The following is a 113584-nucleotide window of genomic DNA, read 5'->3' as shown; positions in this document are numbered from 1 at the left end:
CGGGCCCGCCACCCGTGGCCCCTGGCTGCGCCCGGACCCGTACCGGACGCTTCGGCGCCCGAGAAGGTCTGACCGGGCGCGCCGTGCGGCCCGCATCCCCCCTCGGCGTCCGGATGCGGGCATTCGGTGGCGCTCCCGGCCCCGGATGTGCTGAAGTCGCCGCAGGCCCCAGGCCGGGAACGTTCGGGCCCCCGAGCGGCGTCCCTGCCGGTGGAGTCACGCACACGAGCGCGGGGGAGCACGGTTATGGGGTACTGGGGTTACTACGTCGTGGCGAGGAGCGCCGCGCCGCTCGACACACTGGCGGCCCTCAGGCCGGTCGGCGCGGCGCTGACCCTGCTGGAGCACCGCCCCGACGACTGGCAGGTCTGGGAGTGCCCCACCGAGGGCGGCCCCACCGACCTCGGCAGCATGAACACCCTGGCCGAGGAGGCCGGGAGCCCCGCCCTCTTCGGTTATGTCATGGACAGCGCCTGCGTCGTCATCGAGGCGGCGGGGCCCCACAGCGGCGGATGGACGGCCTGCCTGGCCCGGGACGCGATGGCCGAGCGGCTGGCCGCCGACGGACTCGCCGTCGAGGACTACTTCCTGGAGCCGCCGGACGCCGCCGACCGGGCCGTCGCCTGGGCCGCCGAGGCCGGGCGCGAGGCGGCGTACCGGCCACTGCTGGACACCTTCACCACCCCGGCGGACCCGTTCGCCGAGCCGCTGTTCTTCCGCTTCCTGGACCGGCTGGGGATCCTGCCGATGTGAGGCGGGGCCGGGGCGCGGCGCTCAGGCGGTCAGGCCGGTGATCCGGTACTGCATCACCCGGTAGTTCCGGGCGTCGTACCACTGGCTGACGGCGAGGTGGAGGTCCTCGACGGTGGAGCCGGGGACGATGAAGCCGCCGTACGGGGCGGCCACGGCGTTGCCGCTCTCGCGGCCCGGCACGGTGGGGACGATGGTGGTCCGCTCCGGCGTGGTGAAGAGGTTGGAGGTCGGCAGCGGGAAGAACTGCGCCCGGAGGTCGAGCGGGGCCATGTTGAGCCAGCTCAGGGCGTATCCGCCGCCCATCGCCCGGAAGCAGATCTCGCCCCAGCGGCGCGCGGCCGTCACCGTGGTCGGCGGGTTGCCCCAGGCCCAGGCCCCGCCCGCGTACCCCCACGGCTCGTACGCGGCGGGGGCGCCCAGCGCGTCCTGGCGGACCCGGTGGAGCAGCAGGCCGGAGGTGACGTCGCGGTTGAAGACGGTGGACAGGACGTAGCAGTGGCCGTCGTCCGCGACCGCGTAGGTCTTCTGCTGGAACTGGCCTCCGTACTGGTCGCCGGGCCACTGGCAGAGGTACTGCCAGGTCTCGCCGTTGTCGTCGGAGCGCCAGAGGTCCGAGTGGTGGGTGCGGTGGATGACGCCGCGCATCAGGTGCATGTACATCGTCGGGCCGACGGTGAAGACGTCGGAGGGGATGGCGGTGGTGCCGCCCTCGTGGCCCTCCGGGACGAGGCCGACGGCGTGGCCGCCGCCCACGCTGCCGTCGACGGTGAGCGAGGCCGGGTCGCCGCCGGAGGAGCGCAGCCCCACCGGTGAGCGCCAGTCGGGCCCGCCGACGCCCCCGCCGTCGAAGGTGTCACCGCAGACCAGCAGCATCGAACCGTCCGGACACCGCGCCGGGATCCCGAGGTCGGTCCAGGGCGCGGCGAAGCGCCCGGTCTCGGCGGGCCCGGTCAGGTCGCGCACCTTCCCGCCGGTGGCCCGCGCGGCGGCGCCGGCCCCCGGGGCACCGGCGACGGCGAGGCCGGTCAGGGCGAGGCCGCCGCCCGCCGCCGCCCGCAGCAACGTCCGGCGGTCCGGGTGCCCGGGGCCCTCCTGCCCAGGAGGCCCGCCGGCACGGGCGGCGGGGCGGAACGGGGTGGATCCGTGCATGACAGGCTCCCGGGGCAGGAAGGCGGGCGGGGTCGGTGACGTGGTCTCAGGCCTTGCGGAGGCGGCCGATGATCCCGTCCAGGTCCTGGCGGAAGAGGTCGGGCCGGACGAAGTGGCCGCCGGGGACCTCGCGCCACTCGTGCGGGATGCCGGCCGCGCCCAGCACGGAGCGGAACTCCCGCTGCCCGGCGAGCACCTGGGTCTCGTTGACGGTGTCGAACCAGTTGACCGGGTCGGGACTGGTGCCCGCGACCAGGAAGACCCGCTTGTTCCGGTAGCTCTCGACGCGCTCCACCGGGTTGTCGGCGCTGACCCGCGCCTCGTCCCACAGCGGCGCGCCGTAGACCGTGCCGCCGGCGAGGTCGGCCGCCGCCGAGGAGAGGTTGGCCCAGTGCGTGACGAGCCCGGCGTCGCGGCGCAGGCTGGCCGGGCCGGAGTGGGCGCTGACCGAGGCGAAGTGGCCGTAGTACTTGGCGGCGTACTTCAGCGCGCCGAAGCCGCCCATCGAGAAGCCGGAGACGGCCCGGCCGTCGTACTCGGCGTGGGTGCGGAAGTTGGCGTCGATCCAGGGGAGCAGCTGCGAGATGTGGAAGGTCTCCCAGTTGCGCGGCCCGGCGTTCGAGGAGACCGGGTTGGAGTACCAGCCGGCGTGTCCGCCGTCGGGCATCACGACGATGACCGGCTTGCCGGCGGTCCAGTCGCGGATGCCCATTCTGTCGAAGGTGATGAAGTCCTGGTCCAGGCCGCCGCCGTGGAAGAGGTACAGCACCGGGTAGCGGCGGCCGCCGGTGTGGTACCCGTCCGGGAGGAGGACGTTGACGCCGGGGTTCCAGCCGATCGCGTCGGTGGCGAAGCGGTAGTACCACATGCGCCCGTCGCTCTCGTCGCGGTCGACGATCCGCAGTCCGAAGCCGTCACCGGCCGCGTGGGCGGCGCCCGCCGACGCCAGGACACCTCCGGCGCCGAGCGCCGTCATCGTGGTCAGCCCGGCGGCGGCCCTCAGGACGCCTCTGCGGGTGGGGCGGTGGGTGCTCAACATGACCTCCAGATGCGTACGGGAACGTGATCGGTGTGCCACGGCGGCGGCGCCGCTCCGCGCCCGGGCACACGGACGGTCCCGGGCGGGGTGGTGCTGGTGCGGACGCGGGGCTACCGGCCGGCGCCGGGAGGGCGGGGAGGGCCGGGCACGAGGGGCACGACCGTGCGGGGGACACGTCTTCCGCGCATGAGGGCTCCTGTGGGGGAAGGGGGCCGTACGGGAAACCTCGGCGCGGAGGGCGTGCGCCCCTCCGGCCGGTGTGCGGTGCTGCCGGGCAGGGGACAGCGTGGGGGCGCGGCGACGGCCGGCACAAGGGGTGTAAGAGGGGGCTTACGGCCGGGTGCCGTGGTCCGGCGCGTCCGCGGCGCGTTCCTCCAGGGCCAGCAGGGCGCGGCCCTCGGCGGTCGCGACGTGGAAGGAACGGCCCGCCTCACGCACGGTGGTGATCAGCCCGGCCGCCCGCAGCACGTTCATGTGCTGGCTCACCGCCGGGTGCGTCACCTGGAGCATCCGGGCCGCCTCCACGGTGGAGCAGCCACGGCCGGCGGCCCGCAGCAACTCCGCCCGGGTCCGCCCCAGCAGGCGGCCGAGCGGCGCGCGGCCGGCGGTGGGCGCCTGGGGTCCGGCCCAGTCGGCCGTGTGGCGGATGGGGTGGACCAGGACGGGCGGCAGCCGGCCGTCGGCCAGGGTGGTGGGGGCGGGCCAGCAGAAGAACGAGGGCTGGAGCACCAGCCCTCGCCCGTTCAGAAGCAGGCACTGGTCGACCGGGTAGGTGACCTCCAGCACCGGCGGCCGCCAGCGGGTGTCGGGACCCAGCCCCGCCAGCAGTGCCTCGGTGCCGCCGTCCATCAGGTCCCGCAGCCGCAACGCGCGGTCGGCCTCGACGTCCGCGCGGACCCGGCGCCAGTGCGGGAGCAGCGCCCGCGCCTGGTACGCGTGGAGGGCGTCGCCCAGCCGCGTCAGCGTCTCCGTGTCGCCCCGCGCGAGCCCCGCCACCCAGCCGGGCAGCCGCACCGACCCGGCCAGTCGGGCCAACTCCCCTCGCAGCCTGGGCGGGGGCGTCCCGAGCAGGGTGTCGACGGCGGCCCGCAGCGTGGGGCGGTCCCCGGCGGTGGGGGTGAGGAAGTCCGGCGAGTAGCCGTACGGCGGCAGAAGCGGGGAGAGCAGACGGCGGCTCTCCGGGAGACGGGGCCGCGCCCAGCGGCGCCAGGCGCCGAAGACCCGCTCCCCGTCGGTCCGTTGCAGGGTCTGCACGCTGTTGCTGATCTCCCACAGGAAGTCCGGCCCCGGCGCCACCCGGACCCGCGTCAGGTCCTCCGGCGTGAAGTGGATACGCAGCATGGAAGCTCCATCGGAAGGCGGGGGCCACCGCGCACACGGCCCAGCCGTCGGCCTGCCGCCCGAGGACGGGCGGGGAACGGGCCACTACCCCTCCACGCGAGGGAGTATGCGGGGCCGGGGCGGGCTTCGCCGCCCGGCCCGGGGGGACGCGTGGATGCCTTCGCCGGGGCCCCTCCGGCGGTCGGGGGCGACCGGCGGGCACGGCACGGGACTGCTCCCGGCGCCCTCCCCACCAGCTCGCTCAGCTCCTTCCGACGGGAGCTTCGTGAGCCCCGATCGCGCACTGAGGTGCCGGGCGCAGAACGACGGCCGGGGTCGCCACCCCCCACAGGAGTGACCCCGGCCGTCGTCGACGCGAGTCGCGGGCGACCCGTCTTCCTGTTCTGCGCCGCCGGTGCGTTTTCTGTCACACCCCGCTGTGTGACGCCCCGACAGCGGGCTGTGCCAGACGTGGACGGCGGGGCCGCGCAGGTCGTAGCGTGCTGGTCCGCGCGGCGCGGCGGCATCCCGGAGTTGTCGGCCGGTTCCGTGCGGTGTCCGGGGTGCCCGGCGTGCCGCGGGCGCGCATCCGGACATGACGGACACCGCACAGGGCGGGCCGGCCACCCCGAGGGGCCCGGCCGGGCCGGCGGTGACGGCGCGGCCGACTAGTGGGGCAGGATGAGGGAGTGCTGGGGGACGACGCGGAGCTGACCGCCGCGGTTCACGCGGCGCAGGACGGAGACGAGAGCGCCTTCCGGACTGTGTACCGCGCCGTGCAGCCGCGGCTGCTGGGATACGTGCGGACACTCGTCGGGGAGGCCGACGCCGAGGACGTGGCGTCCGAGGCGTGGTTGCAGATCGCGCGCGACCTCGACCGGTTCAGCGGTGACGCCGACCGGTTCCGGGGCTGGGCGGCGCGGATCGCGCGCAACCGGGCCCTCGACCACATCCGTATGCGCGGCCGCCGCCCCGCGATAGGGGGCGACGAGAGTGAACTGGCCGGCCGGGCCGCCGAGACGGACACCGCCGGTGAGGCGATGGAGGCGCTGTCGACGGGAGAGACTCTCGCGTTGATAGCGGAACTCCCGCAGGACCAGGCCGAGGCGGTCGTGCTCCGCGTCGTCGTCGGCCTGGACGCCAAGAGCGCCGCCCACACCCTGGGCAAGCGGCCCGGCGCCGTACGCACCGCCGCCCACCGGGGTCTGAAGCGGCTCGCCGAACTCCTCGCCGACCGCACCGGCAGGACCGAGGAGACGCCCGGCTCCGTACCGCCCCAGAGGTCGCCGCGCCGGCCCACGGCGACAACCGTCAGTGTGACGCGAACACCTCCGCGGACGCAGGAAGAAATGTGATGGCCGACGAGCACCACGGGTGGCCCACCGAGGACGCCACCGAACGTTTGCTGCGCGGCGAGCACTCCGGCCCCGCCGCCGCACCCGCCGATCCGCCGGAGGCCGCCGCCCTGCGTTCCGCGCTGGCGACGCTCACCGCGCCCGGCCCGGCCGAAGAGGCCGCCGCCCGCGAGGAGGAGGCCGTCGCCGCCTTCCGCAGCGCCCGCGGGGAGTCCGTGGCGGGGGTGGTGCGGCTCGGCAGGCCCGCGCAGGCGCCCTCGCGATGGGGGCGGCCGGTGCGCTTCGGGCTGGCCGTCGCGCTGGGCGGGTTCATGATCGGCGGGGTGGCGGTGGCCGCCGGTGCCGGCGTGCTGCCCTCGCCGTTCCGCGGTACCGACACGCCGGTCCCGGCCACCTCCGTCTCCGCCGACAGTTCCTCCCCGGACGTGCTGGTCTCCCCCGAGCCGGAGCCGGACCCGTCCGGTCCCGCCTCTCCCTCGTCCACCGCCTCGGAGGCGAGTCCTCCGGCCGGAGAGCCGACGGACGACGGGCGGACCAGCGCGCCCCCGGCCACGGCGCCCACGCCGGAGGGATCGTCACCTCACCCGGGCCGGACGCCGACGCCGGGCGGCGGCTGGGACTGGGAGGAGCGCACCGAGACCGCCTGCCGCGCCTACCAGGACGGCACGATGGACGCCGACCACCGGCGCCGCCTGGAGCGGCTGGCCAAGGGCGGCCCCGGCGCGATCGAACGGTTCTGCCGGGGTGTCCTCGACCTGCCCGGGCAACACCCCCAACTGGGGCTGCCCACCGTGCCGGTGCCGCTGCCCGGCGCCGGGGAGGGCTCCGGAGACCGGGACGGCCCGGATTTCGGCCTCGCCCCGGCGCCGGAGACCGGTGACGACGCGGACGCGGACGGCGGGGCGGCGCCGGAGGAGGACGGCGGGGCGGAGGCCGAGCCCGGCCCGTCGGCCACGGACAGCGGGACACCCTCTCCCGTCCCGTCCGGGGAGTGAGCCGGGCGCGGTGGTGGCCGGGCCGCCGTCAGGAGTCGGCGGCCCGGGCGTCGCGGTACGGCCCGATCAGTGCCGCGTGGCCGCTGCCGGCGTGCCCCCGGCGATCGCGCGGTCGGTCAGCAGCCGGCGCGGGTGACGGGGTCGGGGCTGCCGGAACCGGCCGCCGGCGCCTCAGTTCCCTCGGCCGGGTGCCGTAGCGCGTCCCGGGGGAGGGGAGCGGCGCCCGCCGCGTGGGCGTCCGTCCGCGTCGGCCCCGGTGGCGGTGGCCGTGTCGTCACCGGCGACGAGCTCTGCCAAGCGGCTCGCCGGCGGGGCGCGGGACTCCGCGTGCCCCCCCCTAGCCGAGCCGGGCGTCGCGGTGCCGTGCGGGAAGCCGCCGAGGACGCCGTACACGTGGCCGGGCCGGGGCGGGTCGTGGAGGGCGGCGAGCCCCGTCCTCCGCCCGGGACGGGTGGTACCCGCCGGGGCCACCGCGCTCGGCGCCCGCCCGTACGCCCCCCCGGGGCGGCGCGTGGGCGGAGGAGGAGTACGGCGGTCTCGGTGGCGCTGTCCTCGGGTACGGCCGTGAGCGCGCCGTCGAGCGCGGCCATGCCCCTTTCTCCGGCCCGGGCGGCGTTGGCCGGGGCCACGCGCCCGCCCGTCGGACGTACGGGAGGGGCCGGGCCCACGGTGCCGCCCCCGGTGCGCCACGCAGGGGTGCCCCAGGCACCGGGCGGCCGGTTCCGCCCCCTTCGGCGGCGTCCGGGCGGAGCCCGTGACACGGGGGTGTGACACTTCGCGGGCCTACGGCGCAGTAGGAAGTGAGCCGACTGGTCATCGGCGTGGCACGAGCCGGGGTTCCCCCCGTACCTCTTGGCTCAGTGCCGTCGGCGCGGGCGGGACACGTTCCCCCGGTCCCGCCCGCGCCTCTCACCTCTCCCGGTCGCCGGGGCTCTCAGTAGACGATGACGCGGTCCCCCTCGCGGACCTGGTCGAAGAGGGCGGCGACCTTCTTCTTGTCCCGGACGTTGACGCAGCCGTGCGAGGCTCCCGCGTACCCCTGGGTGGCGAAGTCCTTCGAGTAGTGGACCGCCTGGCCGCCGCTGAAGAAGAGGGCGTACGGCATGGGGGAGTCGTAGAGCGTCGAGTGGTGGTCGCGGGACTTCCAGTAGACCTTGAACGCGCCGTCGCGGGTCGGCGTGTACTGCGAGCCGAACCGCACGTCCATCGCCGAGCGCACCTCGCCGTCGACCATCCACGCCAGCGAGCGGCTCTGCTTGCTGATGCAGAGCACCCGGCCGGTCAGGCAGCGCTTGTCGGGCTTGGCCAGCGGCAGAGTGGTCGGCGGGTGCAGTTCGTCCTGGGTGGGGCGGGAGGTGCCCGCGCGCAGCCGGTCCCAGGTGACGGCGTCGGTGGTGCCGGTCACCGGCAGCGCGCCGCGGCGCTGGAAGGCGGAGACGGCCCCGCTGGTGACGTCGCCGTAGAAACCGGTCGGGGAGCGGCCGAAGAGGCCGAGCGAGGCCAGTCGCGCCTGGAGTTCGCGGACCTGCTCGCTGGTCTGGCCGGGCCGCATGAGGACGGCGGGGGCGGCGGGTCCCGTCACCGTCGGCGCGGGCGGCGGCACAGGATCGGGCGTCGCGGTGGTGGGTGTGGGGGTGGGCGTCGGCTTCGGCGCCGGTGGCGACGGGGCGGGTGCCGGAGGGCGGGCGTCCTCGGTCGCCGGTACGGGCGGTGGTGGCGCCGGGCTCAGTCCCGGCCCCGCGGCCGCGTCCACCCGGCAGCCCGCCGCCCCCAGCAGCGCCAGCGCCGCGACCGCCGCGGCGGCCGCCGGTCTTCCTCTTCTTCCTGCGTGCCCTGTGGGCATGACGTGCACCCTCCCCTTGGCGTCGGCGGGTCGGCCGCGGCCCCGCGGGCGCGCGGGCGTGCCCGCTCCTGGCCCCTGGATGCCCCGCCCCGCGGCCGGCGGAACCTCCTGGGCGCGGGGTGGCCCGAACTCGATTCGGAGGTGTCTGTTCCACTTCGTGGAACCAAGAGGTGCCAAGCCGCACGGACGTGCGAAACTCCGCTCATGCTGGGTGTCACCGACCTACCGACCTACCTCGCCGGACTCGCCGTCATCGTGCTGCTCCCCGGCCCGAACTCCCTCTACGTCCTCTCCGTCGCCGCCCGGCGCGGCCCGAGGACGGGATACGCGGCGGCGGCAGGCGTGTTCACCGGTGACGCGGTGCTGATGACGCTGGCGGCGGCCGGCGCGGCCTCGTTGCTGCGTGCCAACCCGCTGGTCTTCGCCGTCATCAAGTACGCGGGTGCCGCCTACCTGACCTGGATGGCGATCGGCATGCTCCGCAGCGCCTGGCAGCTCTGGCGCGACCGGCGCGCGCGGACGGGCCCCGGGCCCGAGGCGGCCCCGGCCGAGTCCGGCCGTGAACGCCCGTACCGCAGGGCGCTGGTGGCCAGCCTGCTCAACCCGAAGGCCATCCTGTTCATGCTGTCCTTCTTCATCCAGTTCGTCGACCCCGGCTACGCCTATCCGGCGCTCTCCTTCCTGATCCTGGCCGCCCTGCTGCAACTGGCCAGCTTCGCCTACCTCTCCCTGCTGATCTTCGCCGGCCACCGGCTGGCCGCCGCCTTCCGCAGCCGCCGGAGCCTGTCGGCGGGGGCGACGACGGCGGCCGGGGCGCTCTTCCTCGGCTTCGCGGTGAAACTCTCCCTCAGCGGCGTCTGAGCGGCGCCGCCCTCACCCCGCCGCCTTCAGCAGCCGGGGCGCCAGCCGCCGTGCCCGCCGGGCCAGTCCACGCACGGCCCGGTTGCGCGGCACGAAGGCGAGCCGGTCAGGGACCCCGCCGGGCAGCGCCAGCGCGGTGAGGCGGCGGCGCTTGAAGTAGCGGGTGAGGGACGGGCCCTGCCGCAGCACCGCCAGGTGGCGTTCGGCGACCGGGCGGAGCTGGGGGTTGAGGGCGGGCTGCATCGCGAACCCGACGGCGGCCACCAGGTCGGCCAGCCCCTCCGGCAGGGCCGCCCCGTCCGTCCCCGGCGCCCGCCAGGCGGCGACGGCCGTGCCGTCCTCCAGCGGCGGCAGCAGCGCGTCGACCAGGGTCACGGGCACCCTGTTGCTGTTCTGGTAGGGGGTGAGGCGCTCCAGGAGCAGGTCGGTGCCGGTGCGGGCGACGGGCAGGCCGTAGCAGGTGGCGGCGGTCAGCAGGGCCGTGGAGAAGCAGCCGGCCACCAGCGCCGGGCGCAGCCGCTGGAAGACGACCTCGGCGAGGACCGGCTCGTCCAGCACCCCGAAACGCACCCCGAGCCGGTCGGCCTCCTCCCGCAGCGTCCGGGTCCACCCGGCGGGCGCGGAGGGATGGGGCTTGAAGACGACGTCCCGGTGGCCGAGCGCGGCGGCGCCGCGCAGCAGCCGCAGGTGGAGCAGCTCCTCCTCGGCCGGGGTGAGCACCTCGATCGCCGAGAGGTACTGGCCGAGCAGCAGCGCGGGTGAGGCGTCGCCGGCCGCTCCGGCCGCCTCGGCGGCGCGTACCGAGGCCGGGTCGGTGGCCAGTTCGCCGAGGACCTTGACGAACTCCTCGGTGGGGACCACCTCCGGCTCGACGCCGAACTCGCCGAGCAGCAGCGGCCGCAGGCCCGGGACGAGATCGAGGTGGAGCAGGCGGGCCACCCGGGTGCCGATCAGCGGGTCGAGCTTGGAGCGGGTGGGGCCGTAGCTCATCAGGCCGTCGGCGTAGAGGTGGACGGGGGCGTCGGAGAAGATCCGGACCACCGCCTGGGAGGGGTTGGCCTGGAGCGATTCGCAGGCCAGCTCCAGCGGGCCGTCGCCGAGCTGCCACGCCTCGCGGACCGCGCGCTCCCACAGCGGGCAGTCCTGCTCGCGCGGGGACCAGCCGGCCGGGTGGAACGGGCGGATGAAGGCGTTCCAGGAGTGCACGGCGTCGAACTCGCCGCCCAGCACGGCGAATCCGGGCATCGCGTCGAGCGGTGTGCCCACCTCGGGGACCGCCGAGGTGTCGCTGACCACCAGCACGCGCCGGTGCCCGGCGCGCGGGCCGAAGAGCCCGGCGCGGATCGCGGCCACCACGGTCGCCGCCGCGTACTGGGTGGCGGCGAAGAACAACTGGGTGGAGCCGGTGCGGACGGCGGGGTGTGCGGGCGCGGTGCTCATCGGGCCGCCTCCTCGTGGACGCGGGTGGCGGGAAGGGCGGCCGTGGGGGCCGCGGACCGGGTGAGGGCCTGGCCGCGCCGGACGCGGCGGAGCCGGGCGGCCCGCTCGGGGCCGAGGGCCGTCAGGGTGGCGCGGAGGATGTCCTGCGGCAGCCGCCGCAGGGCCGCCGCGCTCTCGGCGCGCAGAGTCCGGGCCACGGCGGGTTCGAACCTTTCGATGGATTCCAGGTGGTGCGCCATCACGGCGCAATAGGTGCGAACGGCTTTCGGCAGGAGTTCCGCCGCCCGTTCGTGCGTGGACGTCTCCTCGACGACCTGGTCGAAGGCGCGCAGGAAGTCGAGCTGGCGGACATCGCCGATCTGGGTGAGGGAGGAGGAGACGCCGCGCCGGTAGAAGACGCCGTGGAGGCTGGTCACCGCGAAGGACTCGGCCTCCCGGTGCAACCGCCAGATCCACGGCCGGTCCTCGGCGGTCCGCAGGCCGTCGCGGAAGCGCAGCACCCCGGAGTCGAGCAGCCGCCGGTGGTAGATCCCGGCCCAGGCGTACGGGTAGTCGACCGAGGTGGAGCGGTCTGCGGGCAGGATCGCGTCCACGGGGCGCAGCGGCACCTCGCGGCGGCCGTGCGGCATCCGGTGGATCTGGCGGGCCCTCCCCGTCACCTGGACGTGGTCGACGCGGACGAAGTCCGTCCCCAGTCTCTCGGCCGCGGCCAGGAGTCGGCCGCAGTGGCCGGGGGCGTACCAGTCGTCCCCGTCCAGGAACGTCAGGTAGGTGCCGCGGGCCGCGTCCAGGCCGGTGTTGCGGGCCGTCGCGAGGCCGCCGTTGGACTCGTGCGGGAGCAGCACGGCGCCGGGCACCTCCTCGGCGGCCCGTTCCAGCAGGTCCCGGGTGCCGTCCGACGAACAGTCGTCGACCAGGAGGAATTCGACGTCTTCCCGCGCGTTCGCCTTCAGGCTGCGCAGAGTGTCGGGCGCGAATTGCCGCACGTTGTAGAACGGCACGATGACGGAGAGCTTGACCACGGGATCGACGCTAGAGGGCGCCCCAGGGCCGCTTCGCGACGCCCGCGCGTACGCCGGGTGAACGCCGGGCGCACACCTTGTTAACCCCCTCGCCGAATTCCGCTCCCCGCCGCGCAATTCCTTTCGTCGGTGCGCTGTTAACCCTTTGTTGCCGTCCCGTTGGGCCCTTCGGCGCCGACCCTTCCTAACGTCGGCGACGTGCCAGCAAGCAATCACCGAACCCCGCGCATCGCCGTTCTCGCGGATTCCGACACCCGCTGGAAATGGGGTGCTCTGACCGCCGGGCGGCTCGCCCCCGAGGGCGCCGCCACCGACGGCTACCTGCTGCGCGGCCGGGCCACCCCCACCGAGCGCCAGCTCGCCGAGGTCGGCCTGCGCCCCGACGCCCTCGCCGAGGTCTCCCTCGCGGGCTTCCTCGCCGAGCTGCGGCGCCGCCACACCGCCACGGCACCCGGCGCGGGGCCCGAGCAGGCCGCCGACGCCCCCTACGACCTGGTCGTCCTCGCCCTCGTCGGTGGCGCCGTCCAGGCGGCCCTGCACGGCCTCGCCCGCCTCGGCCACGACCACGGCGTGCGCCCGGTCGTCGTGACCGGCTACGTCGGCGTCGTCTACGAGAAGCTCGCCGACGGCCTGCTCCTGCGCCACGGCGCCGACCTGGTCCTCGCCAACTCCGCCGTCGACGCCGCACGCTTCCGTGCCGTCTACGCGGGCGTCGGCGCCGGGGCCGACGCGGTCACCGAGGCCGCGCTGCCCTTCCTCGGCGGAGCTCCGCACCGCCCGGCCGGCCCCGCCGACCGCCCGTACACGGTGGTCTTCGCCGCCCAGCCCTCGGTGCCCGCCGGCCGCGCCGACCGCGCGTACCTGCTGGACCGGCTCATCGGCCACGCCCGCGCCCACCCCGAGCGCGAGGTGCTGCTGAAGCTGCGGTCCAAGCCCGGCGAGCACACCACGCACCTGGAGGAGATCCCCTACCAGCGGCTCGCCCGCGACCGGGGGCCGCTGCCGGAGAACCTCCGCCTCGTCCACGGCAACATGGGCGAGGTCCTGGACCGCACCGACCTGCTGGTCACCATCAGCTCCACGGCGGCCCTGGAGTCCCTGCACCGGTCGATCCCCACCGCCGTCCTCACCGACCTCGGGGTGCGCGAGGCGCTCGGCAACCACCACTTCACCGGCTCCGGCTGCCTCACCTCCTTCGACCGGCTCGACGAGGGCCACGCCCCGGCCGCCGACCCCGCCTGGCAGGACCGCAACGGCGTCGCCCCCGGCACCGCCTACGCCACCGCCTTCGACACCGCCCGCGCCCGCACCGCGGCCCTGCTGGCACGGGCCGAGGCGAGGGAACTGCCGCCGATCACGCCGTACTACACGCCGCGCACCGCCCCCGGCTACCTGCCCGGCCTGCTCGCCCGCCACCACCTGGCGCCCGACGGCACACCGCTGCCCGGTGCCCTCGACCCGGCCCCCGCCCAGGGGCTGCGCGGCCGGGCCCGCACCGCCGTCAACGACGCCGTGCGCGGTGCCGCCCGCGCCGCCTACCGGCACGGCGTGCAGAACGTCGCCCCCCTCGTCCGCCGCCTGGGCCGCCTGTGACCGGCACCGGCGCCCCCCGCCCCCCAAGCCCGACAGCACAAGGAGACGCCATGCGCGACCCCGCCCCCCGCGTCCTCGCCGTCATCCCCGCCCGGGGCGGCTCCAAGGGCGTCCCGGCCAAGAACCTCGCCGAGGTCGGCGGCGTGCCGCTGGTCGCCCGTGCCGTGCGCGCCTGCCGCTCCGCCCGCCTCGTCAGCGAGGTGCTGGTCTCCACGGACGACCCGGCCATCGCCGAGGCCGCCCGCGCCGCCGGGGCCACGGTGGTGGACCGGCCCGCGCCGCTCTCCGGCGACACCGCCACCAGCGAGGCCGCCGTGCTGCACGCGCTGGACGCCGACGAGGCCCGGCACGGCCGCCTCGCCGACGTGGTCCTCCTCGTGCAGTGCACCAGCCCCTTCCTCACCGCCGACGACGTCGACGGCGTCACCTCGGCCGTCCTGGAGGGCGCCGACACCGCCGTCACCGCCGCGCCCTTCCACGGCTTCCTCTGGCGGGACCTGGCCACCGGCGCCACCCCCAGCAGCGGCCACGGCGTCAACCACGACGCCGCCCACCGGCCCCGCCGCCAGGACCGGCCCGAGGACCTGCTGGAGACCGGCGCCGCCTACGCGATGCGCGCCGACGGCTTCCGCGCCGTACGCCACCGCTTCTTCGGCCGCACCGCGCTGGTCCGCACCGACCCCGCACGCGTCCTGGAGATCGACGACCCGCACGAGCTCGCCCGGGCCCGCGCCCTCGCGCCGCTCCTCGACGGAAACGAGGCACCCTGCGGCAGCCGCCCCGGGCCCGGCGACGTCGACGCGGTCGTCCTCGACTTCGACGGCACCCAGACCGACGACACCGTGCAGATCGACGCCGAGGGCCGCGAGCGCGTCAGCGTCCACCGCGGCGACGGCCTCGGTATCGCCGCCCTGCGCGACGCCGGCATCCCGCTGCTCATCCTGTCCACCGAGCAGAACCCGGTGGTCACCGCCCGCGCCCGCAAGCTGCGCATCCCCGTCCTGCACGGCGTCGACCGCAAGGACGAGGCGCTCAAGCAGTGGTGCGACGAGCAGGGCGTCGACCCCGCCCGCGTCCTGTACGCGGGCAACGACGCCAACGACCTGCCCTGCTTCGCCCTGGCCGGCTGGCCCGTCGCCGTCGCCGGCGCCCACGAACCGGTACGCCGCGCCGCCCGCGCGGTCACCACCGCCCCCGGCGGCCGGGGCGCCGTCCGGGAGATCGCCTCCTGGCTGCTGGGCCCCGACCTGCGGAGCCCGCGCCCTACGGACCCCGGCCACGCCACCACCCGGCCCTGACCCGGCTCACACCCCCGACCACCGCACCGACCCCGTACACCGGACCCATCACGTGAGGAACCACCCCATGAGCGACCAGAGCACCAACCCGCGCCTGCGCACCCTCGGCACCCGCACCGCCGGCCCCGGCCAGCCCGTCTACGTCACCGGCGAGATCGGCATCAACCACAACGGCGACCTGGAGAACGCCCTCGCCCTCATCGACGCCGCCGCCGACGCCGGCTGCGACGCGGTCAAGTTCCAGAAGCGCACCCCGGAGATCTGCACCCCGCGCGACCAGTGGGACATCGAGCGCGACACCCCCTGGGGCCGCATGACCTACATCGACTACCGCCACCGCGTGGAGTTCGGCGAGGACGAGTACCGCGCCATCGACGCCTACTGCAGGAAGCGCGGCATCGACTGGTTCGCCTCCCCGTGGGACACCGAGGCCGTCGCCTTCCTGGAGAAGTTCGACGTGCCCGCCCACAAGGTGGCCTCCGCCTCCCTCACCGACGACGAACTGCTGCGCGCCCTGCGCGCCACCGGCCGCACCGTCATCCTCTCCACCGGCATGTCCACCCCGCGCCAGATCCGGCACGCGGTCGAGGTCCTCGGCAGCGACAACATCCTGCTCTGCCACGCCACGTCCACCTACCCGGCCAAGGCCGAGGAGCTGAACCTCCGGGTCATCCACACCCTCCAGGCCGAGTACCCCAACGTCCCGATCGGCTACTCCGGCCACGAGACCGGGCTCCAGACCACGCTGGCCGCCGTCGCCCTCGGCGCCGCCTTCGTCGAGCGCCACATCACCCTCGACCGCGCCATGTGGGGCTCCGACCAGGCCGCCTCCGTCGAGCCGCAGGGCCTGGCCCGCCTGGTCCGCGACATCCGCACCATCGAGGAGTCCCTCGGCGACGGCGTCAAGCAGGTCTACGAGTCGGAGCTGGGCCCCATGAAGAAGCTCCGCCGCGTCCCCGGCGTCGTCGCCGAGGCCCAGGCCGAGGCCGGCCGTGAGCCCGCCGCCGTCTGACCCCCGCCCCGGGCAGCCGGGGGCCGAGCCGCCCGCGCCGGGACCCGCGTACGGCGGGCCCGCCCGGCGCGCCCGGGGCGAGGGCGAGGCGCTGGCCTTCGTGGAGAGTCCCGTCCAGCTCCTCAACGTCCTGGAGTGGGCCCACGCCTCGGGTCAGCCGAAGGAACGCCTCACCCTGGTCGTCCTCTCGCCGCTCGACCCGATGTCCCGGGGCCAGCTCCGCCGCATGGCCGAGCTGGCCCGGGGCGAGGGGATCGAGGTCCGGTGGGAGGAGGCCAGGGGCGGGGCGGCCGCGCCGCTGGCCACCGTCCGGGGCCTCGCGCCCCGGCTGCGGACGGCCGGCCGGGTCGTCATAGGCGACCCGTTCTCCCGTTACGTGCAGCTCCTGCTCGCCCTCAGCCGCGCCCGCGACCTGGTCGTGGTGGACGACGGGACGGCCACCGTGGAGTTCCTCGCCCAGCTGGCCCGCGGCGAGCGCCTGGTCCGCTGGCACCGGCGCGGCGGCCGCCGCGGTCCCCGCGAGCTGCTGCTCGCCCCCGTATCCGCGGCCGCCCGGCGCCGCCTCACCCCCGGCGGGGGGCACCCGCGGATCGAGGTGTTCTCGGCGATGCCGGTGGACGCGGCGCCCGAGGGGCTCACCCTCACCCGCAACACGCTCGCCTGGACGCGGGCCCGCTTCGGCCCGCCGCGGCTGACCGGTGGCGCGGACCTGGTCGGGACCTCGCTGGTGGAGACCGGTGTCGTCGACGAGGCCCGCTACCGCGAGGCCGTGCACGCCCTGGTCCGGGCGCACGGCGTCACCCGCTACTTCGCGCACCGCCGGGAGAGCGCCGCCAAACTGCGCCACCTCACCGACGGCACCGGCCTGGAGGTGGTCCGCCCCGACCTGCCGCTGGAGCTGACAGCGCGGCGCGGCCCCACCGGCCGCACCCTGCTCAGCTTCCCCTCGACCGTGGTGCACACCCTGCCCCTGGCGCTGGCCGGCACCGGGGTGCGGATCGCGGTCCTGGACATCGACCCGGACTGGCTGACCGGGCACGCCTCACCGCGCGCCCAGGGGTTCCTCGCGGGGGTGACCAGCAGCGCCCGAGCGGCGCACCGGCTCACCTCCCTGCCCTCGAACCCCTGAGGAGCCCACGATCCGGGAGCCGGCGGCCCGGCCCGGGGACGCCGCGACGGCCCGGCAGCCGGGCCGTTCCGCCGCACGGGTGCCCACCAGGTGAGACGGACGCCCACGCGATCCGGCCCGGCCGCCCCCGCTCCCCATGGCTTGAACAGAACGCCATCACCGCAGGTGAACGCCGGGCAAAAGCAAACTTCATACCCTCCGTGTCCGTGCGGTAAGCGTCCGGAGCCGGTTTTTCTTGCGTCTTTCCGGCTGAAGTTTTGTTGATCGATGGTGAGTTGGCTCCCTCGGCGGCCTAACCTTGCCAAGGTGAACCGACTGATGTCCCGCGAACCCGGTGCCCCTGCCCCTGCCGAGCCCACCCGCGACCTGGCCGCCGACGCCGTACCGGCCGCCACGGAGATCGCCGGGACGCTCCCCGACCGCCTCTGTGCCGAGCTCATCGCCTTCCGGCGTGACCTGCACATGCACCCGGAGCTCGGCAACCAGGAATTCCGGACGACGCTGGCCATCAAGACCCGGCTGGAACAGGCCGGTCTCCAGCCCCGCGTCCTCGACTCCGGCACCGGGCTCATCTGCGACATCGGCACCCGCGCCGACGGCGACGAGCGCGGCATGCTGGCGCTGCGCGCCGACATCGACGCGCTGCCCATCCCGGACACCAAGGCGGACGCCCCGTACCGCTCCACGGTCCCGGACCGCGCCCACGCCTGCGGCCACGACGTGCACACCACCACCGTCCTCGGTGCCGGGCTGGTGCTCGCCGCCCTCGACCGTGAGGGCAAGCTGCCGCACCCGGTGCGGCTGCTCTTCCAGCCCGCCGAGGAGGTGCTGCCCGGCGGGGCCGCCGACGCCGTCGAGGACGGCGTCCTGGACGGCGTCGGCCGCATCCTCGCCGTCCACTGCGACCCCAAGGTCGACGCGGGCCGCGTCGGCCTGCGCGTCGGCCCCATCACCTCCGCCTGCGACCGGCTGGAGATCGCCCTCGACGGCCCCGGCGGCCACACCGCCCGCCCGCACCTCACCACCGACCTGGTCACCGCCGCCGCCAAGGTCGTCACCGACGTGCCCGCGCTGGTCGCCCGCCGCGTCGACGCCCGCTCCGGCCTCGCCGTCACCTGGGGGCGGATCGACTCCGGCCACGCCCCCAACGTCATCCCCCAGCACGCGGAACTCTCCGGCACCGTGCGCTGCCTCGACCTCGACGCCTGGCGGCTGGCTCCCGACCTGGTCCACGCCGCCATCGACGAGATCGCCGCCCTGTACGGCGCCAAGCCCGAGATCACCTACATCCGCGGCGTCCCGCCGGTCGTCAACGACCCCGCCGCCGCCGAACTCCTCCACCAGGCCATGGCCGTCCGCCGCGGCGCCCAGTCGGTCGAGGGGACCGAGCAGAGCCTCGGCGGCGAGGACTTCTCCTGGTACCTCGAACACGTTCCCGGCGCCATGGCCCGCCTCGGCGTCCGCCGCCCCGGCGACCCGGTCTCCCGCGACCTCCACCGGGGCGACTTCGACGTCGACGAGGAGGCGATCCGGGTGGGCGTGGAGATGTTCACGGCGGCGGCCCTGCTCGACGCGGAAGAGCGGGGCTGAGCACAGGAGGCCGCCCCGGCCTCCGGCCGCGACGGCGTGCTCGGGTGAGTGGGTGGCGGGGCGGGATGGGTGGCGCGGCTGCCGGGGGCCGCGGGTTCCCCGCTGCGATCCGGTGCGGGTCACTTCTCCGGGTCACTCCTCACGGCGCCTGAGCAGGACGACCACCATCACCAGGCAGCCCGCCAGGACCAGGACGGTCAGCCACGGGGGAACGTTCTCCCCGGTCCGCTGAGCCAGGGTGTCCACTGCGTCGAGCGTGTGCATGGCATCTCCTCGGTGCCTCCCGTCGCACGGGCCGCACGCGGGCGCGGGCGGTGGCGCGGAGGCGGGGGGAAGGGCGGGAGCCTGGCGGTCGCCCGGGGTTCCTCCCCGCCGCGTGGCTCCGCTCCCCTTCTGCGCGTGTGCCCCCGGACGACGCCGCGAACCGGGGCCGGGCCCACGCCCGAAGCCCCTTCCGGGCCGGTTGGCGGACGGGTGCCGTGGTCTCGCGAGGCGCCGGCCATGAGCAGCGGCGCCTCCCGTCACGAGGGCGGCCCCGCCCGCTGCGCCCGCCGGCACGGTACCCACGAGCCGGCTCTCACCGCGATCGGCGTGGACCGCCGCCCGGCGACCGGCCCGGTGCCGGAGGAGCGTGTGCTCCGCGGGACACGCGAGCCCCGGCGAGCGGATGCCGGGCTCTCACCACCGGCCCCGTCCTAACCTGCCGTCATGCTGCACTTGCGGATCATCACTCCGAGCGAGCGCGCCGAGGACGTCGTCACCACGTTGCGCGAGGTCGCCGGGACGTACAACCTCATCGTGCTGCCCGGGGCGGCCCGTGAGCCGGAGGGCGACGTGGTCCTCTGCGACGTCGCCCGTGAGACCGGCGACGACGTGGTGCACGCGCTGCGCGAGCTGGGTGTCGACTCCTTCGGCTCGATCTCCGTCGAGAACATCGACCTGACGGTCTCGTACGGCGCCGACCGTGCCGAGGAGGAGGCGCCGGGGGACAGCGCCGACGCCGTCCTGTGGGACCAGCTCGCCGAGACCATCCACGAGGAGTCGACGCTCTCCGTCACCTACCTGGCGTTCATGACCCTCGCCACCACGCTCGCCGCCTGCGGTGTGGTCCTCGACAACGCCGTGCTGATCGTCGGCGCCATGGCCATCGGGCCGGACTTCGGCCCGCTGGCGGGCGTCTCGGTGGCCGTCGTGGAACGGCGCCGACGGCTCGTACTGCGCTGCCTCATCTGTCTGCTCGTCGGCTTCGCCGCGGCCATCGCGTTGACCGTGCTGTTCAGCCTCGGCATGGACGCGGCAGGGCTCTTCCACGAGAGTCAGCTGACCGGCCGCCGCCCGACCACCGAGTTCATCGTCTCGCCCGACGTGTTCTCCCTGATCGTCGGCATCCTCGCCGGGATCGCCGGCACCCTCTCCCTCACCTCGGCCAAATCCGGCGCACTGGTCGGCGTCGCCATCTCGGTCACCACCATCCCGGCCGCCGCCAACGCCGCCGTGGCCCTCTCCTACGGCAACTACACCCAGACCCTCGCCTCCAGCGAACAACTCCTCCTCAACCTCGTCGCCATCGCCGCCGCGGGCATCCTGACCCTGCTGGCCCAGAAGTGGCTGTGGCGGCTGCGCAAGAGGAACGGGGCAACCGCGCCGAAGCGGTAGCGGGTGTCTCCACATCCCTCACGGCGCCCACATCCCCCACGGCACCCACGGTGCCCACGGCACCCGGCGCCCACGTTCACCGCCTACCGGTCGAAGGCCCGAGCAGCTCCGCCACGAGCACCTTCGTCCGGCACGCCGAGAGCACGCACCGGCCACCATGGCACCGCGGACGCCGCGCACGATGTGAGGGAACCTCCCGCGCGCCGCGCCCCGCGACCGCGCCCCGCCCCCTGCCACCTCGTGGCGTGCCGCTTCACACCGGCTCGCTATGGCGAAACCAACACGGGCGCCGGTAGCGTCAGTTCCTCAGAAGGAACGTTTGTCTCACGGGGAGTCCATGGTGAACCGCCGCTTGATGCCCGCCGCCGCGCTCGCGGCGTCGGCCGTGCTGCTGCTGACCGCCTGCGGCGGGGAGGACAAGTCCGGCGAGGACGACAGGATCGCGGGGGCCGGAGGCGGCGCAGAGACGAGCGCCGCCGCGGACGCGAACTCCTCGCCCGAAGCCGAGCGGCCCACCGTCAAGCTGCCGAAGGACATGCGGAACGTCTTCGAGGGCGGCGGAAGCGGCGACCCGGTGGAGGAAGCGGTCCTGCGCGACGGCGAAGGGCGCGTCAACTCCCTGGACGAGGCCATCCACACGCGTTCCCTGGAACGCCCCGCCTTCGGGTTCTACAACACCGGCGAGGCCGCGCGGGGCGCCGCCGTCTGGGTGCAGGGCTTCTACGACGACGGGATCACCTGGACCGGCACCGTCCGCTACTACGACCGGAAGGTCACCGTCGAGGGCAAGAAGAAGGACAAGGCGGTCCTCTCCTACTGCTCCGACGAGTCCAAGGCGTACAACAAGGACCTCAAGACGGGCAAGACCTCCGGCGAGGTCGAGAACCCGGTGGACTCCCTCGTCTTCTACACCACCAAGTTGGCGAAGAACGACAAGGGCGTCTGGCAGACCACCGACGTGTACTCGAAGAGGGGGGCTTCGCAGTGTCAGTGATCCAGCGGGCCGGCAGAGTCTGGCCCATCCTGACAGCGGCTCTCGCGCTGTCGCTCCTGCCTCAGACCGCGTGGGCGGGCGGAAGCAGGGGGTCGAGCGGGTCGACGGAGTCGTCCTCCGCCACGCCGTCCGGCGGCACGGGCGGCGACGGCAGCATCTACGCGAGCGTCGTCACGTACGACGAGTCGAAGAACGGTTCCGGAGGAGGTGCGGGACCCGTCGCGCCGACCGGGGACTGGACCCCGCCCGCGTGCTGGTTCGAGCCGAAGTGGAGCCCTGAGGAGTTCGAGAAGGAGTTCCGGCGGAAGTGGGACGTCCCCCACTTCAGCGGTGCCGGTGAGGCGTACGCGCAGGGCCAGGACCGCTACATCAACGGCAAGCCCTACGAGGACTTCAACAAGGACAAGGCCGGCGAGGGCATGTGGTGGACCATGGTCCGCGACGAGGCGCGGGCCGAGGCGGGCGACCCGGCCGCCTTCGCCTGCGAGGGGCCGGACTTCTGGGCCGACAACGGCGAGATCCCCGAGGTGGAGAACGCCATCACCCCGGACATCCTCGCCCAACTCGCCTACAGCCGGCTCAAGGTCCCCGGCACCGAGGTCGCGCTCGCACCCGAGGTGGCGACCAAGGTCAACCTGCCGACCTGGGCCTGGCTCGACAAGGCCACCTTCAAGCAGGTCTCGGTCACCGCCTCGCTCAACGCCGGGGGCACCGACATCCAGGCGACCACCACCGCCAAGCCGGTCTCCCTCAAGCTGGAGCCGGGCACCGAGGACGCCCAGACCTACCCCGCCTCCGGGGAGTGCGCGATCAACGAGGACGGTTCGATCGGCGAGCCGTACGCCAAGGGCAAGGCCGACCGGACGCCCGCGTGCGGCCTGAAGTACCTGCGCTCCTCCGGCGGCGGGACCTTCCCCCTCCAGGCCACCGTCACCTGGGAGATCGCCTGGACCGGCAGCGGCGGCACGGGCGGCGACCTGCCCGAGGGAACCTACGGCGCCGAACAGGCGGTCACCGTCGAGGAGATCCAGTCGATCAACCGGTGAACCTGAACCGGCAGGGGACGGGGCCGCGTCCGGGGGAGCCCTCCCGGCGCGGCCCCGCCGCTTCGTCGGCGGTCCCTGCGGCCGGACCCGGCGCCTGCCCGCCCGGGGCCGCCCGGCGCCCGCGCGCGACGCCCCGGAAACGGTCTCGTCGCCACCGCCCGCCACCGATCCGACGCCCTGCGTCAACCCGTCGTACGTCCACCGGACGTGGCCGGTTCGCGTCGAATCGATAACGGCTGCGGAAGGGGGCTTTCCCCGACATCTACGCGCGTTACGATGCGGCGAAACCAGCGCCGGGAGCCGGCGCTCTCGGGTCAGTGGAAGGAAACCCTCGTGCGCCGGGTAACCAGGATTCTCACCGCGGGCATAGCAACCGCGTCTCTCGCGTTCACCGCCACCGCGTGTGGCGAGTCCTCAACCGAGGCGTCCTCGGGCGAGAACAAGGGCATCGGCCTCGCCTACGACGAGGGCGGCCGTGGCGACCACTCGTTCAACGACTCCGCCGCCAAGGGCTACGACAAGGCCAAGAAGGAGCTGAAGCTCGGCGGCAAGGAGATCACCGCGAAGACCGGCGAGACCGAGGCCGACCGCTACCAGCACCTCGCGGACCTCGCCGACGCCGGCTACAACCCGGTCATCGCGGTCGGCTTCGCCTACGCCCCCTCGGTGACCAAGGCGGCCAAGAAGTACAAGGACGTCGACTTCGCCATCGTCGACTCCGTGGTCGACCTCGACAACGTGACCAGCCTGGTCTTCAACGAGCACGAGGCGTCCTACCTGGCCGGCGTGGCCGCCGCGCTGAAGTCGAAGACCGACCACATCGGCTTCATCGGCGGTACCGACTCCGTGCTGATCAAGAAGTTCGCGGGCGGCTTCCAGCAGGGCGTCAAGGACACCAACCCCAAGGCCAAGCTGGACGTCCAGTGGGTCAAGGAGGGCAACGACACCGCCGGGTTCGGCCAGCCCGACCGTGGCAAGGAGATCGCCGAGGGCATGCTCGCCCGCGACATCGACGTGATCTACTCCGCCGCCGGCGCCTCCGGCTCGGGCGCGATCGAGGCCACCGCCAAGAAGAAGGGCACCTGGTCGATCGGTGTCGACGGCGACCAGTACAACTCCGAGCCCCTCGCCCCGTACAAGGACTCGATCCTGACCTCGGCCGTCAAGAACGTCGACGTCGCGGTCTACGACTTCGTGAAGTCCGTCGAGGACGGCAAGAAGCTCACCGGCGTCCAGTCCTTCACGCTGGAGCAGGGTGGCGTGAGCCTGTCCTACTCCGGCGGCTTCATCGACGACATCAAGCCGAAGATCGAAGAGACCCAGAAGAAGATCTCGGACGGCTCGATCAAGGTCACCGACACCTACAAGGGCTGAGCCCCGCGAGGGCCCGTCCGCAGCGGACCGATCGCCGCCCGCGGGCCGAGCCCGCGGCGGCCGTCGCGCCGCCCGCCCCACCGGTCCGCCGGACGGGCGGCGCGACGTCCACCCCCAGCCGACCCCCGCACAGCCCCCACTCCTGGAGACCGGGCGCGGCAGCCGGACCACCCCGGGTCCCTTGACCGGACCCGGGCACGGTCACACCCTCGGCGGCCGGACCCAGGGGTCGGCCCCCAACCGGCCCGCGACGGCCCGGACCCGGGGCGCGCCCCACGGCAGCCCCGGGTCCGTTCCGTGTGAGCCCGCTCCGTCCCCGCGTACACCCCAGGGCCCCCGCACGGGACCCGACGGACACCCCCCCTTGCGCACCGCCCCCCGGTGCACCGAGTCTTCGTACGGCCCGTCAGCCGTACCGCCCGCGTCTCGCGGGCCCGCCCGCACCCGCCGCCCGGACGGCGAGGAAGGGCGAGTCCGGGGCCGCACCCAGCCACCACCCTCCAGTCAGCCAGGAGCGCGTCATCAAAGCCGCCAGCGCCCCCCAGGGCGAGCCTCCCACCGGCGAGTCCGGCTCCGGCTCCGCCGGTGCCGACATCGCCGTCGAGCTCCGCGGAATCACCAAGCGGTTCCCCGGAGTCGTCGCCAACCACGACATCGACATCACCGTCCGCCGCGGCACGGTGCACGCCCTCGTCGGAGAGAACGGCGCGGGCAAGTCGACCTTGATGAAGATCCTCTACGGGATGCAGCGTCCCGACGAGGGCACCATCACGCTCGACGGCACCCGGGCCGACCTGCACTCGCCCGGCGACGCCATCGCCCGCGGCGTCGGCATGGTCCACCAGCACTTCATGCTGGCCGACAACTTCACCGTGCTGGAGAACATCGTCCTCGGCGCCGAGAAGCTGCACGGCATCGGTGCCAGGGCGCGGCGGAGGATCCAGGAGATCTCCGACGCGTACGGCCTGGGAGTGCGGCCCGACGTCCTCGTGGAGGACCTCGGCGTCGCCGACCGGCAGCGGGTGGAGATCCTCAAGGTCCTCTACCGGGGCGCGCGCACCCTGATCCTGGACGAGCCCACCGCCGTGCTGGTGCCGCAGGAGGTGGACGCCCTCTTCGACAACCTGCGGGAGCTGAAGGCCGAGGGCCTCACCGTCCTGTTCATCTCGCACAAGCTGGGCGAGGTGCTGTCGGTGGCCGACGCCATCACGGTCATCCGGCGCGGCACCACGGTCGCCTCCGTCGACCCGGCCGAGACCACCGCCCGGCGCCTCGCCGAACTGATGGTCGGCTCGGCCCTGCCGACGCCGGAGACCCGCGAGTCGACCGTCACCGACAAGCCGATGCTGGCCGTGGAGGGGCTCACCGTCCACGACCCGGACACCGGCCGGCCCCTCTGCGACGACATCAGCTTCACCATCCACGCCGGCGAGGTCATGGGCATCGCGGGCGTCGAGGGCAACGGCCAGGCCGAACTGGTCGAGGCCGTCATGGGCATGCGCGAGGCCGCCGCCGGTGTCCTGCGCCTGGACGGCCGGGACATCACCCGTACTCCGACGCGGCAGCGCCGCGAGGGCGGCGTCGGCCACATCCCCGAGGACCGGCACCGGCACGGCCTGCTGCTGGACGCCCCGCTGTGGGAGAACCGCATCCTCGGCCACGTCACCGAGGCCCCCAACTCCAAGGGCGTCTTCCTCGACCCGGGCGCGGCCCGCCGCGACACCGAGCGGATCGTCACCGAGTACGACGTGCGCACCCCCGGCATCGACGTGCCCGTCTCCTCGCTCTCCGGCGGCAACCAGCAGAAGCTGATCGTCGGCCGCGAGATGAGCCACCACCCCAAGCTGCTCATCGCCGCCCACCCGACGCGCGGCGTCGACGTCGGCGCCCAGGCGCAGATCTGGGACCAGATCCGCGAGGCCCGCCGCGAGGGTCTGGCGGTGCTGCTGATCTCCGCCGACCTCGACGAGCTGATCGGTCTCTCCGACTCGCTGCGGGTCATGTACCGGGGCCGCCTGGTCGCCGACGCCGACCCGGCCGCGATCACCCCCGAGGAACTGGGCTCCGCCATGACCGGCGCCGCCTCCGGCCACCTGGAGAATGCGGCCGGGGCGCCGGCCGTCCCCGGCGCCCGTACGGCCGGGGACGCGACCCGCGAGCCCGCGGGCGACGCGGCTCCCGGCGCCACGAACGACGACCACCCCCGCGAGGACGGTGACACCCGATGAAGCGCTTCTCCGCCGAGCGCGTGCTGCTCACGCTGCTGGCGCCCGTCCTCGCGCTGGCCGCCGCCTTCGTCATCACCTCGGTGGTGCTGATCGCGACCGGCAAGGACCCGTTCACCGCCTTCTGGGTGATGTTCGACTACGGCAGCAAGTCCGACAGCCAGGTCTTCATCCTCAACAAGGCCACCACGTACTACCTCGCCGGACTCGCCGTCGCCATCGGCTTCCGGATGAACCTCTTCAACATCGGCGTGGACGGCCAGTACCGCCTGGCGGCCTTCTTCGCCGCCGCCGTCGGCGGCGCGCTGGAACTGCCCGTCCTGGTGCACATCCCGCTGATCATCCTGGTCGCGATGCTGGTCGGCGCCATGTGGGCGTCGATCGCCGCGCTGCTCAAGGTCTACCGGGGCGTCAGCGAGGTGATCTCCACGATCATGCTCAACTCGCTGGCCACCAGCTTCATCGGCTACCTGCTGGTCGAGGACCGGCTCGCCGTGCTGCACAAGGACACCAACAGCGTCTCCACCCAGCCGCTGCCCGAGTCCGCGCAGTTCTTCTCCTTCGACATGGGCGCCGACGGTGAGATCTGGGGCTTCATCCTCGTCTCGGTCCTCGCCGGGGTCGGCTTCTGGTTCCTGCTGGGCCGTACCCGGTTCGGTTTCGACCTGAGGGCCGTCGGCCGCTCCGAGGAGGCCGCCAAGGCCAGCGGTGTCGGCGTCAAGCGCATGGTGATCACCAGCATGGCGCTCTCCGGCGCCGTGGCCGGTCTCACCGGCCTGCCGCTGCTGCTCAACGACAGCCACCAGTTCACCAGCAACTTCCCCACCGGTATCGGCTTCACCGGCATCGCCATCGCGCTGCTCGGCCGCAACAACCCGGTCGGCATCGCCTTCGCCGCCCTGCTCTGGGGCTTCCTCGAACGCGGCGGCAACCGCCTGGAGTTCCACGGCTACGACAAGGAGATCGTCGGCGTCATGCAGGGCGTCATCGTCCTCTGCGTGGTCATCGCCTACGAACTGGTCCGCCGCTACTCCCTCAAGTCCCAGCAGCGCATGGTCGGCGCGGAACTCGCCGCGGGGAAGGGCACCTCCGGTCCCGACTCCGGCGGTGACGGCCCCGGCGACGGCGGCGGCCCCGACGAGGGCGGCCCCGACACCGGACCGAACACCCCGGACAGCCCTGAGAAGAAGGAGGTGCCGGCATGAGCGCCACGGTCACCGCTGAGAAGGCCACCCCGCCCGCGCCCACCCGCTCGCGGCGGCTGAGCCTGCCGCGCGTCCTGCTGATCATCTCCGGGGCGCTGCTCGCCCTGTGCGCCGTACGCGTCATCACCGGCGCCGACAACATCACCGGCTCCAGCCAGATCGCCGCCGCCCTCTCCCTCGCCGTGCCGATCGGCCTCGCCGGTCTCGGCGGCCTGTGGGCCGAGCGCGCCGGCATCGTCAACATCGGCCTCGAGGGCATGATGATCCTCGGCACCTTCTTCGGTGCCTGGGCCGGCTACCAGTGGGGCCCGTGGACCGGCGTCCTCGTCGGTGTCCTCGCCGGCGCGATCGGCGGCCTGGTGCACGCCGTGGCCACCGTCTCCTTCGGCGTCGACCACATCATCTCCGGTGTGGCCATCAACATCCTGGCCCTCGGCGCCACCTCCTACCTGGCCAAGCGCTGGTTCGAGCCGCTGGCCCACCTGGGCGCCAGCCCCAAGCAGTCCCCGGCCGTGGACGACCTGCCGTCGTTCACCGTGCCCGGCCTCTCCGACGGGCTGAGGTCGCTGGAGAGCCACCACTGGTTCCTCGTCTCCGACCTGGCCGGCATCCTCGGCGGGCTGGTCACCAACGTCTCGGCGCTGACCGCGCTGACCGTGCTGCTGGTCGTCGGCTCGTACTTCGTGCTGTGGCGCACGCCGTTCGGCCTGCGCCTGCGCTCCTGCGGCGAGAACCCGCTGGCCGCCGAATCCCTCGGCGTCAACGTCTACCTGTACAAGTACGCGGCCGTCGCCACCTCCGGCGCGCTCGCCGGACTCGGCGGCGTCTTCCTCGCCATGGTCCGCTCGCACATCTACAACGAGGGCCAGACCGGCGGCCGCGGCTACATCGGCCTCGCCGCGATGATCTTCGGCAACTGGCGTCCCGGCGGCCTCGCCGCGGGCGCGGGCCTCTTCGGCTACTCCGACGCTCTCCAGCTCCGCAACGGCGGCACCACGGTGCACGCGCTGCTGCTGCTGATCTCGGTGGTGCTGCTCCTGCTGGCGGTATGGAAGATCTACCGCAAGAGCTACCTGACGGGCGCGGTGTCGGCGGGCTTCGCCGTCCTCGTGCTGGTCTGGTACTTCATGACGGACACCGTGCCCAACGAGATGGTCGGCGCCACCCCGTACGTCGTCACCCTGCTGGTGATGGCGCTCGCGGCGCAGAAACTACGCATGCCGAAGTACAACAACAAGCCCTACCGGAAGGGGCAGGCCGGATGACCGCGCCCGGCCCCGCCACCGAGCCGCCCGGCGGCTGGGCGCCCTTGCTGGAGGCCGCCCGGGACGCCATGTCCCGGGCGTACGCCCCCTACTCGGGCTACCCGGTCGGCGCCGCCGCCCGCACCGAGGACGGCCGGATCGTCACCGGGTGCAACGTCGAGAACGCCAGCTACGGCATCGGCCTGTGCGCCGAGTGCGGCCTGGTCTCGCAGCTCCACGCCACCGGCGGCGGCCGCCTCACGCACTTCGCGTGCGTGGACGGCGCCGGCAACGCGCTGGTCCCCTGCGGCCGCTGCCGCCAGCTCCTCTACGAGGCCGGCGGCCCTCAGCTGCTGCTGCGCACCCCCGAGGGGGTCCGCACCCTGGACGCGATGCTGCCGCAGGCGTTCGGCGCCGGGCACCTCACGGCCCAGGACGCGGCCGGCGACGCGTAGCACGACCCCGGGGCGGGGCGCCGGAACGGCGTCCCGCCCCTCCCGTCTCTCCACTCCGAGGCGGCGGCCCGCACCCGCCCGCCTCCCCGAAGAAAGGCCGGACCGATGGACGTCATCTCGGTCATCCGCGCCAAGCGCGACCGCACCCCCCTCACAGACGCCCAGATCGACTGGACCGTCGACGCCTACACCCGCGGCGCCATCGCCGACGAGCAGATGTCCGCACTGGCCATGGCGATCCTCCTGAACGGCATGGACCGGCGCGAGATCGCCCGCTGGACCGCCGCCATGATCGCCTCCGGCGAGCGCCTCGACTTCTCCTCGCTGGCCCGCCCCACCGCCGACAAGCACTCCACCGGCGGCGTCGGCGACAAGATCACCCTGCCGCTCGCCCCGCTCGTCGCCGCCTGCGGCGCCGCCGTGCCGCAGCTCAGCGGGCGCGGCCTCGGCCACACCGGGGGGACCCTCGACAAGCTGGAGTCCATCCCCGGCTGGCGCGCCTCGCTCAGCAACGCCGAACTCCTCGACGTGCTCGGCTCCACCGGCGCCGTCATCTGCGCCGCCGGCGACGGGCTGGCCCCCGCCGACAAGAAGCTGTACGCGCTGCGCGACGTCACCGGCACCGTCGAGGCCATCCCGCTGATCGCCTCCTCGATCATGTCGAAGAAGATCGCCGAGGGCACCGGCTCCCTCGTGCTGGACGTCAAGTGCGGCACCGGTGCCTTCATGAAGACCGTCGAGGACGCCCGCGAACTGGCCGAGACCATGGTCTCCCTCGGCACCGACCACGGCGTGCGGACCGTCGCGCTGCTCACCGGCATGTCCACGCCGCTCGGCCTGACCGCGGGCAACGCCCTGGAGGTTCGCGAGTCGGTCGAGGTGCTGGCCGGCGGCGGCCCCGCCGACGTGGTCGAGCTGACCCTCGCCCTCGCCCGGGACATGCTTGAGGCGGCCGGCATCCACGACGCCGATCCGGCGAAGAAGCTCGCCGACGGCTCCGCCATGGACGTCTGGCGCCGGATGATCTCCGCCCAGGGCGGCGACCCGGACGCCCCCCTGCCCACCGCCCGCCACACCCACACCGTCACGGCCCCCGCCACCGGCGTCCTCTCCCGCCTCGACGCCTACGACGTGGGCGTCGCCGCCTGGCGGCTCGGCGCGGGCCGGGCCCGCAAGGAGGACCCGGTGCAGGCCGCCGCAGGCGTCGAGCTGCACGCCAAGCCGGGCGACACCGTCACCGAGGGCTCACCGCTGCTGACCCTGCACACCGACACCGAGGAGCGGTTCGCCGGCGCCCTCGACGCGCTCGGCTCCGCCTGGGACATCGCCGCGCCGGGCACCACCGTCGACACCGCGCCGATCGTCCTGGACCGCATCGCCTGACCTCTCCCGCCCCGCCCGTCACCCCGGGCGCACCCTCGGCCGCCGGGCCGCACCGATGACTTTCGGGCGGCCCGGCCGTCTGCCCGGGTGTGGACGCCGACGTCACCGAACCCGCCGTGCTGAGACTGGCCGGCCCCGTGTCCCCCTCGGACGGGGCCCGCCTCTGCGCCGAACTCGCGCGGCGCGCCGCCGCCGGGGCCGAGGAGGCGCTCTGCGACGTCTCCGGCGTCCACCCCCCGCACCTCGCCGCCGTCGACGCGCTGGCCCGCCTGTGCCTGACGGCCCGCCGCACCGGTTGCCGCCTGCGCCTGCACCGGCCGGCCCCGCAACTACGCGCTCTGCTCATCCTCGTGGGGCTCGCGGAGCCGCTGGGCCTGACAACGGCGCCGGACCCCACGGCCGGCGGCGAACAGTCCGCGCCCTGACGGGCCTCATCCACCGCTTCCGGCTCACCGCCGAGGACCGCACCGCGAAGCCCGCCTTCGACGTCCTGCGAGACCTCGTCGTGCGCCCCAGCGGCTGACGGTTCCCCGATCACTTCGAGCCATCTGCCTGGCGGATTGGCCTACTTCAGGGCGATAAGTCCTGCCCAGGGTGACGAAGTCAATAGGTTTTCGGTCATTTTCCGGCCAGGAGCCCGATTACCTTGGATGAGCGCTTCCGCACCAGGACCGACGAAAGAACGACAGCTCATGCAAGGAACCGTCGACGGGTTCAGCTACGGCCTGATCACACCGATCACGGCCTTCCTGATGGCGGGCCTGGGCGGCGCCCTCGGGCTGCGCTGCACGGTCCGCTCGCTGCACGGCGGGCGCACCTTCAAGGCCGGCTGGCTGGCGCTGGGCGCCGCCGCCATCGGCTGCGGCGTCTGGACCATGCACTTCGTCGGCATGATGGGCTTCTCCGTCGCCGAGACGGCGATCAGCTACGACGTACCGCTCACCCTGGTCAGCCTGGCGGTGGCCGTCGTCGTCGTCGGTATCGGCGTCTTCGTCGTGGGCTACCGGGGCACCGGGCCCGTCACCCTCGCCACCGCCGGGCTCATCACCGGGCTGGGCGTGGCGGCCATGCACTACATCGGCATGTACAGCATGAGCCTGCGCGGGGAGTTCGCCTACGACGCGCTCCTCGTCGTGCTCTCCGTCCTCATCGCCGTGGTCGCCTCGACCGCCGCGCTCTGGGCCGCCGTGACCGTCCGCGGCTTCCTGCCGAGCCTCGGCGCCAGCGCCGTCATGGGCGTGGCCGTCACCGGTATGCACTACACCGGCATGTCCGCGATGACCGTCCACCTCGACGGCCACGGCAGCCGCCTGCCGCAGGGCGGTTCCATGACCACCGTCCTGCTCCCGATGCTCTTCGGTCCGCTGGTCCTTCTGCTCGTCGTCGGCGTCATCGTGATGTTCGACCCGCTGCTGGTCTCGGGCGAGGACACCTGGAACGGCACCCGCGAGCGCCGCGCCGGCCACCGCCCGCGGGCCCGCCACGCGGCACCCGCACCGGTGGCGGCACCGCGGCCCGCGGCCGAGGAGGAGTTCTGGCCGCGACCCGGCGCCCCCGCCCCGGCCGACGGACCCGCGAGCCGCTACCCGGACTCCTACGGGCCCCGCTGACCCGGGGCGTGGGCCCGGCCCTCAGGCTCCGGCGGCCCGCTCCGCCTCGATGATCCTCCGCGCCCGCTCGACCGGCGACGGCAGTTCGGGGGCCTCGTCCCCGCCGACCGGCCGGCCCTCGGCGTCGAGCGCCGGCGCGAGACCGAAGAGCGGGAACCACTTCGGGGTGTCGAGGAAGCAGTGGAGCCCCGTGATCCGGCCCTCGGAGAGGTCCAGGACCTGCACGGCCCACGGCACGAAGCCGGGCTCGCCGTCCTCCCGGGGCTTGTAGTGGGCGAAGGCCGGGGCGCCGTTGGCCACCGTCGGGAGCAGGCGGGAGTTCGCGCAGGCGGCGCCGATGGTGGTCATGAAGCCGGTGATGTCGGCCGTCCCGGCCAGCCACAGGTCGAACGGCGGCATCGTCATCACCGCGTCCTCGTGGAGGAGGGCGGTGAGCGCCGTCATGTCGTACCCCTCGAACGCCGCCACGTACCGGTCGAGGAGCTTCTGCTGCTCGGCGTCGAGCGGGTCGGCGGTGTCGGACCGCTCGGTGCCCGCGTGCTCGGCGAGGGTGGCGCGGGCCCGCTGGAGGGCGCTGTTGACCGAGGCGGTGGTGGTCTCCAGCAACTCGGCGACCTCGGCGGCCCTCCACGCCAGGACCTCGCGGAGGATCAGCACGGCGCGCTGCTTGGGCGGCAGGTGCTGGAGGGCGGCGACGAAGGCGAGCCGCACCGACTCGCGGGCCACCGCCGTCTGGGCCGGGTCGGAGTGCGCGGGCAGGACGCGGGCGTCGGGCACCGGTTCCAGCCAGGTGTTGTCGGGGCGGGGGTTGAGCGCCGCCTGGGCCAGCGGCGTCGCCGGGGTCAGGTCGACCGGGCGGGCGCGGCGGTTGCCCGCGTTGAGCGCGTCCATGCAGACGTTGGTGGCGATGCGGTACAGCCAGGAGCGGAGCGAGGAGCGGCCCTCGAACCGGTCGTACGCCCGCCAGGCGCGGACGAAGGTGTCCTGCACCGCGTCCTCCGCCTCGAAGGCGGAGCCGAGCACGCGGTAGCAGTACCCGGTCAGCTCCGTGCGGTGGCTCTCCAGCAGGGCGTCGAGTTCTCGCGCCTGCCCCGCATCCCCGTCGGCCCCGGCCGTCGGCGTCGTCACCGGCACCTGTGCCATCAGTCCCACTCACCCCTCGTCGCGCCCGGAAAGCTCCGGTACCCGGGAAGCTACCGCAGGCCGCCGACAATCGCGCCCGGAGTACGAAACTGCCCCGACCGGCCCTGTTCACAGGCCGGTCGGGGATGGAGGGGAGGTCGTGCGGAGCCGGTTCAGCAGGCGGCGGGCAGCCGCCGGTGCCGCTCGGCCCGGGCCGCGTAGGTGCCCAGCAGGGTCAGCCCCGCCACCGCCAGCACGGCCAGCGCGCCGATCAGCGCGGTGCCGGTCCAGCCGGCCGCGTGGAAGGCCACCGCACCGAGGACACCGCCGAGGCTGGAGCCGATGTAGTACGCCGACTGGTAGAGGGCAGACGCCTGCGCGCGGCCCTTGGTCGCCGTGGCGCTCACCGAGGAGGAGGCGACCGCGTGCCCGGCGAAGAACCCGGCGGTGATCAGCACCAGTCCGGCCACGATCAGCACCAGCGAGTCGGCGAGCGAGACCGCGAGCCCGGCCGCGGTGGTCCCCGCCGACAGGTAGAGCGTGCCGCGCCGCCCGAGCCGCGCCACCAGCTTCCCGGCCCGCGCCGAGGCGACCGTACCGACCAGGTAGACGACGAAGACCGAGCCGACGACGCCCTGCGGCAGCGAGAAGGGATCGGCGCTCAGGCGGTAGCCGATCACCGTGTAGACGGCGCCGAAGACCGTCATGAACATCCCGCCGATCGCGTACAGCCGCAGCAGCAGCGGGTCGCGCAGGTGCCCGGCGACGGTGGCCGCCACCGCGCGGGGGTGCAGCGTGGCCGGGGTGAAGTGACGCGGCGCCGGCAGCAGCGCGCGGAAGAGCAGGCCGCAGGCGACCGAGACCAGCCCGATCACCGCGAGCGCCGGACGCCACCCCCACTCCTGCGCGACCCAGCCGGTGACGATGCGGCCGCTCATCCCGCCGATGCTGTTGCCCGCCACGAACATGCCGATCGCACCGACCAGCGCCCGCGGCCGGACCTCCTCGCCGAGGTACGCCATCGCCGAGGCGGGCACGCCCGCCAGCGCCGCGCCCTGCACGGCGCGCAGCGCCACCAGGGCGCCGAGGTTCGGCGCGAGCGGCACCAGCACCGCCACCACCAGGGCCACCGCCAGCGAGACGGTCATCAGCCGGGCCCGCCCGAACCGTTCGGAGAGGGCGCTCAGCGGCAGCACGAACAGGGCGAGCCCGCCGGTGGCCGCCGACACCGTCCAGCTCGCCGCGCTCGCCGTCGCACCGAGGTCGGCGGAGATCAGCGGCAGCAGGGCCTGGGTGGAGTAGAGCAGCGCGAAGGTGGCGAGGCCGGCGGCGAAGAGGGCGAGGCTCATCCGGCGGTGGCCCGGGCCGCCGGGCGCCATCCTGGTGTCGGCGGGGGCCGCCGGGGGAGTGGCCGCGGCGGAGGAGGCGGGAGAGGGGGCCGGGTGGGTCGGGGACACAGACGGGACACGGGCGTCCACGAGAGTCGCGGACGCCCCGGTACTGGCGGGAGGCATGGACCGAACGTAGAACGCGCTCATTCATCCGTCCAATGCATGGATCGGCGATAATCGATCCCATGACGCATGAGCGCAGTTCACAGCGGCGGCTGTCGCAGAACAGTAACGCGCAAGACATTCCGGTGACCGCCGCCACAGGCGCTGGGGGCACCCGCGCCACCCCGGCCACCGCCCTCGAACCGGGCTCCTGGCCCGCCCTGCTCGCCCCCCGCCTCGCCCACTTCGCCGCCGTCGCCCGTACCGAGCACGTCACCCGCGCCGCCGAGGAACTCGGAATGCCGCAGTCGACCCTCTCCCGGTCCCTCGCCCGGCTGGAGGCCGAACTCGGCGTCGACCTCTTCGCCCGGCACGGCCGCACCCTCACCCTCACCCCGGCGGGCCGCGCCTTCGCCGCCTCCGTCGAACGCGCCCTCGGCGAGGTCGAGAAGGCGGCCGAGACGGTCCGCGCCGACGCGGACGTGACCTCCGGCAAGGTCGCCTTCGGCTTCCTGCACACCATGGGTTCCGAGACCGTACCCGCGCTGATCCGCGCCTTCCGCGCCGACCACCCGCACGTCCGCTTCACCCTGGTGCAGAACTACGGCGAGTGGATGATCGAGGCCCTGCGCGCGGGCCGCCTCGACCTCTGCCTCACCTCACCCGTCCCCGACGCCCCCGACCTGGTCGCCCGCCGCCTCGACGAGCAGCGCCTGCGCCTGGTCGTCCCCGACGACCACCGCCTGGCCACCCGTCGCCGCGTCCGCCTCGTCGAAGCGGCCGACGAGGCCTTCGTCACCCTCGAACCGGGCTACGGCCTGCGCCGCATCACCGACGCGCTCTGCGCCGAGGCCGGCTTCCGCCCCCGGATCGCCTTCGAGGGCGAGGAGGCCGAAACCCTGCGCGGCCTGGTCGCCGCCGGCCTCGGTGTCGCCCTTCTGCCGCCCCCGGCCGTCCCCCGCCCCGGCGTGGTCGAACTGACCGTCACCGCCCCCCGCGCGGTCCGCGAGATCGGTGTCGCCTGGATGGCCGGGCACCCCGACACCCCACCGGTCGCCGCCTTCAAGCGCTTCCTGCTCTCCCGGCGGGGGCACCTGCTGCCGGGGTGAGGGGGCGCCGGCCCGGCGGAGGCCTCCCGCCCGGAGGTCAACGCCGCAGCGACCGCCCGAACCCCGATGCCAGTGGCATCCGCAGGCCCAGGGGCGGGGGAGCCGCGAAGGCGTCGGTGACGGGGCGGGAGAAGCCGGTACCGAGGAGGGAGCCGAGGACGAAGTCGGCGGAGAGGGCGAGGACTTCGGCGCGGTGCTGGGCGAGGGCGTGGCCGTCGGAGTGGACCTCGAAGCGGCAGACGTCCCGGTTGGACTTCTTGGCGCGTTCGGCGAGGCGGAAGGAGAGTCCCGGGGCGCAGCGCTCGTCGTCGGTGCCGTGCACGATCAGGACCTGGCGTCCGGCGAGCTGGCGTACCGGCTCCGGTCCGGCGTCGTCGCCCTCCTCGGGCAGCCAGGGGGCCACGGCGAGTACCGAGGAGACCGAGGGGTGCCCGGCGGTGCGCAGTGCGGCGCGGGCGCCCATCCCGAGGCCGGCGAGGCAGACGGGGACGTCGCCGTAGCGGCGGACCGCCTCGTCGGCGGCCCAGGCGGCGTCCTGGGCGAGGTCGGCGCGGGTGCCGTTCCACCCCCGGCAGCGGTAGCGCACCACGTGGGCGGCGATGCCGTGTGCGCTGCCCTCGGTGGCGAGGCGGCGGGCGAGGGCGCGGGTCCGCCGGTCGGCGAGGGGCCGGGGTCTGCGGTCGGAGTCGGGCGGTCCGGAGGGGAGCAGCAGCACCACCCCGGCGACGGCGGCCGGGGTGGCGGCGATGATGCGTCCGAGCCGGGGGTCCCGTACCGGCGTCGTGTGCTGGGTCACGACAGAACAGTCTCAGAAGGTGGGGCGTACGCCACCTGTACGGCGGGTCACCGTTCCATATCGGCGCGCCGCGGCCCGGTGCGGACGCCGCGCGGCCCTGCCGGTCTACGCGCGTAGGAGGTACAGTGCCGCAATGACGAGCCAGATCGCGGGCCAGAAAGCCCCCTCCCCGGACGCCGACCAGATCCGCCGCGCCCCGAAGGTGCTCCTGCACGACCACCTCGACGGGGGTCTGCGCCCCGGCACCGTCGCCGAACTCGCCGCCGAGCAGGGCTACACGGCGCTGCCCGAGAGCGACCCCGGCAAGCTCGGCCAGTGGTTCCGCGACGCCGCGGACTCCGGTTCGCTGGAGCGGTACCTGGAGACGTTCTCGCACACCGTCGGCGTCATGCAGACCCGCGACGCCCTCTTCCGGGTGGCCGCCGAGGCCGCCGAGGACCTCGCGGCGGACGGCGTGGTCTACGCCGAGATCCGGTACGCCCCCGAGCAGCACCTCGATGGCGACCTCACCCTGGAAGAGGTCGTGGAGGCGGTCGACGAAGGCTTCCGCGAGGGGGAGCGGCGGGCGCTGGCGGCCGGCCACCGCATCCGGGTCGGCGCCCTGCTGACGGCCATGCGGCACGCCGCCCGCTCCCTGGAGATCGCCGAACTGGCCAACCGCCACCGCGACTCCGGCGTCGTCGGCTTCGACATCGCGGGCGCCGAGGCCGGGTTCCCGCCCACCCGCCACCTCGACGCCTTCGAGTACCTGAAGCGGGAGAACAACCACTTCACCATCCACGCCGGCGAGGCCTTCGGCCTGCCCTCCATCTGGCAGGCGCTCCAGTGGTGCGGCGCCGACCGGCTCGGCCACGGCGTGCGGATCATCGACGACATCGAGGTGGCGGGCGACGGCTCGGTGAAGCTCGGCCGCCTCGCCTCCTACGTCCGCGACAAGCGCGTCCCGCTGGAGCTGTGCCCGACCTCCAACCTCCAGACGGGCGCCGCCACCTCCTACGCCGACCACCCGATCGGCCTGCTCCGCAGCCTCGGCTTCCGCGCCACGGTCAACACCGACAACCGCCTGATGAGCGGCACCTCGATGAGTGCGGAGTTCGCGCACCTGGTCGAGGCGTTCGGCTACACGTTCGACGACATGCAGTGGTTCACCGTCAATGCGATGAAGTCCGCGTTCATTCCTTTCGATGAACGGCTCGCGATGATCAACGAGGTGATCAAGCCCGGGTACGCCGCGCTCCGCTCCGCCTGGCTCTTCCGCGAGACCGTCCCGACCAGCGGTTCCCTCGCCGCGGACCGGTGAGGACGGTTTCCCCGGGCAACGGCTGAGCCGTCAGTCCCGGGTACGGACACGGTCCGGCGGGTGTTTGTGGGCCGCCCCGCGGCGTGGCTACGGTCGCCACGGCCGCCGGAGCGGTGGCGGCCACCCGCCGGGCGCGGCGGGACCGGGCGAGCCCGGTCCGGCACGGCGCGCGGCGCAGGCAACCCCCACCGAGACGGCCGACCGCCGTGGCGGAACCCGGGCCGGGCCCGGGGCGCCCGGCGCGGGCCGCCCGCCCCCTCACAAGGACGTGTCCCATGAAGAAGCAGGCGAAGCACGCGAAGCCCTCGAAGTCCGCGAAGCTCGCGGCCAAGTCTCTCGGAGCCGTCGCCCTCGGCGCCGCCTTCGCGGCGGGCAGCGGCGGAGTGGCCGCGGCCGACACCGGCCTGCCGTCCACCTCCGACACCCTCACCGCCGTCGACCAGACCCTGCCGCTCGGCGAGGTCGCCGAGGCCACCCTCCCGGCGGGCGCCCCGGAGGCCGTCGGCAGTGGGGTGCGCGCGGCCGGTCTCGGCGCCGACGCCCTCCTCGACAAGGCCACCAGCGATCCCGGCGCCCTGCTGAGCAGCCTTCCCAACGTCGGTGAGCTCCCCGTCGAGGGACTGCCCACCGACGCACTGCTGCGCGGCTGAGCCCGCCCGCGCACCGCGCCGCACACCGACGGCCGGGTCTCCCTCTCGGGGGGCCCGGCCGTCGGTGCTGTGCGGCGGTGTCGGCGGTGCGCCCGGGGCGACAGGGCGCCCGCCGAGGCGTCACCACGATTCCCGGGCGACGCTCTTCTCGCTCGGCAGCAGGAACCACAGCGCGAGGTACAGCAGGAACTGCGGACCCGGCAGCAGGCAGGAGACGACGAAGAGCACACGCATGGTGCCGACGGTGGTGTCGAAGCGCCGGGCGAGCGCCGCGCAGACGCCGCCGATCATCCGTCCGCGGGTGGGCCGGACCAGGCTGGAGGACATGGGAACTCCTTCGCGAACGTCGGTACGGGACCCGGTCGGGCCCCGCGCGGGCTCCGGCCCCCCGGACCGGAGCTCCCGCTCTTCTTCCCACGGTACGCAGGACGAATGCGGCGAAGCCTCGCCCTACGGGGCGACACCCACCCTGGTAATCGTCGGGGTCGCACCCTGAGCGCGGCCCTCCTCCCAGCGGCGGAGCACCTCGGGGGAGCCCTGGCCCGGCCGTTCGGAAGGGCCAGGACGCGTCCCGCCGCCCCGGGCCGAGGGCGCTCGGCGGCGCGGCCCGTCGGGCCGCCTGCGCAGCCGGGCCCGCGCGGCGGGGACGACAGCGAGGTGGAGCACGGCCACCCCCGCCGTGTTCAGCAGGACCGAGTCGATGTCCACCACCCGGCCGGGCACGCCCGTCTGGAGGAGTTCGATCGCCAGCGAGATGAGCGCCGCCGCCGAGACCGTACGCAGCAGCGAACCGACCGGAGAGACGTGGAGGCGCCCGTCGGCCAGCGGCAGCAGGATGCCGAGGGGCGCGAGGAGGGCCAGCCCGGAGCCGATCCGGGCGGCCGCCTCGGCGGGGCCGCGGGCGAGGTCGGCACGGATGCCGGCCAGCGGATGCAGATTGGTCGCGCTCACCCAGGGAACGTCCAGGGGACGCAGCGTGACCCATCCGACGAGAAGGAGATGGGCGACGAGGAGGAGACCCCCAGTCGCACGGAAGCCGATCGGGGGGCTCTCGCCGCCCCAGCCTTGACGCTGCACGCATCCAAGGACGCGGAGCCCTGTCGCGGCGGTTCCCGCCGATCGAGGGGAAGTGACCGGCCTTCGTAGCGCACCGTGTCCGTACCGGCCGGGCGGCTCCCCGCGCGGGGCGGCGCGGCGGCGACGGGTCAGGGGGAGACGGTCTGCGCGGGGGTCGGGGCGGTGCCGGGCCGGGTGCGTACCTCGTCGGTGCAGGAGTAACGGCGCAACGGGGCGTCGGCGGGTCCGCCGAGGACGACGGAGCCGTCGGAGGCGGCGGCCGGGCTCTGCGCGAAGGTGCACACGACCTGTGCGAGTGCGAACACGGAGAGGTTCTCCGGCAGCGTTCCCAGCCGCAGCGCCTCACGCGGGTCGCCCTCGCCGGGTCCCGAGACGGTCAGCCTCCTGCGGACGTCCGTGCTGAAACCGGCCCGCTCCTCGCCGGCGGAGGGGGCCCGGCCCAGCTCCTTCAGCAGGGCACGCGCCATCCGCACCGGGTCGCCCGCCTGCCGTTCGCGCAGCGGCAGCCCCCGGTCCACGTCGACCAGCCGGCCGCCGCACACCAGCGAGACGGCCGCCGTGAACTCCTCGGCGTCCGGCCGGGCCATCTCGCCGCCCGCCACCTGGCAGGCCGCCCGCGACGGGGCCGGGCCGAAGTCGGTCGGCACCTCGGTGGCCCGGATGCCGCAGCCGCTCAGCGCGGTCGCGGCCATCGCCGCCAGCAGCGCCCCGGCCGCCCGTACCGTGTTCCTCCGTGTCACCGCCGGTCGCCGCCTTCCTCACCCGGTGCGGCGGTCCCGGGACCGCCGTCGTCGCCGGTGTCCTCGTCGCCCTCGGCCTCCACCGCGCCACCGTCCATCGGCAGCCGCAGCGTGAAGACCGCTCCGCCCTCGGGGGAGTTGACGGCACTGATGTCGCCGCCGTGGATGTGCGCGTTCTCCACCGCGATGGACAGGCCCAGACCGCTGCCGTCCGAACGCGGCCGGGAGGCGCTCGCCTTGTAGAAGCGGTCGAAGACGTGCGGCAGCACCTCCTCGGGGACGCCGGGGCCGTGGTCCCGCACCCGGATGACCAGCTGGTCCCCGGAGCCGGCCGTACCGTCCGGACGCTCCGCGGGAGGCTCGACGCGGACCGAGACGCGCACCGGGGAACCGCCGTGCTTGAGGGCGTTGCCGATGAGGTTGGCGAGGATCACGTCGAGGCGGCGCGGGTCGACGTGGGCGAGGATGCCCCGCTCGGCGTCCAGCTCCACCGCGTCCAGCCAGGCCCGCGCGTCGACGCAGGCGGTGATCTGGTCGGCGATGTCGACGGTGTCCAGGACCAGCCGGGCGGTCCCCGCGTCGAAGCGGGTCACCTCCATCAGGTTCTCCACCAGCGTGTTGAGCCGCCGGGTCTCGCCGATGACCAGCCGCACCGCCGGTTCGATCATCGGGTCGACACTGCCGGTCTCCGCGTCCAGTTCCTCCTCCAGCACCTCGGTGACGGCGGTGATCGCCGTCAGCGGGGTCCGCAGCTCGTGCGACATGTCGGCGACGAACCTGCGGCTCGCCTCCTCCCGGTCGCTCATCGCGTCGACCTGCTTCTCCAGGGCTGCCGCCGTCCGGTTGAAGGTGCGCGAGAGTTCGGCCAGTTCGTCGGTGCCCGAGACCCGCAGCCGGGTGTGGAGCTTGCCCTCGCCGAGCCGGCGGGCCGCGACCCCGAGCCGGTGCACGGGCTTGAGCACCGTCGTCGCCGCGGCGTGCGCCAGCAGCGCGGCGCCGATCAGCGCCAGCGTGGTGGCGATCCCCAGCGACCAGGCCAGCGAGTTGAGGTCGTCCGCCTCCGCCTGGAGCGACTTCTTCAGGTAGCCGGTCGGACCGCCCCCGGCCACCCGCGCCCCGCCGATCAGGTACGGCGTCCCGTCCTCCACCGTCCGCTGCCAGAACAGGTGGTACGCCGCCGGGTCGCCGGTGGACGTCTCCGGCTCCTCGCCGACCGCGTCGCGCAGCGGGCGCGGCACGTCGGCCACGGTGAAGGTGTCGAGGTCGGAGTTGCCCGCGACCAGGTGGCCGTCCTCGTTCCGGGCGAGCAGCACCACGCTGTAGTGCTGGCTGGAGTCGGCCATCTCCATCGCCGCGTCCCGCAGTTCGGCCTGCGAGGGATGCGGCGGCAGGGCGGCCGCGCGGCTCTGGAGCTCCTGGTGGAAGTCGCTGAGCGCGGCGTCCTGCGTGCGGGTCAGCACCGCCTCACGGTTCAGCCAGTAGGCGATCCCCGACGCGGAGACGGCGGCGGTCAGCGCGACCAGTCCGAAGACGAGCACCAGCCGCAGCCGCAGACTGGTGAACCGCAGCCCGGCCAGCAGCCGCCCCCGCGCGCGCCGGCTCTCGCCCGTCCCGTCGACGACCTGCTCGTCGCCCGTACTCTCCCGCTCCTCGGGCGCGCGGCTCTCGCCGCCCCGCGGGGCGGCCGTGTGCGCCGGTCTCACTGAGGGGCGTCCAGCCGGTAACCGACCCCGCGCACGGTGCGGATCAGCGTCGGCGAGGACGGCACGTCCTCCACCTTGGCGCGAAGCCGCTGCACACAGGCGTCCACCAGTCGCGAGTCACCGAGGTAGTCGTGCTCCCAGACCAGCCGCAGCAACTGCTGCCGGGAGAGCGCCTGCCCCGGCCGGCGGGACAGCTCCAGCAGCAGCCGCAGCTCGGTCGGGGTCAGTTGCAGGTCCTCGCCGTTCTTCGTCACCGTCATCGCGGCCCGGTCGATCACCAGCGAGCCGAAGACCGCCGCGTCGTTCGACTCCCGCTCGCCGCGGCGCAGCACGGCGCGGATGCGGGCGTCCAGCACCCGGCCCTGCACCGGCTTCACCACGTAGTCGTCGGCGCCGGACTCCAGCCCCACCACCACGTCGATGTCGTCGTTGCGCGCGGTCAGCAGGATGATCGGCAACTGGTCGGTGCGGCGGATGCGCCGGCACACCTCGAAACCGTCGATGCCCGGCAGCATGACGTCCAGCACGATCAGGTCCGGCCGCTGCTCACGCAGGAGCGTCAGACCCTCCTCGCCGGTGGCAGCGGTCGCCACCCGATGCCCCTGGCGTGTCAGCGACAGCTCCAGGGCGGTGCGGATGGCGTCGTCGTCCTCGATCAGCAACAGGGAAGGCACGGGCGCCATTCTGTCCCATGCCGCCGCCGAGTTCGACAGGTGGAGCCGTCCCTTACCCGATCCACACGCCGACGGGCCCTGTGACAGCCCTGTGACAGTCGGCGGACACCGCCATGAACTCGCTTCGGCAGGCTTCTGGGCAGACGGGAAAACCCAGGCTCCACGACGAGGAGGGCACGCGATGAACGCACCGCACGGCAAGAATCCTGGTGCGGTTGTCACGCGTCTGCACGACGTGGCGGTCCGGGCCAACGAGAAGTCCGGTGCCGTGAGCGGGCGGGGGTGCGCTCGCGGCGCCGGGCGTCAGCACGCCGTACACGCGGAGCGCCAGCCCCGCGTCACCGTGTTCGACGCGCTCCAGACCGGCCGGGGGGCCTCGGGGGACCCCCGGGACCGGGACGCGTACGGGGAGACGGGGGACCGGCCCGAGCGGACCGAACGGGACGACGCCGAAGCGGCGTTCACCGCGTACGTCCGCGAGCGCCGCGCCTCCCTGTACGCGACCGCCTACCACCTGACCGGTGACCGGTACGAGGCCGAGGACCTGCTCCAGAGCGCGCTGTTCTCCACCTACCGCGCCTGGCACCGGATCAGCGACAAGGCGGCCGTCGGCGGGTACCTCCGCCGCACCATGACCAACCTGCACATCAGCGCCTGGCGGCGCCGCAAGCTCAACGAGTACCCGACCGAGGAGCTGCCGGAGACGGCCGGCGACACCGACGCGATGCGCGGCACCGAACTGCGCGCCGTCCTGTGGCAGGCGCTCGCCCGGCTCCCCGAACTCCAGCGCACCATGCTGGTCCTGCGCTACTACGAGGGCCGCACGGACCCGGAGATCGCGGACATACTCGACATCAGCGTCGGCACGGTGAAGTCCAGCATCTGGCGGTCGCTGCGCAGGCTGCGCGACGACGAGGTGCTCAGCTTCGGCCGTGACCAGGAGGAGTCCTTCGGCGAACTCGTCGCCTGAAGGATCAGGCCCCGGGCAGCCGGGGCCGACGGGGGAAGGAAGCGGGCGGCCCACGGGGGACGTGGGGCAGTCCGAGGGGGAAACGGGACCGCTCACGATCGGGGGATCGGGCGCGGGCCCTGACCAGGGGAAAACGGGGGGAAACGGGGGACGCCAGGGCCGGGGGGCCTTGGCGGACCACGGGGAACACGGGGGGAACACGGGGGTCCGGGGGGATCACCGGAAGGGCGCGGGACCGGAGGGCCGGGGGGTCTGTCCGGTCCCGCACCCACTTGCGGAAGGGCGTCCCTGAGGGGGCGCCCTTCCGGCTTGCCGAGACGGCCCGCGCCTGTCGGCGGTGCCCCTCTCACGCCCCCGCGAGCGGCTGGGCGCGGTCGGCCGCCGTCCCCCGCGCCGTCACATGCCGCCCAGCCGCCGCTGCCGCCAGGCGGCAGAGGGCCTCTTCGCGGGTGCAGGGGTGGGCGCCCAGGGCCGACTGGCGGGTGACGATGGCGCGCTCCGCGCGCATCAGGCGCCAGCCGCGCCGCAGGAGCACCGGCAGTGGCTTGCGGGCCTCCCGCAGGTCCCGGGCGAGGCGGCGGCGGAAGGTGGTGGTGGGGTGGCCGCGCAGGCACAGGGCGTCGGCGAGCAGGCCCCGTTCGCGGCAGCGTTCGACCAGGTCGGCGGCGAAGATGCCCTCGGCGATGAAGAGCGGGGTGCGGTCGATGTCCAGGGTGGATTCGCCGACGCGGGCGCTCGCCCCGATGTCGTAGACCGGGACCCGGGCGCGGCCCCGGCGGCAGAGCGCCTCGATGGCGTCCAGGGCCGCGTCGGCGTCCCAGGAGAGCGGGGAGTCCCAGTCGGTCTCGCCCGTCGCGGCGAGCGGCGGCAGGGTCGGATCGCCGCTCTCCTTGTAGAAGTCGTCGAGTGCCAGCACCGGCAGGCCGGAGTGGGCGGCGAGCGAGGTCTTGCCGGAGCCGGAGGGACCGGTCAGCAGGACCACGCGGGTCGGTATCGGACTGAGGCTGCTCACGGGAGAACAGTGTGAGGCATCCACCCGAAGGGTTCACCTTCCGGGGCGGCCTTTGGAACGCACGTCACGCCTCAACTACTCTGTGTGTCCGTACGCTCACGCATGTCCGCAACTTCCCCTCAGGTGGCGCACCATGGCACGACACGCAGCACCCTCCCGACCGACCGCCCCGCGCGCCCTGCTCCGCGCCGGCCTCACCCTCGGCGCGCTGGGCGCCGCGCTGACCGCCGGGGCGGGCGCCGCGCAGGCCGCCGAGGAGCAGCCGGGCGCCGCGACCGGCGAGACCCTGTCCGCCGTCACCGGCGCCGCGGGCATCGCGGCCGGCGCGCTCGACTCGGCGACGACGCACAGCCTCGGTCCCGTCAAGGACCTCCAGATCAACCCGTTGGCCGGCACCGGCACCGACCCGCTGGACAACACCGTCGGCACCCAGGTCGCCGACTTCCAGCCGGTCTCGACCGCGGCGCTCACCGGGCCGCTCTCGGACGGCGGGTCCCTCACCGACCTGCCGCTGGTCGGCCAGGTCGCCGGGCTGCTGCCGGGCTGAGCCCGGGCGGCAGCGAGGGCGGGGCGGGGTCCGCGACCCCGCCCCGCCCTCGCACACGTGCCGTCCCGCGTCAGTACGCCGAGCCGGAGACGCCCAGCGAACCGGTGGGGTGCCAGACCGTCTTGGTCTCCAGGAACGGCGTCAGGCGGCGGATGCCCGGGTCGGCGGCGAAGTCCTCGCCGTTGCCCTCGGCGTCCGCCGGGCGCAGCACCCGCTTGAGGTTGTCGGCGGCGGCCCGCTCCAGCTCCACGGCCAGTCCGCCCGCCGCGCCCGTCAGGTCGATCGCGTTGACGTCCTGGTGGGCGGCGAGCGGCGCGGCCAGTTCGGAGGTGCGGCCGCTGAGGATGTTGACCGCGCCGCCGGGCACGTCCGAGGTGGCCAGCACCTCGCCGAGGCTCAGCGCGGGCAGCGGGCGATCCTCGGAGGCGGTCACCACGGCGGTGCAGCCCGTGGCGAGCACCGGGGCGAGCACCGAGACCAGCCCGAGCAGCGAGGAGCGCTGCGGGGCGAGGACGGCGACGACACCGGTCGGCTCGGGCGAGGAGAGGTTGAAGAACGGGCCCGCGACCGGGTTGGCGCCCCCCACGACCTGCGCGATCTTGTCGGTCCACCCGGCGTACCAGACCCAGCGGTCGACGGCGGCCGACACCTGGGCGGCGGCCTTGGCGCGGGAGAGCCCCTCGGCCTCGGCGACCTCGCGGGTGAACTGGTCCGCGCGTCCCTCCAGCATCTCCGCGATCCGGTACAGGACCTGGCCCCGGTTGTACGCGGTCGCGCCCGACCAGCCGCCGAACGCCTTCCGGGCGGCGACCACCGCGTCCCGGGCGTCCTTGCGGGAGCCCTGGGGGGCGTTGGCCAGGGGGCGGTCCTTGGAGTCGGTCACCTCGTACACCCGGCCGCTCTCGCTGCGGGGGAACTTCCCCCCGACGTACAGCTTGTAGGTCTTGGACACGGAGAGCCGCACCGTCGGCTCCGGCTTATCGGACATCGAGGTACGCCTCCAGACCGTGCCGGCCGCCCTCGCGGCCGTGGCCCGACTCCTTGTAGCCGCCGAACGGCGACGTGGGGTCGAACTTGTTGAACGAGTTGGCCCACACCACGCCCGCGCGCAGCCTCTCGGCGACCGCGAGGATGCGCGAGCCCTTCTCCGACCAGATGCCGGCGGAGAGGCCGTACGGCGTGTTGTTGGCCTTGGCGACCGCCTCGGCCGGGGTGCGGAAGGTCAGCACCGACAGGACCGGGCCGAAGATCTCCTCACGGGCGATCCGGTGGGCCTGGGTGACCTGGGTGAAGACGGTCGGCGCGAACCAGTGTCCGGTGGACGGCAGCTCGCAGGGGGCGCTCCAGCGCTCGGCGCCCTCCGCCTCGCCCGCGTCGGTCAGCTCGGTGATCCGGGCCAGCTGCCCGGCGGAGTTGATCGCGCCGATGTCGGTGTTCTTGTCCAGCGGGTCGCCGAGGCGCAGCGTGGCCAGCCGCCGCTTGAGGGCGTCCACCACCTCCTCGGCCACCGACTCCTGGACCAGCAGGCGCGAACCGGCGCAGCAGACCTGCCCCTGGTTGAAGAAGACGCCGTTGACGACGCCCTCGACGGCCTGGTCGAGCGGGGCGTCGTCGAAGACGATGTTGGCGCCCTTGCCGCCCAGTTCCAGGGTGAGCTTCTTGCGGGTGCCCGCGACCGTGCGGGCGATCTCCTTGCCGACCGCGGTCGAGCCGGTGAAGGCGACCTTGTCGACGTCGGGGTGGGCGGTCAGGGCCGCGCCCGCGTCGCCGTAGCCGGGGAGGATGTTGACGACGCCCTTGGGCAGGCCCGCGCTGCGGCAGATGTCGGCGAAGAAGAGCGCGGAGAGCGGCGTCGTCTCGGCGGGCTTCAGCACGACGGTGTTGCCCGCCGCCAGCGCCGGGGCGATCTTCCACGCCAGCATCAGCAGCGGGAAGTTCCACGGGATGACCTGGGCGGCCACGCCGAGCGGGCGCGGGGCGGGGCCGAAACCGGCGTGCTCCAGCTTGTCGGCCCAGCCCGCGTAGTAGAAGAAGTGCGCGGCGACCAGCGGGAGGTCGCTGTCGCGGGTCTCCTTGATGGGCTTGCCGTTGTCCAGGGTCTCCAGGACGGCCAGTTCGCGGCTGCGCTCCTGGATGATCCGGGCGATCCGGAAGAGGTACTTGGCACGCTCGGAGCCGGGCAGCGCCGACCAGGGGCCGAACGCCCCGCGGGCCGCCCCGACCGCGCGGTCCACGTCCTCGGCGCCCGCGCGGGCCACCTCGGCGAGGACCTCCTCGGTGGACGGGGAGAGGGTCTTGAAGACCTGCCCGTCGGCCGCCTCGGTGAACTCGCCGTCGATGAAGAGTCCGTAGGAGGGGGCGAGGTCCACCACCGCGCGGGACTCGGGTGCGGGCGCGTAGACGAAGGGGCCGAAGGGGCCGAGGTCGCCGGGAGAACCCGGGGAACCCGCGGCGTCCTTCGCCGCGCCGGTCGTCGTCTCGCTCATCTCGGCCATCTCAGTCCACCGTGACGTAGTCGGGGCCGGAGTATCGGCCGGTACGGAGCTTCTGGCGCTGCATCAGCAGGTCGCCGAGGAGGCTGGAGGCGCCGAAGCGGAACCAGTGGCTGTCCAGCCAGTCCGGGCCCGCCGTCTCGTTCACCAGCACCAGGAACTTCACGGCGTCCTTCGCCGTGCGGATGCCGCCCGCGGGCTTCACCCCGATCCGGACGCCGGTCCGGTCGCGGAAGTCGCGGACGGCCTGGAGCATCAACAGGGTGTTGGCGGGGGTGGCGTTGACGCCGACCTTGCCGGTCGAGGTCTTGATGAAGTCGGCTCCGGCCAGCATCGCCAGCCACGAGGCACGGCGGATGTTGTCGTACGTGGACAGCTCGCCGGTCTCGAAGATGACCTTCAGCCGGGCCGGGCCCGAGGCATCCTTGACGGCGGTGATCTCCTCGTGGACCTTGCCGTAGTTCCCCGCGAGGAACGCGCCCCGGTCGATCACCATGTCGATCTCGTCGGCGCCCGCCGCGACCGCCTCGCGGGTGTCGGCCAGCTTCACGTCGAGCGTGACCCGCCCGGCGGGGAAGCCGGTCGCCACCGAGGCGACCTTCACCGGCGAACCGGCGACGGCGGCCTTCGCGGTGGCCACCATGTCGGGGTAGACGCAGACGGCGGCGACCCGCGGCGTCGAGCGGTCCGACGGATCGGGCAGGACGGCCTTGGCGCCGAGCGCCCGCACCTTCCCCGCCGTGTCGGACCCCTCCAGCGTGGTCAGGTCGATCATGGAGATCGCCAGGTCCAGGGCGTACGCCTTGGCCGTGGTCTTGATGGACCTGGTCCCGAGCGCGGCGGCGCGGGCCTCCAGTCCTACCGGGTCGACGCCGGGCAGCCCGTGCAGGAACCGGCGGAGGCCGGTCTCCGTGGCGGTCACGTCGCCGAACTCACTCTTGAGTTCCTTCCTGGACATACTCACGCCGGTGAGCATATCTACGCGCGTAGGACGGTGTACAGCCGCAGGGGCGGGAGAGTGGGAGCGCGGCCCTCTCCGGGGCGTGCGCGAGCGGGCGGACAGGGCGCGCGCGGGTGGCCGTACGGCCGGGGCGTGTGGGCCGTGGGGCAGAATCGCACTCATGAGCACCCCGCAGTCCTCCGCACCGGAGCCGAGAACCCACCGGTCCACCGCCTCCCTGGTGACCGGCGCCCTGCTGCTGGCACTCGGCGCCTGGTTCGGCGTCGACGCGATCTGGCGCGGCAGCGGGCGCACCCCGTGGGTGGCCCTCGCCGCGCTGGTGACGCTGGTCCCGCTGGTCGTCGCCTACACGCTGCGCCCGGCCGTCGTCTCCGACGAGGACCGCCTCACCGTCCGCAACCCCTTCCGCACCGTCACGCTGCCCTGGGCCGCCGTGGCCGAACTGCGCTCCGGCTTCACCAACGAGGTCCGCAGCGACGGCCGCACCTACCAGCTCTGGGCGCTCCCGGTCTCGCTGCGCGCCCGCAAGAAGGCCGCCCGGGCCCAGATGCGCGACGCGGTGGCCGACCCGCACGGCGCCACCCCGACCACCGTCTCCCAGCCCGTCCGCAGCGACTCCGACCAGGCCGTCGAGGACCTGCGGGAGATCGCCGAGCGCCGCGCCGCCGCACCGACCGCACAGGGACCCGCCGTGGTGCGCTGGGCGTACGAGATCATCGCGCCGACCGCCGTGGGCGCGATCGCGCTGGTGGTGCTGGTCGCGACCGGCTGAGCCCCGGCCCGCCCCGTCCGCGCGTACGACTCCGCCGCCCTCCCTCCGGGGACGGCGGCGGAGTCGTACGCACGGTCCGGGCGGTCAGAGCCCGGCGGCCTCGGCGAGGTCCGCCTCGACGGCGGCCAGCGTCCGGGCGGCGGCGGCCCGCGCCTCGGGCAGCCCCTCCGGGCCGCCGACCGGGACGACCGCTTCCAGGTAGCACTTGAGCTTGGGCTCGGTGCCGCTCGGGCGGACCACGACCCGCGCCCCGTCCAGGGTGTACCGCAGGCCGTCGGTGGGCGGCAGTCCGCCCGCGCCCGCGCTCAGGTCCTCGGTCCGCACCACCGGCAGCCCGCCCAGGCGCTCGGGCGGAGCCGAACGCAGCCGCTCCATGGCGCGGGCGATGACGGACAGGTCCTCCACCCGGACCGAGAGCTGCGAGGTGGCGTGGACGCCGTGGCGGACCGCCAGTTCGTCCAGCAGGTCCAGCAGCGTCCGCCCGTCCGCCTTCAGCTCCGAGGCCAGCTCGGTCAGGAGGAGCGCCGCCGTGATGCCGTCCTTGTCGCGGACGCCGTCCGGGTCGACGCAGTACCCGAGCGCCTCCTCGTAGCCGTAGGCCAGCCCCTCGGCGCGGGAGATCCACTTGAAGCCGGTCAGCGTCTCCGCGTACCCGGCACCGGCCGCCTCGGCGATCTTCGACAGCAGCGAGGAGGAGACGACCGAGGTGGCGAGCACCCCGCCCTCGGGCAGTCCGCGGCGGACCAGGTGGGCGGCGAGCAGTGCGCCCGTCTCGTCGCCGCGCAGCATCCGCCAGCCGCCCTCGGCCGCCTCGTCCGGGACGGCGGCCGCGAGCCGGTCCGCGTCCGGGTCGTTGGCGAGGACCAGGTCGGGGCAGACTCGGCGGGCGGTGGCGAGCGCCAGGTCCATGGCGCCTGGCTCCTCCGGGTTGGGGAAGGCCACGGTGGGGAAGTCCGGGTCCGGCTCGGCCTGCTCGGCCACCGGCACCGGCGCCGGGAACCCGGCCCGCGCGAAGGCTGCCGCCAGCGGGGCGGCGCCCACGCCGTGCAGCGCGGTGTGGACGGTGGTCGCCGACCTGGCGGAGCCGGCGGCGAGGACACCGGCGGCACGGTCCAGGTAGGCCTCGACCACCGCCTCGTCGAGCACCGTCCCGCCGCCCTCGGTACGCGGTACGGAGTCCAGCGCGCCGACGGCCGCGATCCGGGCCGCGATCTCGGCGTCGGCGGGCTCGACGATCTGGCTGCCGTCGCCGAGGTAGACCTTGTAGCCGTTGTCCCGGGGCGGGTTGTGGCTGGCCGTCACCTCGACGCCCGCGACCGCGCCCAGGTGCCGGACGGCGAAGGCCAGGACCGGGGTGGGCAGCGGGCGGGGGAGCAGCAGGGCGGTCAGCCCCGCGCCCGCCATGACCTCGGCGGTGTCGCGGGCGAACCGGGCGGAGTTGTGCCGCGCGTCGTAGCCGATGACGACCGGCCCGGCCTCTGCCTGCCCGGTGTCCCGCAGGTGGGCGGCGAGTCCGGCGGCGGCCCGGATCACCACGGCCCGGTTCATCCGGGTGGGGCCCGCGCCCAGTTCGCCGCGCAGCCCCGCCGTGCCGAAGGTCAGCGTCCCCGCGAACCGCTCGGCCAGCGGCGCCGGATCGGTCTCGGCGGCCTGGATCAGGGCGGCCAGTTCCGCGCGGGTCTCGGGGTCGGGGTCCTCGGCGAGCCAGGCGGCGGCCCGCCGGTTCAGGTCGTCGGACGGGGCGGACATACGGTGCCTCTCTGCGGGCGGGACGGCGGACGGGCGGGCGCCCGAGCGACGGCGGGCGGGCGCCCGGAAGGGCCGCTCGGGGAGCGGGCTCGGTCAGACGCGGCCGAGGACCTGGCGCAGGAGCGCTCCCATCCGGGTGGCGGAGTCACGGCCGGCCTGGAGCACCTCCTCGTGGCTCAGCGGCTGGCCGGTCATCCCGGCGGCGAGGTTGGTGACCAGGGAGATGCCCAGCACCTCGGCGCCCGCCTCACGAGCGGCGATGGCCTCCAGCGCGGTGGACATGCCGACCAGGTCCGCGCCGAGCGTGCGGGCCATCCGGATCTCGGCGGGCGTCTCGTAGTGCGGCCCGGTGAACTGGGCGTAGACGCCCTCCTCCAGGCCGGGGTCGATCTCCTTGCACAGAGCGCGCAGCCGGGGCGAGTAGAGGTCGGTCAGGTCGACGAAGCGGGCGCCGACGATCGGGGAGGAGGCGGTGAGGTTCAGGTGGTCGCTGATGAGGACCGGCTGACCGGGGGCCATGCCCTCGCGCAGACCGCCGCAGCCGTTGGTCAGCACGATGGTCTTGCAGCCGGCGGCGACCGCGGTGCGCACTCCGTGCACGACGGCCGCGACGCCGCGACCCTCGTAGAAGTGGGTGCGGCCGAGGAAGACCAGGGCGCGGCGGCCCTCGATGAGCTGGGAGCGGACGGTGCCGGCGTGGCCCTCGACGGCCGGCGGCGGGAAGCCGGGCAGTTCGGTGACGGGGAACTCGTGGTCCGCGGGGCCGAGCTGGTCGGCCGCGGGCAGCCAGCCCGAGCCCATCACCAGGGCGACGTCGTGGGTCTCGGCACCGGTCAGCGCGCGCAGCGTGGCGGCCGCGTCGTCCGCCGCGGTGTAGGGGTCGCTGGGCAGGTGTCCGGGGATGGCAGATGCGTTCACGGGGGAGAGCGTAGCCGTTCCCTGCCTACGCGCGTAGACGGCGGGGATGATTAAGGTACGGACCAGTTGGCGGTCCGTCGCGGTCAGCAGGGTCGTTTGCGCAGTTCCATCACGTAGTCGTGGGGGGCGCCCGCGGATTCGGCGGCGTCGGCGATCTCGCCGAGGTAGCGGGCGGAGGGCAGTCCGCCCTCGTAGCCGTTGAGGACGTAGACCCAGGCCGGTTCGGTGGCGTCCAGGGTGTCCACCCGGACCCGCATCCGGCGGTAGATGTCCAGGCCCACGCCCTCCCACCGGTCCATCGCGTCCTCGTCCATCGGCGCGATGTCGTACAACGCCACGAAGACCTGCGAGCGCGGCGCCTCCACGATGGTGGCGAGCGCCCCCTCCCAGCCCAGGTGCTCGCCGCCGAAGGTGAGCCGCCACCCGTTGAGCCAGCCGGTGGCGCGCAGCGGGGAGTGCGGGGCGCGGCGGGACATGAGCCGCGCGTCGAGGGTGCCGGCGTAGGCGGCGAAGAGCGACATGGTTCCGAGGGTACGGCAGGAGCGGCGGGCGGCCGGGTCTTACGGAAGCACAGCTCGCAGCGGCGCCGCGCCTCGCGCACCCCGGACGGAGGGCCCCGGGGCGTCGCTTCCCGAGGCGTGCGGGACAATGGAGTACGTGACTCGGATCGTGATCATCGGTGGCGGACCTGGCGGCTACGAGGCGGCGCTGGTGGCCGCGCAACTCGGCGCGGAGGTGACCGTCGTCGACTGCGACGGCCTGGGCGGGGCGTCGGTGCTGACCGACTGCGTCCCGTCCAAGACCCTCATCGCCACCGCCGAGGTGATGACGACCTTCGACTCCTCCTACGAGGAACTGGGCATCATCGTCGCCGACGACACCCCGCACATCGACTCACCCGCGCGGGTGGTCGGCGTCGACCTCGGCAAGGTCAACCGACGGGTGAAGCGGCTCGCGCTCGCCCAGTCGCACGACATCACCGCCTCGGTCACCCGGGCCGGTGCCCGGGTGCTGCGGGGCCGGGGCCGGCTGGAGGGCCAGCAGCAGACCGACGGCTCGCGCACCGTCGTGGTGGCCGCCGCCGACGGCACCGAGGAGCGGCTGACCGCCGACGCGGTGCTGCTGGCGACCGGCGGCCACCCGCGCGAGCTGCCCGACGCCCAGCCCGACGGCGAGCGCATCCTCAACTGGACCCAGGTCTACGACCTCGACGAACTCCCCGAGGAGCTGATCGTGGTCGGCTCCGGCGTCACCGGCGCCGAGTTCGCCGGGGCGTACCAGGCACTCGGTTCCCGGGTCACGCTGGTCTCCAGCCGCGACCGGGTGCTCCCCGGCGAGGACCCGGACGCCGCCGCCGTCCTGGAGGACGTCTTCCGCCGCCGCGGCATGAACGTCATGGCCCGCTCGCGCGCCCAGTCCGCCGAGAGGGTCGGCGACCGCGTCGAGGTCACCCTCGCCGACGGCCGGGTCATCTCGGGCACCCACTGCCTGATGGCGGTCGGCGCCGTCCCCAACAGCCAGGGGATGGGGCTGGAGGAGGCGGGCGTCCGCCTCAAGGAGTCCGGCCACATCTGGACCGACAAGGTCTCGCGCACCTCGGCCCCCGGCGTCTACGCGGCCGGTGACGTCACCGGGGTCTTCGCCCTCGCCTCGGTCGCGGCCATGCAGGGCAGGATCGCGATGTACCACTTCCTCGGCGACGCGGTCGCGCCGCTCGACCTGAAGACGGTCTCCGGCAACATCTTCACGGACCCCGAGATCGCCACCGTCGGCTACAGCCAGGCCGACGTCGACAAGGGCGTGATAGACGCCCGCGTCGTCAAGCTGCCGCTGCTGCGCAACCCGCGCGCCAAGATGCAGGGCATCCGGGACGGCTTCGTGAAGCTCTTCTGCCGCCCGGGCACCGGGATCGTGGTCGGCGGTGTCGTGGTGGCGCCGCGCGCCTCCGAGCTGATCCACCCGATCTCGATCGCCGTCGACAACAACCTGACCGTCGAGCAGATCGCCAACACCTTCACGGTCTACCCCTCGCTCTCCGGTTCGATCGCCGAGGTCGCGCGCCAGCTCCACACCCGGAAGCTCGCCTCGGACTCCTGACGTCCGGCGGCTCCACGCGCCGCACCCCCGGGCCCCGGCAGCCGCGGCAGGCCGCCGGGGCCCGGACGTTTCCGGCTGCCCCGCGCAGGTCAGGAGCGAGGTGGGGCAGGAGCGTTCCTGCTTCGGGCCGCGCCGGTGGCGGAGGGCGGGCCGTGGGGGCGCGGGCGCCGCGGGATGCGCCAGTCGCATATACCACCTCGGTGGACCGGGTGCGAACAATTTCTGTTATCCGGCGCAAACTGCTGAAAGCAGACGGTCGTTGGCGTTACTGTCAGTTCCGTGTTCGCTGCAGAACGTCGCCAATTGATCCTCGAAATGGTGCGGGCCAACGGAGCGGTGTCGCTCCGGGAGCTCGCCCGCGTCGTCCAGACCTCAGAAGTGACCGTACGGCGGGACGTGCGGGCGCTGGAGGCGGAAGGACTCCTCGACCGCCGTCACGGCGGCGCCGTACTCCCGGGAGGTTTCACCCGCGAATCCGGGTTCCCGCAGAAGTCCCACCTCGCCTCGGCGGAGAAGACCGCCATCGCCGACCTGGCCGCCGGGCTGGTGGGCGAGGGGGAGGCCGTGGTGGTCGGCGCCGGTACGACCACCCAGGAACTGGCACGCCGCCTGGCCCGGGTCCCCGGACTGACCGTCGTCACCAACTCCCTGCTGGTCGCCCAGGCGCTGGCCCACGCCAACCGGGTGGAGGTGGTCATGACCGGCGGCACCCTGCGCGGCTCCAACTACGCCCTCGTCGGCAGTGGGGCCGAGCAGTCCCTCCAGGGCCTGCGGGTCTCCCGCGCCTTCATCTCGGGCACCGGGCTCACCGCCGAGCGGGGCCTGTCCACCTCCAACATGCTCTCCGCCAGCGTCGACCGGGCCCTCGTCCAGGCCGCCGCCGAGGTCGTGGTCCTCGCCGACCACACCAAGCTCGGCAGTGACACCATGTTCCAGACGGTGCCCACCGATCTCATCACCCGCCTGGTCACCGACGAGCCGCCGCCCCACGAGGAGCGTGCCGCCGCCGAACTCCAGGCCCTGGCCGACCAGGGCGTGCAGATCTCCGTGGCCGGCTCCCACCAGCCCCCCGCCGAAGCCCCGCCGCCGCCGGGCGCCGCCGGCGGCCGGAGTGGCGCCGTACGTCGCGACATGCCCCTGCCCGGCCAGCGCCGGACCGTCCACGGAGCGCCACCACCGGGCGGACCGCAACTGCGCGGGACCACCGGCCCCGGGGCCCTGGGGGAGCAACTGGGCGAGCGCGGAAGGGTGGCGGACCTGCGCCGGAGGTGAGGCGGTGCGCCGGGTGAGGGGCCCGGCGAGGGCTGCCGCCCGGCCGCCCGACCGCGTTCGCGCGGGGGCGGGCGCGGGCGGGGTCCCTGGTCCCTCGGCCGGGAAGGGCGTCGGCTCCGGGGGGTCGCGGGTCAGTCCGGCCGGATGCCGCGCAGGGTCAGGGAGAGCAGCCGGTCGGCCAGTCCCGGTTCGTCGGGGGTGGCTTCGGCGGCGAGGGCGATGGCGTTGGTGAGCTGGAGCAGGTCATTGATGGCGATGTCCTGGCGGACCGCCCCGGACTCCTGAGCCCGGGCCAGCAGCGCCGAACCGGCGTCCCGCATCGGGTCGCTGCACCGGGAGAGCGGCGAACCGGCTCCGCCGGAGGCTGACATGAGCGCTCCGGACAGCCCCTCGTACTCACTCGCATGAGTGATCAGGGAACGCAGCCACTCGACCAGGGCGGCGCACGGGTGTTCCGCCTCCAGCAGTTCCCGGGCCCGCTCCAGCAGTTCCCCCACGGCCCCGGCGAAGACCGCGCTCAGCAGGGCCTCGCGGTCTGGGAAGTGCCGGTAGAGCGTGCCGATGCCGACGCCCGCGCGGCGGGCGATCTCCTCCAGCGAGGTGTCGGTGCCGTGCGCGGCGAAGGCGCGACGCGCCTCGACGAGAAGGCGTTCACGGTTGCGCCGCGCGTCGGCACGCAGGGGGCGCTGATCCGTCTCGGTCGGCATGGTTTCCCTCCCGGGGGTGGGGCTCGGCGGCCCCTCGCTGCTCCTTCAGGATGCCATGGGGGTGCGGGGGGTGGGGCGGCCTCCGACGGGGAGCCGAGAGGGGCGGCGCGCGGCCGGGCCGCGGCGGAGCGGGCACCGTCCCTTCCGTGCCTACAGCCTGGTCAGGCTTCCAGGCCGTCGTCTTCGGCGGGCTCGTCCTGAGCCGTCAGGCCGGCCACCCACAACGGCATCAGCCAGTGCACCGCGAGGACCGTGACGAGTACCGGTGCCGCGTAGGCCGTGGGGGCGTCGCCGGAGACCGCGCCCACGGTCAGCAGGCCGACGGCGGTGGCGGCGAGGAGCAGGGTCGTGGCCAGGTGGGCGCGGGCCCGCACCTGAGCGCGTTCGGCGGACTGCCGTTCGTCCAGTGCCCGTTCGCGCAGTTCGAGCAGGCCACGGGTGGCCCCGTTGATCGCCCCGGTCGCGACCGCCCACGGCAGCAGCAGCGCCACCACGAGGACCAAGGCCCAGGCCGGGTTCCCCGCCCCGAGGCAGGAGTGGGCGATCAGCCCGCCGATGGCCAGGGTGAGCGCCAGGTGCGTGGCGACGACCAGGCGCCGCCGGACGGCCGTGGCGTACAGCGGCTGTGCCCGGCGGTCGTTCATGATCCGCACCATGGCTCGGTCGTAGCGGTTCAGCCTTGTCGTCGTCATGACGTCTTCCTCCCGTAGATCTCGTCCGTGAGCGGCCGGAACGGTTCGAGTGAGAACAGCGCCTCCACCGGCAGTGCGAAGTACCCGGCGATCCTCAGCGCCGGGTCCAGGCCCGGGTTGTACCGCCCCCGCTCGATGTGGCCGATGGTCTGGTAGTGCGCACCCACCGCTTCGGCCAGTTGCCGGCGCGACACCCCGCGTTCGGCGCGCACCACGGCCGGCCTGTTGTGCACCTGCTCGCTCACGTATAAGGAGTACTACATTCTGAACTGTGGCTACCACTACGGCTCGGCGCCGGGGGGATCAGGAGACGGGGCCCGGCGGGTGTGGGCGGGGCCGGTGCCGTCGGGTCAGTACGGGTGGTGGTCGTGCCTTCGGCCAGGTCGCGCGTGTGCCGGAAGCACGGCTCGCGCAGCACGCGTGGCGACGGCTGGCTCGGTGCGGCCACGGTGCGTGGACCGCGTCCAGGCCGAGGGGGCCGAGGCTGTGCCGGTCGACGCGGCGGCCGACTCGGTCGCCGCGTCGACCGGCGGGACAAGCGCGTGGATGCGTTCCTGGCCGTCGGTGTCCTGGCTCGGTCCGATCTCACCGCGACCCACCAAGGCGCCGTCGCGCGCACGGCCCCTACGTCGCACAGGCCCGGGCGCGGACCTTGGTGGAGTCCCGCTCGAACAGGGCACGGCCTCCGCCTCCGACCAGGGTTCGTCCCCATTCCCCGCGCGACCCGGGGGGCCTGAACAGGGCGATGGAGTCCGCGTCGCCCTCCGGCACATACGGCTCCATGACCAGCCGTTCCGGGCGCGGGACGGGCCCACCGGGGCGACGCGGGCGAGTTGGGGAGCACGGGCGGTGACGCTACGGGCGCGGCCCTGGTGCCGTGGACGGCTTGCCGACGTGGAGGCTTCCAGAGGGGCCGAGGCTGCCACCCGGGCGGGGCTTCCGCCGGGCGGATCTCCCGCCTCCCGGCTTGACGCGGGGCGGGGAGCGGTGACGCGCACGTGGGGCGTACGTACGGGCGTGGGGCCGTTGGGCGCCCTCCCGTGAAGGGGCGTCGAGGCGCCAGGAGGCGGACACGGGAACGGGCCCTCGCGGATGTCCGCCGGGGGCCCGTTCCCGTGTCCGGGGTGGCTGAGCCGGTCAGTCCTTGATCTCGCAGATGACGGCGCCCGAGCTGATCGAGGCGCCGATCTCGGCGGCGAGGCCCTTGACGGTGCCGGAACGGTGGGCGTTCAGCGGCTGCTCCATCTTCATGGCCTCCAGAACGACGACGAGGTCGCCCTCCTTGACCTCCTGGCCCTCCTCCACGGCGATCTTGACGATGGTGCCCTGCATCGGGGAGGCCAGGCTGTCGCCGGAGGCGGCCGGGCCCGACTTCTTGGCGGCGCGGCGCTTCGGCTTCGCCCCGGCCGCGAGGCCGGTGCGGGCCAGCGACATGCCCAGCGAGGACGGAAGGGAGACCTCCAGGCGCTTGCCGCCGACCTCCACCACGACCGTCTCGCGACCCGCCTCGTCGTCGCCGTCATCGTCGGCGGGCGCGTCGAACGGCTTGATCTCGTTGACGAACTCCGTCTCGATCCACCGGGTGTGGACGGTGAACGGCTCACTGGAGCCAGTGAGTTCGGGCGCGAACGCCGGGTCGGCCACGACCGCCCGGTGGAACGGGATGGCGGTGGCCATGCCCTCGACGTTGAACTCCGCCAGCGCCCGGGCCGCCCGCTGGAGCGCCTGCCGGCGAGTGGCGCCGGTGACGATGAGCTTGGCCAGCAGCGAGTCCCAGGCCGGGCCGATCACGCTGCCCGACTCCACGCCGGCGTCCAGGCGGACACCGGGGCCGGCCGGGGCGTCGAAGACGGTGACGGTGCCAGGCGCGGGCAGGAAGCCCCGGCCCGGGTCCTCGCCGTTGATGCGGAACTCGAAGGAATGGCCGCGCAGCACGGGGTCCCCGTAGCCCAGTTCCTCACCGTCGGCGATCCGGAACATCTCCCGGACCAGGTCGATGCCGGCGACCTCCTCGGTGACCGGGTGCTCCACCTGGAGGCGGGTGTTGACCTCCAGGAAGGAGATCGTGCCGTCGTTGCCGACGAGGAACTCGACGGTGCCCGCGCCGACGTAGCCGGCCTCCTTGAGGATGGCCTTGGACGCCGAGTACAGCTCCTCGACCTGAGCCTCACTCAGGAACGGGGCGGGGGCCTCCTCGACCAGCTTCTGGTGGCGGCGCTGGAGCGAGCAGTCGCGGGTGGAGACGACGACGACGTTGCCGTGCTGGTCGGCCAGGCACTGCGTCTCGACGTGGCGTGGCTTGTCGAGGTAACGCTCGACGAAGCACTCGCCCCGGCCGAAGGCCGCGACGGCCTCACGCACGGCCGAGTCGTACAGCTCCGGCACCTCTTCCAGCGTGCGGGCCACCTTCAGCCCGCGCCCGCCACCACCGAAGGCCGCCTTGATGGCGATGGGCAGGCCGTGCTCCTCGGCGAAGGCGACCACCTCGTCCGAGCCGGAGACCGGGTCGGGAGTACCCGCGACCAGGGGGGCCCCGGCGCGCTGCGCGATGTGACGGGCCGCCACCTTGTCACCGAGGTCGCGGATGGCCTGCGGCGGCGGGCCGATCCAGGTCAGCCCCGCGTCGATGACAGCCTGCGCGAACTCCGCGTTCTCGGAGAGGAATCCGTAGCCGGGGTGGATCGCGTCCGCACCCGAGTCCGCGGCCGCCTGGAGCACCTTGGCGATGTCCAGATAGCTGGCCGCGGGCGTGTCACCGCCCAGGGCGAACGCCTCGTCGGCCGCGCGGACGTGCAGCGCGTCCCGGTCCGGGTCGGCGTAGACGGCTACGCTCTCGATCCCCGCGTCCCGGCATGCCCTGGCAACGCGGACAGCGATTTCGCCTCGGTTGGCGATGAGCACCTTGCGCACGATGGCTCCCTCCTTGAAACAAGCTGAGTTTAGGGACTGCCCACACGGCTCCACGACCCGTCCCCAGAGGTGAGCTTGCCCACACGGAGTGTGATCCGAGGCTCACGAAGGTGGCTGCATCCCTTGTCGCACCAAGGTACGCGGGGAATCCTTCGGAGGCAGCAGCTCCCCGGTGTGGTCAAGGTCTCTGTAGCCGGACTCGTCCCGCGCTCCAAGTTCTTTGTGGAATCCCTACGAAGGGCGTGGGATTTCTTTGCGGTCCGGCGGAGTGTCGCCGGAGTCTTGTCCGGGGGTTTACCGGTAAGTAGCGTTCGCGCTGTCGCCGTACTGCGGGTAACCGCGTGCGGCGCCCCGTCGGCGCACCCAACCGGGCTGGCGCGCGGGCCGATGTTCCGGCCGTCCGGCCGGGCGGAGCAGGGGGTGGCACGGTGGTGCGCAGAGTGGCGGCGGCAGTGGCGGGACTCGTGCTGATCGCGGAGGCGTTCGGCGTCTTCATGCTGCTGATGACCGTGGGCATCGTGGTGGAGAACCAGTCGATGTCGCTCGACGGGCTCGACCCGGCGCTGATGTCCGACGGGGCGTTCGGTTTCGGCGTCTTCTCCGCCGTCTTCCTCGCCGGCTGCGGGCTGGTGCTGCTGCTCGTCGGCGGCCGCGACCGCGCGCCGGCGCGTCTGGGCCGGGTCCTGCTGGTCATCGCCGCCGTCGTCCACGGTGTCCTCGGCGCCCTCGCGGTCGGTCTCGTCGGCTGGGAAGCCTTCGCGGTACTGATGGCCGTGCTCGCCCTGATCGTGTACACGCTGGTGGCTTACGGGCCCGGCGGCCGGCCGGACGGTCCGGAGTCCGGGCAGGCGGCGCGTGAGGAACGGGGGCGCGAGCGGGAGGAGGGCCAGGAGCTGGCGCAGGGCCTGCCTCAGGGAGAGGCGGGGCCGAAGCCTGCCGCTTAGGCGAGGAAGGGCCGGGCCGGGGGCGTGGCCGGCGCCGGATTCCGTTCCGGGCGCCGGTCCGGTTCGAGGGATCACGGTGGGCTCCTCGGGCGGTGCGTGGGATCGGGGCTGGTCTCGGTTGCGGAACGCGTGAGTTGGGGGCGGCTCGGACGGCATGGGCTGTTCCTCGTCTCTCCGTTCGCCTCGTTCTTCTCCTCTCGACCTGTCTCGTCCCGCCTCGCCTCGCCCCGCTCGGTTCCGTTTCTTGCCGCCTCGTCGGGTGCGCATCCGCCCCTTTGGCGCCCGGGACTGCGGCGTGGCCGGTGCCGGTACCCGGCTGGCTGCCTGGTGTTGGACCGTCGTAGCTGCGGCGGGAGCCGGAGACCGTGGCCGAGTGCCTCTGGGGGAGGGCGGGGTGGCGGGCGGGGGAGGGCTGTGCAAGCCCTGACCCGAGGCACGGGGGGAGGCGGGAGGCGCTTCGTCGTGGTGGGGGTGCTGTGGCGGCGACGCTGCGGCCTGAACTCGTGTGCGAGGAAGTCTTGTCCGCCTTCGGGAGCTTCTATGCGCCGTCGTTCGCATATCCCCCGTTCGAGCGAATGGGGGATCGAGGGGTGGGCGATCCACGCGGCTCGTGATTACTCTCTGTAATCGAAGCGTGGTTGTCGACCTTGGAGGTTCCCGTGCGTGAACTCGTCACGGCAGTGGCAGTCGTCCCCTTCCTCCCCGCCGGTTCGGGTGAAGCTGTGCCGCCTCGGTCGCGAGGTCTCGACTGCGGCGGCCCCTTCTCTCGCGGTCTGCGGACTCCCCTTTCCAGCAGGCACGTTCAGCAGTGCCGGCAGGCTCGACGCGACGTCGGTGGACGCCCGTCGCCCAGGCTTCCGTTTCTGCGGCGGTCTCGCCGAGACCCCGACAGGCGGGAGTTGCGGCGCCTGCCTGCGGAGCGAGGGCAATGGCTTCCTACGTGCCACCGATCACTACAATGGGTAGTCGCGCCCTGCGGACTGATCTCACGTCAGCCTGTTGCCCGGCAAGGGGCGACCGTGGGTGAGCACGGTCCCGAGCGGCGACCCGCCTCCGGCGCGTACGGCCTCGGCAGGGCCCACGCCGGTCAGCCGGCCCTCACCGGCCTCGACTTCGCCGCGTGCCCCGACGATGTCGTCGCGGTGATGGTGGGCAACTGTCCGGACCACCCGATGCACCGGCACGGCCGGCCGGACCCCTCACCCCCGCGCACGCGTCTGCGCACCGCAGTCCGCGGTGGAGGCGGCGGCGGACTCCTGCGGATCGTGGCCGTGCTGCCTCCGTCCCGGGCGGCCGGCCCCCGTCCGGCGAGCGAGGGCGTGACGGCGCCCTACTCCCAGAAGTCGGTGATCGTCAGGTCGAGTTCGCCCAGGAGGCGGCGCAGCAGGGGCAGCGAGAGGCCGATCACGTTGCCAGGGTCGCCGTCGATGCCGTCGATGAACGGAGCCGACCTGCCGTCCAGGGTGAACGCCCCGGCCACGTGCAGAGGTTCGCCGCTCGCCACGTATGCGGCGATCTCCTCGTCCGAGGGTTCGCCGAAGCGGACCGTGGTGGAGGCGGTGGCGGAGGCTCGGCGGCCGGTGGTGGTGTCGATCACGCAGTGCCCGGTGCGCAGCACCCCGTTCCGGCCTCGCATGGCCTTCCAGCGGGCCGTGGCGTCCTCGGCGTCCGCCGGCTTGCCGAGCGCCGCCCCGTCCAGGTCCAGGACCGAGTCGCAGCCGATCAGCACCGAGCCCGACGCCTCGGGCCGGGCGGCCACCGCGTCGGCCTTGGCCTCGGCGAGCACCAGCGCCAGCGCGCCGGGGGAATCCGCGCTCAGCGCGTCCTCGTCCACCCCGCTGACGATCACCTCGGGCGCCAGCCCGGCCTGCCGCAGCAGACCGAGACGGGCGGGGGAGGCCGATGCCAGCACCACACGACGATTACTCATCCCCCGACCCTAGCCGCCCGCCGGGCGCCCGACGGACCCGCCGGCGAACGGACCCGAGGCGGCGACGCGCCCTCGTCAGCGCAGTCCCAGCACACCCATCACGACCACCGCCGCCACGGCCAGCAACACCCACGCACGGCGAAGCATCGCGTGTGCCTCGCGCGCCGCACGGGGCACCTCTTCCTCGCGTTCCACGGAATCGGACCACAACATGAATCCGATCCTCCGCTCCGCACGCCGGAGGCGCTTGAGTACGGATACTCAAGCGCCTCCCGGGCCGCCGGTGGCCCGGGGCCCGTGTCCGAGCGGCGCGGCGGGGACTACGACGGCCAGAACGTCCGCGCCCACGAGCGCGGGCCCGGTGCCGGCATCCGGGTCCGGGCGATGCGCGCCGGGTCGGACCACCCTTCCGGCGTGCGCGGCCTCTCGTCGGAGCCCGTCACGGAGGCGGCCCGTGCCCGGACCACGGCGAGGGCGGCGGCCAGTTCCTCCGGCGTCGGGTTGCCCCGTACGACCTTGATCATCATTTCGGGCCTCCAGGCAGTGCCGTGTCCGTCAGAGCGGGATGTTGCCGTGCTTCTTCGGCGGCAGGCTCTCCCGCTTGGTGCGGAGCTGCCGCAGCCCACGCACGATGTGGCTGCGGGTGTCGGACGGCATGATCACCGCGTCGATGTAGCCGCGCTCGGCCGCCGTGTAGGGGTTGAGCAGCGCCTCCTCGTACTCCTGGATGAGGCGCGTGCGTACCGCTTCCAGCTCGTCGGCGGGGGTCTGCGCCAATGTGCGGCGGTGCAGGATGTTGACCGCGCCCTGCGCGCCCATCACGGCGATCTGCGCCGTCGGCCAGGCGAGGTTGAGGTCGGCGCCCAGGTGCTTGGAGCCCATCACGTCGTACGCCCCGCCGAACGCCTTGCGGGTGATCACGGTGATCAGTGGCACCGTCGCCTCGGCGTAGGCGTAGATCAGCTTGGCGCCGCGGCGGATGATGCCGGTGTGCTCCTGGTCGACGCCCGGCAGGAAGCCCGGTACGTCCACGAAGGTCAGCACCGGGATGTTGAAGGCGTCGCAGGTCCGCACGAAGCGCGCCGCCTTCTCGCTCGCGTCGATGTCCAGGCAGCCGGCGAACTGCATCGGCTGGTTGGCGACGACACCGACCGGGTGGCCCTCGACGCGGCCGAAGCCGGTGACGATGTTCGGGGCGAACAGGGCCTGCGTCTCCAGGAACTCCCCGTCGTCCAGCACGTGCTCGATGACACGGTGCATGTCGTACGGCTGGTTCGCGCTGTCCGGGACGATGACGTCCAGTTCCCGGTCCTCGTCGTTGACCTCCAGCTCGGCCTCCTCGGGGAAGACCGGGGCCTCGCTGAGGTTGTTCGACGGCAGGTAGGACAGCAGGGACTTGACGTACTCGATGGCGTCCTTCTCGTCGCCCGCCATGTGGTGAGCGACACCCGAGGTGGCGTTGTGCGTCCGCGCGCCGCCCAGCTCCTCGAAACCGACGTCCTCGCCGGTGACCGTCTTGATGACGTCCGGACCCGTGATGAACATGTGCGAGGTCTGGTCGACCATCACCGTGAAGTCGGTGATCGCCGGCGAGTACACCGCGCCGCCCGCCGCCGGACCCACCACCAGGGAGATCTGCGGGATGACCCCGGAGGCGTGGGTGTTGCGGCGGAAGATCTCGCCGTACATGCCCAGGGCGCTCACGCCCTCCTGGATGCGCGCGCCGCCCGAGTCGTTGATGCCGATGATCGGACAGCCGTTCTTCAGGGCGAAGTCCATCACCTTGATGATCTTCTGCCCGAAGACCTCGCCGAGGGCCCCGCCGAAGACGGTGAAGTCCTGCGAGAAGACCGCCACGGGCCGGCCGTCGACCATGCCGTAACCCGTCACGACCCCGTCCCCGTACGGACGGTTCGCCTCCAGGCCGAAACTGGTGGATCGGTGCCGGGCGAACTCGTCCAGCTCCACGAAGGAGCCCTCGTCGAGGAGGAGGCCGATTCGCTCACGCGCGGTCAGTTTGCCCTTGGCGTGCTGCTTCTCGACCGCACGCGCGGAACCGGCGTGCGTGGCCTCCTCGATCCGGCGCTGCAGGTCCGCGAGCTTGCCCGCGGTGGTGTGCAGCTCGGGGTTGGGCGGTGTGGTGGCGTTTTCCGGCGCGGACATCGGGATGCGGCTCCCTGCCTGGTCACGAGGGGTGGACGGTCGGCGCCCGGCGCCGTGAGGGCGGCTGCCGGAGACCGGGACGGCGCAAGGCCGCTGAGCTACTGTGCCGTAGCGTATCGGCGCCACTGCGCTTCGTCAGTGCGGTGTTTGCCACACAGGTGTGCGCTTGCGTACGGAGTGAAGAGGGGCATTCCGGGGGAGACGAGGGGGCCGTCGGACGTGGCCGCCGTCTCCCGGGCGCCCCCGCCGAGCAGATGGCGGCCGCGCGCGGGCGTTGGCCAGGACTGCCCGGAGAGGGGCAGGCTGGGCCCATGACACCGACCGACCGCCCCGGACGCCGCCACGGCCCCGCTCCCTGGTCCGATCTCAGCAGGCCCCCGCTCCACGAGACCGCGCTGCGCCGTGCGCTCGTGCGGCCCGGCGGACTCTGGACCTCCCTCGACCTGGTCCAGGAGACCGGCTCCACCAACGCCGACCTCGCCGCCCGGGCCGGGGAGCTGCCCGAGGGCGCGGTCCTCGTCGCCGAGGAGCAGGTGGCCGGGCGGGGCCGCCTCGACCGCCGATGGACGGCTCCGGCACGGTCCGGCATCTTCTTCTCGGTCCTGCTGCGCCCGACGGCGCCCGTCGAGCGGTGGGGCTGGCTGCCACTGCTCACGGGCATCGCCGCCGCCTCGGCGGTCTCCCGCATCGCCGGAGTCGACACCGGACTCAAGTGGCCCAACGACCTCATGGTCACCGTCGGCTCCGAGGAACGGAAGGCGGGCGGCATTCTCGCGGAGACGGCGGGCGGCGGCATCGTCATCGGCGTCGGCATCAACGTCAGCCTGCGCGCCGACGAGCTGCCCGTCCCCACCGCGGGCTCGCTCGGCCTCGCCCAGGCCGCCGTGACCGACCGGGACCCGCTGCTGCGGGCCGTCCTGCGCTCCCTGGAGGAGTGGTACGGCCGCTGGCAGGGCGCGGACGGTGATGCCGCCGCCTCCGGCGTGCAGGCGGCGTACGCCGCCGGGTGCGTGACCCTCGGCCGCGCCGTACGGGCCGAGCTGCCGGGCGGGGAGGCGCTCACCGGAGAGGCGGTGGCCCTCGACGGTGAGGGGCGGCTCGTCCTCGCCACCGTGGACGGTGTGCAGCGCCCGGTGGGGGCCGGGGACATCGTCCACCTGCGACCGGACGGTCCCCCGGAGGGCTCCCGCCAGGAGTGAGCCACGGCACACCTGCCGTATCGTTGGGCCCGGTCCACAGGCGACCGCCGCAGATCGGAAGGGTAGCTGGCAGTGACCGTCGACGACACGGGTTCCGGTAACGGGGCGCCGCGCGGTCCCCGCGGCCGGGACACCGGCGGCGGGAGCGAGGCGTCCGGCAGCCCTGCCTCCGGCGACCCGGCGCCCGGCGGTCGCCGGGGGTCCGGGCCGGGCGCTCCCGAGCGCGGCCTGCCCGATCTCCCCGACCGGGCCGAGCGCGGGCCCGACCAGCCGGACGACGCGGGGCACACCGAGCCCCGGCAGGATCCGCTGGCGCTGCGCATCGAGGGACTGATCCTCGGTGCCGAGCGGCGGTACACCCCGTTCCAGGCGGCCCGGGCCGCCGGGGTCTCGATGGAGCTGGCCTCCCGCTTCTGGCGGGCCATGGGCTTCGCCGACATCGGGCAGGCCAAGGCCCTCACCGAGGCGGACGTACTGGCGCTGCGGCGTCTGGCCGGTCTGGTCGAGGCGGGGCTGCTGAGCGAGGCCATGGCGGTCCAGGTGGCCCGTTCCACGGGGCAGACCACGGCACGGCTGGCCGAATGGCAGATCGACTCCTTCCTGGAAGGGCTCACCGAGCCGCCCGAGCCCGGGATGACACGTACCGAGGTCACGTATCCGCTGATCGAGCTGCTCCTGCCCGAGCTGGAGGAGTTCCTGGTCTACGTGTGGAGGCGGCAGCTGGCCGCCTCCACCGGGCGGGTCATCCAGGTGGCGGACGACGAGGAGATGGTCGACCGGCGGTTCGCGGTGGCCTTCGCGGATCTCGTCGGCTTCACGCGGCTCACCCGGCGCATGGAGGAGGAGGAGCTCGGGGAGCTGGTCGAGGCGTTCGAGACCACCGCGGCCGACCTGGTCGCGGCACGCGGGGGGCGTCTGGTCAAGACGCTCGGGGACGAGGTGCTCTTCGCGGCGGACGACGCCGGGACGGCCGCGGAGATCGCCCTGCTGCTGATCGAGACCATGGCCAACGACGGGAGCATGCCCGAGCTGCGGGTGGGGATGACCTTCGGGACGATCACCACTCGGATGGGGGATGTGTTCGGGACGACCGTGAATCTCGCCTCGCGGCTGACCTCCATAGCCCCCAAGAACGCGATTCTGGTGGACAGCGCGTTCGCGGCCGAGCTGGTGCGGACCGGGGAGGCGCCGGCCTCCGAGGCGGAGGCCGCGGCCGCGGAGGACCCCGGGGAGTACCGCTTCGCCCTGCAACCCATGCATCAGCGGCCGGTGCGGGGGCTGGGCGCGGTCGAGCCCTGGTTGCTCACCCGCCGGGACTGACCTCCGGGCGACCTGTCGGGCCTCTTGGGTCTTGGGCGTCCCCGCCTTCGGGCGTCTCCGGTCTCCAGCGTCTCCGGTCTCGGGCTCTTCGGTCTCGGGCGTCTTCGCCTTCGGGAGTCGTCGGCCTCGGGCCTCTTCGGGCTTCGGCATTCTCCGGTCTCAGCGCGGCCCGGCCTCGCCGGGGCCGAGCACCGTTCGCCGTCTCGCCTTCCCGGCGGTGCCGAGTTCCGGCGGGACTGGTCCCGGCGGAGGCGGGAGCCGTTCGCGCGCGGTCGTCGGTGCCGACGGGGCCGCCTCCGCCGCCGTAGGCCGCGGAGCCGTTCGCGCGGCTCGCCGAGAATGCCGGGCCGATGATGCCGAGCTACCGGTTCCGCCCCCCGGACCAGGGCGATCAGACCGTCCTCGACCGGTTCCGTCGGGCGGGTGCGGCATCGCTAGGATGGGGTAACGATCGTTAACCTCAGCCAGGAGCAGGCCATGCCGCAGACCGCAGAGCACCTCACGATCACCCGCCACGGCCACGTGGCGGAGCTGGCACTGAACCGCCCCGAGGCGATGAACGCCGTCTCCACCGCCCTGGCGGAAGAACTGGCCGCCGCCTGTTCCGAACTGGCGCGGGATCAGGGCGTACGGGTCACCGTGCTGACCTCCACGCACCCCAAGGCGTTCTGTGTCGGCGCCGACCTGAAGGAACGCAACCGCTTCACGGACGCCGAACTCGTCCGTCAGCGCCCGACCGCGAGGGCGGCCTACACGGGAGTGCTGGAGCTGCCCATGCCGACCATCGCCGCCGTGCACGGTTACGCCCTCGGCGGCGGATACGAACTGGCGCTGGCCTGCGACCTGATCGTCGCCGACCCGACGGCGGTGGTGGGTCTGCCCGAGGTCTCCGTGGGCGTGATCCCGGGCGGCGGCGGCACGCAACTCCTGCCGCGCCGGGTGGGCTCGGCGCGCGCGGCCGAGTTGATCTTCAGTGCCCGCCGGGTGGCCGGTGCGGAGGCGCTCGCCCTGGGGCTGGTCGACCGGCTGGCCGAGGAGGGACAGGACCGGGCGGAGGCTCTGGAGCTGGCGGCGGCCATGGCCGCCCACTCCCCGGTCGGCCTGCGCAACGCCAAGCGCGCCCTGCGTCTGGGGGAGGGGCTGGACCTGCGGGCGGGCCTGGACGTCGAGGACGCCGCCTGGCGCGCCACCGCCTTCTCCGGCGACCGCGCGGAGGGCGTCGCCGCGTTCAACGAGAAGCGTGCCCCGAACTGGCCGGGCGAGTAACCCGCCGCTCGCCTCCGCGAGGCGGGATCGCGCCACCGGCTGTCGTCGCCACCGGCTGTCGCCGCCACCGGTTGCCGCCGGTGCAGGGCGACAGAGCGGGCCGCACTGGCGTACCGGGCGTACTGGCGTCGGCGCACCGGCGCACCGGGCGTGCCGCACCGGCACTACCGACGGGGAGCGCCCAGGGGTGTCCCGCCTCCGGGTCCTTCAGGAAGGCGTCAAGCAGGAGGCCGCCAAGTCCGCGTGCCGGCGGCGGGGGCGGCCTGAGGTGCGGCCGCCGGTGAACCTGACCGCCTCGTGCGCCGGGGCGCCGCCTGGTGAGGGGCTGCCCCGGACGATGACCGGGGCCGTCAGCCGCCCGGCGGGCGATGGCCGGGTCGGCCTGGGGGCGAGGCGCGCACTGCCCGTACGCGGCCCGACGGCGCCCGGCCTGCGGCCCCTGTACCGGACGGGCGGAACGGGCGGCGCCGCACCCCCGGCACGGACCGTCGAGGGGCGCGGCCGGTCCGCGGGGGGAAGGCCCGGGTGCCTCCCAGCCACCCCGGCGCAGGGCCTCAAGCGCCGCTGTCCGAGCGGCGGAGCGGTGCTTCGAAGGCGTTCCTCGAAGGCGTTCCTCGTGCGGTGCCGGCGGCCAGGACGCGGCCACGAGGGCGTCCCGGCCCCGCCGCGCTCCCAGGCCGGACGGGCCGTGGCCGCGGCCGCACCGCCCGTCTCCCCTCACCTGCCGCAGCCCAGCAAAAAGTCTCACGTGGGGCGAATTGTCCATAGCCTGGAGTGATGGGAGACGATCTCCGGCTGCGGGCCGTCGTGGGCCTGGCGCAGGCGATGGCGGCGGCCCAGTCCCCGCGAGAGGTGTGGCGCGCGGCGGCGCTCGGTGCCTGTGGGGCGCTGGGGGGCGGTTTCGCGGCGCTCTCGGTCTGGGAGCGCGACCGGGGGCGGCTGCGGGTGCTGGTGAACGCGGGGCGGCTGGCGCCCGGCGAGGAGGAGTACCCGGAGTCCGAGACGTATCCCGTACATCAGTTTCCGGAGATCACGGAGTTCCTGCACGAGCGGTGGGCGGGTGGTGGGGAGCCGGACGCCTGGGTGGAGACGGCCGACGGGTGGGCCGAGGGCCGTCCCGGCTACTGCCACCAGCGGGTCGCGGCCCTGCGCCGACGGGGCCGGGGCTGCTGCGTGGTGGCGCCGATCGTCCTGCACGGCCGTGCCTGGGGCGAGCTGTACGTGGCACGGGAGGCGGGGGAGGCGGTGTTCGGCCCGGGGGACGCGGACTTCGCGACGGTGCTGGCGGCGGTCGTGGCCGCCGGGATCGTGCAGTGCGAGCGGCTGGAGGAGGCGCGGCGGCTGGCGTACACGGACGCGTTGACGGGGCTGGCCAACCGGCGGGCGGTCGATGCGCGGCTCGACGAGGCGGTGGAGGCCCACCGGGGCGAAGGCGCGGTGGTCTCGCTGGTGGTCTGCGACATGAACGGGCTGAAGCGGGTCAACGACACCCAGGGGCACGCCGTCGGCGACCGTCTCCTGGAGCGGTTCGGCTCGGTGCTCTCGCTCTGCGGGGCGATGCTGCCCGGGACGCTGGCGGCGCGGCTCGGCGGGGACGAGTTCTGCCTGGTCAGCGTCGGCCCTGGGGCGGACGAGGTGGTCGCGGTGGCCGAGGAGCTGTGCGAGCGGGCGTACGGGCTGGCGACGGGGGAGGGAGTGGCCTGCGGGGTCGCGTCCACGGGCGATCCGATCGGCGAGGTCCGCTCGGCACGCCGCCTCTTCCGGCTGGCGGACGCCGCCCAGTACCGGGCGAAGGCGGTGCGGGCCCGCGGGCCGGTCGTCGCGGGCCGGGAGGCCGAGCCGGAGACCGGCGCCGACGCGGTGCTGAGGCTGGCCGACGCCCCACCGCCGGAAGGCGGCGAGCGGCGGCGTATCCGGGGCCGCCGCGACGGGAACGGCGGCACGGGCGGTGCCGGATGACCCGGCCGGGGCCACCGCTCGCCCCTGGGGGCGGCCCGGCACCGCCCCGGACGCGGCAGGTGAAACCGGTGACGGGCCCTCCCGCCCACCACCCGTGACAGTGCGGGATTCACTGCGTACGCTCCTGAATATGGATATGCACACTGTGGTGGTGGGAACCTCCGGCACCAGCGCGGCCGACGTCGTCGCGGTCGCCCGTGACGGAGCCCGCGTCGCTCTCTCCCCGGAAGCCCTGGCCGCGCTCGCCCACGCCAGGGAGGCGGTGGACGCGCTCGCCGCCAAGCCCGAACCGGTCTACGGGGTCTCCACCGGGTTCGGTGCCCTCGCCACCCGGCACATCGGCCCGGAGCTGCGTACCCAGCTCCAGCGCAACATCGTGCGCTCGCACGCGGCGGGGATGGGCCCGCGGGTGGAGCGCGAGGTGGTGCGGGCGCTGATGTTCCTGCGGCTGAAGACGCTCTGCTCCGGCTACACGGGCGTCCGCCCCGAGGTGGCGCAGACCGTCGCCGACGTGCTGAACGCGGGGATCACCCCGGTGGTGCACGAGTACGGCTCGCTGGGCTGCTCCGGCGACCTGGCGCCGCTCAGCCACTGCGCGCTGGCGCTGATGGGCGAGGGGGACGCCGAAGGCCCCGACGGCGCCGTGCGGCCCGCCGCCGAACTGCTCGCCGAGCACGGCGTCACCCCGGTCGAGCTGCGCGAGAAGGAAGGGCTCGCGCTGCTCAACGGCACCGACGGGATGCTCGGCATGCTGGTCATGGCCCTCGCCGACCTCGGCCGGCTCTACACCACCGCCGACATCACCGCCGCCCTCACCCTGGAGGCGCTGCTCGGCACCGACCGCGTCCTCGCCCCCGAGTTGCACGCCGTGCGCCCGCACCCGGGGCAGGCCGCCAGCGCCGCCAACATGGCCGCCGTGCTGACCGGCTCCGGGCTGGTCGGCGGGCACCAGGACGACGCCCCGCGCGTGCAGGACGCCTACTCGGTGCGGTGCGCGCCGCAGGTCGCCGGGGCGGGCCGGGACACGCTGGCGCACGCCCGGCTCGTGGCCGAGCGCGAGCTGGCGGCCGCCGTCGACAACCCGCTGGTCGTCGACGGGCGGGTGGAGTCCAACGGCAACTTCCACGGGGCGCCCGTCGCCTACGCGCTGGACTTCGTCGCCATCGCCGTCGCCGACCTCGCCTCGATCGCCGAGCGCCGCACCGACCGGCTGCTGGACAAGAACCGGTCGCACGGGCTGCCGCCGTTCCTCGCCGACGACCCGGGCGTCGACTCCGGCCTCATGATCGCCCAGTACACGCAGGCGGCCCTGGTCAGCGAGTTGAAGCGGCTCGCCGTCCCGGCCTCCGCCGACTCCATCCCGTCCTCCGCGATGCAGGAGGACCACGTCTCCATGGGCTGGGCCGCCGCCCGCAAGCTGCGGACCGCCGTGGACGGACTGGCCCGGGTTCTCGCGGTCGAGCTGTACGCGGCGACCCGGGCCGTCGAGCTGCGGGCCGGCCTCACCCCGGCCCCGGCCTCGGCCGCCGTCATCGCGGCACTGCGCGCGGCCGGCGTCCAGGGGCCGGGGCCGGACCGGGTGCTCGCTCCGGATCTGGCGCTGACCACCGAGTTCGTCCGCTCCGGCGGTCCGGTCGCGGCCGCCGAACAGCACACCGGCCCGCTGGCGTGAGGACGGGCCCCGCCGGGTGACGGCGGGGTGCGGAGGGGGGCGCCGCCGTCCGGGGTGAAGGGGGTGGACGGGGGCGCCCGTAAGAAGAAGTGGTGTGCGGGGCGCTCGCGCGGGAGTGCGCGCGGGTCGCCCGAATGGTGGCCGGGCGGCGCCGTTGGGCGGAACGCCGGGGGCTCCGTGTCGGGAGGGCGCGGGGAGCGGAGGTGGGCCGCGCCCCTCGGACCTGTCCGGCGGATCTTCGTGGGCCCGCGACGCCTGGCACGCGCTCTCGCCGCACGCCCGAATCGCCCGAGTACGTCCAGCACGAGGGGGAACGGGCGCACGCCGAGAGCACGCACCGGAGGCCGCAGGCTGTGCCAAGAAGGTCCGCCGGACAGGCCCTAGCACGGACCGTCCCCGAGGCGGGGAGTTCAGGTCAGTCCGGCGTCCTCGCCGACCCAGGGCCCGCGGCGGGCCGAGTAGGCCACGAAGCCGGCGCCGGCCAGCAGGAACGCGGTCCCGCCGACCAGGTACGGGGTGGTGTCCACGCTGCCGGAGTCGGCGAGCAGGAGTTCCTCGCCGGCCGGTCCGGTGGCGGAGCCGCCGTGGGCGGCGGACCGCTGTTCCTGCGGGCCGGCGCCGTCGGCCGTGCCGGAGGCGTTGGCGGAGGGCACGAACCACAGCGCGCCCAGCAGGGTGGCGGCGGTGGTGGCGGTGAGAAGTGATCGTCGTGCGGTGGACGACACGGAAGCGATCCCCCTTGTGGCGCTGGCGAATTGGCCGTGTGGGGCGATCGTAGTGACCCCTGTGGGCGGGGGAAAGCGGAGGGGCGCGGAACTGGACGTGGTACTGACCGGTGGTACGAGTGTGCGACGGTGGAGCACAACGGTTCGTATGAGTTCGGGCGAATTGGGCAGGAGACCGCTGGGTCAGAGGTGGCCGAATCCGGCCGCCCCTGGTGGCCGGTGGCGTGAGCTGCTAGAACGTCCCCTGGCGGGCGGGAGTGGTGTAGCCCACATCGGCGAGCGAAGTGGAACCGGACTTACCGGGCGGGTGTTGTAAACCTGTAGTGGGGACAGGCGTCCCCGGAGGCGTGGGTCCGGACCGCGCCAGGGACCGGGCCACCGGGACATCCGGGGATCAGCAACGATGGAGAAGCGTGTGATGACGGACAGCAAGCGGCGCAGGGCTCTGTCGGCCGCGTCCGCACTGCTCGGCGGAGTGCTCGTGCTCACGGCGTGCGGTGGCGGCGACGGCGGGAGCGGTGGGGGCGCGTCGGAGGGCCGCGAGAAGTCGCAGGCGGAGGTCGACGAAGCCGCGGCCAAGAAGACCTCGGCGGCTCGAATAAAGATCACGCCCAAGGACGGCGCGGACAACGCCAGCATCAACAACGACGCCGAGGTGGCCGTCACCAAGGGCAAGCTGACCGAGGTCAGCATGAAGTCCGCGGACGGCACCGACGTGCCGGGCACCTTCTCCGCCGACAAGACCTCCTGGAAGCCCGAGGGCCAGCTCCAGCGCGCCACGGTCTACAAGATCGCCGCCGAGGCGGAGGACGGCGAGGGCCGCAAGGCCCACGAGAACGCCTCCTTCACCACCGTCTCGCCGGACAACAGCTTCATCGGCAACTTCACGCCGGAGGACGGCTCGACCGTCGGCGTCGGCATGCCCGTCTCGATCAACTTCGACAAGGGCATCACCAACAAGGCGGCCGTGCAGAACGGCATCAAGGTCTCCAGCAGCAGCGGCCAGGAGGTCGTCGGCCACTGGTTCAACGAGAAGCGACTCGACTTCCGGCCCGAGGACTACTGGGCAGGCAACTCCACCGTGACCCTCAAGCTCGACCTCGACGGTGTCGAGGGCGCGGACGGCGTCTACGGCGTCCAGCAGAAGACGGTCACCTTCAAGATCGCCCGGAACCAGGTCAGCATCGTCGACGCCAAGACCAGGACGATGAAGATCACCCGGGACGGCAAGACGGTCAAGACCATCCCGATCTCGGCCGGTTCGCCCGACAACAAGACGTACGAAGGCCGGATGGTGATCTCCGAGAAGTTCAAGGAGACCCGGATGAACGGCGCCACCGTCGGCTTCACCGACGATGACGGCAAGGGCGAGTACGACATCAAGGACGTGCCGCACGCCATGCGGCTCTCCACCTCGGGCACCTTCATCCACGGCAACTACTGGGGCGACAAGTCCATCTTCGGCAACGCCAACACCAGCCACGGCTGTGTCGGTCTCGCCGACGCCAAGGGCGCCAACGACGCCTCCACGCCCGGCGCGTGGTTCTACAACAACTCGATGGTCGGTGACGTGGTCGACGTCCGGAACACCGGCGACAAGACCATCGCCCCCGACAACGGCCTCAACGGCTGGAACATGGACTGGGCGCAGTGGAAGGCCGGCTCCGCCGTCTGATCCCGGCCCCTGCCGGAAGGCACCGGCACCGCACGGTCCCGAAGGCCCCGCGTCCACACCCCGGACGCGGGGCCTTCCGCATGTCCGACGCGTCATGCCGCCGTCTCCTCGGCCGTCCGCCCTGGCCGTCGCCCTGGCCGACGGGCGGGGCGACGGCCTGGTCGACGGTGTTCCCGGTAGCGCGGTCAAGTTCGGCGCGGCCTACGCCACCACGGGGCCGGTCCGGTGTCCATCGCCCAACTCGGCTTCTCCCGCTGGGACATGGCGGGGCCACTCGGGACGCGGCCCCGGCGGGTCCGGCGGCGGTGCGGGCGCCGGGGCGCAGAGCCTGGCTCCTGTCGCGTGACCGCGCCGGCCTCCGCGACCACCGCTGCTCGCCGTGGGCCCCGCCCTCACCTGCCGGCGCCGCCCGCCCAGTCCCCTCCCTGCACCACCCTGATCTGCGCCGGGAACCGGGCGAAGGCCACCTGAAGCCGCGGTTGCGGGGCGCGCGCCGGCCCGCCCCGGAGCCGTTGGGGCCCCGTCCGCGCCGACCCCGTAGGGTCGGGAGGCCGACACCCCGCACGACCTGGAGATCACCCCCATGACCCGGACGGTTCCCGCCTACGCCGCCCCCGCGCCCGGCGCACCCCTGGAGCGCACGACCATCGAGCGGCGCACCCCCGGCCCGCACGACGTCCTCATCGACATCGCCTACTCCGGCATCTGCCACAGCGACATCCACCAGGCACGCGACGGCTGGGCCGAGGGCATCTTCCCGATGGTCCCCGGCCACGAGATCGCCGGTACGGTCGCCGCCGTCGGCGACGCCGTGACACGCTTCGCCGTCGGCGACCGCGTCGGCGTCGGCTGCTTGGTCGACTCCTGCCGCACCTGCGAGTTCTGCCTCGCCGGCCAGGAGCAGAACTGCGCCGACGGCTCCACCGGCACGTACAACGCGATAGGCCGGGACGGTGAACCGACCTACGGTGGCTACGCCACCCAGGTCGTCGTCGACGAGAACTTCACCGTCCGCATCCCCGACAGCCTGCCGCTGGACGTGGCGGCGCCGCTGCTCTGCGCCGGAATCACCATGTACTCGCCGCTGCGCCACTGGCAGGCCGGACCCGGCAAGAAGGTGGCCGTCGTCGGGCTCGGCGGACTCGGGCACATGGGCGTCAAGATCGCGCACGCCCTCGGTGCCGAGGTGACCGTGCTCAGCCAGTCCCTGCGCAAGCGCGAGGACGGCCTCAAGCTCGGCGCCGACCACTACCACGCGACCGCCGACGGCAAGGTCTTCGACGAACTGGCCGGCACCTTCGACCTGATCGTCTCCACCGTCTCGGCGCCGCTCAAGCTCGGCGGCTACCTCAAGCTGCTCCGCCCCGACGGCGCCCTCGTCAACGTCGGCGCCCCCGAGGAGCCCGTCTCGCTCAACCTCTTCTCGCTGATCGGCGGCCGCAAGACGCTCGCCGGCTCCAACATCGGCGGCATCCCCGAGACCCAGGAGATGCTGGACTTCTGCGCCGAGCACGGCCTCGGCGCGGAGATCGAGGTGATCCGCGCCGACCAGATCAACGAGGCGTACGAGCGGGTCGTCGCCAGCGACGTGCGCTACCGCTTCGTCATCGACACCGCCACCATCTGACCGGCGCGGACCGCCGGCCTCAGACGCCGACGGCCCCGTCGACCCCCTCGCGCAGGAGGTCGGCGTGGCCGTTGTGCCGGGCGTAGTCGTGGATCAGATGGAGCATGACCGCCCGCAGCGAGACCTCGGCCTCCCACCGCGGGGACCACGCCGTCTCGTCCAGCGAGGCGGCTGCCGCCTCGATCCGCCGGGCGTGTGCCACCTCGTCCCGCCACGCCGCGAACGCCTCCCCGGCATCCGCCTCGGCCGCGTCGTACGCCACCTGGAAGTCCCCCTCCGGCGACCACACCAGCGGTAGGTCCTCACCGGCGAAGGTCCGCCGGAACCAGGCCCGTTCGACCTCGGCCATGTGGCGGACGAGGCCCAGCAGCGAGAGCGTCGACGGCGGCGAGGACCGCGTCCGGAGCTGATCGCCGGTCAGTCCGGCGCACTTGGTCAGCAACGTCGCCCGGTGGAACTCCAGATGCCCGCGCAACGACTCCCGCTCCCCGCCGGCCACCGGCGGCGGGACCCGCTCCGCCACCTCTTCCGCCGGCACCACGATCCCGCCCATGCGAGCCCCCTCGGTCCACCACGCCGACGGGAGCCTCCCGCCCGGCCGGAGCGATCATGCCAGGCGGGCCGCGTCCGCCCCGGGGTTTTTGGCTCAGCCCCGCAGGGTCGCCGGGCTGCCGCCGTTGGCCTCGTAGCCGCCGACCGCCAGCGCGCGGTACACGGCGAACTGCGCGGCCGGGTCGTCCGACATGGTCCACGGCAGCGCCCCCGCGTACCCGTCCACGCGGACGAGCTGGTGCATCGCCTCGCCCCACCGCTCCGAGCTGACCAGGAAGAAGACCAGCAGGTGCCGCACGTGCGGCAGCACCGGGTCGTCCTCGCGGGCCGACTGGGCGGCGAACTGCGCCCCCTCCAGGGCCCGGGTGAAGACCTGGCTCTGGAAGAAGTTGCGGACCAGGTTCACCTCGGGCAGGTGCTCGTACAGGGAGAACAGGGGCAGCGCCGACAGCAGCGAGCCGCCGGGCGCACGCGCGGCGGCGGCCTCGGCGAACTCCATCGACTGCTTCCGCGAGCCGTGCCACTTCTCCGACCAGTACGGCAGCGCCACCAGGTGGGCGCCCATGTGGGCCGGGGCCCGGTCCAGGATCTTCAGCCAGAGCTGGTCGAACTCCTGCGGGGAGTACCCGAGCCCGCGCGCCACCGCCAACTCGCTGATGTACGGCACCGGGTCGCCCGGGGCGAGCAGCGCGGCCTGCCCGACGGCCGACCTCGCCTCCTCCAGGATGATCCGGAAGTCGTCGCTCCCCGCCGTCGAGGAACGCCACGCCTGCTGCACCAGGAACTCGGCGTGCACCGCCGCGCCGCCCGCGTCCTTGGGCTCCTGCGCCCGCCAGTCGCGCAGCCAGCGGCCGCCCTCGCCGGGGCGCTGCTGGAGCTCCAGCGAGGCGGCACCGGCGAACGCCTGCACCCGCTGCCAGCGCAGCTCGCCGTGCTTGTCCGTGCCGGCCAGCAGCTGGGAGGCGGCCCGCCAGTCCTGGCTGCGCTGGACGACGTCCAGGACGTCGAGGAGGTCCTGGTCCGGGCCGGGCAGGCGGATGTCGAGGGTCTCCTGCGGCCGGAAGCCGTACTGGGCCGGATCGGCGGCCTCGGGCGTACCGGGCAGCACCTGCCGTATCCCGCGGCGGCGCCGCAGGACGACCGGTCCGAGGACCGCTCCGATCATGACCACTGCCATCAGGGCCCACAGAATCACCATGGTTCCAAGCGAACCAGACGCCGCCGACAGTTGGCGAACCCCGTCCGTAACGGAGTGGTCTCCATCCGCGGGCGGGACGGTGCGCCGTACCGGGCGGAGCGGGGCCCCGGAGGGACTAGGCTCGGGGCGCATGAGCGACAGGCACAGTGACGTGCGCGGCGCGCACGGCTTCGAGACCGTGGCGATCCACGCGGGCAACACCCCCGACCCGACGACCGGGGCCGTGGTCCCCGCGATCTACCAGGTGTCCACGTACAAGCAGGACGGCGTGGGCGGGCTGCGCGGCGGCTACGAGTACAGCCGCAGCGGCAACCCGACCCGGACCGCGCTGGAGGAGAACCTCGCGGCGCTCGAAGGCGGCCGGCGCGGCCTCGCCTTCGCCTCGGGCCTGGCGGCCGAGGACTGCCTGCTGCGGACCCTGCTGGCCCCCGGCGACCACCTCGTCATCCCCGACGACGCCTACGGCGGCACCTTCCGGCTGATCTCCAAGGTCGTCGCCCGCTGGGGCGTCGACTACACCGTGGCCGACACCTCGGACCCGGCGGCCGTCCGGGACGCCCTGACCGACCGCACCAAGGCGATCTGGGTCGAGACCCCCTCCAACCCGCTGCTCGGCGTCAGCGACATCGCGGCGCTCGCCGGGGTCGCGCGCGCCGCCGGCGTGCGCCTGGTGGTCGACAACACCTTCGCCTCGCCCTACCTCCAGCAGCCGCTGGCGCTCGGCGCGGACGTCGTCGTGCACTCCACCACCAAGTACATGGGCGGCCACTCCGACGTCGTCGGCGGCGCCCTCGTCGTCAGCGACCAGGAGCTCGCCGACGAGCTGGCCTACCACCAGAACGCCATGGGCGCGGTGGCCGGTCCCTTCGACTCCTGGCTCGTGCTGCGCGGCATCAAGACGCTGGCGGTGCGGATGGACCGCCACTCGGCCAACGCCGAGCGGATCGTGGAGATGCTCAGTGGCCACCCCAAGGTCACCAAGGTCCTCTACCCCGGTCTCGCCGAGCACCCCGGCCACGAGGTCGCCGCCAAGCAGATGCGTTCCTTCGGCGGCATGGTGTCCTTCCAGGTCGCCGGGGGCGAGGAGGAGGCGGTCGCCGTCTGCGACCGCACCGAGGTCTTCACCCTCGGGGAGTCGCTCGGCGGCGTCGAGTCGCTGATCGAGCACCCGGGCCGGATGACGCACGCCTCGGTGGCCGGCTCCCAGCTAGAGGTCCCCTCCGACCTGGTGCGCCTCTCCGTCGGCATCGAGAACGCGGACGACCTGCTCGCCGACCTCCAGCAGGCGCTGGGCTGAGCGGCAGGCGGGCGTACGCCGGTACGCACGTGAGCGCGGGGCCGGGACCGGAGGCGGGCCCGGCCCCGCGCCGTGTCACCAGTCGGTCGGCGGAGGTATGACGGGCACCTCCGGCGCCGCCCACGGCCGGGCGGCCAGCAGCCACACGGTGAGCCCGGTCGCGGCCGCGGCGAGCACCACCCAGAACAGCCGGAGCGCCCCGGCGCGCAGCCGCCGCAGCCGCTCGCCCCGGCGTACCGCCTCGGCCACCAGCCCCGGCGGCACGGGGGGCGGTGGGGTGTCCAGGAGTCGACGGACGCGTTCCTTCCGCTGGTCGGCGCCGCTCACCGGGACGGCTCCGCAGTGCCGGGGGCGGCGCCGGGCGGCCGCGTCAGCAGGACCGTGGCCCGCGCGGTCATCGCCCTGACCCGTTCGACGGGCAGTCCGAGCAGCGCGGCCGCCTGCTCCTCGGAGACTCCCTCGTACAGCCGGAGCACCACCGTGACCCGTTCGCACGGGGTGAGCGGCCCGAGCGGGCCGGAGCCCGAAGGCCGGCCGGCCGGGGCGAGCCGGCGGTGCCAGGCGGAGCGGGCGTAGCGGGTGACCAGGTGCTGGCGGGCGCGCTCGTAGGGGTCGTCGTCGCGCGAGGCGTCCCAGTCGGCGTAGGCGCGGGCGAGGGCGGCGGTGAGCAGGCGGCGGGCGTACGGGGCCTTGTCCGGTGGTTCCGCGGTGAGCAGTGCGGCGAGGTGCAGCAGGCGTCCGCCCGCTCCGGCGGCGAAGGTGGCGAAGGCGCGGGCGCGGGCGGTGCGGGGGATCTCGTGGCGTGGGCTCACCGGGCCTCCTGCCCGCCGCTGCGGGTCCGGCCTCCCATCTGAGGGCAGGCGGCGCGCCGGGTCAAGAGGCTGGGGCGGGTCAGCTCTCGGGAGTGGCGGAGCCCGGGGCGCCGCTCTGGGCGAGGCGGTTGTGGCGGGCCACGATCTCCTCGTTGAACCGGGTCAGCAGGCGGCAGAAGGCTTCCTGGTCGGCGTCGCTCCAGCCGCCGGTCAGCTCCTTGAGCAGTTCGCGGCGACCGGCGCGGACCTCTTCGAGGCGGTCGCGGCCGAGTGCGGAGAGCTGCAGGACGACGGCCCGCCCGTCCTCGGGGTGGCTGGTGCGGCTGACCAGCCCGCCGTCGACCAGCGGCGCGACCTGCCGGGTCACTGTGGAGGAGTCGATGCCCATGCTGGCGGCGAGCGCCTTGACGCCCATCGGGCCCTCGTTGTCGAGGTGGTTGAGGAGCAGGTAGGCGGCGCGGTCCATCGAGTTGCGGACGGCGCCGACCCCGCCGAGGCGGGTCTGCTCCGCGCGCCGCGCGAAGACGGCGACCTGGTGCTGGAGCGTGTCGAAGAGGGCGGACGGGGCTCCGGAGGCTCCGGAGGGCCCCGGGTCGCCGGAAGCGGTGGTCGACATGTCCTCGGTCATGGCCATGGCCAGGGCTCACTTCGTGCGGGACGGACGGTTGGGGGGACAGCGTACGCGGCCCGGGTGCGGACCGTACCGGCGCTGCGGCGGTTGCCCGGGCGGAGCGGGTCCGGCGGGGCACGGCGTTTCCGCGAGGCGGCCGAGCCGCCACACTGGGCCCATGACAGACAGCAAGGCCGTCCAGCCGCCCCGCGTGACGCTCGACGACGTCCGCGGGGCGCGGAAGATGCTCGCGGGGGTGGCGCGGGTCACGATGATGGAGGGCAGCCGCCACCTCTCCCAACTGGTGGGCGCGCCGGTCCACCTCAAGTGCGAGAACCTCCAGCGCACCGGTTCCTTCAAACTCCGCGGCGCGTACGTGCGCATCGCCGGGCTCTCCCCGAAGGAGCGCGCCGCCGGTGTGGTCGCCGCCAGCGCGGGCAACCACGCGCAGGGCGTGGCGCTCGCCTCCACCCTGCTCGGTGTCCGCTCCACGGTCTTCATGCCGGTCGGGGCGCCGCTGCCCAAGGTCGCGGCCACCCGCGAGTACGGCGCCGAGGTGCGGCTGCACGGCGAGGTCGTCGACGAGACCCTGGCCGCCGCCCAGGAGTACGCCGAGCGGACCGGCGCCGTCCTCATCCACCCCTTCGACCACCCCGACGTCATCGCGGGCCAGGGCACCCTGGGGCTGGAGATCCTCGAACAGTGTCCCGAGGTGCGGACGATCGTCATGGGCATCGGGGGCGGCGGGCTCGCCGCGGGCATAGCGGTCGCGGTCAAGGCGGTGCGGCCCGACGTACGGATCGTCGGGGTCCAGGCGGCGGGCGCCGCGGCCTACCCGCCGTCACTGGCGGCGGGTAGGCCGCTGGCGGTCGAGCGGCCGTCGACGATGGCCGACGGGATCAAGGTGGGACGGCCGGGCGACGTGCCGTTCCGGATCGTCGGGGAGCTGGTGGACGAGGTCGTCACGGTCACCGAGGACGCCCTCTCCAGTGGGCTGCTGCTCTGCCTGGAGCGGGCCAAGCAGGTGGTGGAACCGGCCGGGGCCAGTCCGGTCGCCGCCCTGCTGAGCCGACCCGAGGCGTTCGAGGGGCCGGTGGTGGCGGTGCTCTCCGGCGGCAACGTCGACCCGCTGCTGATGCAGCGCGTCCTCACCCACGGCATGGCGGCGGCCGGGCGGTACCTCTCGCTGCGGCTGCGGCTGACCGACAGTCCCGGCGCGCTCGCGACCCTGCTGGCGGTGCTCTCGGAGGCGGACGCCAACGTGCTCGACGTCAGCCATGTGCGGACCGATCCCCGGCTGGGGCTCACCGAGGCGGAGGTGGAGGTCCACCTGGAGACGAAGGGGCCCGAGCACTGCGCGAGCGTGGGGGCGGCGCTGCGCGGGGCCGGCTACCTCGTCATGGAGTGAGGCGACGCGCGGTCGTGCGCGGGGGAGAGGGGCGGGCGTCCGAGACTGCCCGCCCCTCTCCCCGGGGCGGGCCGTGCGGTGGAATACCGCGCTCCTCTTCTCGTCGGCGTTTCGGTGCCGAAATCCGTTGTGAGACGCGATGCATCGCGTTATGGTGTGTCTCGCGTCACTCTCCGTGACCGGATTCGTCCCGCCGGTCGGAGGTGGTGGCGCGAGGTGCGCCCCTGCCTCCCGCCCTGCCCTGCCCCGCCCCGCCCCGTCCTTCCGTTCGCCCCGTGCCCGCCTCTTCCGCCCGCGCGTCGCGTGAATCCCGGGCAGACCTGAGCAAACCTACTATTCCGCACACAGCCTCACGGCAGGAGACCCCTATGCCAGGCGCCATCTACGCCGAAGGTCTCGTCAAGACCTTCGGCGACGTCAGAGCGCTGGACGGCGTCGACCTCGACGTCCCCGAGGGCACCGTCCTCGGAATGCTCGGCCCGAACGGCGCGGGCAAGACCACCGCTGTCCGCTGCCTCACCACACTCCTGCGGCCCGACAGCGGCCGGGCCCTGGTCGCCGGGATCGACGTGGTCGACAATCCGAACGAGGTGCGCCGGGCCATCGGTCTCTCCGGCCAGTTCGCCGCCATCGACGAATACCTGACCGGCCGCGAGAACCTCCGGATGGTCGGCAGTCTCTACCAGCTCACCGGCCGTGAGGCGAAGGCCCGCGCGGGCGAGCTGCTGGAGCGGTTCGGCCTCGCCGACGCGGGGGACCGCACCGCGAAGACCTACTCCGGTGGTATGCGCCGCCGCCTGGACCTCGCCGCGGCCCTCGTCGTCTCCCCGCCGGTGATGTTCATGGACGAACCCACCACCGGCCTCGACCCGCGCAACCGGCAGGCGCTGTGGGACGTCATCCAGGAACTGGTCGAGGGAGGCACCACCCTGCTCCTCACCACCCAGTACCTGGAGGAGGCCGACCACCTCGCCGACGACATCTGTGTGGTGGACCACGGCCGGGTCATCGCCCGGGGCACCTCGGACGAACTGAAGGCCCGCACCGGCGGCGAGCGCGTCGAACTGGTCGTGCACGAACGGGAGCGGATCGCCGACGCCGCCGAGGTCCTCACCCGTGTCGGCGAGGGCGGCCCCACCGTCAGCCAGCACACCCGCAAGCTCACCGTCCCGGTCTCCGGTGGCGCCAGACTCCTCGCCGAGGTCATCCGCGAGCTGGACGTCCGGAAGATCGAGATCGACGACATCGGGCTGCGCCGCCCCACCCTGGACGACGTCTTCATCTCCCTGACCGGCCACGCCGCCCAGGCGGCCGAGGAGGAGAACGGCGAGGGCGGCGACGGCACGTCCGACGGACAGCGCAGTGCGGCCGAGCGCCGCGCCCAGGCCATGAGAGAGGTCGACTGATGAGCACCGTCGCCGAGCACGCCGCCCGCCCCCAGCGGCGCGGCAGAGTCACCCAGTCGGTCATGGACTCCCTGGTCATGGCCAGACGGAACCTGATCAGAATGACCCGCATCCCCGAGGTCGTCCTCTTCGGGCTCATCCAGCCGATCATGTTCGTGGTGCTCTTCACCTACGTCTTCGGCGGGTCCATCCAGGTCGGCGGCTCACTCTCGCAGGCGGCCTACCGTGAGTTCCTCATGGCGGGCATCTTCGCGCAGACGGTCACCTTCGCCACCGCCGGCGCCAGCGCGGGCATCGCCGAGGACATGCACAAGGGACTCGTTGACCGGTTCCGCTCCCTGCCCATGGCCAGGGGCGCGGTGCTCACCGGCCGAACCCTCGCCGACTTCGTGCAGACCGCTCTCACCCTGGTGGTGCTGACCGGCGTCGCCCTCCTCATCGGCTGGCGCACCCACGAGAGCCTCGGCAGCGTCCTCGCCGGCTTCGGCCTGCTCCTGCTGCTCGGCTACGCCTTCTCCTGGATCGGTGCGCTCATCGGACTGCTGGTCCGCACTCCGGAGGCGGCCACCTCGGGCGGGCTCATCTGGCTTTTCCCGCTGACCTTCATCTCCAACGCCTTCGTCGACTCCAACAGACTGCCGACAGTCTTCCGGCACATCGCCGAGTGGAACCCGTTCAGCACCACGGTCCAGGCGTGCCGGGAGCTGTTCGGCAACCTGCCGCCCGACTTCGTGACGCCGGACGCCTGGCCGATGCGCCACCCCGTCTGGGCCTCGGTCATCTGGTCCCTGCTGATCCTGGTCGTCTTCCGCACCCTGGCCGTCCGCAGATACCGCAGGTCCGCCGTCTGAGGCGGCCGGACCCAGAGAGGGCCCCCGGACGGGAAAGGCCCCCGGAGGGGAAAGGGCCTCCGGACGCGAAAGGGCCCTCGGCTCCGGTTCTTCCGGAGCCGAGGGTTCCTGGTGCAGCCTGTGGCGGCTGACCTGCCCGGGCGGGGCGGGTCAGGACGTGTAGGGCTTGGCGGCGAGAATCTTCACCGAGGCGAACTTGCCGTTGGGCAGCTCGTACTCGGCGGTGTCGCCGACCTTCTTGCCGCTGACTCCGGTCCCCAGCGGCGATTGCGGCGAGTAGGTCTCGATGTCCGCGCTGGCGTACTCGCGCGAGGCCATCAGGAAGGTCAGCGTGTCGTCAGGGTCGTCGTCGAAGGCGATCGTGACGACCATGCCCGGCTCGACGATGCCGTCGTCGGCGGGCGGCTCACCGACCTTCGCCTGGGACAGGAGCTGGGTCAGCTGGCGCACCCGGAGCTCTTGCTTGCCCTGCTCCTCCTTGGCCGCGTGGTACCCGCCGTTCTCGCGCAGGTCGCCCTCCTCGCGCGCTGCCTCGATCTTCTTCGAGATCTCGGCGCGTGCGGGACCAGACAGGTACTCCAGCTCGGCCTTGAGCTGGTTGTACGCCTCCTGGGTCAGCCAGGTGACGTTGTCGCTGGTCTGGGTCACAGGTGCTCCTCGTAGGTACTTGGATACAAAGCATCGCCCTACTCGGAAGGATGTTCCGTACCGGGTGGGCGAAACCACGAGCCTAACAATTCAGGCGCGAAAGGGGGAGGACGAATATGACTGTTGCGTCACCTTCGCAGGTCACGGCGGTTTTCGCGGACCGGCTCGGTGGGCGTTGCCGCCTGCCCCGAAGGCGGGAGGCCCGTCAGGCGGGGGAGCAGCCGATCAGCTCGACGGCGGTGGCCTGGGAGGTGGTCCGCAGCGAGACCACCTTGTCGACGCGGCTCGCGTCCTGGTCGAAGAGGGCGTCCTTGCGGCCGACCTCGGCACCGTCCTCCGCCAGGGCCCGCACGGTGCAGTAGCCGGCGGCGTCGCGCTCCTTGTGCACCTCCAGGTGCACCTTGGCCGCGGTCGCGGAGGACACGTCGAACTTGATCATCTCGCCGCTGATCGTGGTGCTGGTCACGTGCGACCAGCCGAACCAGACGATCATGGCGAGGAAGAGGGCGCCCAGCACCGCACCGGTCACCTTCAGCCGGTGGTCCGTCCGCTCGTCGGCGGACTGGGCCCTTCCGTATCGGCCCTCGGGAAGGTCCTCGCGCACCGCGCTCATGATCAATCCTCTCGGGCTCGGGGCCACCGGAATTTTCCACCGTCCGGTTCGGTCACTATAGAAGCCGACCATCGCGCCGGAGTACCGAGGGCGCCGTAATCACGAGGATCGAGTCTTGACAGAGCAGCTGCGACTGATGGCCGTCCACGCCCACCCCGACGACGAGTCGAGCAAGGGCGCGGCGACCATGGCGAAGTATGTGTCCGAGGGGGTGGACGTGCTGGTCGTGACCTGCACCGGGGGCGAGCGCGGCTCCATCCTCAACCCGAAGCTCAAGGGCGACAAGTACATCGAGGAGAACATCCACGAGGTGCGGGCCAAGGAGATGGAGGAGGCCCGGCAGATCCTCGGCGTCAAGCAGGAGTGGCTCGGCTTCGTCGACTCCGGCCTGCCCGAGGGCGACCCGCTGCCCCCGCTGCCCGACGGCTGCTTCGCGCTGGAGGAGGTCGAGGAGGCGGCTGGCCGGCTGGTCAAGTCGATCCGCGCGTTCCGCCCGCAGGTCATCACGACCTACGACGAGAACGGCGGCTACCCGCACCCCGACCACATCATGACGCACAAGATCACGATGGTGGCCTTCGAGGGGGCGGGGGACCCGGAGCGCTTCCCGGAGGACGAGTTCGGCAAGGTCTTCCAGCCGATGAAGCTCTACTACAACCAGGGCTTCAACCGCCCCCGCACCGCCGCCCTGCACGAGGCCCTGCTCGAGCGCGGCATGGAGTCGCCGTACGGCGACTGGCTGAAGCGGTGGCACGAGATCGAGCGGGTCGAACGTGAGCTGACCACGCACGTGCCCTGCTCGGAGTTCTTCGAGATCCGCGACAGGGCGCTGATCGCGCACGCCACCCAGATCGACCCGGACGGCGGCTGGTTCCGCATCCCGATGGAGCTCCAGAAGGAGGTCTGGCCCACCGAGGAGTACGAGCTCGCCAAGTCGCACGTCGCCACCTCCCTCCCCGAGGACGACCTCTTCGCGGGCATCCGCGACAATGGCTGACATGAGCGCTAGCGCAAACCTGGCAATGACGCACCTCGTCCCCCTCGCCAAGGACCTGGACGAGAACAAGGTGACCCCGGGCGTCCTCGGGTTCATCGTGTTCGCCGTGATGGCCCTCGCCGTGTGGGCCCTGATGAAGTCCATGAACCGCCACATGGGCAAGGTCGACTTCGCCGAGCCCGAGACAGCCCCGAGCGGCACCCCCGCCCAGGGCTCCGCGGGCAAGTAGTACCCGCGGGCCCCGCCGGGCCCGCACCGCCCCGGCCGCACGCATCTCGCGCGCCGGGGCTCTTCGGGGTTCCGGGACGCCCGCCCGCGCTCCGGAAGCGCGCCCGCACGCTCCCGGCCGACGGCCCGGAGCGCCTCCTCACGGTCGTGGGTCCGCTTGCCCCGGGCCGGCAGCCGGGCCACCTGCGGCATCTGCTGCCCGTGGCGTACCAGGGCGCCCGCTCCCGCAGCGGAGCCCGCACGAACCGGCGGACCAGGTCGAGGGGGTCGGCGTCGTACGCCCACAGCGGGCCGTGCCGGGTCTCCTGCTGGAGCTGGAGCTGGAGCTGGAGCTGGAACGGCCCGCTGGGCAAGGGTCCGCCGCCCGGCACGGCCGCGCCCGGGCGGGAACGCGAGGCAGGCCCTGTGCCGAAGGCGCGCCGTCCCGCGGCTCCCACGGACAAGCCGCCCCGGCCGGAACACCGACGGGCCCGCCTGCTGCGGGCCGTCGGTGCGGCGTGACCCGGCCCGCCCCCACGGGGCGCGGACCCCGCACGAGGACCGGGCCGAGGGCGTCGTACCGGGTGCCGCGAGGGTCGCGGAAGCAGGCGTCGGCGGAGACCGCGCGGCGGGCAGGGACGGGGCGACGGACCGGGGCACCCAGGCCTTCGTCCGGGGTGTACGCGACGGGGTGCGGCCTCCTCAGCCCACCCCCATCACCTCCCGCGCGTGCCGTCCCGGTACCAGCCCCAGCCCCCAGGCGGGCCATTCCCCGGCCGGGTCCACGCCGCGTTCCAGCAGGAGGCGGTAGGCGGGCAGGCAGGGCGTCAGGCGCGGGTCACGGGCGCGGGTGGGGGAGGAGGTGAGTTCGTCGAGGAGGGCGAGGGCCTGGGCGGTGCCCGTCTCCAGGCCGCCGGGGGCGGCGAAGGGCAGGAGGGTGGCGGTCAGGAAACGCGCCCACTCCCCGCCCCGGCCGTCCCCGTACGAGGCGAAGAGGGCGGCGGCCTCCTCGGCGAGGGCGAGGGCCTGACCGGTACGGGCGTTGCCCGCGTCGGTCACCGCGAGTTCCAGGCAGGTCCACGCCTCACCGTGGGCCACGCCGATCCGCCGGAAGTCGGCCCGCGCGTCCACCAGGAGCTGCCGGGCGAAGCCGCTGTTGCGCAACGACCCGGTCTGCGCGGCCCGCAGGTCGCGGGTGACCCGCGCCGAGTGGTGCCGGGCACAGGCCAGCCCGTACACGTCGCGCATCCGGGAGAACATCGTGCGGGCCCGCTCCAGTTCGCGTACCGCCGTGGTCAGGTCCCCGGACTCCTCCAGGGCCTGGCCCAGGTAGTAGCGGGTCCATGCCTCGCCGCGGGCGTCCTCGTTGTCGCGGTGGCGGGAGAGGGCACCGCGCAGCTCCTCGGCGGCCTCCCGGCCCTCGTCGCCCTGCTCGGTGTGGAGCAGGGCCCGGCCCAGCTGGGTGAGGGCCCATGCCTGGCCGCGGACGTCGCCGGTCCTGCCGTACAGCTCCAGCGCGGCCCGCAGCTCCTCCTCGGCCTGCTCGACGGCGCCCTGCCGGAGCCGGACCTGGCCGAGCTGGAAGCGGGTCCACGCCTGGCCGTGCAGGGAGGAGTTGGCCGTGTGCAGGCGGCCCGCCTCGGCGAGCAGCCGCTCCGCCTCGGCCAGCCGGGACCGGTCGCGTTCCACGGCGGCCAGCGCGTGCAGTGTCCACGCCCGGTCCGTCGCCAGCTCGCCCGGCTGCTGGAGCGCCAGTGCCTCCCGCAGCTTCCCGGCCGCCTCCGCCAGCTTCCCCTGGTGGTGCAGGGTGATGCCGAGCGAGCAGAGCGCGAGCGCCGCGCCGGAATCGTGGCGCGCCTCGTAGTACAGGCCGACCACCGAGGTCAGCGTGGTGCGGGCCTTGTCCAACTCGCCGAGCTGGCGCTCGGCGATACCCGTGCGCCACTGCACCGAGCGGGCCAGCAGCCCCTGGTCGACGGCGCGCGCCAGGTCGTTCAGTTCCCCGAGCCGGTACAGGTCGCCGCGGAGCAGGCAGTAGTCGCACAGGGCGCCGAGGAGGTCGCGTACCGCGCCCTGGTCGACGCCCTCCGCGTCGCGCAGCGCCGCCGTGATGAAGCTCGACTCCTGGTCCAGCCAGTTGAGCGCGTACTCCAGCGTGCCGAACCCGTGCTGCCCCATCGGCCCGGCCTTGAGCGCCGAGTCCGCCCGCGTCGAGGACCTGCCGTCGACCAGGCCGATGACCTGCTCGGCCAGCTCCGCGTAGTTGACGATCAGCCGTTCCTGAGCCGCCGTCCGCTCCGCCGCCGGCTCCTCCTCGGTCAGCCGGGCCCGGGCGAAGGCGCGGACGAGGGTGTGCAGCCGGTAGCGGCTGCCGCGCACCCGGTCGATCAGCCCGGCCCCCGCCAGCTCGACGAGACGCCGTTCCGCCTCCTGCTCGTCGGTGTCCAGCAGCGCCGCCGCCGCGGCCGCGCCCAGCGAGGCCCGCCCCGCCAGCGCGAGCCGCCGCAGCAGCCGGCGGTTCCGCTCGTCCTGGTCGGTGTGGCGCAGCCACAGCGCCCGCTCCACCGGACCCACCGTGCCGTACGCCTCCAGCGCCGAGGCCAGTTCACGGGGCGTACGGGTCTCCAGCGCCGACCCCGCCACCCGCAGCGCCAGCGGCAGCCCGCCGCAGAGCTCCACGATCCGGTCCGTGGCCTGCGCGTCGTACGGGTCGGCCGCCTCGCCCGCCACCCGGCGCAGCACCTCCTCGGCCCCGGCCGCGTCCAGCCCGGCCACCGGCAGCTGCCGCACGCGTGCCGCCACGGGGCCGGGCAGCTCCATCGGCTCCCGGGACGTCACCAGCACCAGGCTGTCCGAGTGCTCGGGCACCAGCGCCGCCACCTGCTCCGGGTCCGAGGCGTCGTCCAGCACCACGATCACGGACACGTCCGTGAGATGGCGCTGGTACAGCTCGGCCAGCCGCCGCGTCTGCTGCTCCGGCGAACTCCGCTCCCGCTGGAGCAGCTGCTCGCGCGGCGCCCCCAGCCGGTTGAGCAGGTGCAGCAGCGCCTCCCGCGTCGACAGCGGCACCGTCCGGCTCTGCCCGCCACCCCGCAGATCCACCACGCACGCGCCCCGGAACTGGTCCTTCAGCTCGCGCGCCGCCCGGACCGCCAGCGTCGTGCGGCCCGCGCCCGGCTCGCCGTGCAGCACCAGCACCACCGGCCGGGTCTCCGTCGCCGCCCGCGCCGCGTGCACCTCCTGGGTGATCCGCGCCATCAGCTCCCGGCGGCCAGCGAACGGCCCGTCCTCCGAGGGCAGCCGGTCGAAGGACTGCTCCAGCACCGAACGCCGCCGGGCCAGTGCGCTCTTGTCGGTCCGCCCCAGCACGGGCCCGGTGTGCCGCCGGGCCGGAGCCGCCCGGCGCGCCGCCGGGACCGCCGCCGTGCGCTGCCGCTCCAGGAACGGCCGCACCCCGCGCACCTCCAGTGCCGTCAGCCAGGCCAGCCGCAACTGCTCGGGCCCGCCCGGCTGCCCCAGCGCGCCCGCCTGCCGGTGCGCGGTCGGCCAGTGCACCGCGCCCACCTTCACCACGGTCGCCGCCGCCCCGGCCACGCCCACCACGGCCCCCGCGCCGAGGGCCGTGCCGGCGCCGGTGCCGAACGCCAGGTCCGCCGCACAGGCAGCGGCCGCCGCGACCCCGGCGACCAGCAACGGGGTGCCCGCGCCCTCGCGCGCGTACCGCCGGCCGAAACTCTGCCGCTCGGCCTCGGCCTCGGCGGCGGCGACGGCCGCCTCGTACGCCGCGTACTCCTCTTCGGCCGTGCGCAGCAGCCCGTCCAACTCGCCGCGGGCCCGGGACAGGAGCACCTGTCCGTCGGTGCGGCCGCCGGAGCGCCGCACCTCCTCCTCGACCGCCCGCGCCAGCAACTCCTCGGCCTGGGCCCGATGACTGGTCCGCATCGTGATCCCCCTTCACGTCACCCGGCCGCGTCCGGCCGGTCCCTGCGGAGCCCCACCGCGCCCATCCCGCCTCCGCCGCCCCAGTCTGAAGCCTGGCGCGCTCCGGCGCGAGGGGGTCGTGCACCGGCGCAAACGTTCCGTCAGCTTTCACGGCTGACCGAAAGCCGCAGGTGTGGGCGGTGCCGGCAGGGGCAGACGGCCGCCGAGAGCGCATGCGCCCGACCACGAGGAAGGGGCGCGACACCCCCGGCCGCGCTCAGCCCCGAGGACGAAGGACACCCCCATGCTGATGGCGCACCCCGCGGTGCTGCGGGACCTGATCGGTCAGTACGAGACGCTGCGGGCGCTCAACGCCCAGGACGGCGGCGAGGACGCCCGGCGCCGGCTCGCCGACGTGTCGTACACCCTCTGCGTCGTCACCGGCACCAAGGACGTCGACGCCGCCCTGATCGCCGCTCGCCACCGGCTGCCCGGTGCCCGCGTAGAGGACGACTCGGTGCTCACCGCCTCGGGCGGCTGAGCCCCCGATACGCACGGGAGCGGGCCGGTCTCCCCCGAGGGGCCCGGCCCGTTCCCGTCCCGCGTGAGCGCGGCGCGCCCGAGGCGTCAGACCTGGCCGCGCCAGCCGCCGGTCTCCACGCCGCGCTTCTCGATGAAGCCCTTGAACCGCTCCAGATCCCCTGCGGCCTGGCGCCGGACGACCCCGAGCTTGTCGCCGGCCTGTTCGACGAGGCCGTGCGGCTCGTGCTCCAGTTGCAGCATGACCTTGGTCCGGGTGCCGGAGATCCGGTGGAACGTCACCACTCCGGCCTGCCGCACCTCGCCCCCGACGCTCGTCCAGGCCACCCGTTCGTCCGGAAGCTGCTCGGTGATCTCGGCGTCGAACTCCCTGCGGACACCGTCGACCTCGGTGACCCAGTGCGTCAGCGTGGGCGTGCGCTGCTCGATCCGCTCGACCCCGGCCATGAACCGGGGGTACTCCTCGAACTGCGTCCACTGGTTGTAGACCGCCGACAGCGGCGCCTCCACCTCGACGGACTGCTCGATCTCGCTCATGTGCGTCCCTTTCCCGCGGTGACGATGTGCTGACCAGGAGCGTGTTGCCGGGTGGGCGGACGTCATGCCCGCAGACCGGAATCGCGTGCTCCGAGGGCGGCGAGCTGAACGCTCCTCGACAGCACGGCCGCTGTCGCGCTGTCACCCGGAAGCCGACCGGGCCCGCGTGCGCCGTCTTGAGGAGCGCCCTGCGCCGCCGAGACCTCGGAGCCGGACCACGTGGCGGGCGGATCGCGACGGCCGCCCCGCCCTGGCGCCGCCCGCCGGTCCGGCGTCGCGGTGACCGCCACGCCGGACCCTTGGCGCAGGCCGACGCCGCGGCCACGGCCACCAGACCCGGAACCACGACGGACGGTGGCAGCCAGCGGCGGTTCGCGGAAGTGCGCGACTGGCGGCGGTTCCGGGCGAAGGACGGCGGGAGGCGACCCGGCTGTCCGCCGCGTCCGCCGTCTCCCGGCGCCGCGTCCGGCAGGATGCGAGCAGGCCGGCCGACTCGCCCAGTTCCAGTCCCACTCCGTCCGTCAGTACGCCGACGACCTCGTCGACGGGTGGCCCCGGGCCGGAAGCGTTCGAGCCGGCGCGGCGGCGGGAGGCGCCGCGCCGGCAGGGGCGGTGCGCTCAGCGTCGGCTGCTCCGCCTGCCGCCGGTGCCACCGCGCTGGCACAACGAGGCCCCTGCGACCTGGCGTGTCCGCAGAGGGCACCGGTTCGACGACGTACGGCGAGGGCCTGAAGCGCGGCATGGACGCCGGGGTCCGGGAGCGAGTGACGGCATCGCCGGAGTGGGAGCCGGAGCCGTACGTCACCTTCGGGCGGACCCCCGTGAGGCGACGTCCCGGATCAGGAGCCGGGTTCGCCGGCCCGCCGCCAGCCGGCGGCCCCGCCCAGTGGTAGGCAGTGGGTCGGCGGGGCGCCGCCACAGTGTGGCGGCGCCCCGCGTCCAGCCCTCACCGGTACGTGCGGCTGCCGCGACCACGCCCCGGTGTTCCCGGGCGGCGTCATCGTCGGCCGGCGTCGAACGCCGCTTCCAGTACGGTCCTCATGGACTTGGGCGGTCGCCCCGTCACCCGCTCGACCCCGGGTGTTGTCCGGTCCTCGACACCGGCGGCGATCTGCCGGTCCAACGCCGCGAGCAGCTTGGCGCCGGGTGCCGGCATCGTCGCGGCGAGCTGTCGTTCGAACTCCGAAGCGGGGACGGACACATGCCGTACCGGCCGTCCCAGGACGTCGGTGAGGATCTCGGCGACGGACGTGTGACTCAGCGCCTCGGGGCCGGTGAGTACGAGCTCCTCGTTGGTCACCGTCGGGGCCGTCAGCAGGCGGGCCGCCACTGCCGCGATGTCGTCGGCGTCGATGAACGCCACCCGCCCGTCGCCCGCGGCGGTGGTGATGGTGCCCAGCGTCCGGGCGCTGTCGGCGTGGTGGTGGTCGCCGACGAAGTTCTGCATGAACCACGAGGGACGGAGCACGACCCATTCCTGCACATGCCGGGGGAGCAGCGCTTGGACCTGTCCGACGGCGGGTCCGCCCGTTTCGACGACGGAGGCGCCCAGGAGGACCACGCGGGAGACTCCCGACCGTTGCGCGGCCTCGAGGAACGGTGCCATCGCGGCCACCGGGTCAGGGTCCAGCGGCGGCGGTACGAGGTAGGCGGCTCGTACGCCGGCCACCGCGTTGTCGAAGGTCGTGGGGTCGTACCAGTCGAAACGCGTCGCCTCGTGGTCGTCCGGGCTCGGGTGGCGTGACGCCGCGCGCGTCGGCACTCCCTGTGCCCTCAGCCGGGCGACGAGTGGGCGCCCGGTGTTACCGGTGCTGCCGGTGACCAGTACCTCGTGCGTCGCGGTCACGCCGACTTCTCCGTCTCGAGCGCCACCAGGGGGTTCCAGTAGTCGCGGTACCGGGAGATCAGGCCGTCGGAAACGACCAGCACGACCACGTAGGACTGGTCGAACGGAGCACCGGTGGTGGTCACGCGTCCGGTGGCCCGCATCTCGATGACCGCCTTGTCCGGATCGGTGGTCTGGTGGACGTCGATGCTGGGTGGTGCGGTGATCTCGATGCCGGGAAGCGCGCCGAGGTAGTCCCGGACCTGGTCCTTGCCCTCGATCCTGCGGGGCTTCCCGTTCGGAGCGAAGGGGAACTCGAAGACGACGTCATCGGTGCAGCGCTCGATCAGCCCGTCGAGGTCTTCACCGTTCAGGGACTCCAGGGCGGCACCGAAGATCTCTGCGGGAGTGGGCGGACGACCGTTGTCGATGGGCATGGGGTCCCTCTCAGAAGAAGCGGACTGTCGGTCCGTTTGACGATACGGACCGTCGGTCCGGTTATCAAGAGGTAATGTCTGGGCTCGTGAACCGTGAGCCGAGATCCGACGCCGTCCGGAACCGGCAGGCGATCCTCGCGGCTGCCGACGAGTTGTTCGCCCGGGCGGACGGGCGCACGGTTTCGACCGACGACGTCGCGGCGGCGGCCGGCGTGGGCAAGGGGACGATCTTCCGAGCCTTCGGAGACCGCGCCGGCCTGCTCGACGCACTCTTCGAGAGGCGGGCCGAGGGCTTGCGGGCCGAGATCATCGAGGCGGAGGGCAGGAATCTGGGTGAGGGTCCGCAAGCCCGGGTCTCGGGAATCCTCCGCGCGGTGGTCCGCTTCAAGGTCGCCAACCTGTCGTTGGTGCGCGCGATCGAGGACGCGGCAGGCCGGCGCGGGTCGCAGTCCCTCTTCGACTCGCCGCCCTACCGTGCGGTGTACCGGGTCCTGACCGAGCAGATCGACTCGCTGCCCGGCCCCGCCGACCGCCGCATGTCCTCCTCATGGGCGGCGCACGTGCTGTTGAGTGCCGTCCGGGTCGACCTGCTCGACCATCTTCTTGGTGAGCAGATGTCGGCGGCGGAGCTCGAGGAGGCGGTCGACGCCCTGGCTCAGCGACTCCTGCCTACGTGAGGCGGACGGTGTCTCCGCTGTGGGCGTCGAACCAGCAGGGCTGGGTGCCCGCGGCGTAGGCGTCCCCCGCATCGCCGACAGGGCGCGGCCCGGTGCCGCTGCCGACGAGGCGCCCGGCCCCTGCCGGGCCGGTCGCCGCCCGCGCACATCCGCCCACGACAGCTCCGGACCAGCCCCCTTCGCGCAGGCACATGACACTCCCGGGCGGGTGCGCCGAGGGTGACCGGCCACGGCGCGGCCGGGACCGAGCAGCAGCCGCCGGACCGGGTGGTGGTCGGCCCTGTGGGAAAGGCCGGCGCCGCCGTACACGCCGGTTTCGGGGAGGCCGCGTTCGTCGCGGGCGGCGGCTTCCCGGTCGTCGGTGAGGCGGCGGGGAGGGGGCGACCCGTTCGTAACCGGACGTGGCGAGGAGGCCGGCGTGCGACCGACCCGGGCGCCGAGGCGGCCGCCTACCGCGTCGCTGGGCCGTCCCGCTGACCGGCAAGCTCCCCCGCGCCCGCGACTGCGAGCCGCTGGCCGGCATCCGCAACGGCCTTCGCGAACTCGTCCTCGACCGGCCGCGTACACCGAGGAAACGCTGAGGGAGCTGGATGAGTCGCGCGTGCTGATCCGCGGAAGCGGCGGCCGGCCGTAAGGCCACTCACAGGGATGCGGGCCAGCCGGTTGTGGCGCTTGGCGGCGCTCGGGCTCACGACGACCATCCCGTCCACGATCTCGATGCCGGCGCACTGCTCCTCGGACCAGGAGTCGTACTGCTCCGCGCTGATCTGCGTATGCATCCACGCGGGCGCCACCATCTCGGCGGACATGGTGTACCTCCTTCGAGAGGCCTCGGCGGGTCCGGCGCCGCTGCGTCAAGCCTACTGTTCCGAGGTGCAGGGCTGCCCGACTCGGATGGGCTCGGAGGGGAAGGAGCCGCCCACCATGTCATGGCGCGTAAGTGGCGATTCGGCCAAGTGAGGCGGGCGCGTCAGTGTTGCACCGGTCGCGGCAGGCGCTGTGAGAGGCTGGGGCGTATGAACCGGTTGGCTGGTGTGACCTCGCCTTATCTGCTTCAGCACGCTGACAATCCGGTCAACTGGTGGCCGTGGGTGCCTGAGGCGTTCGAGGAAGCGAAACGGCGTGACGTACCCGTTCTGCTGTCGGTCGGCTACTCCGCGTGCCACTGGTGCCACGTCATGGCGCACGAGAGTTTCGAGGACGAGGCGACCGCCGCGGTGATGAACGCGCACTTCGTCAACGTCAAGGTGGACCGCGAGGAGCGTCCCGACGTCGACGCCGTCTACATGGAGGCGGTGCAGGCGGCGACCGGGCAGGGCGGGTGGCCGATGACGGTGTTCCTCACGCCGGAGGCCGAGCCGTTCTACTTCGGTACCTACTTCCCGCCCGAGCCCAGGCACGGTATGCCCGGGTTCCGGGAGGTGCTGGAGGGGGTGCGGGTCGCCTGGGGCGAGCGGCGCGGGGAGGTCGGCGAGGTGGCCGGGAAGATCGCGGCCGACCTGCGTGAGCGACGGCTGACACTCGGGGAGAGCCGGCTGCCGGGGGCCGAGGAGGCCGCGCAGGCGCTGCTCGGCCTCACCCGGGAGTACGACCCGGGCAACGGCGGGTTCGGGGGCGCGCCCAAGTTCCCGCCGTCGATGGTGCTGGAGTTCCTGCTGCGCCACTACGCCCGCACCGGTGCCGAGGGCGCGCTCCAGATGGCGGCCGACACCGCCGAGCGGATGGCACGCGGCGGGATCTACGACCAGCTCGGCGGTGGCTTCGCCCGCTACTCGGTCGACCGGGAGTGGATCGTGCCGCACTTCGAGAAGATGCTGTACGACAACGCGCTCCTCTGTCGTCTCTACACCCACCTGTGGCGGGTGACCGGGTCCGAACCGGCCCGCCGGGTCGCCCTGGAGACGGCCGAGTTCCTGGTGCGCGACCTCTCCACCCCGCAGGGCGGCTTCGCCTCGGCCATCGACGCCGACAGCGAGGACGCGGCCGGGCGGATGACCGAGGGCGCGTACTACGTCTGGACGCCCGGGCAGCTCGTCGAGGTGCTGGGCGAGGAGGACGGGCGGATCGCCGCCGCCCACTTCGGCGTCACCGAGGAGGGCACCTTCGAGGAGGGCGCCTCGGTGCTGCGGCTGCCCCAGGACGGCGCGGCCGTGCGGGACGGCGCACGGATCGCCGCGATCCGCGAGCGGCTGTACGAGGCGCGGCTGCGGCGGCCCGAACCGGGGCGGGACGACAAGGTGGTGGCGGCCTGGAACGGGCTGGTCGTCGCCGCGCTCGCCGAGACCGGCGCCTGCTTCGACCGGCCCGACCTCGTCGACGCCGCCGTGACCGCCGCCGACCTGCTGGTCCGCGTCCACCTCGACGACCAGGCCCGGCTGGCCCGCACCTCCCGCGACGGCCGCGCCTCCGGCAACGCGGGCGTGCTGGAGGACTACGCGGACGTCGCCGAGGGCTTCCTCGCCCTGGCCTCCGTCACCGGTGAGGGCGTCTGGCTGGACTTCGCCGGGCTGCTCCTCGACCAGATCATCGACCGCTTCACCGACGAGAGCGGCGCCCTGTACGACACCGCCTCCGACGCCGAGCAGCTCATCCGGCGCCCGCAGGACCCCACCGACAACGCGACCCCGTCCGGCTGGACCGCCGCCGCCGGGGCGCTGCTCGGCTACGCCGCGCAGACCGGCTCCGAGCCGCACCGCACCGCCGCCGAACGGGCGCTCGGTGTGGTGGCCGCGCTCGGCCCGAAGGTGCCCCGCTTCATCGGCCACGGCCTGGCCGTCACCGAGGCGCTGCTCGACGGCCCCCGCGAGGTGGCCGTGGTCGGCGACCCGGACGACCCGCGTACGGCCGCGCTGCACCGGACGGCGCTGCTCTCCACGGCGCCCGGCGCGGTCGTCGCCGTCGGCCCGGCCGACGGCGAACTTCCGCTGCTGGCCGGGCGGGTGGCAGCCGACGGCGCGCCCACCGCGTACGTCTGCCGGGGCTTCGTCTGCGACGCGCCGACGACCGATCCGGCGCTGCTCGCCGCCCGGCTCGGCGGCTGACACCGGACCGGCCCGGGCCTCAGGCCCTGGCCGGCACCTTGCCGAACTCGCGCAGGGCCTGCCGGACGATGGTCTCCAGCCGGTCGTGGTGGGCCCCGCGCCAGTAGACCCGCCCGCAGGCGTCGCACCGGGCGAAGACGTCGTAGGTGGCCTTGGTGCCGCCCTCCAGGTCGCGGGCGACCTCGTCCTTGTCGGCGTCGCGCAGCCGGCCGTTGCACGCGGTGCACCGCGTCCACGGGATCAGCGCCGGGGCGAACCTGCCGAGGACGTCCCGTAGTTGCTCGTCGGGCTTGTCGCTGTAGACGTACGCCCCCGCCCACAGCTCGCGGCGGCGCAGCAGGCCCCTGTCCCGGCTGAGCAGGACGCGCTGCTCGGCGGCGGAGCGGGCGGCGAGTGCCGGGTCGCCGAGGTCGTGGCTCTCGTAGGCGGTGTCGATGCCGAGCAGCCGCATGCGGCGGGCGAGGGTGCCCAGGTGCACGTCGAGGAGGAAGCGCAGCGGGGCGCCCTCGACGGCCTGCGGGCGTGCCACGGCCCCCACGACGACGTGCTCTCCGGCGGCGGGGACGTGCCCGCGCGCCACCTCGTGGCCGTCGACGGTCAGCGAGCCCACCTCGGTGAGCGGGACACCGAGCGACTCCACCACGTGGCCGAGGGTGGAGGCCCCGTCGGTGATCACGGTGCTGGCGCCCGACCGGCGTGCGTGCGAGACGAACAGGCCCAGCTCGGGGGCGACGGTGAGGAGGATCTCCGGTCCGTTCATCCGGCCAGGATGGCACGTGCCCGGACGGCCCGGGGGTCGCTTTCCGGTCCTGTGCCCCTACCTGTGACCCGGGTGGCCGTCCCGCGAAGGCGGCGGTGGCCGGTGCGAGGGCGGCGGCCGGCCGGACGGGCGTGGGGGCCGGGACGGGGGAGGCGGGAGGGACGGCCGCACCGGGTGGGGCTCGGGGGAACCGGCCGTCCGGGGTGTGGACGGAGAAGTAAGCGGAATCCCGGGTGAAGGGGTGGGGACGCCGGAGCGAGCAGGGGAGTGGTTGGTGCTGAGCGTGGAAGCGGAGGGCGTTCCGCGATTCCGGGGCAGAGGATGCGGCGCCGTTTGTCGGCGCCATGTGTCACTCTCGGATGAAGTAGTGCCTACGTTCAGTTACTTCGGGCGGCTCGGCCGGCCGGGGAGGAGAGGGGATGCGGATGTACGCGGATGCGAAGAGGACGCCGGCCGAGCGGCGCGGGCGGCGGGCCGAGGTGTTCGCCCTGCTGGCGGCGGCCTCCTGCGTCGCGGGGTACGCGCTGCTGGGGGCCGCCGGGGTGCTCGGTGTCGTGCTGCTGGTGGTGGCCGGGCTCGCCGTGGTGGTGGCCTCGGCGTCGAGACCGGCGGCCGTCGGGCGCCGTCGGCCGGGGCGGGTCACCGCGGTCGAGCGGCGTGAGGCCCGGCAGGCGGTGCGGGCGCTGGTCCGGTCCGAGCAGGCGGCGGCGCGGACGGAGCGCCAGGTCGCGCGGGGCCGCCCGGCCGGGCTGTCGCTGCGCGACGACGGAGCGGTGCCCGGCGACTCGGGATGAGTGTCCGGGGCGTTCGGGCACGAGGGCGCTCCGGGGGCTGGGAGGCCCGCGGGTGCCCGGGCCCGGTGCTCATGAGTGAGGGGCGGCGGGCCTTGCGCCCGCCGCCCCTGGTCGGCCCCGTCGCCGGCGCCGGAGTTTTCGTCACGGCCGGTGCCGGCGTCCGCGCCGGACGGGGTCGTGAACCGCTCGTCGCTCTCGCCCGTGCCCGGCCGCGGCTCTCTCAGCCGTGCTGGTAGGCCACCAGCGAGATCCCGATGTAGTGCACGGCGAAGGCCGCGAGGGTCAGGGAGTGGAACACCTCGTGGAATCCGAAGTAACGAGGGGAGGGGTTGGGGCGCTTGAGGCCGTAGATGACGCCGCCGACGCTGTAGAGGAGGCCGCCGATCACGATGAGCACGAGGACGGCGACGCCGCCCGCGCGCATGAAGTCCGGGAGGAAGAAGACGGCGGCCCAGCCCATGGCGATGTAGCAGGGCGTGTAGAGCCAGCGGGGCGCGCCGACCCAGAAGACGCGGAAGAGTATCCCGGCCAGTGCCGCGGCCCAGATGCCCCACAGCAGCCACCGCCCCTCGGCCTCGGGGAGCAGCAGCATCGTCAGGGGCGTGTACGTGCCCGCGATGATCAGGAAGATGTTGGCGTGGTCGAGGCGGCGCAGGACCGCCTCGCCGCGCGTCCCCCAGGTGCCCCGGTGGTACAGGGCGCTGACGCCGAAGAGCAGGCAGGCGCTGAGGGCGTAGATCGCGCAGGCTATGCGGCCGCGCGTGGAACCGGTGAACGCGGTCAGGGCCAGCCCCGCGATGACGACCGCCGGGAACATTCCGGCGTGCAGCCAGCCGCGGAGCTTGGGTTTGACGATGGCGGGGATCTCGGCCGCGATTTTGACGGCGGTCGAGCCCTTAGACGGGGAGGTCGTCGCGTCGGAGGCGGGCTGAGTCATGTTCCGCATCGTAGCTACGGGCCCGTAGGTACGGAATCAGCGGCTCCCCTCCGAGGTCGCGTACGGGCGTCCGGGGCGGCTCTCGGACACTTCGCCGCAGTCGAGGCGCGTGTCCGATACGTGGCGATGCTCACGTGGGCGCCCCCCTGGACAGATGGGCGCGAGGGGCGGATGATCAAATGAGTGCGGTCGGCACCGGATGAGCGGCTACGAAGCGTCCGGGTCGCGGCCCCCACGGGGCACTCACCTCTCACACCCTCATTTAGGAGCGATCGTGGCGCGCGACATCGCGGCTCCCCCTGCCCCCACCAACCACCAGGAACTCGTCGCCTGGGTGGACGAGATCGCCGAACTGACGCAGCCGGACCAGGTGGTCTGGTGCGACGGTTCGGAGGCCGAGTACGAGCGCCTCGCCGAGGGGCTCGTCGCCAAGGGCACCTTCACCAAACTGGACCCGATCAAGCGCCCCAACTCCTACTACGCCGCCTCCGACCCCTCGGACGTCGCCCGCGTCGAGGACCGCACCTTCATCTGCTCCGCCAAGGAGGAGGACGCGGGCCCGACCAACCACTGGAAGGACCCCGCCGAGATGCGGGAGATCTTCGCCGGTGAGCAGGGCATCTTCCGCGGCTCCATGCGCGGCCGCACGATGTACGTGGTGCCGTTCTGCATGGGCCCGGTCGGCTCGCCGCTCTCCGCGATCGGCGTCGAGATCACCGACTCCGCCTACGTCGCCGTCGCCATGCGCACCATGACCCGCATGGGGCAGCAGGTCCTCGACGAGCTGGGCTCCGACGGTTTCTTCGTCAAGGCCGTCCACACCCTCGGCGCACCGCTCGCCGAGGGCGAGCAGGACGTCCCGTGGCCGTGCAACACCACCAAGTACATCTCGCACTTCCCCGAGGACCGCGAGATCTGGTCCTACGGCTCCGGCTACGGCGGCAACGCCCTGCTCGGCAAGAAGTGCTACGCCCTGCGCATCGCCTCAGTGATGGCCCGCGACGAGGGCTGGCTCGCCGAGCACATGCTGATCCTCAAGCTGACCCCGCCGCGCGGCGAGGCCAAGTACGTCGCCGCCGCCTTCCCCTCGGCCTGCGGCAAGACCAACCTCGCCATGCTGGAGCCGACCATCTCCGGGTGGACCGTGGAGACCATCGGCGACGACATCGCCTGGATGCGCTTCGGCGAGGACGGCCGCCTCCACGCGATCAACCCGGAGGCCGGGTTCTTCGGCGTCGCGCCCGGCACCGGCGAACACACCAACGCCAACGCCATGAAGACCATGTGGGGCAACTCCGTCTTCACCAACGTCGCGCTCACCGACGACGGCGACGTCTGGTGGGAGGGCATGACCGAGGAGCCGCCGGCCCACCTCACCGACTGGAAGGGCAACGACTGGACCCCCGAGTCCAGCACCCCGGCCGCCCACCCCAACGCCCGCTTCACCGTCCCGGCCGGCCAGTGCCCGATCATCGCGCCGGAGTGGGAGGACCCGAAGGGCGTGCCGATCTCGGCGATCCTCTTCGGCGGCCGCCGCGCCACCGCCGTGCCGCTGGTCACCGAGTCGCTGAGCTGGAACCACGGCGTCTTCCTCGGCGCCAACGTGGCCTCGGAGAAGACCGCCGCCGCCGAGGGCAAGGTCGGCGAGCTGCGCCGCGACCCCTTCGCGATGCTGCCCTTCTGCGGCTACAACATGGGCGACTACATGGCCCACTGGGTCAAGGTGGGGGCCGACAAGGACCAGGCCAAGCTGCCGAAGATCTACTACGTCAACTGGTTCCGCAAGGACGACGCGGGCAAGTTCGTCTGGCCCGGCTTCGGTGAGAACAGCCGCGTCCTGAAGTGGATCGTGGAGCGCCTGGACGGCACCGCCGAGGGTGTCGAGACGCCGATCGGCGTGCTGCCCACCAAGGAGTCGCTGGACACCGAGGGCCTGGACATCACCGACGCCGACCTCGACTTCCTGCTCACCGTCGACAAGGGCGCCTGGCGTGAGGAGGCCGCGCTGGTCCCCGAGCACTTCAACACCTTCGGCGACCACACGCCGAAGGAGCTGTGGGACGAGCACCGCGCGCTGGTCGAGCGCCTGGGCTGACCAAGCTCGCCTGCCGCGTGGCGTGTCACGAGCGCCCACGCGGCGGGCGTACCCGCGTACTGCGCGGAGGCCGAGGGTGTACGAGCACCCGAGGCGTCCGTGCCGCACGCACCGACCGGGTACCCGGGGGTCCAGCCCGGGTACGCGGAAGGGCCGGTCCCCGCACAACGGCGTGCGGGGACCGGCCCTTTTCCCGTGCCCCGACCGGCGCGGCGCGCGGTCCGGTCAGGCGGCGGTCGCGTACTCCCGGCGGCCGGCCTCGTGGGCGTCCATCCGGCGGGCGGCGAGGATGGCCGCCGCGGTGTCGGCGCGCGAGGCGGCGACGACCAGGGCCCGGCCCGCGAGAGCGTGGGCGCGCTGGTGGAGGGCGGCGAGCCGCGGCTCGTGGATGGCGGTGGCCACCGCGGAGCGCACCGGCGGGGCGCCCTGCCGCAGCCGGGCGACGGCGCCGGAAAGTTGTTCGGCGGCCTCGTCCAGTGCCGGATCGGGGCGCAGGCCGCGCAGTTCGTCGGTGACGGCGAGCAGGGCGGAGAGGTGCCCCGCGAGCTGGATGTCCAGCTCCTCCTCGCGGCTGCGGTGCGGGAAGTCGGCGTCGTCCGGGAGGGTGTGCGCCGACGGGGTGCGGATCGGTTCGTACATGGGGACGGCCTCCAGCTTCTTGCTTGAGCACCATCCTACATTGGATTCAGTCTAAAGTTGGCATCGGTCCGGAGGGGTGTCGGCGTCGGCACGCTCCGTGGCTGAAAACAGGACAAGGAGCCCGAGGCGGGCTCCTTGTCCTGGAGTGACGGCAGGGGGTGCCGGACGGCGGCTCCCGGGGCGTCAGGGCTGGCTGTACCCGTCGAGGAAGTGGCCGATGCGGGTCACGGCCTCCTTGAGGTCCTCCGCCGCCGGCAGGGTCACGATGCGGAAGTGGTCGGGTTCCGGCCAGTTGAACCCGGTCCCCTGCACGCACATGATCCGCTCCCGGCGGAGCAGGTCGAGGATCATCTGCCGGTCGTCCTTGATCTTGTGGACCTTCGGGTCCAGGCGCGGGAAGAGGTAGAGCGCGCCCTTCGGCTTCACGCAGGTGACGCCGGGGATCTGGGTCAGCAGGTCGTACGCGGCATCGCGCTGCTCCACCAGCCGGCCGCCCGGCAGTACCAGTTCCTGGATGGTCTGCCGCCCGGTGAGCGCCGCGACCACGCCGTGCTGGGCCGGCATGTTGGCGCAGAGTCGCATGTTGGCGAGGATGTTCAGCCCCTCGATGTACGACTGGGCGTGTGCCTTCGGGCCCGAGATCGCCATCCAGCCGGAGCGGTAGCCGGCCACGCGGTACGCCTTCGACATGCCGTTGAAGGTCAGCGTCAGCAGGTCGGGCGCGAAGGCGGCGGTCGGGGTGTGGGTGGCCCCGTCGTAGAGGATCTTGTCGTAGATCTCGTCGGAGCAGACCAGCAGGTTGTGGCGGCGGGCGATGTCGGTGAGGGATCGCAGCATCTCGTCGCTGTAGACGGCGCCCGTCGGGTTGTTCGGGTTGATGATGACCAGCGCCTTGGTGCGGTCGGTGATCTTCCGCTCCACGTCGGCCAGGTCGGGCATCCAGTCGGACTCCTCGTCGCACCGGTAGTGCACCGCCGTGCCGCCCGCCAGGGAGACCGAGGCGGTCCACAGCGGGTAGTCGGGGGCCGGGACGAGGACCTCGTCGCCGTCGTCGAGGAGGCCCTGCATCGCCATGGTGATCAGCTCGGAGACGCCGTTGCCCATGAAGACGTGCTCGACGTCGGTCTCCACGCCCAGCGTCTGGTAGTGCATCATCACCGCGCGGCGTGCCGCGAGCAGCCCCTTCGCGTCGCCGTACCCGTGGGCGGAGCCGACGTTGCGGAGGATGTCCTCCAGGATCTCGGGCGGGCACTCGAAACCGAACGCCGCCGGGTTGCCCGTGTTGAGCTTGAGGATGCGGTGGCCGGCTGCCTCCAGCCGCATCGCCTCCTCCAGCACCGGACCCCGGATCTCGTAACAGACGTTGGCGAGTTTCGTGGACTGGATCACCTGCATGTCCGTGAGCTTACGACCGCGTTTCCCGGTCCGCTCCATGATGTGGGCCACGCGATACGTCTGGAAGGTGCCGGTACGCACCGTTTGCGGGGTGGGGGTGTCGTGGGCCGCGAATCGCCCGGGCCGACCCATTCCCTGCCGGGACGGGCGGTGGGCCATCGTTCCCTCAGCCGGGGGTGCGCTTCCGCTTGCGATCCGATGGCGGGTGCACCTAGTCGGGTGGGGCCGGTACGCGCCCGGAAAAGGAAACGTGACGTTCGCCGCATCGGGGGTCCGGGTGCTCCGGGGAAACCCGTTCGCCGCCCGCTCGCCGCCCGCTCGCCACCTGCCGAGAATGAGGCGGCCCGGCGCCCTGTCCGGGCGTCCGCCGACCCGTACCGGAGCACGCGTGCGCATCGTCCTTCCCCTCTTCGACGGCTTCACCGCCCTCGACCTCGTCGGTCCCTACGAGATCCTCCGTATGCTGCCCGGCGCGGAGATCGTCCTCGCCGGGGAGCGGGCGGGACGGACCGTGCACGACGGCGTGGGCGGCCTCGGTCTCGTCGCCACCCACGCCCGCGCCGAGGTCCGTGCCGCCGACGTGCTGCTCGTGCCCGGCGGCCCCGGCGCCCGCCGGGGTGTGGCGGACCCCGCCCTCCTGGAGTGGATCGGCGCCGTCCACGCCACCACCCGGTGGACCGCCTCCGTCTGCACCGGCGCCCTGCTCCTCGGCGCCGCCGGCCTGCTGACCGGCAAGGTGGCCACCACCCACTGGAGCGCCGTCCGCGAACTGCAGTCGTACGGGGCGGTCTACACCCCCGAGCGCGTCGTCACGCACCCCGGCGACCGGCTCGTCATTGGCGCCGGAGTCTCCGCGGGGATCGACCTCGCCCTCACCCTGGCCGCCCGGCTCGCCTCCCCCGCCCACGCCCAGGCGTACCAACTGGCGCTGGAGTACGACCCCCGGCCGCCGTACGACGCCGGGGCGCTCGCCAAGGCGCCGGCGGAGGCGAAGGCGCTACTGGGCGTCGCCGACGGGTGGGGCGGGGGCATCGCCGGAACCGGAGGGACCCCGCCCGGGCGCGGGGCATAACACCGTGGAACGGGGTGGATGAGATCTCCTGGCCGGGGTGGCGGCGTCGCTACGGTGACGCCAATTCCCCCTGAGAGCAAGGAGATTGCCGTGCGGCACATCCCTCTCCGCAGACGTGTGACGGCCGCCTGTACCGGTGTCGTCGCCGTCGGCGCCCTCACCCTCGCCGGGCTGACCGGCTCCGCGACCGCCGCCCCCGAACCCCGGGCCACCCCGGCGTCCGCGCCGGACGCCGCCCTGCTCCGCGCCATGGAGCGCGACCTCGGCCTCACCCCCGCCGAGGCGCGGCAGCGGATCGCCGGGGAGGCGGCCGCGACGGACATCGCCGCCACGCTGAAGAAGCGGCTCGGCGCCAGCTTCGCCGGAGCACGGGTCACCGGGGACGGGGCCACCCTGGTCGTGGCCACGACCGACCCGGCCGAGCGGCGGACCATCACCGCTGCCGGGGCCAAGGCCGAACGCGCCGATCACGGGCTGGCGGTGCTGGAGGCCGCCAAGGCGGGGCTGGACGCCGCAGCCGGCCGGCGAGCCCCCGAAGGCGTACCTCTCTGGTACGTCGACACCACCGCGAGCCGCGTCGTCCTCCAGGCCACCGACCGTGCCGCCGCCGACCGGTTCGCGGCCGCCGCCGGGGTCGACCGGGCCCTGGTCAAGGTGGTGCGGGCGAGTGAGGAGCCCCGCACCTACGCCGACCTGCGGGGCGGCGACGCCTACTACATGAACGGGTCGGGGCGCTGCTCCATCGGCTTCCCGGTGAAGCGGGGCGCGAGCCAGGCGGGGTTCGTCACCGCCGGGCACTGCGGCACGGTCGGGACCAGCACCACCGGTGTCAACCAGCAGGCCCAGGGCACCTTCCAGGGTTCCTCCTTCCCCGGTCGTGACCACGCCTGGGTCGCCACCAACGCCAACTGGACGCCGCGCAACCTGGTCAACGGCTACGGCAACGCCGACGTGACCGTGGCCGGCTCCACCCAGGCACTGGTCGGTGCCTCCGTCTGCCGCTCGGGTTCCACCACCGGCTGGCGGTGCGGCACCGTGCAGCAGCTCAACACCTCCGTCACCTACCCGCAGGGCACCGTCTCCGGGGTGACCCGCACCAGCGTCTGCGCCGAACCGGGCAACTCCGGCGGCTCGTTCATCTCCGGCAACCAGGCGCAGGGCATGACCTCCGGCGGCTCCGGCAACTGCTCGCAGGGCGGCACCACCTACTTCCAGCCGCTCAACCCGGCGCTCTCCGCCTACGGCCTGACCCTGGTCACCGGCGACGACGGCGGCGGCCCCGGCCCGACCGACCCGCCGACCGAGCCCGGCGGCACCTGGGCGGCCGGCACCTCGTACGCCGTCGGCGCGACCGTCACCTACGGCGGTGCCACCTACCGCTGCCTCCAGGCGCACACCGCGCAGCCGGGCTGGCAGCCGGCGAACACGCCCTCGCTCTGGCAGCGCGTCTGAGCCCGGCGCGGGCTCCGCAGGCTCCTGAGCCCGCGCCGCCGCACCGCCCGGCCTCGCCCGGGCCGGGCGGTGCACCCACCCCGACTCCCGCCCCCCACTCATGGAGTTGACCCATGCCCACCTCACCCGAACACGCCGGCCGGCCCGCGCCGCGCGGCCTCAGCCGCAAGAACCTGCTGCGGGCCGCCCTCGGAGCCGGCGCCCTCCCGCTGCTGACCGGCGGCGGGGTGGCCCTGGCCCGCGACACCCCCGGGGACGGCTCCCCGCTCGTCCCCACCCCCGCCTGCGACGACGGCGACGACCCCACGCCCGAGCAGATGGAGGGCCCGTACTTCAGACCGAACAGTCCTCGGCGGACCAGCCTGGTCGAGCCGGGGACGCCCGGCACCCCGCTGACGGTCAGCGGCTACGTCTTCGACCGGGGCTGCCGGCCACTCTCCGACGTCCTCCTCGACTTCTGGCAGGCCGACGACGGCGGCGCCTACGACAACACCGGCTTCCGGTTCCGCGGGCACCAGTTCACCACCGCCTCCGGGGAGTTCCGGCTGACCACGATCGTCCCCGGCCTCTACCCGGGGCGCACCCGCCACCTGCACGTCAAGGTCCAGCCGCCCGGCGGCCAGGTCCTCACCACCCAGCTGTACTTCCCGGGCGAGCCCCGCAACGGCACCGACGCGATCTTCGATGCGGCGCTGCTGATGAACGTCCGGGACGCGGGCGGCGGCCGCGAGGCCACCTTCGACTTCGTCCTCGCCGTCGGGCAGGGCCCGGGCCCCGGCCCCACCGACCCGCCGGGGGCCACCACCTGGGCCGCCGGGACCGCGTACACCACCGGGGACCGGGTCTCCTACGACGGGGTCGGCTACCGGTGCCTGCAGTCGCACCGGGCGACGGCGGGGTGGGAGCCGCCGCCCGCGCCCGCGCTCTGGCAGCGGGACTGAGGCGCGGCCGCCGCCCGGCCCCGGACCCGACGGTGGTCCGGGGCCGGGCGGCTCAGCGTCCCTGCCAGGGGGTGCGGCGGACCGAGCGGCCGGCCAGGACCTGGGTGCGCCGGCCGTCCTCCACGGTGAAGCGGCCGTCGACCAGGACGTGCGGGATGCCGGACGGCAGCGTGCGGGGCGCGGCGAAGGTGGCGCCGGCGGCGACGGTCTCGGGGTCGAAGAGGACCAGGTCGGCGCGGTATCCCTCACGGACCAGGCCCCGGTCGGGCAGGCGCAGCCGGGCGGCCGGGCGGGAGGTGAGGTGGGCGACGCACTCCTCCAGGGAGAACAGGCCCAGCTCGCGGACGTAGTGGCCTAGGTAGTGCGGGAAGGTGCCGTAGGCGCGCGGGTGCGGTTTGGCACCCTGGAGGATGCCGTCCGAGCCGCCGGTGTGCACGCGGTGGCGCATGATCGCGCGGACGTTCTCCTCATGGCCGACGTGCTGGAGGATCGAGGTGCCGAGCCGGTCCTCGGTGAGCAGCCGCACCGCGGTCTCCCACGGCTCCTCGCCGCGCTCGGCGGCCGAGGCGGCGACGGTCCGGCCGACGTAGGGGGCCAGCGCCTGGTCGGCGGTGCCGGAGATCTCGATCGTCGCCCAGTCGATGGGGACGCCGTGGCAGCCGTCGGAGCCGGTCACCTCCAGACCGGTGCGGATCCGGGCGGCGGTCGCGGGGTCGGCGAGCCGGGCGAGCAGTGCCTCCGGGCCGCCCTCGGCCGCCCAGGACGGCAGCATGGCGACGAGGGTGGTGGCGCCCGGGGTGTACGGGTAGCTGTCCAGGCTGATGTCGGCGCCGGCCGCCAGCGCCCCGTCGAGCAGGGCGAGCAGATCGTCCGCCCGGCCCTCGTTGACGCCGAAGTTCATCGTGGCGTGTGCCAGGTGCAGCGCGCACCCCGCCTCCCGGCTGAGCGCCACCATCTCCTCGTACGCCTCCAGCGCGCCCGCCCCGTAACTGCGGTGGTGCGGGCAGTAGTACCCGCCGTACGCGGCCACCACCCGGCACAGCTCGGTGAGTTCGGCGTCGGAGGCGTACATGCCGGGGGTGTAGGTGAGGCCGGCGGAGAGGCCGACGGCGCCCTGCCGGAGACCCTCGGCGACGAGCCGGCGCATGTCGTCCAGTTCGGCGGGGGTGGGGGCGCGGTCCTCCCAGCCCATCGCGTGCATACGGACGGTGCCCTGCGGGACGAGGTAGGCGGCGTTGACGGCGATGCCCTCGCCGTCGTACCCGGCGCCCGCGAAGGCCCGGTCGAGGCGGTCGAGGTAGCCGCCGACGGTGCGCCAGTCGAAGGCGACCCGGTCGTCGCCTGGTCCGCCGCCGTTCCAGCCGGTGATCTGGGTGCGGACCTCGCCGAGGGTGCGGTCGTCGACCGGCGCGTACGACAGGCCGTCCTGGCCGAGGACCTCCAGGGTGACGCCCTGCGCGGCCTTGGCGCTGTGGTCCGGGTCGCGCAGCAGCGCCAGGTCGCTGTGGGCGTGCATGTCGATGAAGCCGGGGGCCAGGGCGAGCCCGGAGGCGTCGACGGCACGGCGGGCGTCCGGGCGCGGGCCGCCCGCCTCCGCGCGGTGGACGGCGGCGATCCGGCCGCCGGCGACGGCCACGTCGGCCCGGTAGGAGGGGCCGCCGGTGCCGTCGACGACGCGGGCGTCCCGCAGGACCAGATCCATGGGGGTGGGGCCTCTCGGTGGTGCGGTGCGGGTCAGAAGAAGGTGCGCACCAGTTCGGTGACGGTGCCGTCGGCCTCGGTGACCGGGATCAGCTGCCACTTGTCGAAGGAGGTGCAGGGGTGGGAGAGGCCGAAGCCGATCCAGTCGCCGACCTCCAGCTCCGCTCCCGCCTCGGTGCTGAGCCAGCCGTGCTGGTCGGAGAGGCCGGTGAGGGTGATGCCCGCGGCCGGGCGCAGGACGCCGGTCCGTGCGTCGCGGACCACCTGGACCTCGGGCAGGTGCAGGTCGTAGGCGGCGTCGCGCTTGCCCGCGTTGACGAACGCCTGGTCCGGGCTCGGCCGGGAGACGACCTGCGCCCACAGCCGGAAGGCCGGCCGCAGCGCCCCCTCCTCGGGCACCCGGTTGAACGGCGTGACGTGCCGGTAGTGGCCGTCGTCGTGCGAGACGTACGCGCCGGAGCGGAGCAGCTTGAGCGCCGGAAGGGAGAGCGGCGGGAGTTCGGCGAAGACGTCGGCGACCGCGTCGAACCAGGCGCTGCCGCCCGCGCTCACCACGATCTGGCCGAGGCCGGCGAACCGGCCCTCGGCGTCGAACTCCGCGGCGAGGGCGGTGAGCCGCCGCAGCCAGGCGCGGACCCGCTCCGGGGAGGCGTCCGGCACCTCGCCCTCGTACCCGGCGACGCCCGCGAGCCGCAGCGTGTCCCCGGCCGCGACCGCGTCGGCGACCGCGCGGCAGCCCGCCTCGTCGCGGACGCCGGTCCGCGCGCCCTCACCCGCCGCCAGCTCCACCACCACGTCCAGCGGACGCACCGCGCCCGCGGCCCGGCGGGCCTCGTCCATCAGCTCCACGCCGCGGACCGAGTCCACGTAGACCAGGAGCTGGAACTCCGGGTCGGCGTCGAGATCGGCGGTGAGGGCGGTGAGGGCGGCGGCGTCCACCAGCTCGTTGGCGAGGAAGACCCGGCGCACCCCGAACTCGCGGGCCACCCGCGCCTGGTGGGGGACGGCGACCGTGACGCCCCAGGCGCCGTGGGCGAGCTGCCGGGCGAACAGCTCCGGGGCCATGGAGGTCTTGCCGTGCGGGGCGAAGGCGAGGCCGTGCCGCTCGGTGTAGTGCTCCAGCAGGGACAGGTTGTGGGCGAGCGCGGCCGCGTCGAGCGCGAGCACCGGTGTGGTGAAGCCTCCGGTGAACAGCGAGCGGCGCTCGGCCGCCAGAGCGCCCACCGTCAGCCCGTCGGCGTCCGGCGGCAGCCCCTTGAAGTGCGGGCCGACCCGCTCCTCGCCGAGCCGGGCCGCGCGTTCGGCGGCGGCGCGGGCGCCCTCGGGGTCGGCGAAGGCGTGTCCGGCCGCGCGGGCGGGCACGGAGCCGTGCGGGGACGCGGGCTGCTCGGCGGCGGACGACAAGGGGGCCTCCCGGAGGGTGAGGGATGGTGCGTACCGAGTGTGGCGACTGGAGCTGAGTGTTGCGAATACTGCAACGGCCGTTGCGTAGAGCGCTCCGAGCTGTCTAACATCCCCGACGATGCCGGGTCAATGGTGCGCGAACCCGCCCCGGCCGCACCGCACCCGTCCGGCGTCACCCGGCCGCCCCTCCCGGATCACCGGTGCGGGTGCCGCCGACCGACCCGCCGCCGACCGCGCGCCGGGAGCCGCCCACCGCAAGGAGCACGCCGTGACAGCAGCGGGACACCCCGCCCCGCGCCCAGCCGCCACGGCGCCCGTCCCGGCAGCACCGGGTACGGACGCCGGGCAGGGCCCCCGCTGGGAGGCCGTCTGCCTCGGCGAGTCCATGATCACCTTCCTGCCCGACCGGCCGGGCCCGCTCGCCGCCGTCCCCTCCTTCGCCCGCACCATCGGCGGCGCCGAGTCCAACGTCGCCTGCGCGCTCGCCGCCGCCGGGCACCGCACCCGCTGGGTCAGCCGGGTCGGCACCGACGGCTTCGGTGACCACCTGCTGGCCGCCGTCGCCGCCTACGGCACCGACACCACCGCCGTCACCCGCGACCCCGACCGCCCCACCGGCCTGTACTTCCGCACCGCCGACGACCGGGGCGCCGCCGGGCACGAGGTCGCCTACTACCGGCACGGCTCCGCCGCCTCCGCGATGAGCCCCGACACCGTCCCGTACGCCTCCCTGCTGGCCACCCGGGTCCTCCACCTCACCGGCATCACGGCCGCCCTCTCCGCCGACTGCCTCGCCCTCCTCCGCGACCTCACCGCGCCCCGCCCCGGCCGCCCCCTCGTCTCCTTCGACGTCAACCACCGGCCCCGGCTCTGGCAGGGGCGCACCGACGGACCCGCCGTCCTCGCCGAACTGGCCGACCGCGCGGACCTGGTGCTCGTCGGCGAGGACGAGGCCGCCGAGGTCTGGGGCCTGCACACCCCCGAGGCGATCCGCGCCGCCCTGCCGGGACCCCGCCACCTCGTCGTCAAACGCGGCAGCCAGGGCGCGCTCGCCTACGACGGGGACGCGGTCACCGAGGAGCCCGCGCCCACCGTCGAGGTGGTCGCGCCCGTCGGCGCCGGGGACGCCTTCGCCGCCGGCTTCCTCTCCGCCCTGCTGCGCGGCCTGCCCGCCCGCGACCGGCTGCGCCACGGCCACCTCGTCGCCGCGGCCGCCCTCACCGTCCCCGGCGACCTCACCGCCCCGCCCGCCCGCGCCCACGCCGACCGCCTGGCCGGGCTCGACGACGCGGCGTGGGGCAGACTGCGTCTCGGCCCCGGCTGGACCCGGGCGGGGGCCGCCGAGGAGGTACGCGTCCCATGAGCCAGACCGTCGACCGCGCGCTCAGCATCCTGCCGCTGCTCGCCGAGGGACCCGCCGACCTCGGGAAGGTCGCCGACCGGCTCGGCGTGCACAAGTCCACCGCGCTCCGGCTGCTGCGCACCCTGCACGAGCACGGACTCGTCCACCGCCAGGCCGACCAGCGCTACCGGCTCGGGGCCCGCCTCTTCGCGCTGGCCCAGGAGGCGGTGGAACACCTCGACGTGCGCGAGATCGCCCACCCGCACCTGGTCGCCCTCAACGACCGGTGCGGCCACACCGTGCACCTCGCCGTCCACGAGGAGGACGAGGTCCTCTACATCGACAAGGTGGAGAGCCGCTACCCGGTCCGGATGTACTCCCGGATCGGCAAGCCCGTCGCCACCACCGTGGCCGCCGTCGCCAAGCTGCTCCTCGCCGACCTCCCCGAGGCCGAGCGCCGCGCCCTCGCCGAACGCCTCGACTACCCCCAGTACACCGCCCGCTCGACGCCGAACGCCGCCGCCTTCCTCAAGGAACTGGCCCTCGTGCGCGAACAGGGCTGGGCCACCGACCTCGGCGGCCACGAGGAGTCCATCAACTGCGTGGCCGCGCCCGTGCGGGGGCCCGACGGCCGGGTGGTGGCCGCCATGTCGGTCTCCGCCCCCAACGTCGTCGTCACCGCCGAGGAACTCCTCGCCCTGCTCCCGCTGGTCCGCCGCACCGCCGACGCCGTCAGCCGCGAGTACTCCGGCAGCGCCCCCGCCCCGGCCGAGCAGGCTTCCCCCGAGTAAGACCCCGCCGTTCCGCAAAGGAAGAAGGAACCCATGAGCGACGCCGCGCCCCTCACCAAGACCGCCCTCACCCCGCCCACCCACACCACGCCGCCCGCGAAGTTCTCGCACGGCGTGCGCAAGGGCAACATCCTCCAGGTCGCCGGGCAGGTCGGCTTCCTGCCCGCCGTCGAGGGCCAGGCGCCGACCCCGGCCGGCCCGACCCTGCGTGAGCAGACCCTCCAGACCTTCGCCAACGTCCAGGCGATCCTGGAGGAGGGCGGCGCGAGCTGGGACGACGTGATGATGATGCGCGTCTACCTCACCGACACCGGCCACTTCGCCGAGCTGAACGAGATCTACGACCAGTACTTCGCCGAGCAGGACCTCCAGGCCCCGCCGGCCGCCCGCACCACCGTCTACGTCGGCCTGCCCAAGGGCCTCCTCGTCGAGATCGACGCCCTCGCCGTCCTGGGCTGACCTCCGTCCGAGGCCCCGCCCGACGCCCCCGTCCGCCCCGGCGCGCGGGGGCGTCGGCGCGCCGGGGACGTGCGCGGGGGCGCACCGGGCTGGGCCCGTACGCCCGCCGGGCGGGTGACGTCAGGGCTGTCGGCACCGCACACGGGGGATGGGCTCCGGCGAGCCAGACGGATGCGCGAGAGGCCGGACACATGGGCGAACGAACCACCTGTACGACGGAGAGCGGGCGCCGCCCCGGCGGCGAGGCCGTGCCGGGCGGGGCCAACGGAGCGGGCCCGCGGACGCGCGAGGCGGGGCCCGACCCCGGTGGCGACGGGCCGTGGTGTACCGGCGGGGTGCGCGCGGCACCCGTCGTCCCCGGCTCCCGGGCCGGGGGCGCTCCCCGCGTCCC

The 113584-nt window shown here is 73.9% G+C and carries 103 protein-coding genes and 1 pseudogene (2 of these 104 running past the window's edge); 55 read left to right on the top strand and 49 right to left on the bottom strand.

Features of this window, described 5'->3' with window-relative positions; genetic code table 11:
* On the top strand, window positions 1-72 hold the end of the coding sequence (locus Sdia_RS01245; RefSeq protein ID WP_207205685.1) for a DUF4328 domain-containing protein. The gene continues 744 nt to the left of window position 1, outside the view; the window shows 72 of its 816 coding nt (coding positions 745-816); its start codon lies beyond the left edge, outside the window; the stop codon is at window positions 70-72.
* Between the two features lie 174 nt (window positions 73-246).
* The gene (locus Sdia_RS01240) at window positions 247-753 is read left to right on the top strand and encodes a hypothetical protein (protein ID WP_100452466.1); all 507 of its coding nucleotides are present in this window, start codon (window positions 247-249) and stop codon (window positions 751-753) included.
* A gap of 21 nt (window positions 754-774) precedes the next feature.
* Here Sdia_RS01240 and Sdia_RS01235 read toward each other — a convergent pair whose 3' ends face one another.
* From Sdia_RS01235 to Sdia_RS01225, 3 genes are all read right to left on the bottom strand, one after another.
* On the bottom strand, window positions 775-1902 hold the full coding sequence (locus Sdia_RS01235) for a DUF4185 domain-containing protein (protein ID WP_185393033.1): 1128 nt from the start codon (window positions 1900-1902) through the stop codon (window positions 775-777).
* A gap of 46 nt (window positions 1903-1948) precedes the next feature.
* Window positions 1949-2938, bottom strand: coding sequence for an alpha/beta hydrolase (locus tag Sdia_RS01230; protein WP_272948332.1), 990 nt, complete (start codon window positions 2936-2938; stop codon window positions 1949-1951).
* 333 nt (window positions 2939-3271) lie between these two features.
* The gene (locus Sdia_RS01225; RefSeq protein WP_100452469.1) at window positions 3272-4282 is read right to left on the bottom strand and encodes a winged helix-turn-helix domain-containing protein; all 1011 of its coding nucleotides are present in this window, start codon (window positions 4280-4282) and stop codon (window positions 3272-3274) included.
* A gap of 668 nt (window positions 4283-4950) precedes the next feature.
* Here Sdia_RS01225 and Sdia_RS01220 point away from each other — a divergent pair.
* Window positions 4951-5616, top strand: a complete 666-nt coding sequence (locus tag Sdia_RS01220) for an RNA polymerase sigma factor (protein WP_100452470.1) — start codon at window positions 4951-4953, stop codon at window positions 5614-5616.
* On the top strand, window positions 5616-6611 hold the full coding sequence (locus Sdia_RS01215) for a hypothetical protein (protein ID WP_229831577.1): 996 nt from the start codon (window positions 5616-5618) through the stop codon (window positions 6609-6611). Before Sdia_RS01220 ends, Sdia_RS01215 begins: the two co-directional genes overlap by 1 nt.
* 934 nt (window positions 6612-7545) lie before the next feature.
* Here the strand turns inward: Sdia_RS01215 and Sdia_RS01210 are convergent.
* Window positions 7546-8454: a L,D-transpeptidase family protein gene (locus tag Sdia_RS01210; protein WP_100452471.1), complete on the bottom strand. Its 909-nt coding sequence runs from the start codon at window positions 8452-8454 to the stop codon at window positions 7546-7548.
* 204 nt (window positions 8455-8658) lie between these two features.
* Here Sdia_RS01210 and leuE point away from each other — a divergent pair, with 204 nt between their 5' ends.
* Complete coding sequence (leuE, locus tag Sdia_RS01205) at window positions 8659-9315, top strand: leucine efflux protein LeuE (RefSeq protein ID WP_100452472.1); 657 nt, start codon at window positions 8659-8661, stop codon at window positions 9313-9315.
* Between the two features lie 12 nt (window positions 9316-9327).
* Here leuE and Sdia_RS01200 read toward each other — a convergent pair whose 3' ends face one another.
* The gene (locus Sdia_RS01200) at window positions 9328-10755 is read right to left on the bottom strand and encodes a polysialyltransferase family glycosyltransferase (protein ID WP_100452473.1); all 1428 of its coding nucleotides are present in this window, start codon (window positions 10753-10755) and stop codon (window positions 9328-9330) included.
* Window positions 10752-11777 carry a glycosyltransferase family 2 protein gene (locus Sdia_RS01195; RefSeq protein WP_115069793.1) on the bottom strand — a complete coding sequence of 342 codons (1026 nt, stop codon included), beginning with the start codon at window positions 11775-11777 and terminating at the stop codon, window positions 10752-10754. Before Sdia_RS01195 ends, Sdia_RS01200 begins: the two co-directional genes overlap by 4 nt.
* A gap of 198 nt (window positions 11778-11975) precedes the next feature.
* Between Sdia_RS01195 and Sdia_RS01190 the strand changes: the two genes are divergently transcribed.
* From Sdia_RS01190 to Sdia_RS01170, 5 genes are all read left to right on the top strand, one after another.
* Window positions 11976-13370 carry a DUF6716 putative glycosyltransferase gene (locus Sdia_RS01190; protein WP_100452475.1) on the top strand — a complete coding sequence of 465 codons (1395 nt, stop codon included), beginning with the start codon at window positions 11976-11978 and terminating at the stop codon, window positions 13368-13370.
* A gap of 50 nt (window positions 13371-13420) precedes the next feature.
* Complete coding sequence (locus Sdia_RS01185; RefSeq protein WP_189500471.1) at window positions 13421-14668, top strand: acylneuraminate cytidylyltransferase; 1248 nt, start codon at window positions 13421-13423, stop codon at window positions 14666-14668.
* Between the two features lie 67 nt (window positions 14669-14735).
* Window positions 14736-15680, top strand: coding sequence for an N-acetylneuraminate synthase family protein (locus Sdia_RS01180; protein ID WP_100452477.1), 945 nt, complete (start codon window positions 14736-14738; stop codon window positions 15678-15680).
* Window positions 15661-16809, top strand: coding sequence for a hypothetical protein (locus Sdia_RS01175; protein WP_100452478.1), 1149 nt, complete (start codon window positions 15661-15663; stop codon window positions 16807-16809). Before Sdia_RS01180 ends, Sdia_RS01175 begins: the two co-directional genes overlap by 20 nt.
* 318 nt (window positions 16810-17127) lie before the next feature.
* Window positions 17128-18399: an amidohydrolase gene (locus Sdia_RS01170; RefSeq protein WP_185393747.1), complete on the top strand. Its 1272-nt coding sequence runs from the start codon at window positions 17128-17130 to the stop codon at window positions 18397-18399.
* A gap of 132 nt (window positions 18400-18531) precedes the next feature.
* On the opposite strand, the gene Sdia_RS29855 is transcribed toward Sdia_RS01170, so the two are convergent.
* A complete protein-coding gene (locus tag Sdia_RS29855; RefSeq protein WP_258057174.1) occupies window positions 18532-18663 on the bottom strand; it encodes a hypothetical protein in 132 nt (43 codons plus the stop codon).
* Window positions 18664-19107: 444 nt separating this feature from the next.
* Between Sdia_RS29855 and Sdia_RS01165 the strand changes: the two genes are divergently transcribed.
* The 11 genes from Sdia_RS01165 to Sdia_RS01115 all read left to right on the top strand — a co-directional run bounded on the left by Sdia_RS01165 (window position 19108) and on the right by Sdia_RS01115 (window position 31591).
* Window positions 19108-20055: a DUF389 domain-containing protein gene (locus Sdia_RS01165; RefSeq protein WP_185393032.1), complete on the top strand. Its 948-nt coding sequence runs from the start codon at window positions 19108-19110 to the stop codon at window positions 20053-20055.
* Window positions 20056-20392: 337 nt separating this feature from the next.
* Window positions 20393-21049 (top strand): hypothetical protein, encoded by a 657-nt coding sequence (locus Sdia_RS01160; protein ID WP_185393031.1) that lies wholly within the window; start codon window positions 20393-20395, stop codon window positions 21047-21049.
* Window positions 21050-21075: 26 nt separating this feature from the next.
* The gene (locus Sdia_RS01155; protein ID WP_100453303.1) at window positions 21076-22095 is read left to right on the top strand and encodes a hypothetical protein; all 1020 of its coding nucleotides are present in this window, start codon (window positions 21076-21078) and stop codon (window positions 22093-22095) included.
* A 333-nt stretch (window positions 22096-22428) separates the two neighbouring features.
* A complete protein-coding gene (locus Sdia_RS01150; RefSeq protein ID WP_100452482.1) occupies window positions 22429-23469 on the top strand; it encodes a BMP family lipoprotein in 1041 nt (346 codons plus the stop codon).
* A gap of 593 nt (window positions 23470-24062) precedes the next feature.
* The gene (locus tag Sdia_RS01145; protein ID WP_100453304.1) at window positions 24063-25697 is read left to right on the top strand and encodes an ABC transporter ATP-binding protein; all 1635 of its coding nucleotides are present in this window, start codon (window positions 24063-24065) and stop codon (window positions 25695-25697) included.
* A complete protein-coding gene (locus tag Sdia_RS01140; RefSeq protein ID WP_100452483.1) occupies window positions 25694-26899 on the top strand; it encodes an ABC transporter permease in 1206 nt (401 codons plus the stop codon). Before Sdia_RS01145 ends, Sdia_RS01140 begins: the two co-directional genes overlap by 4 nt.
* Entirely contained in the window at window positions 26896-28164 is a 1269-nt protein-coding gene (locus Sdia_RS01135; protein WP_100452484.1) for an ABC transporter permease, read from the top strand. The genes Sdia_RS01140 and Sdia_RS01135 overlap by 4 nt, the downstream gene beginning before the upstream one ends.
* Window positions 28161-28598: a cytidine deaminase gene (locus tag Sdia_RS01130; protein WP_100452485.1), complete on the top strand. Its 438-nt coding sequence runs from the start codon at window positions 28161-28163 to the stop codon at window positions 28596-28598. Before Sdia_RS01135 ends, Sdia_RS01130 begins: the two co-directional genes overlap by 4 nt.
* Window positions 28599-28703: 105 nt before the next feature.
* Window positions 28704-29981, top strand: coding sequence for a thymidine phosphorylase (locus Sdia_RS01125; RefSeq protein ID WP_100452486.1), 1278 nt, complete (start codon window positions 28704-28706; stop codon window positions 29979-29981).
* Between the two features lie 89 nt (window positions 29982-30070).
* Window positions 30071-30406: an STAS domain-containing protein gene (locus Sdia_RS01120; RefSeq protein ID WP_100452487.1), complete on the top strand. Its 336-nt coding sequence runs from the start codon at window positions 30071-30073 to the stop codon at window positions 30404-30406.
* Between the two features lie 267 nt (window positions 30407-30673).
* Window positions 30674-31591: an MHYT domain-containing protein gene (locus Sdia_RS01115; RefSeq protein WP_100452488.1), complete on the top strand. Its 918-nt coding sequence runs from the start codon at window positions 30674-30676 to the stop codon at window positions 31589-31591.
* A gap of 21 nt (window positions 31592-31612) precedes the next feature.
* On the opposite strand, the gene Sdia_RS01110 is transcribed toward Sdia_RS01115, so the two are convergent.
* Together Sdia_RS01110 and Sdia_RS01105 are read right to left on the bottom strand one after the other, a co-directional pair.
* On the bottom strand, window positions 31613-32734 hold the full coding sequence (locus Sdia_RS01110; protein ID WP_100453305.1) for a sigma-70 family RNA polymerase sigma factor: 1122 nt from the start codon (window positions 32732-32734) through the stop codon (window positions 31613-31615).
* Window positions 32735-32886: 152 nt separating this feature from the next.
* Entirely contained in the window at window positions 32887-34227 is a 1341-nt protein-coding gene (locus Sdia_RS01105) for an MFS transporter (protein ID WP_229831578.1), read from the bottom strand.
* Window positions 34228-34289: 62 nt separating this feature from the next.
* Between Sdia_RS01105 and Sdia_RS01100 the strand changes: the two genes are divergently transcribed.
* A complete protein-coding gene (locus tag Sdia_RS01100; RefSeq protein WP_189500472.1) occupies window positions 34290-35315 on the top strand; it encodes a LysR family transcriptional regulator in 1026 nt (341 codons plus the stop codon).
* Window positions 35316-35352: 37 nt separating this feature from the next.
* On the opposite strand, the gene Sdia_RS01095 is transcribed toward Sdia_RS01100, so the two are convergent.
* Window positions 35353-36111, bottom strand: coding sequence for an alpha/beta hydrolase (locus Sdia_RS01095; RefSeq protein ID WP_100452490.1), 759 nt, complete (start codon window positions 36109-36111; stop codon window positions 35353-35355).
* 133 nt (window positions 36112-36244) lie between these two features.
* Between Sdia_RS01095 and Sdia_RS01090 the strand changes: the two genes are divergently transcribed.
* Together Sdia_RS01090 and Sdia_RS01085 are read left to right on the top strand one after the other, a co-directional pair.
* The gene (locus Sdia_RS01090; protein WP_100452491.1) at window positions 36245-37411 is read left to right on the top strand and encodes an adenosine deaminase; all 1167 of its coding nucleotides are present in this window, start codon (window positions 36245-36247) and stop codon (window positions 37409-37411) included.
* A 275-nt stretch (window positions 37412-37686) separates the two neighbouring features.
* Window positions 37687-38061 (top strand): hypothetical protein, encoded by a 375-nt coding sequence (locus Sdia_RS01085; RefSeq protein ID WP_100452493.1) that lies wholly within the window; start codon window positions 37687-37689, stop codon window positions 38059-38061.
* 120 nt (window positions 38062-38181) lie between these two features.
* Here Sdia_RS01085 and Sdia_RS01080 read toward each other — a convergent pair whose 3' ends face one another.
* From Sdia_RS01080 to afsQ1, 5 genes are all read right to left on the bottom strand, one after another.
* Entirely contained in the window at window positions 38182-38388 is a 207-nt protein-coding gene (locus Sdia_RS01080) for a PspC domain-containing protein (protein WP_100452494.1), read from the bottom strand.
* 123 nt (window positions 38389-38511) lie between these two features.
* Window positions 38512-39138 carry a VanZ family protein gene (locus tag Sdia_RS01075; protein WP_100452495.1) on the bottom strand — a complete coding sequence of 209 codons (627 nt, stop codon included), beginning with the start codon at window positions 39136-39138 and terminating at the stop codon, window positions 38512-38514.
* Window positions 39139-39266: 128 nt separating this feature from the next.
* The gene (locus Sdia_RS01070) at window positions 39267-39878 is read right to left on the bottom strand and encodes a hypothetical protein (RefSeq protein WP_100452496.1); all 612 of its coding nucleotides are present in this window, start codon (window positions 39876-39878) and stop codon (window positions 39267-39269) included.
* Window positions 39875-41581, bottom strand: coding sequence for an ATP-binding protein (locus Sdia_RS01065; protein ID WP_100452497.1), 1707 nt, complete (start codon window positions 41579-41581; stop codon window positions 39875-39877). The genes Sdia_RS01070 and Sdia_RS01065 overlap by 4 nt, the downstream gene beginning before the upstream one ends.
* The gene (gene afsQ1 / locus Sdia_RS01060; protein WP_100453307.1) at window positions 41578-42255 is read right to left on the bottom strand and encodes a two-component system response regulator AfsQ1; all 678 of its coding nucleotides are present in this window, start codon (window positions 42253-42255) and stop codon (window positions 41578-41580) included. Before afsQ1 ends, Sdia_RS01065 begins: the two co-directional genes overlap by 4 nt.
* Window positions 42256-42436: 181 nt before the next feature.
* Here afsQ1 and Sdia_RS01055 point away from each other — a divergent pair, with 181 nt between their 5' ends.
* Window positions 42437-43225 carry a SigE family RNA polymerase sigma factor gene (locus Sdia_RS01055; RefSeq protein ID WP_100452498.1) on the top strand — a complete coding sequence of 263 codons (789 nt, stop codon included), beginning with the start codon at window positions 42437-42439 and terminating at the stop codon, window positions 43223-43225.
* A gap of 346 nt (window positions 43226-43571) precedes the next feature.
* Here the strand turns inward: Sdia_RS01055 and Sdia_RS01050 are convergent, their stop codons facing one another.
* A complete protein-coding gene (locus Sdia_RS01050; RefSeq protein WP_100452499.1) occupies window positions 43572-44237 on the bottom strand; it encodes a uridine kinase family protein in 666 nt (221 codons plus the stop codon).
* Between the two features lie 133 nt (window positions 44238-44370).
* On the opposite strand from Sdia_RS01050, the gene Sdia_RS01045 reads away from it, so the two are divergent.
* Window positions 44371-44784 (top strand): hypothetical protein, encoded by a 414-nt coding sequence (locus tag Sdia_RS01045; RefSeq protein ID WP_100452500.1) that lies wholly within the window; start codon window positions 44371-44373, stop codon window positions 44782-44784.
* A 70-nt stretch (window positions 44785-44854) separates the two neighbouring features.
* Here the strand turns inward: Sdia_RS01045 and Sdia_RS01040 are convergent, their stop codons facing one another.
* From Sdia_RS01040 to deoC, 3 genes are read right to left on the bottom strand one after another with little or no spacing between them, the layout of a single operon-like run.
* Complete coding sequence (locus Sdia_RS01040; protein ID WP_181844145.1) at window positions 44855-45772, bottom strand: aldehyde dehydrogenase family protein; 918 nt, start codon at window positions 45770-45772, stop codon at window positions 44855-44857.
* The gene (locus Sdia_RS01035; protein ID WP_229831579.1) at window positions 45762-47279 is read right to left on the bottom strand and encodes an aldehyde dehydrogenase family protein; all 1518 of its coding nucleotides are present in this window, start codon (window positions 47277-47279) and stop codon (window positions 45762-45764) included. The genes Sdia_RS01040 and Sdia_RS01035 overlap by 11 nt, the downstream gene beginning before the upstream one ends.
* A gap of 1 nt (window position 47280) precedes the next feature.
* Window positions 47281-48234: a deoxyribose-phosphate aldolase gene (gene deoC, locus Sdia_RS01030; protein ID WP_189500484.1), complete on the bottom strand. Its 954-nt coding sequence runs from the start codon at window positions 48232-48234 to the stop codon at window positions 47281-47283.
* Between the two features lie 163 nt (window positions 48235-48397).
* Here deoC and Sdia_RS01025 point away from each other — a divergent pair, with 163 nt between their 5' ends.
* Entirely contained in the window at window positions 48398-49009 is a 612-nt protein-coding gene (locus Sdia_RS01025; RefSeq protein WP_100452503.1) for a PH domain-containing protein, read from the top strand.
* 84 nt (window positions 49010-49093) lie between these two features.
* Here Sdia_RS01025 and Sdia_RS01020 read toward each other — a convergent pair whose 3' ends face one another.
* From Sdia_RS01020 to Sdia_RS01010, 3 genes are all read right to left on the bottom strand, one after another.
* Entirely contained in the window at window positions 49094-50758 is a 1665-nt protein-coding gene (locus Sdia_RS01020) for a phospho-sugar mutase (RefSeq protein WP_185393029.1), read from the bottom strand.
* 93 nt (window positions 50759-50851) lie between these two features.
* Complete coding sequence (locus Sdia_RS01015; RefSeq protein WP_100452505.1) at window positions 50852-51676, bottom strand: purine-nucleoside phosphorylase; 825 nt, start codon at window positions 51674-51676, stop codon at window positions 50852-50854.
* Between the two features lie 83 nt (window positions 51677-51759).
* Window positions 51760-52197 (bottom strand): gamma-glutamylcyclotransferase family protein, encoded by a 438-nt coding sequence (locus Sdia_RS01010; protein ID WP_030698930.1) that lies wholly within the window; start codon window positions 52195-52197, stop codon window positions 51760-51762.
* 127 nt (window positions 52198-52324) lie between these two features.
* Here Sdia_RS01010 and Sdia_RS01005 point away from each other — a divergent pair, with 127 nt between their 5' ends.
* On the top strand, window positions 52325-53773 hold the full coding sequence (locus Sdia_RS01005) for an NAD(P)H-quinone dehydrogenase (protein ID WP_100452506.1): 1449 nt from the start codon (window positions 52325-52327) through the stop codon (window positions 53771-53773).
* A 279-nt stretch (window positions 53774-54052) separates the two neighbouring features.
* Complete coding sequence (locus tag Sdia_RS01000) at window positions 54053-55045, top strand: DeoR/GlpR family DNA-binding transcription regulator (protein ID WP_100452507.1); 993 nt, start codon at window positions 54053-54055, stop codon at window positions 55043-55045.
* A gap of 131 nt (window positions 55046-55176) precedes the next feature.
* Here Sdia_RS01000 and Sdia_RS00995 read toward each other — a convergent pair whose 3' ends face one another.
* The 4 genes from Sdia_RS00995 to Sdia_RS00980 form a co-directional block, all read right to left on the bottom strand.
* On the bottom strand, window positions 55177-55752 hold the full coding sequence (locus Sdia_RS00995; RefSeq protein ID WP_100452508.1) for a TetR/AcrR family transcriptional regulator: 576 nt from the start codon (window positions 55750-55752) through the stop codon (window positions 55177-55179).
* A 161-nt stretch (window positions 55753-55913) separates the two neighbouring features.
* Window positions 55914-56444, bottom strand: coding sequence for a hypothetical protein (locus Sdia_RS00990; protein WP_115069802.1), 531 nt, complete (start codon window positions 56442-56444; stop codon window positions 55914-55916).
* Complete coding sequence (locus tag Sdia_RS00985) at window positions 56441-56689, bottom strand: helix-turn-helix transcriptional regulator (protein ID WP_100452510.1); 249 nt, start codon at window positions 56687-56689, stop codon at window positions 56441-56443. The genes Sdia_RS00990 and Sdia_RS00985 overlap by 4 nt, the downstream gene beginning before the upstream one ends.
* Before the next feature lie 892 nt (window positions 56690-57581).
* Window positions 57582-59354 carry an acetyl/propionyl/methylcrotonyl-CoA carboxylase subunit alpha gene (locus Sdia_RS00980; protein WP_124287219.1) on the bottom strand — a complete coding sequence of 591 codons (1773 nt, stop codon included), beginning with the start codon at window positions 59352-59354 and terminating at the stop codon, window positions 57582-57584.
* A gap of 440 nt (window positions 59355-59794) precedes the next feature.
* On the opposite strand from Sdia_RS00980, the gene Sdia_RS00975 reads away from it, so the two are divergent.
* Window positions 59795-60298 carry a hypothetical protein gene (locus Sdia_RS00975; protein WP_100452512.1) on the top strand — a complete coding sequence of 168 codons (504 nt, stop codon included), beginning with the start codon at window positions 59795-59797 and terminating at the stop codon, window positions 60296-60298.
* A gap of 1330 nt (window positions 60299-61628) precedes the next feature.
* On the opposite strand, the gene Sdia_RS00970 is transcribed toward Sdia_RS00975, so the two are convergent.
* The 4 genes from Sdia_RS00970 to Sdia_RS00955 form a co-directional block, all read right to left on the bottom strand.
* A complete protein-coding gene (locus Sdia_RS00970; RefSeq protein WP_100452513.1) occupies window positions 61629-62228 on the bottom strand; it encodes a Maf family protein in 600 nt (199 codons plus the stop codon).
* A gap of 75 nt (window positions 62229-62303) precedes the next feature.
* Complete coding sequence (gene mmpB, locus Sdia_RS00965) at window positions 62304-62441, bottom strand: morphogenic membrane protein MmpB (RefSeq protein WP_164494924.1); 138 nt, start codon at window positions 62439-62441, stop codon at window positions 62304-62306.
* 107 nt (window positions 62442-62548) lie between these two features.
* Window positions 62549-62752, bottom strand: coding sequence for an acyl-CoA carboxylase subunit epsilon (locus Sdia_RS00960; RefSeq protein ID WP_268249229.1), 204 nt, complete (start codon window positions 62750-62752; stop codon window positions 62549-62551).
* 31 nt (window positions 62753-62783) lie between these two features.
* Window positions 62784-64391: an acyl-CoA carboxylase subunit beta gene (locus Sdia_RS00955; RefSeq protein ID WP_100452515.1), complete on the bottom strand. Its 1608-nt coding sequence runs from the start codon at window positions 64389-64391 to the stop codon at window positions 62784-62786.
* A 311-nt stretch (window positions 64392-64702) separates the two neighbouring features.
* Between Sdia_RS00955 and Sdia_RS00950 the strand changes: the two genes are divergently transcribed.
* The 5 genes from Sdia_RS00950 to hutH all read left to right on the top strand — a co-directional run bounded on the left by Sdia_RS00950 (window position 64703) and on the right by hutH (window position 71807).
* Complete coding sequence (locus Sdia_RS00950; protein ID WP_100452516.1) at window positions 64703-65590, top strand: biotin--[acetyl-CoA-carboxylase] ligase; 888 nt, start codon at window positions 64703-64705, stop codon at window positions 65588-65590.
* 72 nt (window positions 65591-65662) lie between these two features.
* Entirely contained in the window at window positions 65663-66910 is a 1248-nt protein-coding gene (locus Sdia_RS00945; RefSeq protein ID WP_189500473.1) for an adenylate/guanylate cyclase domain-containing protein, read from the top strand.
* A gap of 477 nt (window positions 66911-67387) precedes the next feature.
* Window positions 67388-68176, top strand: coding sequence for an enoyl-CoA hydratase/isomerase family protein (locus tag Sdia_RS00940; RefSeq protein WP_100452518.1), 789 nt, complete (start codon window positions 67388-67390; stop codon window positions 68174-68176).
* 777 nt (window positions 68177-68953) lie between these two features.
* On the top strand, window positions 68954-70135 hold the full coding sequence (locus Sdia_RS00935) for a GGDEF domain-containing protein (RefSeq protein WP_115069804.1): 1182 nt from the start codon (window positions 68954-68956) through the stop codon (window positions 70133-70135).
* 136 nt (window positions 70136-70271) lie between these two features.
* Window positions 70272-71807, top strand: coding sequence for a histidine ammonia-lyase (gene hutH / locus Sdia_RS00930; protein ID WP_185393745.1), 1536 nt, complete (start codon window positions 70272-70274; stop codon window positions 71805-71807).
* Window positions 71808-72217: 410 nt separating this feature from the next.
* Here the strand turns inward: hutH and Sdia_RS00925 are convergent, their stop codons facing one another.
* Window positions 72218-72532, bottom strand: coding sequence for a hypothetical protein (locus Sdia_RS00925; protein ID WP_115069806.1), 315 nt, complete (start codon window positions 72530-72532; stop codon window positions 72218-72220).
* A gap of 418 nt (window positions 72533-72950) precedes the next feature.
* Here Sdia_RS00925 and Sdia_RS00920 point away from each other — a divergent pair, with 418 nt between their 5' ends.
* The gene (locus tag Sdia_RS00920; RefSeq protein WP_100452522.1) at window positions 72951-74207 is read left to right on the top strand and encodes a L,D-transpeptidase; all 1257 of its coding nucleotides are present in this window, start codon (window positions 72951-72953) and stop codon (window positions 74205-74207) included.
* Between the two features lie 583 nt (window positions 74208-74790).
* A complete protein-coding gene (locus tag Sdia_RS00915) occupies window positions 74791-75834 on the top strand; it encodes an NAD(P)-dependent alcohol dehydrogenase (protein ID WP_100452523.1) in 1044 nt (347 codons plus the stop codon).
* A 19-nt stretch (window positions 75835-75853) separates the two neighbouring features.
* On the opposite strand, the gene Sdia_RS00910 is transcribed toward Sdia_RS00915, so the two are convergent.
* Entirely contained in the window at window positions 75854-76387 is a 534-nt protein-coding gene (locus tag Sdia_RS00910) for a DinB family protein (RefSeq protein ID WP_100452524.1), read from the bottom strand.
* 93 nt (window positions 76388-76480) lie between these two features.
* Complete coding sequence (locus tag Sdia_RS00905) at window positions 76481-77584, bottom strand: hypothetical protein (RefSeq protein ID WP_100452525.1); 1104 nt, start codon at window positions 77582-77584, stop codon at window positions 76481-76483.
* A 130-nt stretch (window positions 77585-77714) separates the two neighbouring features.
* Here Sdia_RS00905 and Sdia_RS00900 point away from each other — a divergent pair, with 130 nt between their 5' ends.
* Complete coding sequence (locus Sdia_RS00900; protein WP_100452526.1) at window positions 77715-78881, top strand: cystathionine gamma-synthase; 1167 nt, start codon at window positions 77715-77717, stop codon at window positions 78879-78881.
* 75 nt (window positions 78882-78956) lie between these two features.
* Here the strand turns inward: Sdia_RS00900 and Sdia_RS00895 are convergent, their stop codons facing one another.
* The 3 genes from Sdia_RS00895 to Sdia_RS00885 all read right to left on the bottom strand — a co-directional run bounded on the left by Sdia_RS00895 (window position 78957) and on the right by Sdia_RS00885 (window position 80309).
* The gene (locus tag Sdia_RS00895) at window positions 78957-79208 is read right to left on the bottom strand and encodes a hypothetical protein (protein WP_100452527.1); all 252 of its coding nucleotides are present in this window, start codon (window positions 79206-79208) and stop codon (window positions 78957-78959) included.
* Complete coding sequence (locus tag Sdia_RS00890) at window positions 79205-79693, bottom strand: RNA polymerase sigma factor sigma-70 region 4 domain-containing protein (RefSeq protein WP_100452528.1); 489 nt, start codon at window positions 79691-79693, stop codon at window positions 79205-79207. The genes Sdia_RS00895 and Sdia_RS00890 overlap by 4 nt, the downstream gene beginning before the upstream one ends.
* A 79-nt stretch (window positions 79694-79772) precedes the next feature.
* Complete coding sequence (locus Sdia_RS00885; RefSeq protein WP_100453309.1) at window positions 79773-80309, bottom strand: MarR family winged helix-turn-helix transcriptional regulator; 537 nt, start codon at window positions 80307-80309, stop codon at window positions 79773-79775.
* Between the two features lie 172 nt (window positions 80310-80481).
* On the opposite strand from Sdia_RS00885, the gene ilvA reads away from it, so the two are divergent.
* The 3 genes from ilvA (at window position 80482) to Sdia_RS00870 (ending at window position 83968) form a co-directional block, all read left to right on the top strand.
* Window positions 80482-81711, top strand: a complete 1230-nt coding sequence (ilvA, locus tag Sdia_RS00880; protein ID WP_100452529.1) for a threonine ammonia-lyase — start codon at window positions 80482-80484, stop codon at window positions 81709-81711.
* 368 nt (window positions 81712-82079) lie between these two features.
* On the top strand, window positions 82080-83117 hold the full coding sequence (locus Sdia_RS00875; RefSeq protein WP_100452530.1) for an ATP-binding cassette domain-containing protein: 1038 nt from the start codon (window positions 82080-82082) through the stop codon (window positions 83115-83117).
* Entirely contained in the window at window positions 83117-83968 is an 852-nt protein-coding gene (locus Sdia_RS00870) for an ABC transporter permease (RefSeq protein WP_100452531.1), read from the top strand. The genes Sdia_RS00875 and Sdia_RS00870 overlap by 1 nt, the downstream gene beginning before the upstream one ends.
* 150 nt (window positions 83969-84118) lie before the next feature.
* Here the strand turns inward: Sdia_RS00870 and greA are convergent, their stop codons facing one another.
* Together greA and Sdia_RS00860 are read right to left on the bottom strand one after the other, a co-directional pair.
* Entirely contained in the window at window positions 84119-84616 is a 498-nt protein-coding gene (gene greA, locus Sdia_RS00865; protein ID WP_100452532.1) for a transcription elongation factor GreA, read from the bottom strand.
* Window positions 84617-84821: 205 nt separating this feature from the next.
* Window positions 84822-85229, bottom strand: coding sequence for a DUF4307 domain-containing protein (locus Sdia_RS00860; protein ID WP_100452533.1), 408 nt, complete (start codon window positions 85227-85229; stop codon window positions 84822-84824).
* 115 nt (window positions 85230-85344) lie between these two features.
* Between Sdia_RS00860 and mca the strand changes: the two genes are divergently transcribed.
* Entirely contained in the window at window positions 85345-86226 is an 882-nt protein-coding gene (gene mca, locus Sdia_RS00855; RefSeq protein WP_115069809.1) for a mycothiol conjugate amidase Mca, read from the top strand.
* Window positions 86219-86455, top strand: a complete 237-nt coding sequence (locus Sdia_RS00850; RefSeq protein WP_164494923.1) for a hypothetical protein — start codon at window positions 86219-86221, stop codon at window positions 86453-86455. The genes mca and Sdia_RS00850 overlap by 8 nt, the downstream gene beginning before the upstream one ends.
* Before the next feature lie 680 nt (window positions 86456-87135).
* Here the strand turns inward: Sdia_RS00850 and Sdia_RS00845 are convergent.
* The gene (locus tag Sdia_RS00845) at window positions 87136-90375 is read right to left on the bottom strand and encodes a tetratricopeptide repeat protein (RefSeq protein WP_189500474.1); all 3240 of its coding nucleotides are present in this window, start codon (window positions 90373-90375) and stop codon (window positions 87136-87138) included.
* Between the two features lie 283 nt (window positions 90376-90658).
* Between Sdia_RS00845 and Sdia_RS00840 the strand changes: the two genes are divergently transcribed.
* Window positions 90659-90895 carry a DUF5133 domain-containing protein gene (locus Sdia_RS00840; RefSeq protein WP_100452536.1) on the top strand — a complete coding sequence of 79 codons (237 nt, stop codon included), beginning with the start codon at window positions 90659-90661 and terminating at the stop codon, window positions 90893-90895.
* An 86-nt stretch (window positions 90896-90981) separates the two neighbouring features.
* Here the strand turns inward: Sdia_RS00840 and Sdia_RS00835 are convergent, their stop codons facing one another.
* The 3 genes from Sdia_RS00835 to Sdia_RS00825 all read right to left on the bottom strand — a co-directional run bounded on the left by Sdia_RS00835 (window position 90982) and on the right by Sdia_RS00825 (window position 93693).
* Window positions 90982-91431, bottom strand: coding sequence for an SRPBCC family protein (locus Sdia_RS00835; protein WP_100452537.1), 450 nt, complete (start codon window positions 91429-91431; stop codon window positions 90982-90984).
* 997 nt (window positions 91432-92428) lie between these two features.
* Window positions 92429-93277 carry an NmrA family NAD(P)-binding protein gene (locus Sdia_RS00830; protein WP_100452538.1) on the bottom strand — a complete coding sequence of 283 codons (849 nt, stop codon included), beginning with the start codon at window positions 93275-93277 and terminating at the stop codon, window positions 92429-92431.
* A complete protein-coding gene (locus tag Sdia_RS00825; protein ID WP_115069810.1) occupies window positions 93274-93693 on the bottom strand; it encodes a nuclear transport factor 2 family protein in 420 nt (139 codons plus the stop codon). Before Sdia_RS00825 ends, Sdia_RS00830 begins: the two co-directional genes overlap by 4 nt.
* 86 nt (window positions 93694-93779) lie before the next feature.
* On the opposite strand from Sdia_RS00825, the gene Sdia_RS00820 reads away from it, so the two are divergent.
* On the top strand, window positions 93780-94370 hold the full coding sequence (locus Sdia_RS00820; protein ID WP_185393019.1) for a TetR/AcrR family transcriptional regulator: 591 nt from the start codon (window positions 93780-93782) through the stop codon (window positions 94368-94370).
* A gap of 626 nt (window positions 94371-94996) precedes the next feature.
* On the opposite strand, the pseudogene Sdia_RS00815 reads toward Sdia_RS00820, so the two are convergent.
* A pseudogene (locus Sdia_RS00815) lies at window positions 94997-95179 on the bottom strand (Uma2 family endonuclease); the annotation flags it as partial.
* 207 nt (window positions 95180-95386) lie between these two features.
* Here Sdia_RS00815 and Sdia_RS00810 point away from each other — a divergent pair.
* On the top strand, window positions 95387-97411 hold the full coding sequence (locus Sdia_RS00810; RefSeq protein ID WP_189500475.1) for a thioredoxin domain-containing protein: 2025 nt from the start codon (window positions 95387-95389) through the stop codon (window positions 97409-97411).
* Between the two features lie 19 nt (window positions 97412-97430).
* On the opposite strand, the gene Sdia_RS00805 is transcribed toward Sdia_RS00810, so the two are convergent.
* The gene (locus Sdia_RS00805) at window positions 97431-98171 is read right to left on the bottom strand and encodes a Mut7-C RNAse domain-containing protein (RefSeq protein WP_100452543.1); all 741 of its coding nucleotides are present in this window, start codon (window positions 98169-98171) and stop codon (window positions 97431-97433) included.
* Between the two features lie 419 nt (window positions 98172-98590).
* Between Sdia_RS00805 and Sdia_RS00800 the strand changes: the two genes are divergently transcribed.
* On the top strand, window positions 98591-98965 hold the full coding sequence (locus Sdia_RS00800) for a hypothetical protein (protein ID WP_189500476.1): 375 nt from the start codon (window positions 98591-98593) through the stop codon (window positions 98963-98965).
* A 220-nt stretch (window positions 98966-99185) separates the two neighbouring features.
* Here the strand turns inward: Sdia_RS00800 and trhA are convergent, their stop codons facing one another.
* Entirely contained in the window at window positions 99186-99902 is a 717-nt protein-coding gene (gene trhA, locus Sdia_RS00795; protein ID WP_100453311.1) for a PAQR family membrane homeostasis protein TrhA, read from the bottom strand.
* Between the two features lie 274 nt (window positions 99903-100176).
* Here trhA and Sdia_RS00790 point away from each other — a divergent pair, with 274 nt between their 5' ends.
* A complete protein-coding gene (locus tag Sdia_RS00790) occupies window positions 100177-101997 on the top strand; it encodes a phosphoenolpyruvate carboxykinase (GTP) (RefSeq protein WP_115069813.1) in 1821 nt (606 codons plus the stop codon).
* A 225-nt stretch (window positions 101998-102222) separates the two neighbouring features.
* Here the strand turns inward: Sdia_RS00790 and Sdia_RS00785 are convergent, their stop codons facing one another.
* Complete coding sequence (locus Sdia_RS00785) at window positions 102223-102636, bottom strand: SCO4983 family protein (protein ID WP_100452546.1); 414 nt, start codon at window positions 102634-102636, stop codon at window positions 102223-102225.
* A gap of 183 nt (window positions 102637-102819) precedes the next feature.
* Complete coding sequence (locus Sdia_RS00780; RefSeq protein ID WP_100452547.1) at window positions 102820-104031, bottom strand: pyridoxal phosphate-dependent aminotransferase; 1212 nt, start codon at window positions 104029-104031, stop codon at window positions 102820-102822.
* Between the two features lie 388 nt (window positions 104032-104419).
* On the opposite strand from Sdia_RS00780, the gene Sdia_RS00775 reads away from it, so the two are divergent.
* From Sdia_RS00775 to Sdia_RS00765, 3 genes are all read left to right on the top strand, one after another.
* A complete protein-coding gene (locus Sdia_RS00775) occupies window positions 104420-105103 on the top strand; it encodes a DJ-1/PfpI family protein (RefSeq protein ID WP_100452548.1) in 684 nt (227 codons plus the stop codon).
* Between the two features lie 90 nt (window positions 105104-105193).
* Window positions 105194-106555 carry a carbohydrate-binding protein gene (locus Sdia_RS00770; protein ID WP_189500477.1) on the top strand — a complete coding sequence of 454 codons (1362 nt, stop codon included), beginning with the start codon at window positions 105194-105196 and terminating at the stop codon, window positions 106553-106555.
* A 113-nt stretch (window positions 106556-106668) separates the two neighbouring features.
* Window positions 106669-107496 carry a dioxygenase family protein gene (locus tag Sdia_RS00765; RefSeq protein ID WP_100452549.1) on the top strand — a complete coding sequence of 276 codons (828 nt, stop codon included), beginning with the start codon at window positions 106669-106671 and terminating at the stop codon, window positions 107494-107496.
* 52 nt (window positions 107497-107548) lie between these two features.
* Here Sdia_RS00765 and Sdia_RS00760 read toward each other — a convergent pair whose 3' ends face one another.
* Together Sdia_RS00760 and Sdia_RS00755 are read right to left on the bottom strand one after the other, a co-directional pair.
* Window positions 107549-109198, bottom strand: coding sequence for an N-acyl-D-amino-acid deacylase family protein (locus tag Sdia_RS00760; RefSeq protein WP_100452550.1), 1650 nt, complete (start codon window positions 109196-109198; stop codon window positions 107549-107551).
* Between the two features lie 32 nt (window positions 109199-109230).
* Window positions 109231-110601 (bottom strand): alanine racemase, encoded by a 1371-nt coding sequence (locus tag Sdia_RS00755; protein ID WP_100452551.1) that lies wholly within the window; start codon window positions 110599-110601, stop codon window positions 109231-109233.
* A gap of 268 nt (window positions 110602-110869) precedes the next feature.
* On the opposite strand from Sdia_RS00755, the gene Sdia_RS00750 reads away from it, so the two are divergent.
* The 4 genes from Sdia_RS00750 to Sdia_RS00735 all read left to right on the top strand — a co-directional run.
* Window positions 110870-111964, top strand: a complete 1095-nt coding sequence (locus Sdia_RS00750) for a sugar kinase (RefSeq protein ID WP_371874219.1) — start codon at window positions 110870-110872, stop codon at window positions 111962-111964.
* Window positions 111961-112734 (top strand): IclR family transcriptional regulator, encoded by a 774-nt coding sequence (locus tag Sdia_RS00745; RefSeq protein WP_124287209.1) that lies wholly within the window; start codon window positions 111961-111963, stop codon window positions 112732-112734. The genes Sdia_RS00750 and Sdia_RS00745 overlap by 4 nt, the downstream gene beginning before the upstream one ends.
* 33 nt (window positions 112735-112767) lie before the next feature.
* On the top strand, window positions 112768-113193 hold the full coding sequence (locus Sdia_RS00740; protein ID WP_164380457.1) for a RidA family protein: 426 nt from the start codon (window positions 112768-112770) through the stop codon (window positions 113191-113193).
* Window positions 113194-113384: 191 nt separating this feature from the next.
* Window positions 113385-113584, top strand: the 5' end (the start) of a protein-coding gene (locus Sdia_RS00735; RefSeq protein ID WP_189500478.1) for a hypothetical protein. Its footprint extends 607 nt past the window's final position; 200 of the gene's 807 nt are visible here — the first part of the coding sequence; the start codon lies at window positions 113385-113387; its stop codon lies off the right edge, out of view.

The organism is Streptomyces diastaticus subsp. diastaticus, from assembly GCF_011170125.1.
In the GTDB taxonomy this organism is placed as follows: domain Bacteria; phylum Actinomycetota; class Actinomycetes; order Streptomycetales; family Streptomycetaceae; genus Streptomyces; species Streptomyces diastaticus.
The sequence above is the reverse complement of the archived record's forward strand: the minus strand, read 5'-3'. Positions and strand labels throughout refer to the sequence as shown.

Bases quoted from the DNA above. Each gene is read 5' to 3' on its own strand.
- Sdia_RS01240 (WP_100452466.1), top strand. From the start codon at position 247: ATGGGGTACTGGGGTTACTACGTCGTGGCGAGGAGCGCCGCGCCGCTC.
- Sdia_RS01235 (WP_185393033.1), bottom strand. From the start codon at position 1,902: ATGCACGGATCCACCCCGTTCCGCCCCGCCGCCCGTGCCGGCGGGCCT.
- Sdia_RS01225 (WP_100452469.1), bottom strand. From the start codon at position 4,282: ATGCTGCGTATCCACTTCACGCCGGAGGACCTGACGCGGGTCCGGGTG.
- Sdia_RS01215 (WP_229831577.1), top strand. From the start codon at position 5,616: ATGGCCGACGAGCACCACGGGTGGCCCACCGAGGACGCCACCGAACGT.
- Sdia_RS01210 (WP_100452471.1), bottom strand. From the start codon at position 8,454: ATGCCCACAGGGCACGCAGGAAGAAGAGGAAGACCGGCGGCCGCCGCG.
- leuE (WP_100452472.1), top strand. From the start codon at position 8,659: ATGCTGGGTGTCACCGACCTACCGACCTACCTCGCCGGACTCGCCGTC.
- Sdia_RS01200 (WP_100452473.1), bottom strand. From the start codon at position 10,755: ATGAGCACCGCGCCCGCACACCCCGCCGTCCGCACCGGCTCCACCCAG.
- Sdia_RS01185 (WP_189500471.1), top strand. From the start codon at position 13,421: ATGCGCGACCCCGCCCCCCGCGTCCTCGCCGTCATCCCCGCCCGGGGC.
- Sdia_RS01180 (WP_100452477.1), top strand. From the start codon at position 14,736: ATGAGCGACCAGAGCACCAACCCGCGCCTGCGCACCCTCGGCACCCGC.
- Sdia_RS01170 (WP_185393747.1), top strand. From the start codon at position 17,128: ATGTCCCGCGAACCCGGTGCCCCTGCCCCTGCCGAGCCCACCCGCGAC.
- Sdia_RS29855 (WP_258057174.1), bottom strand. From the start codon at position 18,663: ATGCACACGCTCGACGCAGTGGACACCCTGGCTCAGCGGACCGGGGAG.
- Sdia_RS01165 (WP_185393032.1), top strand. From the start codon at position 19,108: ATGCTGCACTTGCGGATCATCACTCCGAGCGAGCGCGCCGAGGACGTC.
- Sdia_RS01160 (WP_185393031.1), top strand. From the start codon at position 20,393: ATGGTGAACCGCCGCTTGATGCCCGCCGCCGCGCTCGCGGCGTCGGCC.
- Sdia_RS01140 (WP_100452483.1), top strand. From the start codon at position 25,694: ATGAAGCGCTTCTCCGCCGAGCGCGTGCTGCTCACGCTGCTGGCGCCC.
- Sdia_RS01135 (WP_100452484.1), top strand. From the start codon at position 26,896: ATGAGCGCCACGGTCACCGCTGAGAAGGCCACCCCGCCCGCGCCCACC.
- Sdia_RS01130 (WP_100452485.1), top strand. From the start codon at position 28,161: ATGACCGCGCCCGGCCCCGCCACCGAGCCGCCCGGCGGCTGGGCGCCC.
- Sdia_RS01125 (WP_100452486.1), top strand. From the start codon at position 28,704: ATGGACGTCATCTCGGTCATCCGCGCCAAGCGCGACCGCACCCCCCTC.
- Sdia_RS01115 (WP_100452488.1), top strand. From the start codon at position 30,674: ATGCAAGGAACCGTCGACGGGTTCAGCTACGGCCTGATCACACCGATC.
- Sdia_RS01110 (WP_100453305.1), bottom strand. From the start codon at position 32,734: ATGGCACAGGTGCCGGTGACGACGCCGACGGCCGGGGCCGACGGGGAT.
- Sdia_RS01105 (WP_229831578.1), bottom strand. From the start codon at position 34,227: ATGCCTCCCGCCAGTACCGGGGCGTCCGCGACTCTCGTGGACGCCCGT.
- Sdia_RS01100 (WP_189500472.1), top strand. From the start codon at position 34,290: ATGACGCATGAGCGCAGTTCACAGCGGCGGCTGTCGCAGAACAGTAAC.
- Sdia_RS01090 (WP_100452491.1), top strand. From the start codon at position 36,245: ATGACGAGCCAGATCGCGGGCCAGAAAGCCCCCTCCCCGGACGCCGAC.
- Sdia_RS01085 (WP_100452493.1), top strand. From the start codon at position 37,687: ATGAAGAAGCAGGCGAAGCACGCGAAGCCCTCGAAGTCCGCGAAGCTC.
- Sdia_RS01080 (WP_100452494.1), bottom strand. From the start codon at position 38,388: ATGTCCTCCAGCCTGGTCCGGCCCACCCGCGGACGGATGATCGGCGGC.
- Sdia_RS01055 (WP_100452498.1), top strand. From the start codon at position 42,437: ATGAACGCACCGCACGGCAAGAATCCTGGTGCGGTTGTCACGCGTCTG.
- Sdia_RS01045 (WP_100452500.1), top strand. From the start codon at position 44,371: ATGGCACGACACGCAGCACCCTCCCGACCGACCGCCCCGCGCGCCCTG.
- Sdia_RS01040 (WP_181844145.1), bottom strand. From the start codon at position 45,772: ATGTCCGATAAGCCGGAGCCGACGGTGCGGCTCTCCGTGTCCAAGACC.
- Sdia_RS01035 (WP_229831579.1), bottom strand. From the start codon at position 47,279: ATGGCCGAGATGAGCGAGACGACGACCGGCGCGGCGAAGGACGCCGCG.
- deoC (WP_189500484.1), bottom strand. From the start codon at position 48,234: ATGTCCAGGAAGGAACTCAAGAGTGAGTTCGGCGACGTGACCGCCACG.
- Sdia_RS01025 (WP_100452503.1), top strand. From the start codon at position 48,398: ATGAGCACCCCGCAGTCCTCCGCACCGGAGCCGAGAACCCACCGGTCC.
- Sdia_RS01020 (WP_185393029.1), bottom strand. From the start codon at position 50,758: ATGTCCGCCCCGTCCGACGACCTGAACCGGCGGGCCGCCGCCTGGCTC.
- Sdia_RS01010 (WP_030698930.1), bottom strand. From the start codon at position 52,197: ATGTCGCTCTTCGCCGCCTACGCCGGCACCCTCGACGCGCGGCTCATG.
- Sdia_RS01005 (WP_100452506.1), top strand. From the start codon at position 52,325: ATGGAGTACGTGACTCGGATCGTGATCATCGGTGGCGGACCTGGCGGC.
- Sdia_RS00995 (WP_100452508.1), bottom strand. From the start codon at position 55,752: ATGCCGACCGAGACGGATCAGCGCCCCCTGCGTGCCGACGCGCGGCGC.
- Sdia_RS00990 (WP_115069802.1), bottom strand. From the start codon at position 56,444: ATGACGACGACAAGGCTGAACCGCTACGACCGAGCCATGGTGCGGATC.
- Sdia_RS00970 (WP_100452513.1), bottom strand. From the start codon at position 62,228: ATGAGTAATCGTCGTGTGGTGCTGGCATCGGCCTCCCCCGCCCGTCTC.
- mmpB (WP_164494924.1), bottom strand. From the start codon at position 62,441: ATGTTGTGGTCCGATTCCGTGGAACGCGAGGAAGAGGTGCCCCGTGCG.
- Sdia_RS00960 (WP_268249229.1), bottom strand. From the start codon at position 62,752: ATGATCAAGGTCGTACGGGGCAACCCGACGCCGGAGGAACTGGCCGCC.
- Sdia_RS00955 (WP_100452515.1), bottom strand. From the start codon at position 64,391: ATGTCCGCGCCGGAAAACGCCACCACACCGCCCAACCCCGAGCTGCAC.
- Sdia_RS00950 (WP_100452516.1), top strand. From the start codon at position 64,703: ATGACACCGACCGACCGCCCCGGACGCCGCCACGGCCCCGCTCCCTGG.
- Sdia_RS00940 (WP_100452518.1), top strand. From the start codon at position 67,388: ATGCCGCAGACCGCAGAGCACCTCACGATCACCCGCCACGGCCACGTG.
- Sdia_RS00935 (WP_115069804.1), top strand. From the start codon at position 68,954: ATGGGAGACGATCTCCGGCTGCGGGCCGTCGTGGGCCTGGCGCAGGCG.
- hutH (WP_185393745.1), top strand. From the start codon at position 70,272: ATGCACACTGTGGTGGTGGGAACCTCCGGCACCAGCGCGGCCGACGTC.
- Sdia_RS00920 (WP_100452522.1), top strand. From the start codon at position 72,951: ATGACGGACAGCAAGCGGCGCAGGGCTCTGTCGGCCGCGTCCGCACTG.
- Sdia_RS00915 (WP_100452523.1), top strand. From the start codon at position 74,791: ATGACCCGGACGGTTCCCGCCTACGCCGCCCCCGCGCCCGGCGCACCC.
- Sdia_RS00910 (WP_100452524.1), bottom strand. From the start codon at position 76,387: ATGGGCGGGATCGTGGTGCCGGCGGAAGAGGTGGCGGAGCGGGTCCCG.
- Sdia_RS00905 (WP_100452525.1), bottom strand. From the start codon at position 77,584: ATGGTGATTCTGTGGGCCCTGATGGCAGTGGTCATGATCGGAGCGGTC.
- Sdia_RS00900 (WP_100452526.1), top strand. From the start codon at position 77,715: ATGAGCGACAGGCACAGTGACGTGCGCGGCGCGCACGGCTTCGAGACC.
- Sdia_RS00885 (WP_100453309.1), bottom strand. From the start codon at position 80,309: ATGTCGACCACCGCTTCCGGCGACCCGGGGCCCTCCGGAGCCTCCGGA.
- ilvA (WP_100452529.1), top strand. From the start codon at position 80,482: ATGACAGACAGCAAGGCCGTCCAGCCGCCCCGCGTGACGCTCGACGAC.
- Sdia_RS00875 (WP_100452530.1), top strand. From the start codon at position 82,080: ATGCCAGGCGCCATCTACGCCGAAGGTCTCGTCAAGACCTTCGGCGAC.
- Sdia_RS00870 (WP_100452531.1), top strand. From the start codon at position 83,117: ATGAGCACCGTCGCCGAGCACGCCGCCCGCCCCCAGCGGCGCGGCAGA.
- Sdia_RS00860 (WP_100452533.1), bottom strand. From the start codon at position 85,229: ATGAGCGCGGTGCGCGAGGACCTTCCCGAGGGCCGATACGGAAGGGCC.
- Sdia_RS00850 (WP_164494923.1), top strand. From the start codon at position 86,219: ATGGCTGACATGAGCGCTAGCGCAAACCTGGCAATGACGCACCTCGTC.
- Sdia_RS00845 (WP_189500474.1), bottom strand. From the start codon at position 90,375: ATGCGGACCAGTCATCGGGCCCAGGCCGAGGAGTTGCTGGCGCGGGCG.
- Sdia_RS00840 (WP_100452536.1), top strand. From the start codon at position 90,659: ATGCTGATGGCGCACCCCGCGGTGCTGCGGGACCTGATCGGTCAGTAC.
- Sdia_RS00835 (WP_100452537.1), bottom strand. From the start codon at position 91,431: ATGAGCGAGATCGAGCAGTCCGTCGAGGTGGAGGCGCCGCTGTCGGCG.
- Sdia_RS00825 (WP_115069810.1), bottom strand. From the start codon at position 93,693: ATGCCCATCGACAACGGTCGTCCGCCCACTCCCGCAGAGATCTTCGGT.
- Sdia_RS00810 (WP_189500475.1), top strand. From the start codon at position 95,387: ATGAACCGGTTGGCTGGTGTGACCTCGCCTTATCTGCTTCAGCACGCT.
- Sdia_RS00805 (WP_100452543.1), bottom strand. From the start codon at position 98,171: ATGAACGGACCGGAGATCCTCCTCACCGTCGCCCCCGAGCTGGGCCTG.
- Sdia_RS00800 (WP_189500476.1), top strand. From the start codon at position 98,591: ATGCGGATGTACGCGGATGCGAAGAGGACGCCGGCCGAGCGGCGCGGG.
- trhA (WP_100453311.1), bottom strand. From the start codon at position 99,902: ATGACTCAGCCCGCCTCCGACGCGACGACCTCCCCGTCTAAGGGCTCG.
- Sdia_RS00785 (WP_100452546.1), bottom strand. From the start codon at position 102,636: ATGTACGAACCGATCCGCACCCCGTCGGCGCACACCCTCCCGGACGAC.
- Sdia_RS00780 (WP_100452547.1), bottom strand. From the start codon at position 104,031: ATGCAGGTGATCCAGTCCACGAAACTCGCCAACGTCTGTTACGAGATC.
- Sdia_RS00765 (WP_100452549.1), top strand. From the start codon at position 106,669: ATGCCCACCTCACCCGAACACGCCGGCCGGCCCGCGCCGCGCGGCCTC.
- Sdia_RS00760 (WP_100452550.1), bottom strand. From the start codon at position 109,198: ATGGATCTGGTCCTGCGGGACGCCCGCGTCGTCGACGGCACCGGCGGC.
- Sdia_RS00745 (WP_124287209.1), top strand. From the start codon at position 111,961: ATGAGCCAGACCGTCGACCGCGCGCTCAGCATCCTGCCGCTGCTCGCC.
- Sdia_RS00740 (WP_164380457.1), top strand. From the start codon at position 112,768: ATGAGCGACGCCGCGCCCCTCACCAAGACCGCCCTCACCCCGCCCACC.